The sequence below is a fragment of the Streptomyces sp. NPDC049954 genome, assembly GCF_040656295.1.
Taxonomy (GTDB): Bacteria; Actinomycetota; Actinomycetes; order Streptomycetales; family Streptomycetaceae; genus Streptomyces.
Genome location: NZ_JBFALS010000005.1, coordinates 55,298 through 170,640 on the forward strand (window position 1 = coordinate 55,298; position 115,343 = coordinate 170,640).

96 protein-coding genes and 1 pseudogene (2 of these 97 running past the window's edge) are annotated in these 115,343 nt (G+C 72.9%); 55 read left to right on the plus strand and 42 right to left on the minus strand.

Features of this window, described 5'->3' with window-relative positions; all coding sequences use genetic code 11:
• The 6 genes from AB0J21_RS12240 to cobI form a co-directional block, all read left to right on the plus strand.
• Window positions 1-755, plus strand: the 3' end of a protein-coding gene (locus AB0J21_RS12240; protein WP_363145814.1) for a cobyric acid synthase. 787 nt of this gene lie to the left of the window's left edge; 755 of the gene's 1,542 nt are visible here — the last part of the coding sequence; its start codon lies beyond the left edge, outside the window; its stop codon occupies window positions 753-755.
• 59 nt (window positions 756-814) lie between these two features.
• Window positions 815-4,498 carry a cobaltochelatase subunit CobN gene (cobN, locus tag AB0J21_RS12245; protein ID WP_363145815.1) on the plus strand — a complete coding sequence of 1,228 codons (3,684 nt, stop codon included), beginning with the start codon at window positions 815-817 and terminating at the stop codon, window positions 4,496-4,498.
• On the plus strand, window positions 4,498-6,579 hold the full coding sequence (locus tag AB0J21_RS12250; protein ID WP_363145816.1) for a putative cobaltochelatase: 2,082 nt from the start codon (window positions 4,498-4,500) through the stop codon (window positions 6,577-6,579). Before cobN ends, AB0J21_RS12250 begins: the two co-directional genes overlap by 1 nt.
• Window positions 6,580-7,179, plus strand: a complete 600-nt coding sequence (gene cobO / locus AB0J21_RS12255) for a cob(I)yrinic acid a,c-diamide adenosyltransferase (RefSeq protein WP_363145817.1) — start codon at window positions 6,580-6,582, stop codon at window positions 7,177-7,179.
• Between the two features lie 77 nt (window positions 7,180-7,256).
• Window positions 7,257-8,612, plus strand: coding sequence for a cobyrinate a,c-diamide synthase (locus AB0J21_RS12260; protein WP_363146227.1), 1,356 nt, complete (start codon window positions 7,257-7,259; stop codon window positions 8,610-8,612).
• On the plus strand, window positions 8,609-9,355 hold the full coding sequence (gene cobI, locus AB0J21_RS12265) for a precorrin-2 C(20)-methyltransferase (RefSeq protein ID WP_363145818.1): 747 nt from the start codon (window positions 8,609-8,611) through the stop codon (window positions 9,353-9,355). Before AB0J21_RS12260 ends, cobI begins: the two co-directional genes overlap by 4 nt.
• Window positions 9,356-9,393: 38 nt before the next feature.
• On the opposite strand, the gene AB0J21_RS12270 is transcribed toward cobI, so the two are convergent.
• The gene (locus AB0J21_RS12270) at window positions 9,394-10,122 is read right to left on the minus strand and encodes a ZIP family metal transporter (RefSeq protein ID WP_363145819.1); all 729 of its coding nucleotides are present in this window, start codon (window positions 10,120-10,122) and stop codon (window positions 9,394-9,396) included.
• A gap of 154 nt (window positions 10,123-10,276) precedes the next feature.
• On the opposite strand from AB0J21_RS12270, the gene cobM reads away from it, so the two are divergent.
• From cobM to cobC, 6 genes are all read left to right on the plus strand, one after another.
• Window positions 10,277-11,104 carry a precorrin-4 C(11)-methyltransferase gene (gene cobM / locus AB0J21_RS12275; RefSeq protein ID WP_363145820.1) on the plus strand — a complete coding sequence of 276 codons (828 nt, stop codon included), beginning with the start codon at window positions 10,277-10,279 and terminating at the stop codon, window positions 11,102-11,104.
• Window positions 11,101-12,387, plus strand: a complete 1,287-nt coding sequence (cbiE, locus tag AB0J21_RS12280; protein ID WP_363145821.1) for a precorrin-6y C5,15-methyltransferase (decarboxylating) subunit CbiE — start codon at window positions 11,101-11,103, stop codon at window positions 12,385-12,387. The genes cobM and cbiE overlap by 4 nt, the downstream gene beginning before the upstream one ends.
• 74 nt (window positions 12,388-12,461) lie before the next feature.
• Window positions 12,462-14,159, plus strand: a complete 1,698-nt coding sequence (gene cobJ / locus AB0J21_RS12285; protein WP_363146228.1) for a precorrin-3B C(17)-methyltransferase — start codon at window positions 12,462-12,464, stop codon at window positions 14,157-14,159.
• Entirely contained in the window at window positions 14,156-14,782 is a 627-nt protein-coding gene (locus tag AB0J21_RS12290) for a precorrin-8X methylmutase (protein WP_363145822.1), read from the plus strand. Before cobJ ends, AB0J21_RS12290 begins: the two co-directional genes overlap by 4 nt.
• A complete protein-coding gene (locus AB0J21_RS12295) occupies window positions 14,779-15,693 on the plus strand; it encodes a sirohydrochlorin chelatase (RefSeq protein WP_363145823.1) in 915 nt (304 codons plus the stop codon). Before AB0J21_RS12290 ends, AB0J21_RS12295 begins: the two co-directional genes overlap by 4 nt.
• Window positions 15,683-16,747, plus strand: coding sequence for an Rv2231c family pyridoxal phosphate-dependent protein CobC (gene cobC, locus AB0J21_RS12300; RefSeq protein ID WP_363145824.1), 1,065 nt, complete (start codon window positions 15,683-15,685; stop codon window positions 16,745-16,747). Before AB0J21_RS12295 ends, cobC begins: the two co-directional genes overlap by 11 nt.
• A gap of 37 nt (window positions 16,748-16,784) precedes the next feature.
• On the opposite strand, the gene AB0J21_RS12305 is transcribed toward cobC, so the two are convergent.
• The 3 genes and pseudogenes from AB0J21_RS12305 to AB0J21_RS12315 all read right to left on the minus strand — a co-directional run bounded on the left by AB0J21_RS12305 (window position 16,785) and on the right by AB0J21_RS12315 (window position 19,208).
• Window positions 16,785-17,414 (minus strand): amidase family protein, encoded by a 630-nt coding sequence (locus tag AB0J21_RS12305; protein WP_363145825.1) that lies wholly within the window; start codon window positions 17,412-17,414, stop codon window positions 16,785-16,787.
• Window positions 17,415-17,568: 154 nt separating this feature from the next.
• Window positions 17,569-18,102 (minus strand): annotated as a pseudogene (locus AB0J21_RS12310) (amidase family protein); the annotation flags it as partial.
• On the minus strand, window positions 18,099-19,208 hold the full coding sequence (locus tag AB0J21_RS12315; RefSeq protein ID WP_363145826.1) for an acetamidase/formamidase family protein: 1,110 nt from the start codon (window positions 19,206-19,208) through the stop codon (window positions 18,099-18,101). The pseudogene AB0J21_RS12310 and the gene AB0J21_RS12315, both read right to left, overlap by 4 nt.
• Before the next feature lie 177 nt (window positions 19,209-19,385).
• On the opposite strand from AB0J21_RS12315, the gene AB0J21_RS12320 reads away from it, so the two are divergent.
• Together AB0J21_RS12320 and AB0J21_RS12325 are read left to right on the plus strand one after the other, a co-directional pair.
• Complete coding sequence (locus AB0J21_RS12320) at window positions 19,386-20,636, plus strand: amidohydrolase family protein (RefSeq protein WP_363145827.1); 1,251 nt, start codon at window positions 19,386-19,388, stop codon at window positions 20,634-20,636.
• A 90-nt stretch (window positions 20,637-20,726) separates the two neighbouring features.
• Window positions 20,727-21,317, plus strand: coding sequence for a DUF1097 domain-containing protein (locus AB0J21_RS12325; RefSeq protein WP_363145828.1), 591 nt, complete (start codon window positions 20,727-20,729; stop codon window positions 21,315-21,317).
• 16 nt (window positions 21,318-21,333) lie between these two features.
• Here AB0J21_RS12325 and AB0J21_RS12330 read toward each other — a convergent pair whose 3' ends face one another.
• Together AB0J21_RS12330 and AB0J21_RS12335 are read right to left on the minus strand one after the other, a co-directional pair.
• Window positions 21,334-22,338: an SCO1860 family LAETG-anchored protein gene (locus AB0J21_RS12330; RefSeq protein WP_363145829.1), complete on the minus strand. Its 1,005-nt coding sequence runs from the start codon at window positions 22,336-22,338 to the stop codon at window positions 21,334-21,336.
• Window positions 22,339-22,601: 263 nt separating this feature from the next.
• Entirely contained in the window at window positions 22,602-23,693 is a 1,092-nt protein-coding gene (locus AB0J21_RS12335) for an amidohydrolase family protein (RefSeq protein WP_363145830.1), read from the minus strand.
• A 145-nt stretch (window positions 23,694-23,838) separates the two neighbouring features.
• On the opposite strand from AB0J21_RS12335, the gene AB0J21_RS12340 reads away from it, so the two are divergent.
• The 5 genes from AB0J21_RS12340 to thpD all read left to right on the plus strand — a co-directional run bounded on the left by AB0J21_RS12340 (window position 23,839) and on the right by thpD (window position 28,965).
• On the plus strand, window positions 23,839-24,981 hold the full coding sequence (locus AB0J21_RS12340) for an aminotransferase class V-fold PLP-dependent enzyme (RefSeq protein WP_363145831.1): 1,143 nt from the start codon (window positions 23,839-23,841) through the stop codon (window positions 24,979-24,981).
• A 621-nt stretch (window positions 24,982-25,602) separates the two neighbouring features.
• Window positions 25,603-26,187 (plus strand): diaminobutyrate acetyltransferase, encoded by a 585-nt coding sequence (gene ectA, locus AB0J21_RS12345; RefSeq protein WP_363145832.1) that lies wholly within the window; start codon window positions 25,603-25,605, stop codon window positions 26,185-26,187.
• Window positions 26,188-26,306: 119 nt separating this feature from the next.
• The gene (gene ectB / locus AB0J21_RS12350) at window positions 26,307-27,575 is read left to right on the plus strand and encodes a diaminobutyrate--2-oxoglutarate transaminase (RefSeq protein WP_363145833.1); all 1,269 of its coding nucleotides are present in this window, start codon (window positions 26,307-26,309) and stop codon (window positions 27,573-27,575) included.
• Window positions 27,576-27,667: 92 nt separating this feature from the next.
• Window positions 27,668-28,066, plus strand: coding sequence for an ectoine synthase (locus AB0J21_RS12355; RefSeq protein WP_363145834.1), 399 nt, complete (start codon window positions 27,668-27,670; stop codon window positions 28,064-28,066).
• Window positions 28,067-28,068: 2 nt separating this feature from the next.
• Window positions 28,069-28,965, plus strand: coding sequence for an ectoine hydroxylase (thpD, locus tag AB0J21_RS12360; RefSeq protein WP_363145835.1), 897 nt, complete (start codon window positions 28,069-28,071; stop codon window positions 28,963-28,965).
• A gap of 69 nt (window positions 28,966-29,034) precedes the next feature.
• Here thpD and AB0J21_RS12365 read toward each other — a convergent pair whose 3' ends face one another.
• From AB0J21_RS12365 to AB0J21_RS12385, 5 genes are all read right to left on the minus strand, one after another.
• On the minus strand, window positions 29,035-30,090 hold the full coding sequence (locus AB0J21_RS12365) for an aminotransferase class V-fold PLP-dependent enzyme (protein WP_363145836.1): 1,056 nt from the start codon (window positions 30,088-30,090) through the stop codon (window positions 29,035-29,037).
• A gap of 64 nt (window positions 30,091-30,154) precedes the next feature.
• On the minus strand, window positions 30,155-30,853 hold the full coding sequence (locus AB0J21_RS12370) for a M15 family metallopeptidase (protein ID WP_363145837.1): 699 nt from the start codon (window positions 30,851-30,853) through the stop codon (window positions 30,155-30,157).
• Between the two features lie 127 nt (window positions 30,854-30,980).
• A complete protein-coding gene (locus AB0J21_RS12375; RefSeq protein WP_363145838.1) occupies window positions 30,981-31,721 on the minus strand; it encodes a DsbA family oxidoreductase in 741 nt (246 codons plus the stop codon).
• A 122-nt stretch (window positions 31,722-31,843) separates the two neighbouring features.
• Complete coding sequence (locus tag AB0J21_RS12380; protein WP_363145839.1) at window positions 31,844-32,071, minus strand: hypothetical protein; 228 nt, start codon at window positions 32,069-32,071, stop codon at window positions 31,844-31,846.
• Window positions 32,072-32,337: 266 nt separating this feature from the next.
• Window positions 32,338-33,408: a helix-turn-helix domain-containing protein gene (locus AB0J21_RS12385; protein ID WP_363145840.1), complete on the minus strand. Its 1,071-nt coding sequence runs from the start codon at window positions 33,406-33,408 to the stop codon at window positions 32,338-32,340.
• Between the two features lie 284 nt (window positions 33,409-33,692).
• On the opposite strand from AB0J21_RS12385, the gene AB0J21_RS12390 reads away from it, so the two are divergent.
• Window positions 33,693-35,081 (plus strand): MFS transporter, encoded by a 1,389-nt coding sequence (locus tag AB0J21_RS12390; RefSeq protein WP_363145841.1) that lies wholly within the window; start codon window positions 33,693-33,695, stop codon window positions 35,079-35,081.
• A gap of 53 nt (window positions 35,082-35,134) precedes the next feature.
• The gene (locus AB0J21_RS12395) at window positions 35,135-36,583 is read left to right on the plus strand and encodes a penicillin-binding protein 2 (RefSeq protein WP_363145842.1); all 1,449 of its coding nucleotides are present in this window, start codon (window positions 35,135-35,137) and stop codon (window positions 36,581-36,583) included.
• A 95-nt stretch (window positions 36,584-36,678) separates the two neighbouring features.
• Here the strand turns inward: AB0J21_RS12395 and AB0J21_RS12400 are convergent, their stop codons facing one another.
• A complete protein-coding gene (locus tag AB0J21_RS12400; RefSeq protein WP_363145843.1) occupies window positions 36,679-38,172 on the minus strand; it encodes an NCS2 family permease in 1,494 nt (497 codons plus the stop codon).
• A 286-nt stretch (window positions 38,173-38,458) separates the two neighbouring features.
• Between AB0J21_RS12400 and AB0J21_RS12405 the strand changes: the two genes are divergently transcribed.
• The 15 genes from AB0J21_RS12405 (at window position 38,459) to AB0J21_RS12475 (ending at window position 56,641) form a co-directional block, all read left to right on the plus strand.
• Window positions 38,459-39,694: an MFS transporter gene (locus AB0J21_RS12405; protein ID WP_363145844.1), complete on the plus strand. Its 1,236-nt coding sequence runs from the start codon at window positions 38,459-38,461 to the stop codon at window positions 39,692-39,694.
• A gap of 360 nt (window positions 39,695-40,054) precedes the next feature.
• Entirely contained in the window at window positions 40,055-40,825 is a 771-nt protein-coding gene (locus AB0J21_RS12410; RefSeq protein ID WP_363145845.1) for a DeoR/GlpR family DNA-binding transcription regulator, read from the plus strand.
• 125 nt (window positions 40,826-40,950) lie between these two features.
• Window positions 40,951-42,321: a sugar ABC transporter substrate-binding protein gene (locus tag AB0J21_RS12415; protein WP_363145846.1), complete on the plus strand. Its 1,371-nt coding sequence runs from the start codon at window positions 40,951-40,953 to the stop codon at window positions 42,319-42,321.
• Window positions 42,318-43,277, plus strand: a complete 960-nt coding sequence (locus tag AB0J21_RS12420) for a sugar ABC transporter permease (RefSeq protein WP_363145847.1) — start codon at window positions 42,318-42,320, stop codon at window positions 43,275-43,277. Before AB0J21_RS12415 ends, AB0J21_RS12420 begins: the two co-directional genes overlap by 4 nt.
• The gene (locus AB0J21_RS12425) at window positions 43,274-44,191 is read left to right on the plus strand and encodes a carbohydrate ABC transporter permease (protein ID WP_363145848.1); all 918 of its coding nucleotides are present in this window, start codon (window positions 43,274-43,276) and stop codon (window positions 44,189-44,191) included. The genes AB0J21_RS12420 and AB0J21_RS12425 overlap by 4 nt, the downstream gene beginning before the upstream one ends.
• A complete protein-coding gene (locus AB0J21_RS12430; RefSeq protein ID WP_363145849.1) occupies window positions 44,188-45,183 on the plus strand; it encodes a zinc-dependent alcohol dehydrogenase family protein in 996 nt (331 codons plus the stop codon). Before AB0J21_RS12425 ends, AB0J21_RS12430 begins: the two co-directional genes overlap by 4 nt.
• Before the next feature lie 160 nt (window positions 45,184-45,343).
• A complete protein-coding gene (locus tag AB0J21_RS12435; protein WP_363146229.1) occupies window positions 45,344-46,543 on the plus strand; it encodes a TerD family protein in 1,200 nt (399 codons plus the stop codon).
• A gap of 86 nt (window positions 46,544-46,629) precedes the next feature.
• The gene (locus AB0J21_RS12440; protein ID WP_363145850.1) at window positions 46,630-46,839 is read left to right on the plus strand and encodes a CsbD family protein; all 210 of its coding nucleotides are present in this window, start codon (window positions 46,630-46,632) and stop codon (window positions 46,837-46,839) included.
• Window positions 46,840-47,011: 172 nt separating this feature from the next.
• On the plus strand, window positions 47,012-48,235 hold the full coding sequence (gene argJ / locus AB0J21_RS12445; RefSeq protein ID WP_363145851.1) for a bifunctional glutamate N-acetyltransferase/amino-acid acetyltransferase ArgJ: 1,224 nt from the start codon (window positions 47,012-47,014) through the stop codon (window positions 48,233-48,235).
• Between the two features lie 254 nt (window positions 48,236-48,489).
• The gene (locus AB0J21_RS12450; protein WP_363145852.1) at window positions 48,490-48,810 is read left to right on the plus strand and encodes an L-rhamnose mutarotase; all 321 of its coding nucleotides are present in this window, start codon (window positions 48,490-48,492) and stop codon (window positions 48,808-48,810) included.
• A gap of 62 nt (window positions 48,811-48,872) precedes the next feature.
• Window positions 48,873-49,892: a LacI family DNA-binding transcriptional regulator gene (locus AB0J21_RS12455; RefSeq protein WP_363146230.1), complete on the plus strand. Its 1,020-nt coding sequence runs from the start codon at window positions 48,873-48,875 to the stop codon at window positions 49,890-49,892.
• A gap of 913 nt (window positions 49,893-50,805) precedes the next feature.
• On the plus strand, window positions 50,806-51,984 hold the full coding sequence (rhaI, locus tag AB0J21_RS12460) for an L-rhamnose isomerase (RefSeq protein WP_363145853.1): 1,179 nt from the start codon (window positions 50,806-50,808) through the stop codon (window positions 51,982-51,984).
• A 110-nt stretch (window positions 51,985-52,094) separates the two neighbouring features.
• The gene (locus tag AB0J21_RS12465; protein WP_363145854.1) at window positions 52,095-54,140 is read left to right on the plus strand and encodes a bifunctional aldolase/short-chain dehydrogenase; all 2,046 of its coding nucleotides are present in this window, start codon (window positions 52,095-52,097) and stop codon (window positions 54,138-54,140) included.
• 100 nt (window positions 54,141-54,240) lie between these two features.
• Entirely contained in the window at window positions 54,241-55,734 is a 1,494-nt protein-coding gene (locus AB0J21_RS12470) for a rhamnulokinase family protein (RefSeq protein ID WP_363145855.1), read from the plus strand.
• Window positions 55,735-55,831: 97 nt separating this feature from the next.
• Window positions 55,832-56,641, plus strand: coding sequence for an SDR family oxidoreductase (locus tag AB0J21_RS12475; RefSeq protein WP_363145856.1), 810 nt, complete (start codon window positions 55,832-55,834; stop codon window positions 56,639-56,641).
• A gap of 75 nt (window positions 56,642-56,716) precedes the next feature.
• Here the strand turns inward: AB0J21_RS12475 and AB0J21_RS12480 are convergent, their stop codons facing one another.
• On the minus strand, window positions 56,717-57,805 hold the full coding sequence (locus AB0J21_RS12480; protein ID WP_363145857.1) for a LacI family DNA-binding transcriptional regulator: 1,089 nt from the start codon (window positions 57,803-57,805) through the stop codon (window positions 56,717-56,719).
• A 140-nt stretch (window positions 57,806-57,945) separates the two neighbouring features.
• Between AB0J21_RS12480 and AB0J21_RS12485 the strand changes: the two genes are divergently transcribed.
• The 4 genes from AB0J21_RS12485 to AB0J21_RS12500 all read left to right on the plus strand — a co-directional run bounded on the left by AB0J21_RS12485 (window position 57,946) and on the right by AB0J21_RS12500 (window position 63,424).
• Window positions 57,946-59,244, plus strand: coding sequence for an extracellular solute-binding protein (locus AB0J21_RS12485; protein WP_363145858.1), 1,299 nt, complete (start codon window positions 57,946-57,948; stop codon window positions 59,242-59,244).
• Window positions 59,245-59,253: 9 nt separating this feature from the next.
• Complete coding sequence (locus tag AB0J21_RS12490) at window positions 59,254-60,228, plus strand: sugar ABC transporter permease (RefSeq protein ID WP_363145859.1); 975 nt, start codon at window positions 59,254-59,256, stop codon at window positions 60,226-60,228.
• Window positions 60,225-61,046 (plus strand): carbohydrate ABC transporter permease, encoded by an 822-nt coding sequence (locus AB0J21_RS12495; protein ID WP_363145860.1) that lies wholly within the window; start codon window positions 60,225-60,227, stop codon window positions 61,044-61,046. The genes AB0J21_RS12490 and AB0J21_RS12495 overlap by 4 nt, the downstream gene beginning before the upstream one ends.
• A gap of 68 nt (window positions 61,047-61,114) precedes the next feature.
• A complete protein-coding gene (locus AB0J21_RS12500; protein ID WP_363146231.1) occupies window positions 61,115-63,424 on the plus strand; it encodes a glycoside hydrolase family 3 N-terminal domain-containing protein in 2,310 nt (769 codons plus the stop codon).
• Window positions 63,425-63,740: 316 nt separating this feature from the next.
• On the opposite strand, the gene AB0J21_RS12505 is transcribed toward AB0J21_RS12500, so the two are convergent.
• Window positions 63,741-65,222 (minus strand): hypothetical protein, encoded by a 1,482-nt coding sequence (locus AB0J21_RS12505; protein WP_363145861.1) that lies wholly within the window; start codon window positions 65,220-65,222, stop codon window positions 63,741-63,743.
• Between the two features lie 346 nt (window positions 65,223-65,568).
• On the opposite strand from AB0J21_RS12505, the gene AB0J21_RS12510 reads away from it, so the two are divergent.
• A complete protein-coding gene (locus tag AB0J21_RS12510) occupies window positions 65,569-67,338 on the plus strand; it encodes an endonuclease/exonuclease/phosphatase family protein (RefSeq protein WP_363146232.1) in 1,770 nt (589 codons plus the stop codon).
• A gap of 54 nt (window positions 67,339-67,392) precedes the next feature.
• On the opposite strand, the gene AB0J21_RS12515 is transcribed toward AB0J21_RS12510, so the two are convergent.
• The 5 genes from AB0J21_RS12515 to dapD form a co-directional block, all read right to left on the minus strand.
• The gene (locus AB0J21_RS12515; RefSeq protein WP_363145862.1) at window positions 67,393-67,812 is read right to left on the minus strand and encodes a hypothetical protein; all 420 of its coding nucleotides are present in this window, start codon (window positions 67,810-67,812) and stop codon (window positions 67,393-67,395) included.
• Window positions 67,813-67,942: 130 nt separating this feature from the next.
• Complete coding sequence (locus AB0J21_RS12520; protein ID WP_363145863.1) at window positions 67,943-69,175, minus strand: WD40 repeat domain-containing protein; 1,233 nt, start codon at window positions 69,173-69,175, stop codon at window positions 67,943-67,945.
• Entirely contained in the window at window positions 69,172-69,729 is a 558-nt protein-coding gene (locus AB0J21_RS12525; protein WP_363145864.1) for a SigE family RNA polymerase sigma factor, read from the minus strand. Before AB0J21_RS12525 ends, AB0J21_RS12520 begins: the two co-directional genes overlap by 4 nt.
• A gap of 153 nt (window positions 69,730-69,882) precedes the next feature.
• Window positions 69,883-70,524, minus strand: coding sequence for a TetR/AcrR family transcriptional regulator (locus AB0J21_RS12530; protein ID WP_363145865.1), 642 nt, complete (start codon window positions 70,522-70,524; stop codon window positions 69,883-69,885).
• 137 nt (window positions 70,525-70,661) lie between these two features.
• Window positions 70,662-71,651: a 2,3,4,5-tetrahydropyridine-2,6-dicarboxylate N-succinyltransferase gene (dapD, locus tag AB0J21_RS12535; protein WP_363145866.1), complete on the minus strand. Its 990-nt coding sequence runs from the start codon at window positions 71,649-71,651 to the stop codon at window positions 70,662-70,664.
• Between the two features lie 136 nt (window positions 71,652-71,787).
• Here dapD and AB0J21_RS12540 point away from each other — a divergent pair, with 136 nt between their 5' ends.
• Window positions 71,788-72,669 carry a winged helix-turn-helix transcriptional regulator gene (locus AB0J21_RS12540; protein WP_363145867.1) on the plus strand — a complete coding sequence of 294 codons (882 nt, stop codon included), beginning with the start codon at window positions 71,788-71,790 and terminating at the stop codon, window positions 72,667-72,669.
• A 59-nt stretch (window positions 72,670-72,728) separates the two neighbouring features.
• On the opposite strand, the gene AB0J21_RS12545 is transcribed toward AB0J21_RS12540, so the two are convergent.
• The 14 genes from AB0J21_RS12545 to AB0J21_RS12610 form a co-directional block, all read right to left on the minus strand.
• Window positions 72,729-73,295, minus strand: a complete 567-nt coding sequence (locus AB0J21_RS12545) for a TetR family transcriptional regulator (protein ID WP_363145868.1) — start codon at window positions 73,293-73,295, stop codon at window positions 72,729-72,731.
• Window positions 73,295-73,615: a multidrug efflux SMR transporter gene (locus AB0J21_RS12550; protein WP_363146233.1), complete on the minus strand. Its 321-nt coding sequence runs from the start codon at window positions 73,613-73,615 to the stop codon at window positions 73,295-73,297. The genes AB0J21_RS12545 and AB0J21_RS12550 overlap by 1 nt, the downstream gene beginning before the upstream one ends.
• Before the next feature lie 65 nt (window positions 73,616-73,680).
• A complete protein-coding gene (locus tag AB0J21_RS12555) occupies window positions 73,681-75,213 on the minus strand; it encodes an MFS transporter (protein WP_363145869.1) in 1,533 nt (510 codons plus the stop codon).
• A 286-nt stretch (window positions 75,214-75,499) separates the two neighbouring features.
• Window positions 75,500-75,838, minus strand: coding sequence for a metal-sulfur cluster assembly factor (locus AB0J21_RS12560; RefSeq protein ID WP_363145870.1), 339 nt, complete (start codon window positions 75,836-75,838; stop codon window positions 75,500-75,502).
• Window positions 75,835-76,305: a Fe-S cluster assembly sulfur transfer protein SufU gene (gene sufU / locus AB0J21_RS12565; RefSeq protein ID WP_363145871.1), complete on the minus strand. Its 471-nt coding sequence runs from the start codon at window positions 76,303-76,305 to the stop codon at window positions 75,835-75,837. The genes AB0J21_RS12560 and sufU overlap by 4 nt, the downstream gene beginning before the upstream one ends.
• 12 nt (window positions 76,306-76,317) lie before the next feature.
• A complete protein-coding gene (locus AB0J21_RS12570) occupies window positions 76,318-77,589 on the minus strand; it encodes a cysteine desulfurase (RefSeq protein WP_363145872.1) in 1,272 nt (423 codons plus the stop codon).
• Window positions 77,586-78,350 (minus strand): Fe-S cluster assembly ATPase SufC, encoded by a 765-nt coding sequence (gene sufC, locus AB0J21_RS12575; RefSeq protein ID WP_363145873.1) that lies wholly within the window; start codon window positions 78,348-78,350, stop codon window positions 77,586-77,588. The genes AB0J21_RS12570 and sufC overlap by 4 nt, the downstream gene beginning before the upstream one ends.
• 6 nt (window positions 78,351-78,356) lie before the next feature.
• Window positions 78,357-78,680 (minus strand): non-heme iron oxygenase ferredoxin subunit, encoded by a 324-nt coding sequence (locus tag AB0J21_RS12580; protein WP_363145874.1) that lies wholly within the window; start codon window positions 78,678-78,680, stop codon window positions 78,357-78,359.
• On the minus strand, window positions 78,677-79,858 hold the full coding sequence (sufD, locus tag AB0J21_RS12585) for a Fe-S cluster assembly protein SufD (RefSeq protein ID WP_363145875.1): 1,182 nt from the start codon (window positions 79,856-79,858) through the stop codon (window positions 78,677-78,679). The genes AB0J21_RS12580 and sufD overlap by 4 nt, the downstream gene beginning before the upstream one ends.
• A 63-nt stretch (window positions 79,859-79,921) precedes the next feature.
• Entirely contained in the window at window positions 79,922-81,343 is a 1,422-nt protein-coding gene (sufB, locus tag AB0J21_RS12590) for a Fe-S cluster assembly protein SufB (RefSeq protein ID WP_363145876.1), read from the minus strand.
• The gene (locus AB0J21_RS12595) at window positions 81,340-82,113 is read right to left on the minus strand and encodes a metalloregulator ArsR/SmtB family transcription factor (RefSeq protein ID WP_363145877.1); all 774 of its coding nucleotides are present in this window, start codon (window positions 82,111-82,113) and stop codon (window positions 81,340-81,342) included. Before AB0J21_RS12595 ends, sufB begins: the two co-directional genes overlap by 4 nt.
• A 168-nt stretch (window positions 82,114-82,281) precedes the next feature.
• The gene (locus tag AB0J21_RS12600; RefSeq protein WP_363145878.1) at window positions 82,282-85,860 is read right to left on the minus strand and encodes a S8 family serine peptidase; all 3,579 of its coding nucleotides are present in this window, start codon (window positions 85,858-85,860) and stop codon (window positions 82,282-82,284) included.
• Between the two features lie 78 nt (window positions 85,861-85,938).
• Entirely contained in the window at window positions 85,939-89,529 is a 3,591-nt protein-coding gene (locus tag AB0J21_RS12605) for a S8 family serine peptidase (RefSeq protein WP_363145879.1), read from the minus strand.
• 432 nt (window positions 89,530-89,961) lie between these two features.
• Window positions 89,962-90,795 (minus strand): LuxR family transcriptional regulator, encoded by an 834-nt coding sequence (locus AB0J21_RS12610; protein WP_363145880.1) that lies wholly within the window; start codon window positions 90,793-90,795, stop codon window positions 89,962-89,964.
• 224 nt (window positions 90,796-91,019) lie between these two features.
• Between AB0J21_RS12610 and AB0J21_RS12615 the strand changes: the two genes are divergently transcribed.
• From AB0J21_RS12615 to AB0J21_RS12625, 3 genes are all read left to right on the plus strand, one after another.
• Window positions 91,020-91,943: an ABC transporter ATP-binding protein gene (locus AB0J21_RS12615; protein WP_363145881.1), complete on the plus strand. Its 924-nt coding sequence runs from the start codon at window positions 91,020-91,022 to the stop codon at window positions 91,941-91,943.
• The gene (locus tag AB0J21_RS12620; protein ID WP_363145882.1) at window positions 91,940-92,707 is read left to right on the plus strand and encodes an ABC transporter permease; all 768 of its coding nucleotides are present in this window, start codon (window positions 91,940-91,942) and stop codon (window positions 92,705-92,707) included. The genes AB0J21_RS12615 and AB0J21_RS12620 overlap by 4 nt, the downstream gene beginning before the upstream one ends.
• A gap of 76 nt (window positions 92,708-92,783) precedes the next feature.
• The gene (locus AB0J21_RS12625) at window positions 92,784-93,965 is read left to right on the plus strand and encodes an anhydro-N-acetylmuramic acid kinase (RefSeq protein WP_363145883.1); all 1,182 of its coding nucleotides are present in this window, start codon (window positions 92,784-92,786) and stop codon (window positions 93,963-93,965) included.
• Between the two features lie 37 nt (window positions 93,966-94,002).
• Here AB0J21_RS12625 and AB0J21_RS12630 read toward each other — a convergent pair whose 3' ends face one another.
• Window positions 94,003-94,974, minus strand: a complete 972-nt coding sequence (locus AB0J21_RS12630) for a MurR/RpiR family transcriptional regulator (protein ID WP_363145884.1) — start codon at window positions 94,972-94,974, stop codon at window positions 94,003-94,005.
• 269 nt (window positions 94,975-95,243) lie between these two features.
• Between AB0J21_RS12630 and AB0J21_RS12635 the strand changes: the two genes are divergently transcribed.
• From AB0J21_RS12635 to AB0J21_RS12655, 5 genes are all read left to right on the plus strand, one after another.
• Window positions 95,244-96,530, plus strand: a complete 1,287-nt coding sequence (locus tag AB0J21_RS12635; protein WP_363145885.1) for a sugar ABC transporter substrate-binding protein — start codon at window positions 95,244-95,246, stop codon at window positions 96,528-96,530.
• A 1-nt stretch (window position 96,531) separates the two neighbouring features.
• Window positions 96,532-97,521, plus strand: coding sequence for a sugar ABC transporter permease (locus AB0J21_RS12640; protein ID WP_363145886.1), 990 nt, complete (start codon window positions 96,532-96,534; stop codon window positions 97,519-97,521).
• Entirely contained in the window at window positions 97,518-98,393 is an 876-nt protein-coding gene (locus AB0J21_RS12645; protein WP_363145887.1) for a carbohydrate ABC transporter permease, read from the plus strand. Before AB0J21_RS12640 ends, AB0J21_RS12645 begins: the two co-directional genes overlap by 4 nt.
• A 19-nt stretch (window positions 98,394-98,412) precedes the next feature.
• On the plus strand, window positions 98,413-99,963 hold the full coding sequence (locus tag AB0J21_RS12650) for a glycoside hydrolase family 3 N-terminal domain-containing protein (protein ID WP_363145888.1): 1,551 nt from the start codon (window positions 98,413-98,415) through the stop codon (window positions 99,961-99,963).
• A 196-nt stretch (window positions 99,964-100,159) separates the two neighbouring features.
• Complete coding sequence (locus AB0J21_RS12655) at window positions 100,160-101,170, plus strand: COX15/CtaA family protein (protein WP_363145889.1); 1,011 nt, start codon at window positions 100,160-100,162, stop codon at window positions 101,168-101,170.
• A gap of 106 nt (window positions 101,171-101,276) precedes the next feature.
• Here AB0J21_RS12655 and AB0J21_RS12660 read toward each other — a convergent pair whose 3' ends face one another.
• Together AB0J21_RS12660 and AB0J21_RS12665 are read right to left on the minus strand one after the other, a co-directional pair.
• Window positions 101,277-101,648 (minus strand): hypothetical protein, encoded by a 372-nt coding sequence (locus AB0J21_RS12660; RefSeq protein ID WP_363145890.1) that lies wholly within the window; start codon window positions 101,646-101,648, stop codon window positions 101,277-101,279.
• A gap of 143 nt (window positions 101,649-101,791) precedes the next feature.
• The gene (locus AB0J21_RS12665; RefSeq protein WP_363146234.1) at window positions 101,792-102,739 is read right to left on the minus strand and encodes a heme o synthase; all 948 of its coding nucleotides are present in this window, start codon (window positions 102,737-102,739) and stop codon (window positions 101,792-101,794) included.
• 415 nt (window positions 102,740-103,154) lie between these two features.
• Between AB0J21_RS12665 and tkt the strand changes: the two genes are divergently transcribed.
• The 5 genes from tkt to pgl are packed head-to-tail and all read left to right on the plus strand — an operon-like array spanning window position 103,155 to window position 109,778.
• Window positions 103,155-105,242, plus strand: a complete 2,088-nt coding sequence (tkt, locus tag AB0J21_RS12670) for a transketolase (RefSeq protein WP_363145891.1) — start codon at window positions 103,155-103,157, stop codon at window positions 105,240-105,242.
• Between the two features lie 33 nt (window positions 105,243-105,275).
• Window positions 105,276-106,394: a transaldolase gene (gene tal, locus AB0J21_RS12675; protein WP_363145892.1), complete on the plus strand. Its 1,119-nt coding sequence runs from the start codon at window positions 105,276-105,278 to the stop codon at window positions 106,392-106,394.
• A gap of 14 nt (window positions 106,395-106,408) precedes the next feature.
• Window positions 106,409-107,932, plus strand: a complete 1,524-nt coding sequence (zwf, locus tag AB0J21_RS12680) for a glucose-6-phosphate dehydrogenase (RefSeq protein WP_363146235.1) — start codon at window positions 106,409-106,411, stop codon at window positions 107,930-107,932.
• Window positions 107,929-109,002, plus strand: a complete 1,074-nt coding sequence (gene opcA, locus AB0J21_RS12685; protein WP_363145893.1) for a glucose-6-phosphate dehydrogenase assembly protein OpcA — start codon at window positions 107,929-107,931, stop codon at window positions 109,000-109,002. The genes zwf and opcA overlap by 4 nt, the downstream gene beginning before the upstream one ends.
• Window positions 108,999-109,778 (plus strand): 6-phosphogluconolactonase, encoded by a 780-nt coding sequence (gene pgl, locus AB0J21_RS12690; RefSeq protein ID WP_363145894.1) that lies wholly within the window; start codon window positions 108,999-109,001, stop codon window positions 109,776-109,778. Before opcA ends, pgl begins: the two co-directional genes overlap by 4 nt.
• A gap of 88 nt (window positions 109,779-109,866) precedes the next feature.
• Here pgl and AB0J21_RS12695 read toward each other — a convergent pair whose 3' ends face one another.
• The 6 genes from AB0J21_RS12695 to AB0J21_RS12720 form a co-directional block, all read right to left on the minus strand.
• Window positions 109,867-110,361 (minus strand): DUF2087 domain-containing protein, encoded by a 495-nt coding sequence (locus AB0J21_RS12695; protein WP_363145895.1) that lies wholly within the window; start codon window positions 110,359-110,361, stop codon window positions 109,867-109,869.
• A 169-nt stretch (window positions 110,362-110,530) separates the two neighbouring features.
• Window positions 110,531-112,183: a glucose-6-phosphate isomerase gene (pgi, locus tag AB0J21_RS12700; RefSeq protein WP_363145896.1), complete on the minus strand. Its 1,653-nt coding sequence runs from the start codon at window positions 112,181-112,183 to the stop codon at window positions 110,531-110,533.
• A gap of 264 nt (window positions 112,184-112,447) precedes the next feature.
• Complete coding sequence (locus AB0J21_RS12705; RefSeq protein ID WP_363145897.1) at window positions 112,448-112,783, minus strand: RNA polymerase-binding protein RbpA; 336 nt, start codon at window positions 112,781-112,783, stop codon at window positions 112,448-112,450.
• 193 nt (window positions 112,784-112,976) lie between these two features.
• The gene (gene secG / locus AB0J21_RS12710; protein ID WP_363146236.1) at window positions 112,977-113,207 is read right to left on the minus strand and encodes a preprotein translocase subunit SecG; all 231 of its coding nucleotides are present in this window, start codon (window positions 113,205-113,207) and stop codon (window positions 112,977-112,979) included.
• A 180-nt stretch (window positions 113,208-113,387) separates the two neighbouring features.
• Window positions 113,388-114,164 carry a triose-phosphate isomerase gene (tpiA, locus tag AB0J21_RS12715; RefSeq protein ID WP_363145898.1) on the minus strand — a complete coding sequence of 259 codons (777 nt, stop codon included), beginning with the start codon at window positions 114,162-114,164 and terminating at the stop codon, window positions 113,388-113,390.
• A 6-nt stretch (window positions 114,165-114,170) separates the two neighbouring features.
• Window positions 114,171-115,343 carry the 3' portion of a phosphoglycerate kinase gene (locus tag AB0J21_RS12720; RefSeq protein ID WP_363145899.1) on the minus strand. 39 nt of this gene lie beyond the right edge of the window, so 1,173 of the gene's 1,212 nt are visible here — the last part of the coding sequence; the start codon falls outside the window, past its right edge — the gene reads right to left on this strand; its stop codon occupies window positions 114,171-114,173.

Consider the following 115,343-nt stretch of genomic DNA (forward strand, 5'->3'; position numbering starts at 1 on the left):
GGGTCGCGGTGTGCGCGGTGCCGCTCATGTCGAACTTCACGGACGTCGACGCGCTCGCGGCCGAACCGGGCGTCGTCGTGCGCTTCGTGGACCGTCCGCAGGAGCTGGCGGACGCCGACCTCGTGGTCGTCCCCGGTACCCGCGGCACGGTCGGCGCGCTGCGCTGGCTTCGGGCGCGGGGTCTCGCGGCGGAGCTGTCCCGGCGGGCCGCGGCGGGCCGTCCGGTGCTCGGGATCTGCGGCGGTTTCCAGCTGCTCGGCGAGGTGATCGAGGACGAGGTGGAATCGCGGGCCGGGACGGTCGAGGGGCTCGGGCTGCTGCCGGTGCGGGTGCGCTTCGCGCGCGAGAAGACCCTCGCGAGGCCCTCGGGCAGCGCGCTCGGCGAGCGCGTCGAGGGCTACGAGATCCACCACGGCCTCGCCGAGGTGCACGGCGGCGAGCCCTTCCTCGACGGCTGCCGGGCCGGCTCGGTGTGGGGTACGCACTGGCACGGTTCGCTGGAGAGCGACGGGTTCCGGCGCGCCTTCCTGCGTGAGACCGCGCGGGCGGCGGGGCGGCGCTTCGTGCCCGCTCCCGACACCTCCTTCGGCCGGTTGCGCGAGGAACAGCTCGACCTGCTGGGCGACCTGATCGAGGAGCACGCCGACACGGACGCGCTGCTGCGGCTGATCGAGAAGGGGGCGCCCCCGGGGCTGCCCTTCGTGCCGCCGGGAGCGCCCGCACCGGCTCCCGGGCCGCCCGGAGCCCACGGATGAGCGGCGTACGAGGAACACCGACCTGGCATCACGTACACGACAAGGGAGTTGAGGACGCCGTGCCCACTGTGCTGCTGTTGTCCACCGCCGACACGGACCTGCTCGCCGCGCGGGCCTGCGGGGCGTCCTACCGGATCGGCAACCCCGCGCGGGTCGACCCGGCCGAGGAGCTGCCCGCGCTGCTCGCGGGCGCGGACCTCGCGGTCGTACGGCTGCTGGGCGGGAAGCGCGCCTGGGAGGACGGGCTCGCCGTGCTCAAGGCGTCCGGGGTGCCGACGGTGCTGCTGGGCGGGGAGGCGGTGCCGGACGCCGAGCTGATGGCCGAGTCCTCGGTGCCCGCCGGGGTCGTCGCCGAGGCGCTGCGCTATCTCGTGGAGGGCGGTCCGGAGAACCTCGCGGAACTCGCGCGCTTCCTCTCGGACACGGTGCTGTTCACCGGCGAGGGCTTCACCGGGCCGCGTGCGATGCCCGCGTACGGCGTGCACGGGGCGTACGCGCACGTCGAGGGCCGGCCCACGGTCGGGGTGCTCTTCTACCGGGCGCACGAGCTGTCGGGCAACACGGGTTTCGTGGACACGCTGTGCGCGGCGATCGAGGAGCGCGGAGCCAACGCCCTCCCGGTGTACTGCGGTTCGCTGCGCGGCGCCGACCCGGAGCTGTACGCGCTGCTCGCCCACGCCGACACGCTGGTCGCGACGGTGCTCGCGGCGGGCGGCGCGCACGCCTCGGAGGCGAGCGCCGGGGGCGACGAGGAGGCGTGGGACATCGGGGAGCTGGCCACTCTCGACATCCCGGTGATCCAGGGCCTGTGTCTCACCTCCTCGCGCGCGACCTGGCTCGCCTCGGACGCGGCGCTCAGCCCGATGGACGCGGCGATGCAGGTCGCGATCCCCGAGTTCGACGGGCGGATCGTGTCGGTCCCGTTCTCCTTCAAGGAGCAGGGCCCCGACGAGGTGCCCGTGTACGTGGCGGACCCCGAGCGCGCGGCGCGGGTCGCGGGGATCGCGTACCGGCACGCGGCGCTCACGCACAAGCCGAACGCCGAGAAGAAGCTCGGCCTGGTCTTCACGGCGTACCCGACGAAGCACTCGCGGGTCGGCAACGCGGTGGGCCTGGACACCCCGGCCTCGGCGGTGCGGGTCCTCGACGCGCTGCGCGAGGCGGGCTACGGCGTGGACGGGCACCCCGACAACGGGGACGAGCTGATCCACCGGCTGATCGCGGCCGGCGGGCACGACGTGGAGTGGCTGACCGAGGAGCAGTTGGCCGCCGCGCCCGCCCGGGTGCCGCTCGCCGACTACCGGGCCTGGTTCGACCGGCTGGACGCGGAGCTGCGGGACGGGATGCTGGAGGCGTGGGGCGAGCCGCCCGGCTCCCTCTACGTCGACGGGGACGACATCGTGCTGGCCTCGCTCCAGTTCGGGAACGTCGTCGTGATGATCCAGCCGCCGCGCGGTTTCGGTGAGAACCCCATCGCGATCTACCACGATCCGGACATGCCGCCCTCGCACCACTACCTGGCCGCGTACCGCTGGCTGGAGGCGCAGCCGTCCGAGGGCGGCTTCGGCGCGGACGCCGTCGTGCACATGGGCAAGCACGGCACGATGGAGTGGCTGCCCGGCAAGGGCCTGGGGCTGAGCGCGGGCTGCGCGCCCGACGCGGTGCTCGGGGAACTGCCGCTGGTCTACCCGTTCATCGTCAACGACCCGGGCGAGGGGACGCAGGCGAAGCGGCGCGGGCACGCGACGGTCGTGGACCATCTGGTGCCGCCGATGGCGCGCGCCGACACCTACGGCGACCTCGCGAAGCTCGAACAGCTCCTGGACGAGTACGCGTTGGTGTCCGACCTGGACCCGGCCAAGGCCCCGGCGGTGCGCGCGCAGATCTGGACGCTCATCAAGGCGGCCGAGCTGCACCACGACCTGCACCTCGAAGAGCAGCCGGACGACGAGGACTTCGACGAGTTCGTGATGCACGTCGACGGCTACCTGTGCGAGATCAAGGACGTGCAGATCCGCGACGGGCTGCACATCCTGGGCGGCGGCCCGGTCGGCGAGGCGCGCGTCAACCTCGTCCTCGCGGTGCTGCGGGCCTCGCAGGTGTGGGGCGGTCAGGCCAACGCCCTGCCGGGGCTGCGGGCCGCCCTGGCCGAGCACTTCGGGCTGGTGGAGAAGGAGTTGCTTGCCGAGCCGGGCGCCGCCGTGAAGGTCCCGGCCGGGCTGAGCGCCCTGGTCGAGGGTCCCGCCCGCACCGGCGCCGACGCGATCGACCTGCTGGAGCAGGTGTGCCGGCGTTTCGCGCAGGGCATGGAGGAGCGCGGCTGGGAGCTGTCGGCCGTCCGGCCGCTGGTCGCCGAGGTGCTGGGCGCCGAACTGCCGGACGCGGTGGCGGTGCTGGGCTTCGCGTGCGAGGAGGTCGTGCCGAGGCTGGCGCGCACCACGGACGAGATCGACCACATCCTGCGCGCGCTGCGCGGCGGCTTCGTACCGGCGGGGCCCTCGGGTTCGCCGACGCGCGGACTGGTCAACGTCCTGCCGACGGGCCGCAACTTCTACTCCGTCGACCCGAAGGCGATCCCCTCGCGCCTGTCCTGGGAGGTCGGGCAGTCCCTCGCTCACTCGCTGATCGCCCGCTACCTCACGGACACCGGCGCGTACCCGAAGTCGGTGGGCCTGACCGTGTGGGGCACCTCGGCGATGCGCACCCAGGGCGACGACATCGCGGAGATCCTGGCGCTGCTGGGCTGCCGCCCGGTGTGGGACGACGCCTCGCGCCGCGTCACGGGTTTCGAGATCGTGCCCGCCGAGGAGCTGGGCCGGCCGCGGATCGACGTGACGGTGCGCATCTCGGGCTTCTTCCGGGACGCCTTCCCGCACGTCGTGGGTCTCATCGACGACGCGGTGCGCGCGGTCGCCGAACTGGACGAGGGCCCCGAGGTCAACTACGTACGGGCGCACGCCGACGAGGACACCGCCGTCCACGGCGACCGGCGGCGCGCGACGGCCCGGGTCTTCGGCTCGAAGCCGGGCGCGTACGGGGCCGGTCTGCTGCCGCTGATCGACGCCCGCAACTGGCGCACCGACGCCGACCTCGCCGAGGTGTACGCGGTGTGGGGCGGCTACGCGTACGGGCGGGGCCTGGACGGCCGGGCGGCGCGCGGGGACATGGAGACGGCGTTCCGGCGCATCTCGGTCGCGGCGAAGAACGTGGACACCCGCGAGCACGACCTCGTGGACGCCGACGACTACTTCCAGTACCACGGCGGCATGGTCGCGATGGTGCGGCACCTGACGGGCGAGTCCCCCGAGGCGTACGTCGGGGACAGCGCGACCCCGGACCAGGTGAAGACACGCACGCTGGGCGAGGAGACGCACCGGGTGTTCCGCGCCCGGGTCGTCAACCCGCGCTGGATGGCGGCGATGCGGCGGCACGGCTACAAGGGCGCCTTCGAGATGGCGGCCACGGTGGACTACCTCTTCGGCTACGACGCGACGGCGGGGGTGGTGGACGACTGGATGTACGAGAAGTTGTCCGCCGAGTACGTCTTCGACCCGGAGAACCAGGAGTTCATGAAGAAGTCGAACCCCTGGGCGCTGCGCGGCATCACGGAGCGCCTGCTGGAGGCGGCGGAGCGGGGGCTGTGGGCGGAGCCGGACCAGGCGACCCTGGACCGGTTGCGGGAGACGTACTTGCAGCTCGAAGGCGAACTCGAAGGTGAACTCGAAGGTGAAGGTGACGCGTGATGACCAGCCCAGCGGGCGCCGGGACGACGACGGCGCATTTCCCGTTCACGGCGGTGGTGGGCCAGGACGACCTGCGCCTGGCCCTGCTGCTCAACGCGGTCTCCTCGCGGGTCGGCGGGGTGCTGGTGCGCGGCGAGAAGGGCACCGCCAAGTCCACGGCGGTGCGCGCTCTTTCGGCGCTCATGCCGGAGGTGCCCGTGGTCCCGGGCTGCCGGTTCTCCTGCGATCCGGCGGCGCCCGACCCGCACTGCCCGGACGGCCCGCACGAGGCGGGGGCGCGGCTCGCCCGTAAGGCCCGCATGGTGGAGCTGCCCGTCGGCGCCTCCGAGGACCGTCTGGTGGGCGCCCTCGACATCGAGCGGGCCCTGTCGGAGGGCGTGAAGGCCTTCGAGCCGGGGCTGCTCGCGGACGCGCACCGGGGCGTCCTGTACGTCGACGAGGTCAACCTGCTGCACGACCACCTCGTCGACCTGCTGCTGGACGCCGCCGCGATGGGCGCCTCGTACGTCGAGCGCGAGGGCGTCTCCGTACGGCACGCCTCGCGGTTCCTCCTCGTGGGCACGATGAACCCCGAGGAGGGCGAGCTGCGCCCGCAGTTGCTCGACCGTTTCGGGCTGACCGTGGAGGTCGCCGCGTCCCGTGAGACGGACCAGCGTGTCGAGGTCGTCAAGCGGCGCATGGCGTACGAGGACGACCCGGCCGGTTTCGCGGCGCGTTTCGCCGCACAGGAGAACGCGCTGCGGTCCAGGATCGTCGCGGCCCGCGCGCTGCTGCCGCACGTGCGGCTCGGGGACGCGGCGCTGCGCCAGATCGCCGCGACCTGCGCGGCCTTCGAGGTGGACGGGATGCGCGCGGACATCGTGATGGCGCGCACCGCGACGGCGCTCGCCGCGTGGGACGGGCGCGAGGACGTCATGGCGGAGGACGTGCGGCAGGCCGCGCTGCTCGCGCTGCCGCACCGCAGGCGCCGCAACCCCTTCGACGCGCCGGGGCTGGACGAGGACAAGCTCGACGAGGCGCTGGAGCAGTCGGCCGGCCAGGACCAGGAGCCCGAACCCGACCCGGACGGGCCCGGCGGTCCGGAGGGCGACGGCGGGGGCGGGGTGCCGCCGCAGGGGCAGGGGCCGGACGCGGAGCCGGGCGAGTCCCCGGGCGAGGAGTCCGGCGCCTCGGCTCCGGCCGCCCCCGAGCCCTCCCAGGACGCCGAGGGAAAAGGATCGGCGGGCGCGGCTGACCAGCCCGCCGCCCGCGCCTCGGAGCCCTTCCGTACGAAGACGCTGAGCGTTCCCGGTCTCGGCCAGGGGGCGGCGGGGCGCAGGTCCCGGGCGCGTACCGAGCACGGGCGGACGACCGGTGCGCGCCGTCCGCGCGGCGGGGCCCTCGGGAAGCTGCACCTCGCGGCGACCGTCCGGGCCGCCGCGCCGCACCAGCGGGCGCGGGGCCGCAGCGGCACCGGGCTGATCGTGCGCCGGGACGATCTGCGGCAGGCGACGCGGGAGGGCCGTGAGGGCAATCTCGTGCTGTTCGTCGTGGACGCCTCGGGTTCGATGGCGGCCAGGCAGCGGATGAGCGCCGTGAAGGGAGCGGTGCTCTCGCTGCTGCTCGACGCCTATCAGCGGCGCGACAAGGTGGGCCTGGTGACCTTCCGGGGCCGCGAGGCGACGCTCGCGCTGCCGCCCACGTCCTCGGTGGACGCGGCGGCGGCCCGGCTGGAGAGCCTGCCGACCGGGGGCCGTACGCCGCTCGCGGCCGGTCTGCTGAAGGCGCACGAGGTGCTGCGCGTGGAGCGGCTGCGGGACGCCTCGCGGCGCGCGCTGCTCGTGGTGGTGACCGATGGGCGGGCGACGGGCGGGCCTGACCCGGTCGCGTTGGGCTCTCGCGCCGCGCGACTGCACGCGGCCGAAGGGGTCGCCTCGGTGGTCGTGGACTGCGAGTCGGGGCCGGTGCGGCTCGGGCTCGCCGGGGCGCTCGCGCGTGAACTGGACGGTACGGCAGTGACGTTGGACGAGTTGCGGGCGGATTCCATCGCCGGGCTCGTGAGGGAAGTACAGGGCCCGCGGGGCCCGAGGAGGGCCGCTTAAGTGCCGCAGGGAAAACCGGCCGTGGTGCCGGACGACGGGCTCACGACCCGGCAGCGCCGCAACCGTCCGCTGCTCGTCGTGCACACGGGCGTCGGCAAGGGGAAGTCGACGGCGGCCTTCGGTCTCGCGCTGCGAGCGTGGAACCAGGGCTGGCCGATCGGGGTGTTCCAGTTCGTCAAGTCCGCGAAGTGGAAGGTGGGCGAGGAGAACGCGCTCAAGGTGCTGGGCGCCTCCGGCGAGGGCGGCGCCGTCGCGTGGCACAAGATGGGCGAGGGCTGGTCCTGGGTCCAGCGCGACCGGCAGTTCTCCAACGAGGAGGCGGCCCGCGAGGGCTGGGAGCAGGTCAAGCGGGACCTGGCCGCGCAGACGCACCGGCTGTACGTGCTCGACGAGTTCTCGTACCCGATGCACTGGGGCTGGGTGGACACCGCCGAGGTGGTCGAGGTCCTGCGGGAGCGGCCGGGCAACCAGCACGTCGTGATCACCGGGCGCAACGCGCCGCAGGAGCTGCTGGAGGCGGCCGATCTCGTGACGGAGATGACGAAGGTCAAGCACCCGATGGACGCGGGGCAGAAGGGCCAGCGGGGCATCGAGTGGTGACCGCCTCGCACCCGGCCGCGCCGCCCGCCTCGCACCCGGCCGCGCCGTCCGCCGCTCCCGTCCTCCTCCCGCCGCGTCTGGTGGTCGCCGCTCCGTCCTCCGGCAGCGGGAAGACCACGGTCGCGACGGGGCTGATGGCGGCGTTCGCGGCGGCGGGCCTGTCCGTGTCCCCGCACAAGGTGGGCCCGGACTACATCGACCCCGGCTACCACGCGCTCGCGACCGGGCGGCCGGGCCGCAATCTCGACGCGTACCTGTGCGGCACCGAGGCGCTCGCCCCGCTGTGCGCGCACGCGGCGGCCGGGGCGGACCTCGCCGTGGTCGAGGGTGTGATGGGGCTGTACGACGGGGCGGCGGGCCAGGGCGAACTGGCCTCGACGGCGCAGGCCGCGAAGGTGCTGGGCGCGCCGGTCGTCCTCGTCGTGGACGCCTCCGCGCAGTCCCGTTCGGTGGCGGCGCTCGTGCACGGTTTCGCGTCCTTCGACCCGGAGGTGCGGATCGGCGGGGTGATCCTCAACAAGGTCGGCTCGGACCGGCACGAGGAGTTGCTGCGCGCCGCGCTCGACGAGTCGGGGGTGCCGGTACTCGGGGTGCTGCGCAGGACCGCTGAGCTGTTCACGCCGTCCCGGCACCTGGGTCTGGTCCCGGCGGCGGAGCGGCGGGCCGAGGCGCTGGAGGCGGTCGCGGCGCTCGCCGGGCACGTACGGGCGGGCTGCGACCTGGACGCGCTGCTGCGGCTCGCCCGGTCGGCGCCGCGGCAGAGTGTCGCGCCGTGGCGGCCGGAGGGCGCGCAACCGGTGGCCGGTCCCCGGCCGGTCGTCGCGGTCGCCGGCGGGCCCGCGTTCACCTTCTCGTACGCCGAGCAGGCGGAGGCGCTGACGGCGGCGGGCGCCGAGGTCGTGACCGTGGACCCGCTGCGCGACGAGGCGCTGCCCGAGGGGACACGGGCGCTCGTGATCGGCGGCGGTTTCCCCGAGGTGTACGCGCCCGAGCTGTCCGCGAACGCGCCGCTGCGCGCGAGCGTGGCGCGGCTGGCGCGGGCCGGGGCGCCGGTCGCGGCGGAGTGCGCGGGGCTGCTGTACCTCGCGCGTTCGCTGGACGGGGCCCCGATGTGCGGGGTGCTGGAGGCGCAGGCGCGGATGACGGAGCGGCTGACGCTGGGCTACCGCGAGGCGGTCGCGGTGTCGGACAGTGTGCTCGCCGTGGCGGGCACGCGGGTGCGGGGCCACGAGTTCCACCGCACGGTGCTGGACCCGGGGGCGGGCGAGTCGCCGGCCTGGGGGCTGCGGCAGCCGTCGGCGCGGGTCGAGGGCTTCGTACGGGACGGGGTGCACGCGAGTTATGTGCACACGCATCCGGCGGGGCTGCCGGGGTCGGCCCGGCGGCTGGTCGAGAGCGCGCGGCGGTGGCCGGCGGAGAGGGGTGCGGTATGAGCAGGCTGGTCGGTGTCGGGGTCGGTCCCGGCGATCCCGAGCTGCTGACGGTGAAGGGGGTGCGCGAGCTGCGGGAGGCGGCGGTCGTCGTGGTGCCCGTGATGGCGGGGCCGGACGGCCGGGACCTCGGGGAGCCGGGCCGCGCCGAGGCGACGGTGCTGCACCACGTGCCGGCCGAGCGGGTCGTGCGGGTCGTGTTCGCGCTCAACGAGCGCGCCGACCGGGCGCGCCGCGAGGCGGCCTGGGACGCGGCGGGCGAGCGGGTCGTGGGCCTGCTGCGGGAGCGGGGCCCGGTGGCCTTCGCGACGATCGGCGACCCCAACGTGTACTCGACCTTCCACTACCTCGCGCAGACCGTGCGGCGGGCGCTGCCGGACACGGAGGTCGCGACGGTGCCGGGCATCACGGCGATGCAGGACCTCGCGGCGCGGTCCGGGGCGGTGCTCGCCGAGGGCACGGAGCCGCTCACGCTGGTGCCGGTGACGGCGGGTTCGGCGGTGCTGAAGGAGGCCCTGGAGGGTCCGGGCACGGTCGTGGCGTACAAGTTCGGGCGGCTCGCGGGTGAGGTGGCGGGCGCACTGCGGGAGACGGGCCGTCTTGAGGGCGCCGTGTGGGGGTCCTCGCTGGGACTGGACGGGGAGTCGATCCGGCCGGCCGCCGAACTGTCCGGGGAGCCGCTGCCGTATCTGTCGACGCTCATCGCCCCGGCCCGCCGGACGGGCGGACGCGGGGAGAAACTGTGAGCGCCGCCGCCCCGGCCGCCTCCCGCCGCGCCCGCGCCTCACTCGCCGGCCGCGCCGATCACGAGCCACATGAGGGCGACGCCCGCGATGGTGCACAGCAGTGTCGAGCGGGCGGGGTGGCTGTGGCTGGCCTCGGGCAGGATCTCGGCGGCGGCGATGTACAGCAGGACGCCGCCGAAGAAGCCGAGATAGCAGGCGAGCGCTTGGCCCGGAATGGTGAACAGCAGCGTCGAGGCGGCCCCGGCCACGGGCGCCACCGCGTCCGCGCCGAGCATCGCGAGGGCCTTGCGGCGCGCGTTCCCGTAGGCCCGGGTGATCGTGTACGTGTTGAAGCCGTCGGCGAAGTCGTGGCTGATCACGGCGAGCGCGACGGTGAAGCCCATCGCGCTGTCCACCTGGAACGAGGCGCCGATCGCGACGCCGTCGGCGACGCTGTGCCCGACCATCGCGCAGGCGGCGCCGATCCCGACCTGGGGCGCCTGTCCGGGGTCCTGGGCGCCGTGCGCGGCCTGGCGCAGGGCGAGCAGCCGTTCCACGACGTGGGCGGTGAGGAAGCCGGCCACGAACAGCAGGAGCGCGGCGGGCACGCCCCACACCTTCTGCCCGGCGCCCTCGACGGCCTCGGGCAGCAGGTCGAGGCCGACGACGCCGAGCATGAGGCCCCCGGCGAAGCCGAGGACGAGGTGGCGCCGGTCGGTGACGTGGTGGGCGGCCCAGCCGCCGACCAGCGTCATCACGAAGGAGCCCAGCGCGACGAGCACGACCATGCCTCCTTGCTAGCCGACTGAGGGGCGCGGCGCACTTCCTTCCGGGTGATGTCACCCCAGCCGCGCACGGACGTCCCCCGGACGCGACGCGCAAGTCCCCCGTTACACCCCTACGAGTTCCCGTCAAGAGTCAAGAGTGAGGACCCCGATTCCCATGGCCGCTGCCCCCACCGGCAAGGTGACCTTCGTCGGCGCAGGCCCCGGCGCCGCCGATCTGCTGACGTTCCGCGCCGCGCGGGCCATCGCCGAGGCCGATGTCGTGATCTGGGCGGCGAGTCTCGTGCAGGCCGAGGTCCTGGAGCACGCCCGCGAGGGCGCCGAGATCCTGGACTCGGCGGCGCTGTCGCTGGAGGACGTGGTCGCCGTGTACGAGCGGGCGGCGGCCGAGGGCCTGCGGGTGGCGCGGGTGCACTCGGGCGATCCGGCGCTGTGGGGCGGTACGCAGGAGCAGGTCGACCGGTGTGCGGAGCTGGGCGTCGAGGTGGAGATCGTGCCGGGCGTGTCCTCGTTCTCGGCGGTCGCGGCGCTCGCGCAGCGGGAGCTGACGATCCCGGAGGTCGCGCAGTCGGTGATCCTGACCCGGCTGGGCGGCGGGAAGACGCCGATGCCGCCGGGCGAGGAGGTGCGGGAGTTCGCGCGGCACGGCACGACGATGGCGCTGTTCCTGTCGGCGGCCCGTTCCGGTCAGCTCGTGAAGGAGCTGCTGGAGGGCGGCTACCCGACGTCCACCCCGGTCGTCGTCGCGTACCAGGCGACCTGGCCCGAGGAGCTGCTCGTGCGCTGCACGATCGGGACACTGGAGGAGACCGTCAAGGAGCACCGGCTGTGGAAGCACACGCTGTTCCTGGTGGGCCCGGCGCTCGACGCGAGCGGCACCCGTTCGCACCTGTACCACCCGGGTCACTTCCACGGTTTCCGGCGCGCGGACCCCGAGGCGCGGCGCGCGCTGCGGGCGGCGCGCGCGGAGGGCGGTACGCCGTGATCACCGTGGTGGGTACGGGCACGGGGGCGCCGTTCGATCCGGACGTGCGGGCCCGGCTCGCGGCCGCCTCGCTCGTGGTGGGCGCGGCCCGGCACCTGGAGGCGGCGGGGCTGTCTTCGGAGGCGGAGCGGATCGTGCTGGGGCCGCTGGCCCCGGCGCTGGACACGCTGGCCGCCCATGTGGCGGGCGGCGCCGACGCGCTCGTCCTGGCCTCGGGCGACCCGGGCTTCTTCGGCGTCGTGCGGGTGCTCGCCGAGCGGTTCGGGCGCGCGGCGCTCGACGTACGGCCCGGGGTGTCCTCGGTCGCCGCGGCCTTCGCCCGGGTGGGGCTGCCGTGGGAGGACGCGGTGGTGGTGAGCGCGCACGGCAGGGCGCTGCGCACGGCGGTCAACCTGTGCCGGGCGGGGGCGAAGACGGCGGTGCTGACCGGTCCGGGGGCGGGCCCCGCCGAACTGGGCGCGGCCCTGCTCGGCTGGCCGGAGCGGACCCTGGTGGTGGCGAGCGCGCTGGGCGATCCGGAGCGGGAGCGGGTCGAGCGGCTGACGCCCGCGCAGGCGGCCGGGCGGGAGTGGGACGCGGTGAGCGTCGTGCTGTGCCTGGCCCCGTCGGCGCTGGAGCCGGGGCCGGTGTCGACGGTCGCGGGCGGTCCGGGCGCGGGGAGCGGGCCGTGGGCGCTGCCCGAGGAGGAGTTCGGGCACCGCGCCTCGATGATCACGAAGTTCGAGGTGCGGGCGCTCGCGCTGGCCCGGCTCGCACCGCGCCCCGGCGACCTGGTGTGGGACGTGGGCGCCGGTTCGGGCTCGGTCGCCGTGGAGTGCGCGCGGCTGGGCGCCGCCGCCGTGGCCGTCGAGAAGTCGGCGGACGGGGTGGCGCTGGTGCGTCGCAACGCGGCCGCGCACGGGGTCGGCCTGCTCGCCGTGCACGGGGCGGCACCGGCCGCGCTGGCCGGACTGCCGGACCCGGACGCGGTGTTCGTGGGCGGCGGCGGGGCACAGCTGCCGGAGATTTTGCGGGCCTGCGCGCGGCGCGGGCCGCGCACGGTGGTCGTGGCGATGGCGGCGCTGGAGAGGGTGCCCGCCGCCCGGCTCGCGCTCGCGCGGGCCGGTTACGCGGTGGAGGGGGTGCAGCTCCAGTCTTCGCGGCTGGCCCCGCTGCCGGGCGGGGTGACGCGGCTCGCGGCCGGCAACCCGGTGTTCCTGCTGTGGGGCGAGCGGGCCGCGGACGGGGACGCGGCCCGGACGGAAAAAACGCAGAACGCAGAACGAGAAGGAGTGACCCTGTGACCGGGACTTCACCCGAGAGCGCCCCGGGCACGGGCGCCCGGCCGGGGCCCGAACGGCCCCCCGTCGTCGGCCTGGTGTGGGCCACGGCCGCCGGGGAGCGCGCCGCCGGGCGGCTGGCCGCCGCGTGGCCGGGCCGGACCCGGACGTACGAGGGCGCCTCCGTACGGGAGTCGCTCGCCTCGGCGTTCGCGCAGTGCGAGCGCGTCGTGTGCTTCCTCGCGACGGGCGCCACCGTACGGCTGCTGGCACCGCTGCTCGTGGACAAGGCGAGCGATCCGGGCGTGGTGTGCGTGGACGAGGCGTCCCGGTTCGCGGTGGCGCTGCTCGGCGGGCACGGCGGCGGCGCGAACGCGCTGGCCGAGGAGGTCGCCGAGGTGCTGGGCGCGCGGCCCGTGGTGACGACGGCGACCGACGCGCGCGACGTCCCCGGCCTGGACACGCTCGGGCTGCCCGTCGAGGGCGATGTCGCCGGGGTGAGCCGCGCGGTGCTGGACGGCGAGCCGGTGCGGCTGGCCCGCGACACCGGCTGGCCGCTGCCCGCGCTGCCGCCGAACGTGGCCGCGGACGCCCCGGGCCCGGCCGTCCTGCGGGTGAGCGACCGGGCCCTGGCCCTCTCCGAGGGCACGGCCGTGCTGCGGCCGCCGTCCCTGGTCGTCGGGGTCGGCGCATCGAAGGGCGCGCCCGCCGAGGAGGTGTACGGGCTGGTGCTCGACGCGCTCGCCGGGGCGGGGCTCTCTGCGGCCTCGGTGGCGGCGCTCGTCACGGTCGACGCGAAGGCCGGGGAGCCGGGGGTGCTGGCCGCCGCCGAACGGCTCGGCGTCCCCCTGCGGACGTACGCGGCCGAGGAGTTGGCGGCCGTGCGGGTACCGAACCCCTCGGACGCTCCGCTCGTGGCGCTCGGCACGCCCTCGGTCGCGGAGGCCGCCGCGCTCGCGGGCGGCGGTGAACTCCTCGTCCCGAAGCGGAAGTCGGCTCCTGAGGGCCGGGCGGCGATGGCGACCTGCGCGGTCGTGCGGCGGCCGGTGCGCGGGCGGCTCGCGGTCGTCGGGCTCGGGCCGGGGGCGCGGGACCTGCTGACGCCGCGCGCGAAGGGCGAACTGCGGCGCGCGGCCGTGCTGGTGGGCCTGGACCAGTACGTGGACCAGATCCACGACCTGCTTCGCCCGGGCACCGTGGTGATCGAGTCGGGTCTGGGCGCCGAGGAGGAGCGCGCGCGCACGGCGGTGGCCGAGGCCCGCGCCGGGCGGGCCGTGGCGCTCATCGGCTCGGGGGACGCCGGGGTCTACGCGATGGCCTCGCCCGCGCTCGCGGAGGCCGGGGACGACATCGACGTGGTGGGCGTGCCGGGGGTGACGGCGGCGCTGGCCGCCGGGGCCCTGCTGGGCGCGCCGCTGGGCCACGACCACGTGTCGATCAGCCTGTCCGACCTGCACACGCCGTGGGAGGTCATCGAGCGGCGGGTGCGCGCGGCGGCCGAGGCGGATCTCGTGGTGACCTTCTACAACCCGCGCAGCCGGGGCCGCGACTGGCAGTTGCCGAAGGCGCTCGCCCTGCTCGCCGCGCACCGCAGGGGGAGCACTCCGGTCGGTGTCGTGCGCAACGCCTCGCGGCCGGACGAGTCGGCGCGCGTCACGTCGCTCGCGGCGCTCGACCCGGCGAGTGTCGACATGATGACCGTCGTGACGGTCGGCAACACCGCGACCCGCGAGATCGCCGGGCGCATGGTGACCCCGCGCGGCTACCGCTGGCAGAGCACGGAGGCCGGGCGATGAGCGGCGCCGAGCGGGCGGGGCGTCCCGCGTGGGAGCGTCCCGTGCACCCCATCGAGGTCGAGTCCTACCGGCGGATGCGGGCCCGGCTCGACACGACGGGTCTGCCGCCGCTGTCCCGGGCCGTCGTGGAGCGCGTCGTGCACGCGGCCGCCGACCTCGCGTACGCCGAGGACCTCGTGGTGGACGAGGCGACGCTGGCGCCCGCGCACGCGGCGCTGCACGCGGGCGCCCCGGTCGTCACGGACGTCGCGATGGTCGCGGCGGGCATCACGCGCCGCGCCACCGTGTGCCGGCTGCCCGAGGCCCGGCCGGGCCCGGGGCTGACGCGTTCCGCGCACGCCGTGCGGCTGGCCTTCGAGGAGGTCGGCCCGGGCGCGCTGTGGGTCGTCGGCAACGCGCCGACGGCGCTGGAGGAACTGCTCCTGCTGGATGCCGGGCCCGCTCTCGTGATCGGGCTGCCCGTCGGTTTCGTCGGCGCCGTCGAGTCGAAGGCGGCGCTGCGCGCGAGCGGGCTGCCCGCCGTCAGCAACCTCTCGGAGAAGGGCGGTTCGGCGGTCGCGGCCGCCGCGCTGAACGCCCTCCTGTACCACCCCCTCACCACTGACCCGGAGAACGTACTGTGACTGCCCCCGCGCAGGCCCCCGCCCTGTTGATCGCCGGACACGGCACCCGTGACGAGGGCGGCGCCGAGGCGTTCCGCTCGTTCGTCGCGAAACTCGCCGAACGCCACCCCGGACTGCCCGTAGCGGGCGGCTTCATCGAACTGTCGCCGCCGCCGCTCACCGAGGCGGTCGGCTCTCTCGTGGAGCGCGGGGTGCGCCGCTTCGCCGCCGTCCCGCTCATGCTGGTGTCCGCCGGGCACGCGAAGGGCGACATCCCCGCGGCGCTGGCCCGCGAGAAGGAGCGCCACCCGGGCCTGAGCTACACGTACGGCCGTCCGCTGGGCCCGCACCCCTCGCTCCTGAAGGTCCTGGAGCGGCGGATCGACGCGGTGCTCGACGGGGCGGACCGCTCCCAGGTGACGGTCCTGCTGGTGGGGCGCGGCTCGACCGACCCGGACGCGAACGCCGAGGTGTACAAGGCGGCCCGGCTGCTGTGGGAGGGCCGGGGCTACGCGGGCGTGGAGACGGCCTTCGTGTCGCTCGCCGCGCCGGACGTGCCGGCCGGTCTGGACCGCTGTACGCGGCTGGGCGCGCGCCGGATCGTGGTGCTGCCGTACTTCCTGTTCACCGGCGTCCTCCCGGACCGGGTGCGGCGGCAGGCGGCGGACTGGTCGGCCGCGCACCCGGGGGCCGAGGTGGCCACCGCCGACGTCATCGGCCCGGCCGAGGAACTGCTCGACCTCGTGTGGGAGCGGTACGAGGAGGCGGCCGGGGAGGGGGTCCGGATGAACTGCGACTCCTGCGTGTACCGCATCGCGCTGCCGGGCTTCGAGGACAAGGTGGGCGCCCCGCAGCAGCCGCACTTCCACCCGGACGACGACGGCCACCACCACGGGCACGGCCACCACCACGCGCACTCCCATGCGCACTGAGCGGGGCGCCGGGCCGTACGATCTGCGCCACCACGGCGACGCGGAGGTGCGCGACGCGGGCGGGGGGCCGCTGACGGATCTGGCGGTGAACGTCCGCACCGGCACTCCCCCGCCGTGGCTGCGGGAGCGGATCGCGGCCTCGCTGACCGCTCTGGCCGCCTATCCGGACGGGCGGGCGGCGCGGGCGGCGGTCGCGGCGCGCCACGGACTGCCGCCGGAGCGCGTGCTGTTGACGGCGGGCGCGGCGGAGGGCTTCGTGCTGCTCGCGCGGGCGCTGCGGGCGCACCACGCGGTCGTCGTGCACCCGCAGTTCACCGAGCCGGAAGCCGCGCTGCGGGAGGCGGGGGTGCGCGTGGAGCGGGTGGTGCTGCCCCGCGAGGACGGGTTCCGGCTCGATCCGGGGCGCGTGCCCGCGTCGGCGGACCTGGTGGTGCTCGGCAACCCGACCAACCCCACCTCGGTCCTGCACCCGGCGCGGGCGGTGACGGCGCTGGCCCGTCCGGGGCGCACGCTCGTGGTGGACGAGGCGTTCATGGACGCGGTGCCGGGCGAGCGGGAGTCGCTCGCCGCCCGCACCGACGTGCCCGGCCTCGTGGTGCTGCGCAGCCTCACCAAGACGTGGGGGCTCGCGGGCCTGCGGATCGGCTACGTCCTCGCGGAGCCGGGCACGGTGGCGCTGCTGGAGTCGGCGCAGCCGCTGTGGCCGGTGTCGAGCCCGGCGCTGGTCGCGGCCGAGGCGTGTTCGGCCGCCCCCGCGCTGGCGGAGGCGGCGGCGGCGGCCCGCGCGGGCGCCCGGGACCGCGCCTTCCTCGCGGCGGGCCTCGCGAACTGCCCGGGCGTCACGGTCGCGGGCCCCGCCGAGGGCCCGTTCCTGCTCGTACGGCTGCGGGGTGCCGCGGCGGTGCGGGAGCGGCTGCGCGCGGCCGGTTTCGCGGTGCGGCGCGGGGACACCTTCCCCGGACTGGACGAGGACTGGCTGCGCATCGCGGTCCGCGACCGGCCCACGAGCGAGCGGTTCCTCGCGGCGCTGGGGAAGGTGCTGGCGGCCGGGTGACAATGACGGGCCGTCGGCCCGGCGCGCCCGCTCGGCGTCAGGACAGGGAGGCCCCCTGACCGTCGGGCGGGCCGTCGTCGGGCCCCGGCGGGGGCAGTTCCGCCGCGAGCCGCAGCAGCGCCTCGTCCGTGCCGGGCGCGCCGACCAGGCACAGTCCGACAGGGCAGCCGTCCACCCGGCCCGCGGGCACCGTCACGGCGGGCAGTCCGGCGAGGGGCGCCAGGCACGTCAGGCGCAGCAGCGCGGACCGGGCGGCGGAGGCGGTGCCGCTCTCGTGCGGACCGTCGATGCCGCGCAGTGGTGCCCGCCGGCCGCCGGGGCGCACGGCGGGCGCGAGGCGGGGCGTCGTGGGGACGGCGAGCACCGCACCGCCCTGGAGGGTCCGCAGCAACAGGTCCCGGACGCCGCGCTGTTCGCGCCGGGCGGCGGCCACCTCGTCCCTCGTCAGGCGCGCGGCCAGGCCCCAGCGCGCGGCGACGCCCGGCCCGAACAAGGGGCCTTCGCGGGAGATCCAGCTTCCGTGGGCTTCCCACGCCTCGGCGGCCTGCACGGTGGAGAACGCGCGCTGCGCGCGTGCCCATGCCTGCGTCGCGGGGAACTGCGCCGTCCGGTCGGGCGCCAGGCGCGCCGCGAGCAGGCCGGCCAGCGGGGCGAGCGTCTCGTGCACGCCCCGCTCGGCGGTCTGCCACAGGTCCTCGGGGATCAGCAGTCGCCGTGGCTGCGTCGGCTCCGGCGCCCCGCTCAGCAGGGCGTCGGCGCCCGCGCGGGCGGCGGGCCATCAGTCCGGGCACGTCGAAGGACGGTGCGAGCGGCACCGCGCCCGTGCGGTCGGTGCGGGCGTGCGTCGGGCGCAGCGCGTACAGCCCCGTCCACGCGGCGGGCACCCGGATGGACCCCGCCGTGTCCGTCCCCAGCCCCAGATCGGCGAGGCCCGCGGCGACCGCGGCGGCCGTACCGCTGGAGGAGCCGCCGACGGTGCGCCCGGGCGCGGCGGGGTTGCGGACCGCGCCGTAGTGGCCGTTGGTGCCGCCGAGGCTGTAGGCGAGTTCGTCGGTGTGCGCGATGCCCCCGACCGACGCGCCCGCGGCGGTCAGCCGCGCGAGCGCGTCCGCGTCGCGGGCGGGCGCCGCGTGGGTCTCCCGCCACCGCGGGTGCCCGGCGCCGGTGGGGGTCCCGGCCACGGCGAAGACGTCCTTCACCGCGAGCCGTACGCCGTTCAGCGGCCCTTCCCCGGACGGCGGTCGCGGCCTGGACCACGGCACGTACGGGTCGAGCAGCGGCCGGGGGGCACGGGGGTCCCCGGGCTCTTCGGGAGAGCGGGGCGAGAGACGGGGTTCGTGGGGCGAGAGGGTCATGCGGGCCTGCTCAGGTGCAGCGGGGCCAGATCGGCCTTCGACAGACGGCAGTGCACGCCCTTGACCAGATCGACCACCTGGGAGACGTGGAAGTCGGCCGCCGCGCTGAGGTAGGCGAGCGCCACCGGCCCGGGTATGCCGCAGCGGTGGTCCAGGAAGGTGAGCGCGTCGCGGACCGCGTGCTTCATGGCCTCGTCCAGATCCTCGTCCAGGCCGAGCACCAGGTGCTCGTCCGCCGTCTCGGCGAACGGCGCGCGCAGCGCGGCGGCCAGGGCGCGGTCGGCCGCGCCACGGTGCAGGGTGAGCCGCAGGGTGGCGCGCAGCGGCGCCTCGAACGCGGTGAGCGCGACCTCGCCGTCGCCTTGCGAGAAGTGCGGGTCACCCGCGTAGAACAGCGCCTGCGGCACCTGCACGGGGAGGTGCAGCCGGGCGCCCTCGCCGAGCAGCCGTACGTCGAGATTGCCCCCGTGCCGCCCCGGCGGGACGGAGTGCACCGGTGCGCCGGTGTCCGGGGCCACCCCCATGATCCCGAGGAACGGCCGCAGCGGGAAGGCGAGTTCACGCCCGTCGCCGACGGGCAGCCGGCCCCGGCCGTCCTCGCCGACCATGGCGACGAGGCTGACCGGCGGCACGGGCTCGCCCCGCGGATGGCCGGCCGGGGCGAGCGGGTACTCGCCCGGCAGCGCACCCCGGGCGTGGCGGCTGCTCACGACGCCGTAGTCCGTGCGCCGCCGCAGCCTCAGCACCTCGACCTCCAGGACGTCGCCGGGGCGGGCGCCGCGTACGGCGACGGGGCCGGTGACCACGTGCGGACCGTGTACGACCGGGTCGTGCGGATACGGCCCCGCGGCCAACTCGACCGTGTCGTGCAGGAGATCACCGCGCGGGATACCGGCCGCGCCGAAGAAGGCGGCCGGGTCGCGTCCCTGGTCGCCCAGGATCCCCTCGTGACTGATGGTGTCGAGCGTGACCGACGTGCCGGAGTCCACGGTGAGCACCGGTGTGCTGTCGGCGTTGGGCAGCAGGCCCCAGTGGACGGCGGCAGGGTCGGCGCCGAGATAGCGGTCGCCGTCGACGGGGCCCTGTCCCCGTTGCAAGGTCAGCATGGTCCAAGACGCTCGCACGGCGGGGTTTCCGAGGAGTTACAGCGGGCGCACACCCCTGCTGCGGCGAGTGCGCCGACCGAAACACGCGGTCTGTATACAGGATCCCGACCACGGCCGGGCGGGATCGGTACCGCCCTCGCCTCCCCTGCCCCGCCCCTGCCCAGGAAGGGATGACGCATGGCCGACCTGATCCTGCGCAACGCCCGCCCCGAACGTTCCTCGCGCACCGTGGACATCGCGGTCACCGACGGCCTCGTGAGCGCTCTCGGGCCCGCGCTGCCCCAGACCGCGGCCGAGGAGATCGAGTGCGCGGGCCGCGTCGTCCTCCCGGGCCTGATCGAGTCCCATCTCCATCTCGACAAGGCGCTCCTGGACGAGCGGAGGCCGAACCCGGACGGCAGCCTGGACGGCGCGATCAGTGTCACCGGTGAGCTCAAGAAGGGGTTCACGGCCTCCGACGTGCGGACCAGGGCCCGCACGGTCGTCGAGCGCGCCGTCACGCACGGCACCACGCTCATCCGGGCGCACCCGGACGTCGACCCGATCGTCGGCCTGCTGGGCGTCGACGTGCTGACCGGCCTGCGCGAGGAGTACCGCGACGTGGTCGACCTGCAGATCGTCGCCTTCCCCCAGGAGGGCATCCTCCGCGCCCCGGGCACGCTGGAACTGCTGCGCGAGGCCATGCGCCGGGGCGCCGACGTCGTCGGTGGCTGCTCGTACAACGAGGCGACCGCCGAGGACTGCCGGCGCCACGTCGACCTCGTGTTCCAGTTGGCGCGGGAGTTCGGCGCGCCCGTGGACATCCACGCCGACTTCGCCGACGACGCCTCCGACCCGCGTTACGACCTCGCCGGGTACATCGCGGACACGACCCGCGAGACGGGCTGGTCCGGCCGGGTCGCGCTCGGCCACATGACCGCGCTCGGCGGCCGTCCGCCAGCGGAACGCTCCGTGCTCCTGCGCTCCCTCGCCGAGGCCGGAGTGGCCGTGGTGCCCCTGCCCGCGACCGACGTGTTCCTCGGCGGACGGCGGGACGACACCGCCGTACGCCGCGGGGTCGCCCCCGTGCGCGAGCTGTGGGAGCACGGTGTCACCACGGCCTACTCCTCCAACAACATCCGCAACGCCTTCACCCCGTACGGCACCGCCGATCTGCTGGACGTCGGCCTGTTCCTCGCCCAGACGGGGCACCTGTCGGGCGCCGAGGACCTCGCCCGCGTGGTGCACATGGCGACCCACGGGGCGGCGAGCGTCGTGGGGGTGGCGGACCGGTACGGGCTGCGCCCCGGCGCCGCCGCCGACCTCGTCGTCCTCGACACGACCCGCTTCGACGACGTCCTCCTCGACCGGCCGGCCCGCCTGTACGTCCTCAAGTCCGGCCGGGTGGTGGCCCGCACCCGGACCACCACCGAACTGCTCCACCACTGAACGACGCGCGCGAGTCCGAGGCGCGTGACGGCGCGCGCCTTTTCAGCCCGCGGTCCGCAGCCCGTCCCCCTCACCCAGGAGGCCCCGGATATGAGCAGCTCAGCCCCACGTGAACGCGTCCCGCACGAGATCGTCGCCTCCGTACTGGCCGGACTCACCGCCTTCATCGGTGGCACGGCGCTGCACCTGCCGCCCTGGGCCGTCTTCATCGGCTGGGCGGGCACGTTCCTGCTCGGCGGCCCCGGGCTCGTGAACGCGAAACGGCTCTGGGCGGCGATGCCGGCCGGTGCCACGTTCGCCCTCGTCATCGTGCTGGTCGAGAACCAGGCCGGCACGGCCTTCGGCGAGGGCCAGACCGCCCGGAACACCTTCCAGGCGCTGGTGATCCTGGTCGTCAACTCCTGCCTCATGTACGCGGGGCGGCTGCGTCTGCTGTCCCTGATACCGGGGATGTTCCTCGGCTTCGCCTCGTACTTCGCCACCTACTACGGCGGGTTCGGCTTCGACACGGGCAACGCGTGGGCCGCGTGGGCCAGTGTGGTGGCGATGAACGCGCTCGGACCCGTCTTCGCCTACCTCTCGCTCCGGCTCACCTTCCCCGTACGGGCCGAGCCCGCGCAGGACGGCGACCGGTCGCGGCCCGCCCCCGCGGAGCCCGCGACTCACGTCGCCGGCCACTGAGGGGCGGACAGCCGCGTCAGCCCCGCCTCCCCCGCGTGCGGGAGCGGGCCAGTACGACGGCGCCCGCTCCGGCGATCAGCAGGGCGGCGGCGCCTCCCGCGACGTACGGGGTGGCCGAACTGCCGCCGGTCTCGGCGAGGTTGTCGCCGCTGCCGGTCGCCTTGGCCCCGGCCGCGCCCTGCGCCTTGGGCTCGGTGGCCGGCTTCCCGCCCTCGTCCTCGGTGCCGGGGGCGGGCTGTTCCCCGGCGGGCGTGGGGGTGGCCGACTCCTGCGGGGCCGGGCCGGCGGTCCCGCTCTCCGTGGGGCTCTCGCAGGTGGCGCCCGCCAGGGTCACAGTGCCCTCGACCTTGGCGACGTTGAGCTTCAACGGGTTGACGGACACGTGCAGTTCGAGCGCCGAGGCGGCCGCCGTGCGCGAGGTCGTGGAGCGTTTCGACAGGTCGAGGGCGACCTCGCCGACGCCGGGTACGTCGACCCGCGTGGTGCCGCCGGCCGAGAGCCGCACCGTCTTGCCGAGGACCTTCACGTGGCCGAGCACGTTCGACTCGGCCACCGGCTGCCCGCCGCTCTCGCACAGGGCCCGCGAGGTGACCTTCTCTACCTCGACGAGCGACAGCAGCGGGAGGCCGGGCAGGTGGACGCGGGCCCGTGCCAGATTGGTGTGTCCCTCGGCCCTGCGGCCGTCGACGGTCGCGTCGGCCGTGGCGGCCTCGGCGCTCAGCATGCTGAAGGGCTTTCCGTGGTCCACCCCGTCCAGCCGGGCGGTGAGCGCGGTCTCCTCGGCGCTGTGCGGGGCCCGCACCTCGTTCAGGGAGACGTCGAGCGGCACGTCGACACCGTCGTCGGCCAGCGAGACGTGGAGACCGGCCCGCAGGACGACGGCACTCGCCTTCCCGCCGTGCCCGTCCGTCGCGTGCGCGCTCGCCGCCGTCGCCAGGACCGAGGGAACGGCGGTCAGCACAACGGCCGTCGAGGCGGCGGCGAGACGGCGTGCGGGCAGGCCGAAGGTGTTGCTGTTCACGATGGTGGGACCCCCACAAGAGACATGGAGCCACCGGCGCGCTTTGAGGACTCGGGGCGCCGGCGACGTCGATGCGGGAATCCTGGCGGACGGGCACCGATATGGCGTCAACTTGACGCCACGTCACCCTAAAGGGGGGTTTCCGTGTCAATGTTCGAAATCAGTGGTGCCTGGTGGCGCAGGCGTTCGCCCACATCCCGGCCCGGTCACCCTCCCGTGGGGGCACGAATGGGAGAAGGGTGTGCGCCGGGCCGCCCTCGCCTCTACCCCACCACCGCCCCGTTCAGCACGATGCGGCGCGGGGCGCTCAGGACGCGGACGTCGGCGCGCGGGTCCGCCTCGTACACGACGAGGTCGGCCGGGGCGCCCTCGGTGAGGCCGGGGCGGCCGAGCCAGGCGCGGGCCTCCCATACGGCGGCGGAGAGGGCGGCGGTCGTGGGCAGTCCCGCGCGCACCAGCTCCGCGACCTCCTCGCCGACCAGCCCGTGCGGGATGCTGCCGCCCGCGTCGGTGCCCGCGTAGATCCGCACACCCGCGTCGTAGGCGGCCCGCACGGTCTCGTAGCGGCGTTCGTACAACCGCCGCATATGGGCCGACCAGCGCGGGAACTTGCCCTGACCGCCGTCCGCGAGCCGGGGGAAGGTGGCGATGTTGACGAGGGTCGGGACGATCGCGACGCCGCGTTCGGCGAACAGCGGGATGGTGTCCTCGGTGAGCCCCGTCGCGTGTTCGACGCAGTCGATCCCGGCCTCGACGAGGTCGGTCAGCGAGTCCTCCGCGAAGCAGTGCGCGGTGACCCGGGCGCCCAGCCGGTGCGCCTCCGCGATCGCCGCCGCCACCTCGCCGCGCGGCCAGCAGGCCGTCAGGTCGCCCGCCTCCCGGTCGATCCAGTCGCCGACCAGCTTGACCCAGCCGTCGCCGCGCCGGGCCTCCCGTGCGACGTACGCGACCAGGTCCGCCGGCTCGATCTCGTGGGCGAAGTTGCGGATGTAGCGGCGGGTGCGCGCGATGTGCCGGCCGGCCCGGACGATCTTCGGCAGGTCCGGACGCTCGTCCGTCCAGTGCGTGTCGGAGGGGGAACCCGCGTCGCGCAACAGCAGGGCGCCCGCGCCGCGTTCGGCCAGCGCCTGCTTCTCGGCCTCCTCGCGCGGGATCGCGCCGTGCGCGTCGAGTCCGACGTGGCAGTGCGCGTCGACCAGTCCGGGCAGCGCCCAGCCCTCGACGGTGCGCACGTCCCGCGCCCCGGCCGGGCGGGTGAAGCTGACCCGCCCTCCCACGACCCACAGGTGGTCACGGACGTCCTCGGGCCCGACGAGTACGGCCCCCTTCACGTGCAGCACCGGGTCAACGCTCATGCGGGCACTGTAGAGGGGCGTGGGCGGCGCGCTCGTGGCGGGCGTCCGCCCGCGGCGGGCGGACCGTCGAACGGGCCGGGCGCCGCCCGGTGAGTACTCTCGACCACGGCAGCCGAACGAACCCGTGAGCGAAGAGAGCACGACCGTGACCCATCCTCTGCTGGACCTGACCCCTATGACCGCGGGGCGCTTCGCGGGCGTCGAACGCAAGGTCGCGGCCCTCCTCGGGCTCGACGCCGCGGCCCCCGGCGACCCGTACGAGCTGGTGATCATGCAGGGAGAGGCGCTGCTGCCCCTGGAGGGCTGCATCCGGGGCGTCGCGGGCCCCGGCACCGTCGCGCTCAACATCATCACCGGCCCCTACGGGCAGACCTTCGGGGACTGGCTGCGCGACTGCGGGGCCACGGTCTACGACCTCGCGGTGCCCTTCGACACGGCGGTCACCGCCGAGCAGGTGCGCGCGGCGCTCGCCCAGCAGCCGGACATCGACTTCGTCTCCCTCGTGCACGCGGAGGCGGCCACCGGCAACACCAACCCGGTCGCGGAGATCGGCGCCGTGGTGCGTGAGCACGGCGCGCTGCTCATGCTCGACGCGGTGGCCTCGGTCGGCGCGGAGCCGCTGCGGCCCGCCGAGTGGGGCGTGGACCTGTGCGTGATCGGGGCGCAGAAGGCGCTGGGCGGGCCGGCCGGGGTGTCGGTGGCGGCGCTCAGCGCGCGGGCCTGGGAGCGGCTGGAGCAGAACCCGCAGGCCCCCCGGCACTCGTACCTGTCGCTGCTGGACTGGAAGCAGCGCTGGATCGACGCGGGCCGCACGGCCCTGCCGCACGCGCCCGCCCAGTTGGAGATGCTCGCGCTCGACGCGTGCCTGGAGCGGTTCTCGGCGGAGGGTCCCGAGCTGGTCATGTCCCGGCACGCGCGGGCCGCCGCGGCGACCCGCGCGGGGGTGTCGGCGCTGGGCGGCGGGATCACGCCGTTCGTGACGGCGGCGCGGGACGCCGCCCCGGTCGCCACGACGCTGCGGGTGCCCGAGGGGGTCGACGCGGGCGAGCTGGTCGCGAAGGCCCTCGCGGGTGATTCGACGCTGCCGCTCGCGGCCGGCGGCGGGGTACTGGCCCGGGAGATGATCCGGGTCAACCACTACGGGCCGCTGGCCGCCGAGAACGTCGTGCGCTCGTGCGTCGCCGCGCTGGGCGAGGCGCTCGCCGAGACCGGCGGCGCCCCGGGCTCCGGCGTCAACGTACCGGCCGCCGAGGCGGCGGTCTCGGCCGCCTGGGGCGCGTCGCAGTAGGGACGGCACCGAAGACGCACACCGGGCCCGGCGGCCTGCGGGCCGCCGGGCCCTTCGCGTGCCGTGTCCCTTCGCGTGCGGTGCCCCCTACGCGGAGCCGCACCTCACTCGCCCGCACCGAGTCCTCGTCAGCACCGCGTTCTCGTCGACACCGCCCCGTCGCCGCGCGGGCGACTTCGCGCCCGCGCCAGGGGCCCGCGTGCACGCGCCGGGGCTTTCGTTCACGCGCCAGGTATACGCCGTAGATCACACGTACCCCGCCCCCGTACCCCCTAATCCCCTCCCCCTTGACACCGCCCATGAAATCCGTGTGAATGGAGAATAAGAAAGAAGGGCTAATTCACCGCAGCTTCCCATGAGCTTCTGCCCGCTTTCCCCGAGACTAAACGCCGAGTTTTACGCGACGGTCATACCCCGTAATTCGGACGTGTTCCGGGGACGTTACCCACTTGTGACGCATCCCACAAGCGGCCCCATTTGACCGGTATTACCCCCACAAACCACGCGTTTTCCCCGCCGTTTCGCGCGAGCCCGCACCCACGCCCGATAACACATCGAGGGCTTTTGCGTAACCCTGTCCCCCGATGCATTTTCACCACGGTCTGGGTAAATTCAATTCACATGACCGCCGCACAAGCAGACCTCACCGCAGCCCGTACCGAATTCCGGGAATTGCCGGAGGGACTTCGACTCGACGGCCCCGAGGTGCAGGACGGAGCCGCGATCTGGCGTATCGCCAGGGACTCCGGGACCCTCGACCTCAACTCTTCCTACAGCTACCTGCTGTGGTGTCGTGACTTCGCCGCGACCTCCGTGGTGGCCCGCGACGCCTCCGGTGCCCCGGTGGGTTTCGTGACCGGCTACGTACGCCCCGAGAAGCCGCGCACCCTCGTCGTCTGGCAGGTCGCCGTCGACGTCTCTCAGCGCGGCCGGGGGCTGGCCGCCGCTCTGCTGGACGGGCTGGCCGCACGGGTCGCCGCCCGCCAGGAGCTGACCGGTCTGGAGACCACGATCGCGCCCGGCAACACCGCCTCCGAGCGGCTGTTCGCCTCCTTCGCCCGGCGGCACGGCGCCGGCCTGGAGCGCGAGGTGCTGTTCGAGGCGGGTCTGTTCCCCGACGGCGGTCACGACTCCGAGGTGCTCCACCGGATCGGCCCCCTCGACCTGTCGGCTGCCGTGCGCGGCGCCGCCGCGTCCGCCGCCTGAGCGGCGAGCACCTCCCGCGGCCGGGCCCCACGGCTGTGCGCCGCACCCCCTGAAGCTTCGCGCCGGGGCCCTTCCCCCGCGCTCACCTCCTCACATCCCATATCTCCCAGGAGAATGCTGTGACCATCGCCCCGCCCGCCCTGAGTGTCTTCGAGACCCTGGAGTCGGAGGTGCGCAGCTACTGCCGCAGCTGGCCGGCCGTGTTCGACCGCGCCCAGGGCAGCCACCTCTACGACGAGGACGGCCACACCTACCTCGACTTCTTCTCCGGCGCCGGTGCCCTCAACTACGGGCACAACAACCCGGTGCTGAAACGCGCGCTGATCGACTACATCGAGCGCGACGGCATCACGCACGGCCTGGACATGGGCACGACCGCGAAGCGACAGTTCCTGGAGACCTTCCAGAACGTCGTGCTGCGCCCCCGCGACCTGCCGTACAAGGTCATGTTCCCCGGCCCCACGGGCACCAACGCGGTCGAGGCGGCGCTCAAGCTGGCCCGCAAGGTCAAGGGCCGCGAGTCGATCGTGTCCTTCACCAACGCCTTCCACGGCATGTCGCTGGGGTCCCTCGCGGTGACCGGCAACGCCTTCAAGCGGGCGGGGGCCGGTATCCCGCTGGTGCACGGCACCCCGATGCCCTTCGACCACTACCTCGACGGGCAGACCCCGGACTTCCTGTGGTTCGAGCGGCTCCTGGAGGACCAGGGCTCGGGCCTCAACAAGCCGGCCGCGGTCATCGTGGAGACCGTGCAGGGCGAGGGCGGCATCAACGTGGCGCGCGCCGAGTGGCTGCGCGCGCTCTCGGAGCTGTGCAAGCGCCAGGACATGCTGCTGATCGTCGACGACATCCAGATGGGCTGCGGCCGCACCGGTGCCTTCTTCTCCTTCGAGGAGGCGGGCATCGTCCCGGACATCGTGACGCTGTCGAAGTCCATCGGCGGCTACGGGATGCCGATGTCGCTGTGCCTGTTCCGCCCCGAGCTGGACGTGTGGGAGCCGGGCGAGCACAACGGCACCTTCCGCGGCAACAACCCGGCCTTCGTGACCGCCTCGGCGGCGCTGGAGGCGTACTGGGCCGACGGCCAGATGGAGAAGCAGACCCTGGCGCGCGGCGAGCAGGTCGAGTCGGCGCTGCGCGCGATCTGCCAGGAACACACCGCCCTGGGCGCCACGTTCCGGGGCCGGGGCCTGGTGTGGGGCCTGGAGTTCAGCGACCCGGAGCGCGCCACGGCGGTGTGCCGGCGCGCCTTCGAGCACAGCCTGCTGCTGGAGACCTCGGGTCCGAAGAGCGAGGTGGTCAAACTGCTGCCCGCGCTGACCGTGACCCCCGACGAACTGGACGAGGGGCTGCGCATCCTCGCCCGCGCCGTGCGCGAGACGGCCTGAGCCGTACCTCGCCGGCGCACCCACCGGGACACCGGCGCCCCCGGGGCGCCGAGGAGATCCACCGTTACACCACAGAAGGGCACTGACGCACTGTGATCGTCCGATCGTTCAAGGACATCGAGGGCACCGACCGGCACATCAAGGCCGAGTCCGGCACCTGGGAGAGCAAGCGCATCGTGCTCGCGAAGGAGAAGGTCGGCTTCTCCCTGCACGAGACCACCATGTACGCGGGCACCGAGACCACGATGCACTACGCCAACCACATCGAGGCCGTGCTGTGCGTCGAGGGCGAGGCGGAGCTGACCGACGAGAAGACCGGTGAGAAGCACTGGATCACGCCGGGCACGATGTACCTGCTCAACGACCACGACCTGCACACCATGCGGCCCAAGACCGACTTCCGCTGCGTGTGCGTGTTCAACCCGCCCGTCACGGGCCGGGAGGAGCACGACGAGAACGGCGTCTACCCGCTGCTGACCGAGGAGGACTGAACGTGACCGTCACCACCGAACTCACCGATCTGTACCCCAGCCGCGGCAAGACCGAAGTGTCCGTGCCCCGCAAGGACCCGGTCGTCTGGTCGGCCCCCGGCACCCCCGGGCCGATCGCCGCACCGGACCTCGACTCCTTCGAGCGCGACGGCTTCCTCTCGATCGCCGGACTGCTCGGCCCCGACGAGGTGCCCGCGTACCAGGCGGAGCTGAACCGGCTGATCGCCGACCCGGCGATCCGCGCCGACGAACGCTCCATCGTGGAGCCCCAGTCGCAGGAGATCCGCTCGGTCTTCGAGGTGCACCGGATCAGTGAGGTCTTCGCGAGGCTCGTGAGCGACGAGCGCGTCGTCGGCCGGGCCCGGCAGATCCTCGGCTCCGACGTGTACGTCCACCAGTCGCGCATCAACGTGAAGCCCGGCTTCGGTGCCTCCGGCTTCTACTGGCACTCGGACTTCGAGACCTGGCACGCCGAGGACGGCATGCCGAACATGCGGGCGGTGTCCGTCTCGATCGCGCTGACCGAGAACCACGACACCAACGGCGGGCTGATGATCATGCCCGGTTCGCACCGGACCTTCCTGGGCTGCGCCGGTGAGACGCCCAGGGACAACTACAAGAAGTCGCTCCAGATGCAGGACGCGGGCACCCCCTCGGACGAGGCGCTCACCGCGTTCGCCGCCGAGCACGGCATCAAGCTGTTCACCGGCAAGGCCGGTTCGGCGACCTGGTTCGACTGCAACGCGATGCACGGTTCGGGCGACAACATCACGCCGTTCCCGCGCAGCAACGTGTTCATCGTGTTCAACAGCGTGGAGAACGCCTCGGTCGAGCCGTTCGCGGCGCCCGTGCGGCGCCCCGAGTTCATCGGCGCCCGGGACTTCACCCCGGTGCGCTGAGGCCCACGGCCGACGGGAGGGGGCGGAACCGGCGGACGGTTCCGCCCCCCTTCGGGCTGCCCGGAGGACTCAGTCCGTCCGCGCGGGAGTGTCCAGGGCGTCGAGCAGCGCGTCCACCTCGGCCGCCGAGTTGTAGAGGTGGAAGGCGACCCGCAGATTGCCGGCCCGGTCCGAGGTCTCGATGCCCGCGCGGCTCAACGCGCCCTGCCGTGCGCCGAGTCCGGGCACCGACACGATCGCAGAACCGGGGGCCGGCAGCGGGGTGCGGCCGAGGGTGGCGAGCCCGGAGCGGAAGCGTTCGGCGAGCGCCAGGTCGTGGGCGTGCACCCGCTCCACCCCCAGCTCCTCGATCAGCGCGAGCGCGGGTGCGGCACCCGCGTAGGAGAACAGGGCCTGGGCGGTGTCGAACCTGCGGGCGGTGCGGGCGTACTCGATGACCGGGCCGTAGGTGCTGCTCCAGGGCTCCTCGGCGCTCAGCCAGCCGCCGAGCACGGGCCGCAGTCCGCCGAAGTCCTCCGGTACGGCGAGGAAGGCGACACCGTGCGGGCAGCCCAGCCACTTGAAGGCCACGCACACGGTGTAGTCGTCCTCGGCGGCGTCCAGCGGCAGCCAGCCCGCGGACTGCGAGACGTCGACGAAGGTACGCGCCCCGTGCGCGCGGGCCGCCGCCCGGATCGCGGGCAGGTCGGCGAGGCGCCCGTCGGCGGACTGCACGCAGGAGACGGCGACGAGTGCGGTGCCCGGCCGCACCTCCTCGGCCAGCCGCTCCAGCGCGACGGCACGCACCTCGATCCCACCGCGTGCGTGGAAGGGAGTCACGACGGAGCTGAAGTCGCCTTCCGCGACGAGGACTTCGGCCCCGTCCGGCAGCGCGGCGGCGACCAGCCCGGCGTAGGTGGCGACGGAGGATCCGGCCGCGACCCGTCCGACGGGCAGCCCCGCGAGCCGCGCGAACGAGGCGCGGGCGGCGGCCACCGCGGGGAAGGCGTCGCCCCCACGCCCTTCCACCCGTTCGCGCACCGCCTCCTGGACGGCCTCCGCCGCGCTCACCGGGATCAGTCCCGCACTCGCGGTGTTGAGGTAGACGGTGCTCGGACGGAACTGCCGGGGCGCGAGATTCTCCATGCCCTCATGGTGCGGGCGGCCCGCCACCGGCGTCCACGGGGCGACGGTGGCGGCGTGCGAGGGGTCAGTGCTCGCGGTCCAGCGGCCCGTAGAGCGCGTGCGGGGCGCCGGTGGACAGCGCCCAGTACCGGTCGCCGTAGGACCAGTGCCACCATTCCGTCGGGTAGTTGACGAGCCCGGCCCCGCTCAGCGCCTCGGCGAGGACGCGGCGGGCCGCTCGGGCGGCGGACGGGAGTCCGGGGGCCTCGGTGTAGCAGGCACCGGCGCTCTCCTCGGGGTTCACGTTGACACGGGTGCCGAGGTCGAGTTCCGCGCCGTCCTCGGTGACCAGCGTCAGGTCGACGGCGGCGCCCGCGCTGTGCGGCGCGATCCGAGGCGGCGACACGAACCGGCTCGCGGCCTCCCGCAGCCGTGGCGCGGGCCAGTCCGGATGCTCCCGCGCCAGCTCTTCGGCGTACTCCTCGAAGTAGGCGCGCTGGAGCCGGGGCGGCCGGTACCCCTCGACGAACAGCAGGCGCAGCCCTCCGGGCAGCGCACGTTGTGCGGCGAGCAGCCGCTCGTACACGCCCGCGCGCAGGAACGCGTAGTCCCCCGCCGCGTCCCGGCGCCGCGCGTCGACCGGCAGCAGGCCCGCGAGCCGTACGTCGGTCAGGGCCTCCCCGCACTCGCGCACCGGGACGGCGGCGACCCGCGGATCGGCCATCAGCACGATGCCCGGGGCGTCCCGGGTGCCTTCGACGGCGTTTTCGGAGCCTTCACTCATGCACGGCATCAGACCACGTACGGCACCTGCCCGGGGCCGGGACAGCGAAAGAGCCCTGGGCTCCGCCGGGGGGGGTACTGCCGCACGGACCGGGGCACAGGCCGCCGGTCCGCGCGGGTTCGGCCTACTACGGCCGGTTCTGCTCGCCCGCGCCGGGGACCGCGCAGCCGTCGGGGCCGCACACCTCGGCCTCGGAGCCGGCGGCGGGGGTGACGACGGTCAGCGGGGAGCGGCTGCCCCACGCCTGTTCGAGGGCCTGCGTGAAGACCTCGACGGGCTGGGCGCCGGAGACCCCGTACTTGCGGTCCAGGACGAAGAACGGGACGCCGTTCGCGCCGAGTTCGGCTGCCTCGCGCTCGTCCTCGCGTACGTCCCGCGCGTAGCGCTCGGGGTCGGCGAGCACCGAGCGGGCCTCCTCGGTGTCCAGTCCGGCGGCCGTCGCGATCTCGACGAGGCGTTCGGTGCCCTCGAAGGCGGAGCGCTCCTCGGCGAAGTTCGCGCGGTACAGCAGGGAGATCAGCTCGTCCTGCCGGCCGCGTTCCCTGGCGAGGTGCAGCAGCCGGTGCATGTCGAAGGTGTTGCCGCTGTCGCGGCCCTCGGCGCGGTACTCCAGGCCCTCACCGGCGGCGTTCTCCTTGAGGTTGCCCTCGGCGGACCTGGCCTGCTCGACCGACATGCCGTACTTCTTGGCGAGCATGGGCAGGACCTCGACGGTCTCGCCCTTCGGGAAGTCCGGGTCCAGCTCGAAGGAGCGGTGCACCACCTCGATCTGCTCACGGTGCGCGAAGGCGTCGAGCGCCCTCTCGAACCGGGCCTTGCCCACGTAGCACCAGGGACAGGCGATGTCCGTCCAGATCTCCACACGCATGGGTGTCGCTCTCTCCAGCTCGTACGGTCACGGGCGGACACCCGTGCACGCGGAGGGTCCCTCCGCTACCGGTCACAACGCGTGCGGAGCGGTCGCCATTCCCGGGCGCGGCGGGCGCCGCCTCAGGGCACTTCCCGCAGGTAGAGCGCCCCGCAGCTCTTGCAGAACGGTTCGGCCGCCGGGGTGCCCCACGCGTCGGCGGACTGGGTCGCGGCGGCGGCGTCCAGGCGTCTGCCGCACATCGCGGTGGTGTCCTCCGCGCCGCGCACCATGTGCCACTGCTCGACGGGTACGTGCGGATCGCCCGGGGCCGCGCCGGCCGGGTACTGCGCGCGCATGTGGTGTTCCATTCCGCTCCCTTTCGTCCACGCCCCGCACGCTTGCCTGCCTTCCGCCTCCCTCCACTGCACCACACGCCGTACGGGCCCGCAGCGCGCGCGGACGTCGGCGTCGGGCCGAGCGGACGAGGTCGCGGCAACCGGCTGGCAGAATTGCCGACATGAGCCGACAGGGGTGGTCCGAGGCGTACAGCCCCCGGGGCCGGCAGTTCCCGGTGCGCTGCGTCAAGTGCGCGGACACCCATGTGATCCTCACCAAGACGAAGGCTCCCGCGCCGTCACACGCGGGCCATCCGGTCTCCCCGGACGGGCTGCGCTGGCGCTACACGTGTCTGGACTGCCGGGTCGCCTGGTGGGTCGACGAGCACGGGGGCGGGCTCGACGACTACGCCTGACAGCCGGGTGAAGGCGGCCCGGTAGGCGCTCGGGGGGAGCCCGGTGCGGCGCAGGATGTGCTTGCGCAGCGAGTCGGCGCTGCCGAGGCCGCACGCGCGGGCGACCTGGTCCATGGGCATCACGCTGGTCTCCAGGAGTTCCCTGGCCCGTTCGACGCGCTGGTGCAGGAGCCACTGGAGCGGGCTGAGCCCGGACTCGGCGTGGAAGCGGCGGGTGAGGGTGCGGACGCTGACGCCCGCGTGCCGGGCGAGGTCGGTGAGGGTGAGCGGCTGGTCGAGGCGGCGCATGGCCCAGCCCCGGGTGTCGGCGCAGGCGGTGCCGCGTTCGCGGGGCAGCGGGGTGTGGGTGAACTGCGTCTGGCCGCCGGGCCGTACGGGGGCGACCAGGGCGCGGCGGGCCACGTCGTTGGCGACGGCGGCACCGTGGTCGCCGCGCACGATGTGCAGGCACAGGTCGATCCCGGCCGCGTAGCCGGAGGCCGTCATGATCTGACCGGACTCGACGAACAGGACGTCTCCGGCGAGGTCCACCGAGGGGTAGCGGGAGCGCAGTTCGTCGGCGAGTTCCCAGTAGGTCGTGGCGCGGTGCCCGTCGAGCAGCCCGGCCTCGGCGAGGACGAAGGCGCCCGAGCAGATCGAGGTGACGCGTTTGCCCTCGGCGGCGGCGCGCCGGACCGCCTCGACCGTGGCGGGTTCGGGTTCGAAGCGGTGCCCGGTGCCCGCGACGAGCACGGTGTCGGCCTCGTCGATCGCGTCCAGTCCCCGCGCGACCCGGAGTTCGAGCCCGCCGGTCGTGGGGACCGCGCCGGGCTCGGCGGCGCACACGGTCACCTCGTAGCCCGGCCGGCCGTCCACCGTGGCCTTGCCGAGGATCAGTTCGGGGACGGCCACGTTGAACAGCGAGACGGGTGAGGGGGCGACGACGGCGACGCGGCGCGGTCCGGACTGCGACATGGCCAGAACCTCCGGAGGTGTGGCGTTCAGGCCACTACTGTACGGCGGATCGGCTCGGCAGTCTTGCGGTCATGACATGCACGACGCCTGAGGCGTCCACCGAAGCCGCTGCCGAACCCGCACCCGCGCCCGGGAGGGCCAAGAGACCCGGCGCCCCCGCATCCGGAAGGGCCGGGGGACCCGGGGAAACGGCCACCCGCCCCGTTCCCGCGCCACCCGTGACACCTGCCGCGCCCGGGACACCCGCGGCTCCCCCAGCCGCCGCTGCCCCACGGGGTTCCCGGGTGGCGCCCGTCGCCCGTCCCGCGCTGACCCTGGCGGCGGCCCTGCTCGGTTTCGCCCTCACGACCTTCGACGCCTCGGCGGTCACCGTGGGCCTGCCCTCGCTGGGCGCGCAGCTCGGCGGTGGCGTCTCGGGGCTCCAGTGGGTGGTGGACGCGTACACGTTGGCCTTCGCGGGGCTGATGCTGTCCACCGGCGCGCTGTCGGACCGGATCGGCGCGGCCCGGGCGTACGGGCTGGGGCTCGCGGCCTTCCTGGTGGCCTCGGTGGGCTGCGCGCTGGCCCCGCAGCTGGGCTGGCTGATCGCGGCCCGGGTGGCGCAGGGAGCGGCGGCGGCCGTCGTGCTGCCCGCCTCGCTGTCCCTGGTGCGCCTCGCGTACGAGCGGCCGGCGGCCAGGGCACGGGCGGTGGCGGTGTGGGCGGCGGGCGGTTCGGTCGCGGTGGCCTTCGCCCCGGTGGCCGGTGGCGCGCTGACGACGGCCTGGGGCTGGCAGGGCGTCTTCTTCGCGAACCTCCCGTTCGGTGTCGCCGCCCTCGTGCTGCTCTCGCGCCGTCCCGCGCAGGCCGCACAGGAGCGCAGGCGTATCCCGCTGGACGTGTCCGGGCAGGTCACGGCGGTGCTGGTGCTCGTGGGGCTCACGGTCGCGGTGATCGAGCACGGGCCGGTGCGCTGGGTGGCGCTCATGGTCGCGGTGGGCGCGGCGGCCGTGTTCCCGCGGGCCGAGCGGCGGGCGGCGCACCCGGTGGTGCCGCTGGGTCTGCTGCGCGAGCGGACGGTGGCGATCGCCCTGGCGGGTGGCTGCGCGGCGAGCGTGGCCTTCTTCGGGCTGGTGTTCGTCTACAGCCTGTTCTTCCAGCAGGAGCAGGGCCGCTCGGCGCTCGGGGCGGGCCTGCTGTTCCTCCCGATGACCTCGTTGATCGCGGTCACCAACCTGGTCGCGGGCCGGCTCACGGCGCGCCTGGGGCCGAAGCCGCCGATGCTCGCCGGGCAGTGCCTCGCGGCGGCGGGCGCGCTCCTGCTGCTGACGACGGGCCCGGACACCCCTTCCCTCCTGCTCGCCTTCGCCCTGATCCCGCTCGCGCTGGGCTGCGCGCTGAGTGTGCCGGCGCTGACGGTGGCGGTCATGGAGGCGGTTCCGGCCGAGCGGGCGGGCACGGCGGCCGGGGTCCTGAACGCGGCCCGGCAGAACGCGGGCGGCCTCGGCGCCGCCGTGTTCGGCTCGCTCGCGGCGGGCGGCTTCACGGCGGGCCTGCGCACGAGCCTGGTGCTGAGCGCGGCGGTGATGGCGCTGGCCGCCGTGGCGACGAGCCGGATGCGGGGCGGGCGTCCGCAGGCGGGGCCGGCCCGGCAGGAGAGCGGGACGGCGGAGCGCGACATGAGAGCCGGCTGAGAATCGGGCCGGGCCGGAACCCGGGGCGCCGGCCCGGCCGTCTACAAAGTGGAATGAACAGGACGATCAGGCGTGCCTCCGTCTTCGCACTGCTCCTGGTCCTCGCGCTGCTCGCGCGGGCGACCTGGGTGCAGTTCTACGACGCCAAGGCACTCGCGGACAACGACGACAACCGCCGTACGACCATGGAGCGCTACTCCAGGCCCCTCGGCGACATCATCGCGGGAGGTGAGGCCGTCACCGGCTCGAAGAAGGTGACCGGCGGGGACCTGCGGTACCAGCGGTCCTCCAAGGACGGGGCGCTGTGGGCGCCGGTCACCGGCTTCAACTCGCAGGTGTACGGACAGACCTATCTCGAAGGCGTCTACAAGGACCTGCTGGACGGGACCGACTCGCGGCTGAAGTCGGCGCAGGACGTGCTGACGCGCTCACCGGCCACTCCGGGCGACGTCGTGACCACGCTGGACCCGGCCGTGCAGAAGGCCGGGTACGAGGCGCTGGGCGGCAAGAAGGGCGCGGCCCTCGCGCTGGACCCGGAGACCGGCAAGGTGCTCGGCATGGTCTCGACCCCCTCGTACGACCCCTCGACGATCAGCGGCAGCGAGGACGGCGCGGCCTGGACGAAGCTCGACAAGGACCCGGACAAGCCGACGGTCAACCGGGCGCTGCGCCAGCCGCTGCCGCCCGGCTCGACCTTCAAGCTCGTGGTGGCCGCCGCCGCCCTGGAGGACGGGCTCTACGCGTCGGTGGACCAGCACACGAAGAGCCCGGACCCGTATCCGCTGCCGCTGTCCACGAAGAGCCTGGGCAACGAGTCCTCCACCGCGCCGTGCGAGAACGCCTCGATCCGGGTCGCCCTGCAGTACTCGTGCAACACGGTCTTCGCGAAGATGGCGGTGGACCTCGGCCAGGACAAGGTGCGCGCGATGGCCGAGAAGTTCGGCTTCAACACCGACGACCAGGACATCCCGGTACGGGCGTACGCGAGCGTCTACCCGAAGAAGATGGACGACGCGCAGACCGCGCTGTCCGGGATCGGGCAGTTCGACGTGACGGCGACGCCGCTGCAGATGGCGATGGTCTCGGCGGCTCTGTCCAACGACGGTGAGCTGGTCGACCCGTACATGGTCGCGCAGACCACGGACGGCGACGGGAACGTCCTGGAGGAGCACGGCGATCCGGGGAAGCGGCGGGTGGTCAGCGCGGACCACGCGCGGCAGCTCCAGTCCGCGATGGAGACGGTGGTCAAGGACGGCACGGGCACCAACGCGCAGATCCCGGGGGCGACGGTGGGCGCCAAGACGGGCACCGCGCAGCACGGCGAGAACAACAGCAAGACGCCGTACGCCTGGTTCACCTCGTACGCGAAGGGCGCGGACGGCAGGAGCGTCGCGGTGGCCGTGATGGTCGAGGACTCGGACGCGGCGCGCGCCGAGGTCAGCGGGAACGGGCTGGCCGGACCGGTCGCGAAGGCGATGATGCAGGCCGCCCTCAAGGGCTGAACCGCGGGAGCGGACCGCACGGCTCGACCGCCCCTGAGCCGGTGCCGGGAGGACGGGCCGCCCCGCGGCCGTCGTCCTCCCGGCACCGGGTGCCCTCACACGCCGAGGACCTGCTGCACGGGGTCGATCGCGAAGTACACGAGGAACAGGGCGCTCGCCGTCCACAGCAGCCAGTGGGTCTCGCGGGCCTTGCCGAGCACGGCCTTGAGGACCACGTAGGCCAGGAACCCGGCGCCGATCCCGTTGGTGATCGAGTAGGTGAACGGCATCACGACGATCGTGAGGAAGGCCGGGACGGCGATCTCCCAGCGCTCCCAGTCGATGTGCCGCACCTGTGCCATGAGCAGGAAGCCGACCGCGACGAGGGCGGGCGCGGCGGCCTGTGCGGGCACGACGGTGGCGAGCGGGCTGAGGAACAGCGCGAGCGCGAACAGGGCCCCGGTGACGAGGTTCGCGAAGCCGGTGCGGGCGCCCTCGCCGACCCCGGCGGCCGACTCGATGTAGGAGGTGCTGGAGGAGGCGGAGGCCGCTCCGCCCGCGGCGGCGGCGAGCCCGTCGATGAGCAGCACCCGGCCGAGGCCGGGGACCTTTCCGTCCTCGTCGAGCAGCCCGGCCTCGTGGGAGACGCCCACGACGGTGCCCATGGTGTCGAAGAAGTCGCTCAGCAGCAGCGTGAAGATCAGCAGGACGACGGTGACGGCGCTCAGTTCCCCGAAGGCGCCGAACAGGCTGAAGTGGCCCAGCAGTCCGAAGTCGGGCGCCGCGACGACGTCCTCGGGCACCTTGGGCACCGTCAGGCCCCAGGCGGCCGGCTTGATGTCGGCGATCTCGTTGATGACGACGGCGAGGACGGTCATCGCGACGATGCTGATGAGGATGGCGCCGCGCACCTTGCGCACCAGCAGGGCGATCGTCAGGAGCACGCCGAGGCAGAACACGAGCACCGGCCAGCCCGTGAGGTGGCCGACGGACCCGAGCTGCACGGGCGTGGAGCCGCTCTCGCCGGGGATGCGGGTCGCGAACCCGGCGTCGACGAAGCCGATGAAGGCGATGAACAGTCCGATGCCGACGCTGATGGCCTGCTTGAGCGGCTGCGGGATCGCGTTCATGACGGCCTCGCGCAGGCCGGTGACGACGAGCAGACAGATCAGGACGCCCTCGACGACGATGAGGCCCATCGCGTCGGGCCAGCTCATCCGGGGCGCGAGCTGGTAGGCGACGACGGCGTTGATGCCGAGGCCCGCGGCGAGCGCGAGCGGCAGGTTCCCGCCGACCCCCATGACCACCGTCATGACGGCGGCGACCAGCGCGGTCGCGGTCACGAGCTGGACGCTGTCGAGCCGGTGCCCGTACTTGTCCTCGACACCGCCGAGGATGATCGGGTTGAGCACCAGGATGTACGCCATGGTGAAGAAGGTGGCGAGGCCGCCGCGTATCTCACGGCCGTAGCCGGAGCCGCGCGCGGTGATCCGGAAGAACCGGTCGACGGCGTCCGCGGCGCCCGGCCTCTTCTGCGGGTCTTCCCCTGCGGGACCTGTCGGTCCTGCGGGCTCCGGCTGCTTGTTCGCGGCCGGCACGGTGTCGGACATGGTGGCGCGCTCCTCACGGTGACGTCGGGACGTACGGGTTCGTGCGGGACATGCGGACGTGCGGATGTGCGGGGACGCGGCCGCCGTCCACCGGGCGGGCGCGGCCGGGCTGGCTGATTGTGACCGGAGCGCGGTGCGCGCGGGTTTACGGCGTGTTACGAGTGCGGGGAACTCCCGGGCACCGCCCGCCCGGCGTGCACGGCTGGGGAGGGAGCGGGAAATCAGGGGGGTGTCTCAGGCAGTCGGCCGATCCGGGGGCGGGGGCCTTAGCCGCAGCATCCGGGGCGTGACGACTCCGACGCCGGGACGCCCGGTCACTGTGCTGACGGTGCTGCGCGACCGTCCCGCCCGCCTGTTCCTGACCGCCGTGGTGGTCTCCGGTTTCGGCAGTTCCGCGATGTGGCTGACGGCCGGGGTGTGGGTGAGGGACCTGACGGGTTCCGACAGTCTGGCCGCGCTGTGCACCTTCGCGGTGTGGGCCCCGACCCTGGCCGGGCCGCTGCTCGGGGCACTCGCCGACCGGCTGCCCCGCAGAAGGCTCCTGGTCGCGGTGAACCTGGGGACGGCGACGCTGCTCCCGGTGCTGGTGCTCGTGGACGACGCGGCGGGCGTGTGGCTGCTCCTCGGTGTCCTGCTGGTGTACGGGGTGAGCGGGGTCCTGGAGGACGCGGCGCAGGGCGCGCTGGTCGCGGGCGCGGTCGGCGCGGAGCTGCTGGGCACGTTCAACGGGCTGCGGATGACGGCGAACGAGGGCATGAAGCTGCTCGCCCCGCTGGCCGGGGCGGGCCTGTACACGGTGTGCGGCGGCCGGTGGGTGGCGCTGCTGGACGCGGCGACCTTCGCGTGCGCGGGCCTGCTGTACGCCCGCGCGCCCGAGGTGCCGCGACAGGCGGCGGGGGCCGCCGCGCGGGGCGGTACGGCCCAGGGGCTGCGGTACCTGTGGCGCCACCCGGTGCTGCGCCCGCTGGTCCTGACGGGCGCTGCGGCGCTGACGGCGGCGAGCCTGGCCAGCTCGGCCCAGTACGGGATCGTGGCGGCCCTGGGCCGGCCGGCGGCCTGGCTGGGGGTGCTCCACGCCGTGCAGGGCGCCGGTTCCGTCCTGGCGGGGCTGCTGGCGGGCAGGCTCCTGGAGCGGCTGGGCACGGCGGGGTTCGCGGCGGCCGGGACGGCGCTGTTCGCGGTGGGGGGGCTGCTGCGCGCGGCGCCCTCTCAGGCGGTCGTGCTGGTTTCCGCGCTGGTGATCGGGGCGGGGCTGCCGTGTCCGCTGATCGCGGTGACCACGGCGGTCCAGCGCCACACCCCGGATGCCTTGCTGGGCCGGGTGACGGCCACGGCGGGGACGGCGGTGTTCGCCCCCAACGCGGTCGCGCTGGGCCTCGGTTCGGGTCTGGTGAGCGTGCTCGACCCCCGGGCGCAGGTCCTGGGCTGCGGGGCGCTCGGGCTCGTGGCGGCGCTCGCCCCGGTCCGGCCGGGGCGCGGGCGGCGACCGGGCGGAGGGGAGCGGAAGGCCCGGCGCTCCTGACGCGCCGGGAGAGGCCCGGCGCGCGCTCCCGGCTGCCCGCTCGGGCAGCCGGGAGCGCGAGGGCGCGAGGGAAACGACGGGGCACGAGGGGGCAGGCGGGCGGGAGGCGGGCACGGCGGGCCGGGCGTACGGGCGGCCCGGCATCCCCTCCCGTTCCCGCCCGTATCGGTGAAAGACCAGTTCAGGACGGTCACTCGGGGTGGATGCCCGGCCCGTCACCGGGTGCCTCCGGCGCACAAAAGCGGGCACGATCACTGCCGTTCCACGCCTGTTCGGGCACCGCCCCGGGCAGTACAACTCTGCACACCGGCCCGAACGGGCAGTGCCGGCCCACCCGGTGCGCGAAGGAGGCGGGACAGGATGACGGCGCTCAGCGCGGAGGAACGGCAGCGGGAGATCGTGCGGGCGGCACGCCGTTCGGGTTCCGTCGAGGTGACCTCGCTCGCCGAACGGCTGGGCGTGGCGAAGGAGACGGTACGGCGCGATCTGCGGGCCCTGGAGGACCACGGTCTGGTGCGCAGGACGCACGGCGGCGCCTACCCGGTGGAGAGCGCGGGTTTCGAGACGACCCTCGCGTTCCGCACGACCATGCACGTCCCCGAGAAACGCGCGATAGCGCGGGCCGCGGCGGAACTGGTCCAGGACGCGGAGACGGTCTTCGTCGACGAGGGCTTCACCCCGCAGCTGATCGCCGAGGCCCTGCCGCGCGACCGGCCGCTGACCGTGGTGACCGCCTCGCTGACGACGGCGGGGGCGCTCGCCGCGGACCCGAACATGACGGTGCTGCTGCTGGGCGGCCGGGTCCGTCCGGGCACCCTCGGCACGGTCGACCACTGGACGACGCGGATGCTGTCCGGTTTCGTCCTCGACCTCGCGTTCATCGGGGCCAACGGCATCTCCCGCGAGCACGGCCTGACGACCCCGGACCCGGCGGTCGGCGAGGTCAAACGGCAGGCGGTGCGGGCCGCGCGCCGCATCGTCTTCGCGGGGGTGCACAGCAAGTTCGGCGCGGCCGGCTTCTGCCGGTTCGCGGAGGTCTCCGCCCTCGACACGATCGTCACCGGCCGGCGGCTGCCGGCCGCCGAGGCCCACCGGTACGCCCTGCTCGGCCCTCAGGTGCTGCGCGTGTGAACGGGCGGGCGCACCCCGGGCGGGACCAGCGTACGAGGCACCGCCCCACCCCGGTCGCGGGGAGCACCTCTCCCGCCGACCGGCGTACGAAGCACGTTCCCTCACCGAGCCGACCAGGAGCACGCATGCGCAACCGGAGCCGAAAGAGGCCGCGCACCCCACTGATCGCGGTCGCCGCCGGGACCCTGCTCGTCCCACTGCTGTCCGGCTGCTGGACGGGCGCGGGCGGGGCCGGTTCCGGCGGCGACTCCCTCAACGTCCTGATGGTCAACAACCCGCAGATGGTGGAGTTGCAGAAACTCACCGCCAAGCACTTCACGAAGGAGACCGGCATCAAGGTGAACTTCACCGTGCTGCCGGAGAACGACGTGCGCGACAAGATCAGCCAGGACTTCGCCAACCAGGCCGGTCAGTACGACGTCGCGACCCTCTCCAACTACGAGATCCCCATCTACGCGAAGAACGGCTGGCTGCACGACCTGGACGGGTACGTCGCCAAGGACACGGCCTTCGACCAGAAGGACATCCTCGCGCCCATGCGGGAGTCGCTGACCGGCGAGGACGGCAGGCTCTACGGGGAGCCCTTCTACGGCGAGTCCTCGATGCTCATGTACCGCAAGGACGTGTTCGAGAAGGCCGGGCTGAAGATGCCCGCGCGTCCCACGTGGCGGCAGGTCGCCGAGCTGGCCGCCCAGGTGGACGGCGCGACCCCCGGCATGAAGGGCATCTGCCTGCGCGGGCTGCCCGGCTGGGGCGAACTCGCCGCGCCGCTCACCACCGTCGTCAACACCTTCGGCGGCACCTGGTTCGACAAGGACTGGACGGCCCGCCTCAACTCCCCGGAGTTCAAGGAGGCCACCAAGTTCTATGTCGGCCTGGTGCGTGAGCACGGCGAGTCGGGCGCCGCCCAGTCCGGCTTCGCGGAGTGCCTCAACAACCTGACGCAGGGCAAGACGGCGATGTGGTACGACGCGACCTCCGGCGCGGGTTCGCTGGAGGCGGCGAAGTCCCCGGTCAAGGGGAAGATCGGCTACGTACCGGCACCCGTCGAGAAGACGGAGGGCTCGGGCTGGCTCTACACCTGGGCCTTCGGCCTCCAGAAGGCCTCGCGCAACGCGGACAAGGGCTGGCGGTTCATCTCCTGGGCGGCGAGCAAGGAGTACGAGGAACTCGTCGGCGAACAGGTCGGCTGGTCCGACGTCCCGGCCGGCAAACGCGCCTCGACCTACGAGCGGCCCGAGTACCGCGAGGAGGCCGCCGCCTTCCAGGACGTGACCCGCGCCGCGATCGAGGACGCGAAACCCCGCGACCCGGGCGTGCAGCCGAGGCCCGCGCCCGGCATCCAGTTCGTGGGCATCCCCGAGTTCACCGATCTCGGCACGAAGGTCTCCCAGGAGATCAGCGCCGCGATCGCGGGCCGCCAGTCCGTGGACGCGGCGCTCGACAAGTCCCAGAAACTCGCCGACGAGGTGGCAAAGGAGTACGAGGGACGATGAGCACCACGACCAGCACCCCCACCCCGGCCGCACCGGGCCCCGCCCCCGCGGTGCGCCCGGCCGCGGCGCCCGGACGGCTGAAGGCCTGGGCCACCCGGGCCCCGCTCCTGCCCGCGCTCGTCTTCATGATCGTCGTGACCCAGCTGCCCTTCGTGGCCACGGTCGTGATCTCCCTGTTCGACTGGAACGCGCTCTACCCGGACGCCAGGACCTTCGCCTGGTTCAGCAACTACGGTGACGTGCTGAGCGATCCGGACCTGCGCAAGTCGGTGCTCACCACGATCGTGCTGACCGTGACGGTCGTCCTCGCGAGTCTCGTCCTCGGACTGCTGCTCGCCCTGCTGCTCGACCGGAGGTTCCGGGGACGCGGCTTCGTGCGCACGCTGCTGATCGCCCCGTTCCTGGTGGTCCCGGTGGCCGCCGCGCTGCTGTGGAAGCACGTCCTTTACAACCCGGAGTACGGCCTGTTCAACGGCGTGCTGCACTGGGTGGGCGGGGACGGCGCCGCGCAGCCGGACTGGGTGTCGAACACGCCGCTGCTCGCCGTCGAGGCCTCCCTCGTGTGGCAGTGGACGCCGTTCATGATGCTCATCCTGCTGGCCGGGCTGCAGAGCCGTTCGCCGGAGCAGATCGAGGCGGCCCGGGTGGACGGGGCGGGCGGATGGCAGATCTTCCGCCACCTGACGCTGCCGCACCTGCGCCGCTACCTGGAGCTGGGCGCGCTGCTCGGCTCCATCTACATCGTGCAGAACTTCGACGCGGTGTTCACCATCACCTCGGGGGGCCTGGGCACCGCGAACCTGCCGTACACCGTGTACCAGAGCTTCTACCAGGCGCACGAGAACGGGCTGGCCTCGGCGGCCGGCGTGCTCGTCGTCATCGGTTCCCTGATCATCGCGACCTTCGCCCTGCGGGTCGTCTCGTCCCTGTTCCGTGAGGAGGTGGGGCGGTCATGAGCACAGCCACCCCGCAGGCAGCGCGCGCGGCCGGGTCCGCCGCCCACGACGTACCGAGGTCCCGTACGCGGGCGAGGCGTCCGGGGGGAGCGCGGCGCCGCTCCGGTTCCTGGCTGGGGCTGGTCGCCTGGCTCGCCGGCATCGTGTTCTTCCTGCCGATCGCCTGGATGGTGCTGACCTCCTTCCACTCGGAGCCGGACGCGGCGACCAACCCGCCCTCGATCGCGGCCTCCCTGACGCTGGACGGCTACCGGGACTTCTTCGGCGCCGGTGGCGGTGCGAGCCCGTGGCCCGCCCTGATCAACTCGGTGGTGGCCTCGGTCGGTTCGACCCTGCTGGTGCTGGTGCTCGCGCTGCCGGCCGCGTACGCGCTGTCGATCCGGCCGGTGCGCAAGTGGACGGACGTGCTGTTCTTCTTCCTGTCCACGAAGATGCTGCCGGTCGTCGCGGGGCTGCTGCCGATCTACCTGTTCGCGAAGAACACCGGGATGCTCGACAACATCTGGCTGCTGGTCCTCCTGTACACCTCGATGAACCTGCCGATCGCGGTGTGGATGATGCAGTCCTTCCTCGCGGAGGTCCCGGTCGCCCTGATCGAGGCCGCGCAGATCGACGGGGCGCGGCTGCCGACCGTACTGACCCGGGTGGTCGCCCCGGTCGCGCTGCCGGGGATCGCCGCGACCTCCCTGATCTGTTTCATCTTCAGCTGGAACGAGCTGCTGTTCGCGCGGGTGCTGACCGGCGTCGTCGCGCAGACCGCGCCCGTGTTCCTGACCGGCTTCATCACGAGCCAGGGCCTGTTCCTGGCGAAGGTGTGCGCCGCGTCCCTCGTGATCTCCCTGCCGGTGCTCGCCGCGGGGTTCGCCGCCCAGGACAAACTGGTCCAGGGCCTGTCGTTGGGAGCCGTCAAGTGAAGGCAGCCGTCATCGAGTCCGTGGGGAAAGCCGTCGTCACCGAGGTGCCCGATCCCACGCCCGGTCCGCGCCAGGTCGTCGTGGAGGTCGCCGCCTGCGGGCTGTGCGGCACCGATCTGCACATCCTCCAGGGCGAGTTCGCGCCGAGCCTGCCGATCGTCCCGGGCCACGAGTTCGCCGGCACGGTGGTCGCGCTCGGCTCCGGGGTGAGCGAACTGGCCGAGGGCGACCGGGTCGCCGTCGACCCCTCGCTGTACTGCTACGAGTGCCGCTACTGCCGTACCGGGCACAACAACCTGTGCGAGCGCTGGGCGGCGATCGGGGTGACGACGGCGGGCGGCGCCGCGCAGTACGCGGTGGCGCCGGTCGCCAACTGCGTGAAGCTCCCGGAGCACGTGCGCACCGAGGACGCGGCGCTCGTCGAGCCGCTGTCCTGCGCGGTGCGCGGCTACGACGTCCTGAACGCGCGGCTGGGTTCGCGGGTGCTGATCTACGGCTCGGGGACGATGGGCCTGATGATGCTGGAGCTGGCCAAGCGGACCGGGGCGGTCTCGGTCGAGGTGGTGGACCTCAACGAGGAGCGGCTGAAGACGGCTTCGCTGCTGGGCTGCACGGCGACCGCCACCGGCGCGGACGCGCTGGACCGCCCCGGGGGCTGGGACGTCGTGGTGGACGCGACCGGCAACGCGGCGGCCATCCAGGACGGTCTGGGCCGGGTCGCGAAGGCCGGTACCTTCCTCCAGTTCGGCGTGGCCGACTACGCGACGACGGCCACGATCGAGCCGTACCGCATCTACAACCAGGAGATCACCATCACCGGCTCGATGGCGGTGCTGCACAGTTACGAACGCGCGGCGGAGCTGTTCGCGGCGGGCGTCCTGGACCCGGACGTCTTCATCAGCGACCGCATGCCGCTGGCCTCCTACCCGCAGGCCCTGGAGCGCTTCGCGGCCGGTGCGGGGCGCAAGATCGTGGTGACGCCGGGCAGCTGAGGCGGTGGCGGCCCGGGGACGGGGGTGGCGGCGGCCGGGGGACGGGGTGGCGGCGGGCCGGGCGGGCACGGGACCGCTCCCCCGCCACTCTCCCGGCCGAAATTTCCGTAGGTAAGGGAACGGCAAAGTGACTCCGTTCGTTACGTGGGGCATGACCGCAATGACCCCCGGCTCGAACATCCCTCTCAGCGCCACGCGCGTGACGGTCGACGTGACCGCTCCCGTGCGGCTCGACGTCTCGGGCCTGCTGCTCACCGCCGACGGAAAAGTCCGCTCGGACGACGACTTCATCTTCTACAACCAGCCCTCGGGGCCCGGGGTGGCCTACGCCTCCGGCGGCGGCAGCGCACCGGACGCGATCACGGTGGACACCGGTGCCGTCCCCGCGGACATCGAGAAGATCGTCGTGACCGCGAGCCCCGACGCGGCGGGCCAGTCCTTCCAGGGCATCGAGCCCACCGCGACCGTGCGGGACGCGGCGAGCGGCGCGGCTCTCGCGAGCTTCACCCCGCCGCAGCTCGGTGCCGAGACGGCGCTGGTCATCGTCGAGATCTACCGCAGGGGCGGCGCGTGGAAGGCCCGCGCGGTCGGCCAGGGGTACGCGAACGGGCTCGCCGGTATCGCCACCGACTTCGGCGTCTCGGTCGAGGAACCCGCCCCGGCCCCGGCCCCGGTTCCGGCGCCCACGCCGACGGTGCCCACGACACAGGCGCCGGTGGCCCCGCCGGTCCAGGCGCCCCCGGCCCCGCCCGCTCCTTTGGCCGCCCCGCCGCTGGGCGCCGGGAAGATCAACCTCGACAAGGGCCGGGTCAGTCTCCAGAAGAACCAGACGGTGTCCCTGGTCAAGGGCGGCGCCCCGCTGCTGGCCCGGGTCAAGATGGGCCTGGGCTGGGAGCCCGCCTACCGGGGCAAGGACATCGACCTGGACGCCTCGGTCATCGCGTACGGCCCGCAGCGCGACCACGTCGACAGCTGCTACTTCGGCAAGCTCTCGATCCTGAACGGCGCGATCAAGCACTCCGGCGACAACCTGACCGGGGAGGGCGGGGGCGACGACGAGGTGATCGTGGTCGACCTCGGCCGCATCCCGGCGGAGGTGACCGGACTGGTCTTCACGGTGAACTCGTTCACCGGCCAGAAGTTCACCGAGGTCGCGAAGGCGTACTGCCGGCTGGTCGACGCGACGACCGACGAGGAGCTCGTCCGCTTCGACCTCACCAGCGCCGAGGCGCAGACCGGCGTGATGATGGCCAAGCTGGTCCGTCAGTTCTCCGGCGAGTGGGACATGACGGCGATGGGCGAGTTCGTGAAGTCCCGCACCGTCCGCGGCATGGTCAAGCCGGCGGCGAAGCTGCTGTAGACCGTGGGCCGCCGCTCAACAGGACATCCCTCCTCGCTCCTCCTAGAGTCGGGCGTATCCGTGCTCCCTCACCGCAGGAGGAGACCATGAGCGACGAAAGCTCCGTGGACAAGCTCAAGGGCAAGGCCAAGGAGGCGGTCGGCAAGGTCACCGGCGACCGGCGCAAGGAGACCGAGGGCAAGACCGACCAGGCCAAGGGGCGCGCCAAGGACGCCGGCGACGAGCTGGGCGACCGCGCCAAGGGCATGAAGGACTCCCTGAAGCGCAAGCGCGACGACGACCCCGGCAACCGCTGACCCCAGCGGCTCCGCACGAATGACTCCGCACGAATGAAGGGAGGGGAACCGGCACCGGCCGGTTTCCCTCCCTTCGTCGCGCGCGCCGACGGTGGTCGCGCGCCGACGGGAAGCCTGCCCGGGCGCCGCAAATCACTTGCGCTCCCCCTTCAGTGCCGCATACATATTCCACATGACACATACTCAACCGCCCGAGTCGGGGCAGTCCCCCGTCGTCCAGCCCGCCCACGCCCACGACGGCTGGCCGCTCGGCTTCGTCGCGCACGCCGGGCACGCCGGGCTGCGCGCGGGAGGCGGCGAGGACATCTCCCTCGTCATGTGCCGGCGGCCCGCCGCGAGTGCCGCGATGTTCACCCGCAGTCTGTTCGCCGGGCCCGCGGTCCGGCTGAGCCGGGCGCACGCCGCGGGTGGCGCGCTGCGGGCCGTGGCCACCGTCGCGCAGAACGCGAACGTGGCGACCGGGGCCGCGGGGGAGGCCAACGCCGCCGAGGTGGTGCGCCTGGCGGCCGGACTGGCCGGGGTCGAACCGGGCGAGGTGCTGCTCGGCGCGACAGGAGTCATCGGCCGCCCACTGCCCATGCCGGAGGTGCGCGCCCACTTCGAGCGGGCCGCGCAGGAGGGCGCGGACCCCTTCGGCGCCTCCCCGGCCGAGGTGGCGCGGGCCATGATGACGACCGACACACGCCCCAAGACGGCCTACCGCCGGGTGGGCGCCGCCCGCCTCGTGGGCGTCGCCAAGGGGGTCGGCATGCTGGAGCCGGACATGGCCACGATGCTCGCCTACGTCTTCACCGACGCGGACCTGGCGGCGGCGGAGCTCGACACGGCTCTGCGCTCGGCGGCTGACGTGAGTTTCCACTGCCTGAGCGTCGACGGGGACACCTCGACCTCGGACACCGTGGCGGTGCTCGCGAGCGGGGCGGCGGGGCCCGTGGACGCCGGGGCCTTCAGCGCCGCACTCGCGGACCTGTGCCTGGACCTGACCCGGCAGCTCGCGAGCGACGGCGAGGGAGCGACCAGGCTGCTGACCGTCACCGTGGAGGGCGCGGCCGATCCGGCCCAGGCCCGCAGGGTCGCCAAGGGAGTCCTGAACTCGCCGCTGGTCAAGACGGCCGTGCACGGCGCCGACCCGAACTGGGGCCGGGTCCTGATGGCGCTCGGCAAGAACCCGGAGGAGACCGGCGTGCACCCCGACCGGGTCACGGTGCGCTTCGGGGACGTCGAGGTCTACCCGCGCGAACCGGACCCCGGGACGCTGGAGCGGCTGCGCTCGGCGATGACCGGCCCCGAGACACGTATCGGCATCGGGCTCGGCACCGGAGGCGCGCGGGCCACGGTCTACGGCTGCGACCTCTCCGCGGAGTACGTCCGCGTGAACAGCGCCTACACGAGCTGAGCGCCCGGCCGCGGGCGTACGGACCGGAGAGGCAGGGGGCGGTACGAGCGCGGCAGGGGGACGGAGGGGGTGAATCGATTTACGTCCGCCCCTCCGCCCGCGCCAAGTCCGGCCAACTCTTCCCCCGCAGCACACACAAAGCCCCGACAACAGAATTGAAACATTTCATATTCTCCTGTTTCATGGTCGCAGCCGTTCCGAGCGGCGGTGTTCCGTGCTGCGGTACGTCGCAGTACGTCGAGGAGAGGTGTCCCATGCAGCGCGTGTGTTTCCTGTTGAAGGTGCGGGCCGACCGGCTCGACGAGTACCGGGAGCGGCACGCGGACGTGTGGCCCGAGATGCGGGCCGCGCTGTCGGAGTCGGGCTGGGCGAACTACTCGCTGTTCGCCCGCGAGGACGGCCTGCTGGTGGGCTATCTGGAGACCGAGGACTTCGAGGCGGCCCGCGCGGCGATGGACGCGACCGAGGTCAACGCACGCTGGCAGGCGCAGATGTCCGAGTTCTTCGAGGCCCTCGACGGGCAGGCCCCGGACGCCGCGATGCGCCCGCTGCGGGAGGTCTTCCATCTCGCCTGAGACCGGGCCCCTCGTGGGCCGCGTACCCTGCACAGGTGGCACTGGAGGACAGGACGGACGGCATGGCGCAGAAGGTCGGTATCAAGGACGTGGCCCGGCAGGCGGGCGTGTCCCTCGGCACGGTGTCCAATGTGCTCAACCGTCCCGACATGGTGTCCGAGGACACCCGGGTCCGGGTGCAGGCGGTGATCGACCGGCTCGGCTATGTCCGCAGCGAGAGCGCCCGGCAGCTGCGGGCGGGGCGCTCCAGGACCGTCGGCCTGCTCGTCCTCGACATGCGCAACCCCTTCTTCGTGGACCTCGCGAGCGGCGCGGAGCGCGAGGCGCGGGCGGCCGGGCTCGGCGTGATGGTCTGCAACAGCGCCCAGGACCCGGCCGAGGAGGCGGAGTACCTGTCGCTGTTCGCGGAGCAGCGGGTGCACGGCGTCCTGGTCTCCCCCGCCGACTCGACCCGCGCCAACATCGACGCCTTCCGTCGGCACGGCATCCCGTTCGTGCTGGTCGACCGGGGAGCGCAGGGCGCCACGGACTGTTCCGTCTCGGTCGACGACGTGGCGGGGGCCGCCCTCGCGGTACGGCACCTCGCGGGTGGCGGACACCGTTCGATCGCCTACGTCAGCGGGCCGCCGGGGCTCCAGCAGGTACGCGACCGGCGTTCGGGAGCCCTGCGGGCGCTCGCCGAGGAGGGGCTGCCGGCCGACTCGCTCCAGGAACTCCCGGTGGACCGGCTGGACGTGAGCGCGGGCCGGGACGCGGGAGCGCGACTGCTGGGCCTCGCCCGCAGGCCCACCGCCGTGTTCTGCGCCAACGACCTGCTCGCGCTGGGCGTCCTGCAGTCGCTGTTCGCGGCCGGGGTGCGGGTGCCGGAGGACATGGCCCTGGTCGGGTACGACGACATCGAGTTCGCGGCGGCCGCGGCCGTCCCGCTGACCTCGGTGCGGCAGCCCGCCGTGCACATGGGCGCGCTCGCGGCACGGATGCTGCTCGACGAGGCCGCCGCGGACCCGGGCACCCACGAACACCGTCAGGTGGTGCTCCAGCCCGAACTGGTCGTCCGCCGCTCCTCCCTGCGCTCGGGCTGAGACCGGTCCCGGTCCGGACGGCACCGGGAACCCTCCCGCCCCACCGGAGCCGCCGCCACACGACCGACACCCACCGCCGTACACCGCACAGCCCTGCCCTCGGACTCAGACCGGCACCGGCACCGGCACCGGCACCGGCACCGGCACCAGTCAAGTCGACACCGAACCCACACCACCCCACCGGGCCCGCCGCCCCACGACCGACACTGCCCCGGAGACACCGCCGTCCCCACCCCGCCCCCGGCCGGCCCCGTCGCACGCGGCACCGCAACCAGGCGACCTGCGACCAGTACGGCCGGTCCGTGGCCGGCACCGCCGACCCACGACCGACACCGACCGCCGTACACCGCACAGCCCTGCCCGCCACTCCCCCGCGCCCTGCCCGCGTACCGCCCCGCGTCGCGTCGGCGCGGACCGCGCTCCCTCGCGGCCGGGCCCCACGTCCCGCAGTCGGCACTGCGCGCCCGCCCGGCGACGCGCTCTTCAGCGCACCCCGCCGCACCCGGCCGGGCCCGGCCGGCCACTGCCCGGATCCGAGGCCACCGCTCACCCGCCCGCGTTCGCGCCCGCATCCGCATCCGCCACGCCTGGCGCCCGCGCCCCCTGTGCCCGCCCGTCCGGCCACCCCCTCGAAGCGGGCCCCGCAGCGGCACCCGACGCGGCCCCCAGTCACCCCCGGAACGCGGCTCGCAAGCCCCTGCTCCCGCCTCCCTGATCCCTCCCCCACCACTCCATCACTTTGAATCGTTTCTACTCACCGCCCGGAAGCGGCCACCACTCCGCCGCCTTCCGCGACACCCCTTATGCGACAGGTCTTATCAGCCACAAGAACAACATCTTGACACCCCTCCCCCTCGCTGGCTAACTTCCTAGAGTCTGAAACGGTTCAGACAGCGAATCGTCGAGGTGGAAGATGCCGTCGCAGCAGCCCGCACCGCAGGCCGTCAAAGAGGCCCTGAAGGCGCAGATCATCGAGACCCCCTCCTGGGGCTACGGAAACTCCGGCACGCGCTTCAAGGTGTACGCGCAGGCCGGGGTGCCCCGGGACCCCTTCGAGAAGCTGGACGACGCCGCGCAGGTGCAGGCGTTCACCGGCGTCGCGCCCGTGGTCTCGCTGCACATCCCGTGGGACAAGGTCGAGGACTACGCGGCCCTGTCCGCGTACGCGAAGGAGCGCGGGCTCGTCCTGGGCGCGATCAACTCGAACACCTTCCAGGACGACGCGTTCAAGCTGGGCTCGGTCACGCACCCGGAGGCCGGGGTGCGCCGCAAGGCGGTCGCGCACCTGATGGAGTGCGTGGACATCATGGACGCGACCGGCTCCAAGGACCTGAAGCTGTGGTTCGCGGACGGCACCAACTACCCCGGCCAGGACGACATCGTGGCCCGTCAGGAGCGCCTGGCCGAGGCGCTGTCGGAGATCTACGGGCGGCTCGGCGACGACCAGCGGCTGCTGCTGGAGTACAAGTTCTTCGAGCCCGCCTTCTACATGACCGACGTGCCGGACTGGGGCACCGCCTACAAGCACTGCCTCAAGCTGGGCCCGAAGGCGCAGGTCGTCGTGGACACCGGGCACCACGCCCCGGGCACCAACATCGAGTTCATCGTGGCGACGCTGCTGCACGAGGGCAAGCTCGGCGCCTTCGACTTCAACTCGCGCTTCTACGCGGACGACGACCTGATGGTGGGTGCGGCCGACCCCTTCCAGCTGTTCCGGATCATGCACGAGGTGATCAGGAACGGCGGTATGAAGCCCGAGACCAACGTCAACTTCATGCTCGACCAGTGCCACAACATCGAGGGGAAGATCCCCGCGGTCATCCGCTCGGTGATGAACGTCCAGGAGGCCACCGCCAAGGCGCTGCTCGTGGACGCGGAGGCGCTGCGCGCCGCCCAGCTCGCCGGTGACGTGCTCGGCTCGAACGCCGTGCTGATGGACGCGTACAACACGGACGTCCGGCCGCTGCTCGCCGAGGTCCGCGAGGAGATGGGACTGGCCGCCGACCCGGTCGCCGCCTACCGCGCCTCCGGCTGGCAGCAGAAGATCGAGACCGAGCGCGTCGGCGGTGAGCAGGCCGGCTGGGGCGCCTGAGCCTCCCCGCCGCGCATCCACCGTCGGCCACCCCCGCCCGCGTCCAGGGAGTCTCCCGCCGCGCGCGCCCATCGCACCGCCCCGCACCGTTTCACGAAGGACACCACGTCATGGCCTCCGCCACCCATCCCGAAGTCGCCGCGCTGCTCGGCCGGGCCCACCGGCTCGGCGCCGATCCGCGCAACACCAACTACGCCGGCGGGAACGCCTCCGCCAAGGGCGTCGAGACCGACCCGGTCACCGGCCGGGCCACCGAGCTGATGTGGGTCAAGGGTTCCGGCGGGGACCTCGGCACCCTCACCGAGCAGGGCCTCGCGGTCCTGCGCCTGGACCGGCTGCGCGCGCTCACCGAGGTGTACCCGGGGGTGGAGCGCGAGGACGAGATGGTCGCCGCCTTCGACTACTGCCTGCACGGCAAGGGCGGCGCCGCTCCCTCGATCGACACCGCGATGCACGGTCTGGTGGACGCCGCGCACGTCGACCACCTGCACCCCGACTCCGGTATCGCGCTGGCCTGTTCGGCGGACGGCGAGAAGCTGACCGCCGAGTGCTTCGGCGAGAAGGTCGCGTGGGTGCCGTGGCGCCGTCCCGGTTTCCAGCTGGGCCTGGACATCGCCGCGATCAAGGAGGCCAACCCGCAGGCGGTCGGCGTGGTCCTGGGCGGTCACGGCATCACCGCGTGGGGCGCCACCTCCGAGGAGTGCGAGCGCAACGCGCTGTGGATCATCCGCACCGCGGAGACCTTCCTCGCCGAGAAGGGCCGGGCCGAGCCCTTCGGTCCGCTGCTGGAGGGCTACGGTCCGCTGAGCGCCGAGGAGCGCGCCGAGCGTGCCGCCGCTCTCGCCCCGGTGATCCGGGGGCTCGCCTCCCAGGACCGGCCGCAGGTCGGCCACTTCACCGACTCCGAGGCCGTCCTCGACTTCCTGGCCCGTGCCGAGCACCCGCGGCTGGCCGCGCTGGGCACCTCCTGCCCGGACCACTTCCTGCGCACCAAGGTCCGCCCGCTGGTCCTGGACCTGGCCCCCTCGGCGTCGGTGGCGGAGCAGGTCGCGCGGCTCAAGGAGCTGCACGAGGAGTACCGCGCCGAGTACGCCGCGTACTACGCGCGCCACGCCGAGCAGGACTCGCCCGCGATGCGCGGCGCGGACCCGGCGATCGTGCTGGTGCCGGGGGTCGGCATGTTCTCCTTCGGCAAGGACAAGCAGACGGCGCGGGTGGCGGGCGAGTTCTACGTCAACGCCGTCAACGTGATGCGCGGCGCGGAGGCCGTGTCCTCGTACGCGCCGATCGAGGAGTCGGAGAAGTTCCGCATCGAGTACTGGGCGCTGGAGGAGGCAAAGCTCCAGCGGATGCCGAAGCCGAAGGCGCTCGCGACCCGGGTGGCGCTCGTCACCGGCGGCGGCTCGGGCATCGGCAAGGCCATCGCGCACCGGCTGTCCGCCGAGGGCGCGTGCGTCGTGATCGCCGACCTGAACGCCGAGAACGCGGCGGCGGTCGCGAAGGACCTGGGCGGCCCCGACAAGGCCGTCGCGGTGGGCGTCGACGTGACGAGCGAGGAGCAGATCGCCGAGGCGTTCAAGGCGGCGGCGCTCGCGTTCGGCGGCGTCGACCTGGTCGTGAACAACGCGGGCATCTCGATCTCCAAGCCGCTGCTGGAGACCACCGCGAAGGACTGGGACCTGCAGCACGACATCATGGCGCGCGGTTCCTTCCTGGTGTCCCGGGAGGCGGCCCGCGTCATGGTCGAGCAGGGCCTGGGCGGCGACATCGTCTACATCGCCTCGAAGAACTCGGTGTTCGCCGGGCCGAACAACGTGGCCTACTCGGCGACCAAGGCCGACCAGGCGCACCAGGTGCGGCTGCTCGCCGCGGAACTGGGCGGGCACGGCATCCGCGTCAACGGTGTCAACCCGGACGGGGTGGTGCGCGGTTCGGGCATCTTCGCGAACGGCTGGGGCGCGCAGCGCGCGGCGACCTACGGCGTCGAGGAGAACAAGCTCGGCGAGTTCTACGCCCAGCGCACCCTGCTCAAGCGCGAGGTGCTGCCCGAGCACGTGGCGAACGCGGTGTTCGCGCTGACCGGTGGCGAGCTGACCCACACCACGGGCCTGCACATCCCGGTGGACGCGGGCGTCGCGGCGGCGTTCCTGCGCTGATCCGGCCCGTGGGGGCGGGACGTCCGGGACGTCCCGCCCCCGCTTGCTGTCTCCCTCCGCTTCCCCCCCCTCCGTCCCGTCGCCGCCCCCGAGGTGCACCATGCCGTCCCGCTCGTCCTCCACCACCCGCGTCCCCGCCGCGTTCGCCGCCGCCGACCTCGGCGCCACGAGCGGGCGGGTCATGGTCGGCCGGGTGGGGCCCGGTCTGCTCGAACTGACCGAGGCGGGCCGTTTCGCCAACACGCCGGTACGGCTGCCCTCCGGGCTGCACTGGGACGTGCTGAGCCTCTACCAGGGGGTACGGGACGGGCTGCGGGAGGCCGCGCGCGGCGGGGAGATCGCCTCGGTCGGCATCGACAGCTGGGCGGTGGACTACGGGCTGCTGGACTCCACCGGCGCGCTGCTCGGCAATCCGTTCCACTACCGGGACGGCCGCACCGACGAGGTCGCCCCGCTGGTGCGGGACCGGATCGGCGCGGAGCGGCTGTACGGGATCACCGGGCTCCAGCACCTGCCGTTCAACACCGTCTTCCAGCTCGCGGCGGCCAGTGGCAGCCCGCAGCTGGACGCCGCGCGCGGGCTGCTGCTGATCCCCGACCTGCTCGCCCACTGGCTGACGGGCGCGCGGGTCGCGGAGGTCACCAACGCCTCGACGACCGGTCTGTACGACACGCGCACGGGCCGCTGGTCGACGGAGCTGGTCCGGCAGATCGGCCTGGACCCCGCTCTGCTCGCCCCGCTCGTACGGCCCGGGGAGCGTATCGGGACGCTGCTGCCGGAGGTCGCGGAGGCGACGGGGCTGCCCACGGCGACGCCGGTCACGGCGGTCGGCTCGCACGACACGGCCTCGGCGGTCGTCGCGGTGCCCGCGACGGAAGGGGACTTCGCCTACGTGTCCTGCGGTACGTGGTCGCTGGCCGGTCTCGAACTCGACGCGCCGGTGCTGACGGAGGAGTCGCGGGCGGCGAACTTCACGAACGAGCTGGGCGTCGACGGGACGGTGCGCTACCTGCGCAACATCATGGGGCTGTGGCTGCTGAGCGAGTCGCAGCGCAGCTGGCGGGCGCGGGGGCTGCCCGCCGAGCTGGGCCCGCTGCTGGACGCGGCGGCCCGCGCCGAGCCCTTCGCGGCCGTGATCGACCCGGACGCCCCGGAGTTCCTCGCCCCCGGCGACCTGCCGGCCCGGATCGACGCGTACTGCGTGCGCACCGGTCAGCGTCCGCCGGCCGATCAGGGCTCGACCGTGCGCACGATCCTGGAGGCGCTCGCCCTCGCGCACGCGCGGACGCTGCGGCGGGCGGCGCGGCTCGCGGACCGCGAGGTGCGCACCGTGCACCTGGTCGGCGGCGGCAGCCGCAACACGCTGCTGTGCCAGTTGACGGCCGACGCGACGGGCCTGCCGGTCGTCGCGGGCCCCACCGAGGCGACGGCCCTCGGCAACGTCCTCGTGCAGGCGCGCGCGCACGGGCTGGTCCACGACCGGTCCGGGATGCGGTCCCTGGTCGCCGCCACGCAGGGCCTGCGGCGCTACGAGCCGGGCGGCGACCGGGGCGTGTGGGACGCGGCGGCGGCACGCATCGGGCTGACGGGCTGACGGTGCCCGGGCCCGTCCGCCTCCCGGCCCGTGGATACGGTGGTGGGGCCCGGCCCGCGTGACCGGGCCCCGCACCCGTACCACCGAAGGAGCCCCTGTGACCGAAGCGACGACCGGACCGGCGGGCCCTGGTGGCCGCGTTCCCTTCCCCGCCTCGGGCCGACGGGTCCTGGTGACCGGGGCGGCCCGGGGGCTGGGGCGTGCGCTCGCCCTGGCCTTCGCCGGCCGGGGCGACCGGGTCGCCGTGCACTACGGGTCCAGGGAGGCACAGGCGCGCGAGACCCTGGCCGCGCTGCCGGGCACCGGGCACGTGCTGACCGGCGGCGACCTGTCGGACCCCGCGAGCGCGGCGGCCGTGGCCGAGGCGGCCGCCTCGGGGCTCGGCGGGATCGACGTGCTGGTCAACAACGCGGCCGTCAACACCCCGCATCCGCCGCTGTCCACCTCGTACGAGGACTGGGTCGCGGCCTGGCAGGCGCACGTGTCGGTGAACCTGCTCGGCACGGCGTACCTGTCGCACCGGGCGGCGGCCGTCATGGCCCGCTCCGGGCACGGCGGGCGCATCGTCAACATCGGTTCGCGCGGCGCCTTCCGGGGCGAGCCCGACCATCCGGCGTACGGGGCGACGAAGGCCGCGGTGCACGCGATGGGCCAGTCCCTCGCGGTGGCGCTCGCCCCCGAGGGGATCGCGGTCGCCTCGGTCGCCCCCGGCTTCTTCGCGACCGAACGGGTCGCGGGCCGGCTGTCCGGGGAGCAGGGCGAGGCGATCCGGGCGCAGAGCCCCTTCGGGCGGGTGGCGGGGCCCGAGGAGATCGCCGAGGCGGTCCTGTGGCTGTCCTCCCCGGCCGCCGAATGGGCCTCGGGCACCGTTCTCGACCTCAACGGGGCCTCGTACCTGCGCACGTGAGGGGCCTGCCCGGCCGCAGGTGAGGGGCCTGCCCGGCCGGCCCTGGGGCCGGTCGGGTCCCGGGCGGCCCGCCGGTCAGTCGAGCGCCTCGGCCGGCGCCGCGACTCCGGCCCCCTCCCCCTCCGTCCCCGCCGGCGGCGCGGTGCTGCCCCGGACGACGAGTCGCGTCCCCAACTCGATGCGGGCTTCGGCCTGTTCGGAGCGGCGCAGCCGCAGCAGCATCCGTGCCGCCTCCTCGGCCATCTGCTCCAGCGGCTGGTCGACGGTCGTGAGGGCGGGACTGGACCACTGGGCGAGCGGGATGTCGTCGTAGCCGACCACGGACAGGTCGCGCGGGACCTGGAGGCCGAGCACCCGGGCCGCCTCCAGGACGCCGAGGGCCTGGAGGTCGCTGCCCGCGAAGACGGCGGTCGGACGGTCGGCGCGGCGCAGCAGGTCCAGGGCGTGCTCGTGGCCCGAGCTGACGTGGAAGTCGCCGAAGCGGACCAGTTCCGGGTCTGCTTCGAGGCCCGCCATGCCGAGCGCGGAGCGGAACCCGTCGAGGCGGGCGAGCGAGCACAGCATGTCCTCGGGCCCGGTGATGACGGCGATCCTGCGGTGCCCGAGGTCGAGGAGGTGCCGGGTCGCGCAGAGCCCGCCCGACCAGTTCGCGGAACCGACCGAGGGGACGTCCGGCTCCGGGTCCCCGGCCGGGTCGACGATGACGAAGGGGATGGCCCGCGACCAGAGCTTCTTCTTCAGCTCGTCCGGAAGCGTCGAGAACACCAGCACCACGCCGAGCGGCCGGCGCCGCAGGACGCCCTCGACCCAGTCGGCGCCCGGTGAGTGACGGGTGCCGGTCTCGGTGAGCACGACACTCATCCCGTGCGCCTTGGCGACGTTCTGCACGCCCCGGATCAGCTCCATCGACCACGTGCTGTCGAGTTCGTGGAAGACGATCTCGATGAGCGGGGCCTCGGGCGGGGTGGGCGCCGGGCGCCGGTAGCCGTGCTCCTCCAACAGCTCCTCGACCCGGCTCCGGGTCGGCGCGGACACATCGGGCCTTCCGTTGAGCACTTTCGAAACTGTCGAAAGGGAGACTCCGGCCTGCGCGGCGACCTGCGCCAGGGTCACCCGGGCGCCGTTCCGCTCGTCCTGTCCGCCGTCAACGCTGTCTTCACGCATGGTCCGAAGGATAGAGCACACCCCTCGATAACGGTTTGGTCGCGCCCGTACCCGCCTGTTGACCGCCCCGGGCGGAGCTTCTACGGTCCTCCAGCAGATGACTTTCGGCAAAGTCGCCGATACTTTCGAAAGGTCTCTCGATGACACCACGTATGAGGTTCCCCAGGGCGGTGGCCGGGGCGGCCGTGCTGGCGCTGGGGCTGAGCCTGACCGCCTGTGGCGGTGGCAGCGGTTCCTCGGGCGGTGCCGAGGAGTTCCACGTCCTGGTCTACGGGGACGCGGGCAACAAGGTGGAGAAGCGCGTCGTCGCCGAGTTCAACAAGACCTCGAAGGTCAAGGCCGTGCTGGACACCATCCCGGGCGCGGACTACCAGCAGAAGCTCCAGACGATCATGAACACGAAGCAGGCGCCCGACGTCTTCTTCAACTGGGGCGCGGGCAGCGTCCAGCCCTTCGTCAAGGCCGGGCTCCTGCTCCCGCTCGACGACATGATCAAGAAGGACCCGGGTCTCAAGGACAAGTTCCTGCCCTCGGTGTTCGACTCCGCGACGGTGGACGGCAAGGCGTACGGCGTCCCGATGCGCGGCACCCAGCCCGTCGTGCTGTTCCACAACAAGAAGGTGCTCGCCGACCACGGTGTCCGGCCGCCCACCTCCTGGGACGACCTGCTGGACACCGTGAAGAAGCTGAAGGCCGCGAAGGTCACGCCCTTCGCGCTCGGCGGCGGCGACCAGTGGCCGACCCTCATGTGGTTCGAGTACCTCTACGACCGCGTCGCGGGCCCCGGGCTGTTCGAGAAGGCGCTGTCCGGCGACAGGAGCGCGTGGGAGAGCGCCGACAGCAGGAAGGCGCTGTCGATGATGAAGCAGCTCGTGGACGCGGGCGCCTTCGGCACCAACTACGACTCCGTCAAGCAGACCGACGGCGGCACCGCCCAGCTCCTGTCCTCCGGCAAGGCGGCCTTCGAACTGATGGGTTCGTGGGAGTACTCGACCGTCAAGGACGCGAGCCCGGGCGCGGTCAAGGACCTCGGCTACACCGCCTTCCCGCCGATAGCCGGCGGCAAGGGCGACCCGGCGGCCATCGTCGGCAACACCAACAACTTCTACTCGGTCACCAGGAAGACCAAGCACCCCGAGGCCGTCGCCGAGTTCCTCAAGCTCATGTACTCCGAGAGCTTCGTCAAGCAGCAGCTGGCCATCGGCAACCTGCCGACCACCACCAACACCGAGAAGTTCCTCGACACCACCGACGACCCGGCCTACGCGAAGTTCCAGTTCGGCCTGGTCGACAAGGCGCCCTCGTTCCAGATCTCCTGGGACCAGGCGTACCCGCCGTCGAACATCACGGCCATCCACCGCGCCGTCCAGCAGTTCACCAACGGGCAGACGGACGCCGACGGGTTCATCAAGGCCATGCAGGCCCTGAGCACCTCCTGACGGGCCGACATGACCTCCGAACCCCTCGCCACCGTGCGGCCCGCGGCCGCGGCCGGCCAGGACGGCGGGCCCGCCGCGCCGCGCGGCCGGGGCGGCGCCCGCCGCTCCGGCCCGGGTGTGGCGCGCCCCGGCCTCGCCTGGACGCTGCCCGCCGTCGTCTTCTTCTCCCTGTTCGCACTCCTCCCGCTGCTGCTGGTGCTGCTGCTGTCCTTCACCAGCTGGAGCGGGCTGGACGACCCGCGCTTCAACGGCCTCGACAACTGGACGAAGCTGTTCCACGACCCGGTCCTGCTGCGGAGCCTGTGGCTGAGCGTCCTGCTGACCGTGCTCGGCGTCCTCGTACAGACCCCGCTGAGCATCCTGCTCGGGGTGTGGGCGGCCGGCCGGCAGCGCAACCGGGCCGTCCTCTCCGCGGTCTTCTTCGTCCCGCTCCTGCTGTCGGCGACCGCCGTGTCGGTGCTGTGGCGGGCCCTGCTCGACCCGAACTTCGGGGTCCCGGCGCAGCTCCAGTGGCTGTTCGGCGACGGCAACCTGCTCGGTGAACAGCACACCGCGATCGCCGTGCTGGTGTCCGTGGCGACGTGGCAGTTCACTCCGCTGCACACGCTCATCTACCAGGGCGCGGCGCGCGCGGTCCCGCAGGTGCTCTACCAGGCGGCGGCGATCGACGGGGCGGGCCGCTGGCGGCAGTTCTTCCACGTGACGCTGCCGCAACTGCGCAACTCGGTCATCACCTCGGTGATCCTCATGGTGGTCGGGGGCCTGACGACCTTCGACACCGTCCTCATCCTCACGCAGGGCGGGCCGGGCACCGACACGACCATCAGCGCCTACTACATGTACGACAAGGCGTTCAAGAGCTTCGACTACGGGACGGGTTCGGCGGTCGCGCTGCTGCTCGTGGTCGTCGCGACGGTGATCTCGCTGATCGTGGTGCGGGTCTCCGGCTACGACAGGATGTCCGGCACCCAGGAGGGCATGTGAGCCGCCGACGCCCCAACTACCTGGCGGGACTGGGCTCCCTGGTGTGGCTCGTCCTGGTCGGGGTCCCGCTCTACGTCCTGCTCGCGGCGACCCTGCGGTCCCGGCCGGACTACCAGAGCGACGGGCCGCTGTCCGTGCCGCACCGGCTGACCCTCGACAACTACGTCCACGTCTTCGACACCGGGTTCGGGCGCTACTTCCTCAACACCGCCGTCGTCACGGTGTGCGTCGTGGCGCTCGTCCTGTTCCTCGTCCCGCCGCTGTCCTTCGCGGTGGTGCGGGGCGCGCGGCGCGGCACACTGCGGGTGTTCCGGCTGTTCCTGCTGGGCCTCGCGATCCCGGCGCAGGCCGTGATCATCCCGATGTTCTACGTCATCTCGAAGGCCGGCCTGTACGACAACCTCCTCGGCGTGATCCTGCCGACGGCCGCGTTCTGCCTGCCGATCTGCACCCTGATCCTGACCGGCACGATGCGTGAGATCACCGGGGACCTGTTCGAGGCGATGGCGCTCGACGGGGCCTCGACCCGGCGGGTGTTCTTCCGGCTCGTCGTCCCGCTGTCGCGCAGCGGACTGTCGACCGTCGTGGTGTTCTCCGCGCTCCAGGCGTGGAACGGCTTCCTGTTCCCGCTGGTGCTCACCCAGTCCGAGGACACCAAGCTCGTGACGCTCGGCCTCTACAACTTCCAGACCCAGTACGGGGTGGACATCCCCGGCCTGCTCGCCGCCGTCGTGCTGTCCACCCTGCCCGTCCTGCTCGTGTACCTGTTCGCCCGCCGGGCCCTCGTCCAGGGTCTGATGGGCGTGGGAGGAAAGTGATCCCGCCCGTGACCGCACACCCCCGTCCGCCCCGCCTCGCGGACCGCGTGGAGGCGCTGATCGCCGCCATGACGCCCGAGGAGAAGACCGCGCAGCTCTACGGGCTGTGGGCGGGCGCCTCCCCGGACGGCGAGGAGGTGGCCCCGCACCAGCACGACATGGACCGGCCGCCCGCCCTGGAGGACCTGCTGCCGAACGGTCTCGGCCAGCTCACCCGGCCCTTCGGCACGGTCCCCGTGGACCCGGGGCTCGGCGCGCTGTCCCTGATGCGCACCCAGCAGCGGATCGTGGCGGGCAACCGCTTCGGCATCCCGGCGCTGGCCCACGACGAGTGCCTCGCGGGCTTCACGGCCTGGCAGGCGACGACCTATCCGGTACCGCTGGCCTGGGGCGCCTCCTTCGACCGTGACCTGGTGCGGGAGATGGCGGCCGCGATCGGCGCCTCGATGCGCTCGGTGGGCCTGCACCAGGGCCTCGCGCCCGTCCTCGACGTCGTACGGGACGCGCGCTGGGGCCGGGTCGAGGAGACCATCGGCGAGGACCCCTACCTCGTCGGCAGCATCGCCACCGCCTATGTGCGGGGCCTGGAGTCGACCGGGCTGGTCGCGACGCTCAAGCACTTCGCCGGGTACTCCGCCTCCCGCGCGGGCCGCAATCTGGCCCCCGTCTCGATGGGCGCGAGGGAGCGGGCCGACGTCGTCCTGCCGCCCTTCGAGATGGCGGTGCGCGAGGGCGGCGCCCGCTCCGTGATGCACGCCTACACCGACACCGACGGCATCCCCTCGGCGGCCGACGGGGAGTTGCTGACCGGTCTGCTGCGCGACACGTGGGGTTTCACCGGAACCGTCGTCGCGGACTACTTCGGCGTCGCCTTCCTGCAGAGCCTGCACGGGGTGGCGGGCAGCCGCGCCGAGGCCGCCGCGCTCGCGCTGGAGGCCGGGGTCGACACGGAGCTGCCGACCGTCGACGCGTTCGGCGCCCCGCTGCTCGCGGCGCTCGCCGAGGGGACCCTGTCGACGGAGGTCGTGGACCGGGCGCTGCGCCGGGTCCTGACGCAGAAGGCCGAGCTGGGGCTCCTCGACCCGGACTGGTCGCCGGTGCCGCCGACCCTCGCGGGCCGCCCGGAGACGGAGCTGACGCCCGGGCACGTGCGCGGCACCGTCGACCTCGACCTGCCGGCGCACCGCGAGCTGTCCGCGCGGCTGGCCGCCGAGTCGGTCGTCCTGCTGCGCAACGAACCGGCCGGCACCAGCGCCCCGCTGCTGCCGCTGACCGGCCCGCTGCGGATCGCGCTGATCGGCCCGCAGGCGGCCACCCCCACGGCGGTGCTCGGCTGCTACTCGTTCCCCGTGCACGTCGGCAGCCACCACCCCGAGGTGCCGGCCGGGATCGAACTCACCACCCTGGAAGCGGCCCTGGCCGAGGAGTTCCCCGAGTCCCCGCTCGTGACGGAGGCGGGCTGCGGGATCGACACGCCGGGGACGGAGGGCTTCGCCGCCGCCCTCGCGGCGGCGCGCGAGGCGGATGTCGTGATCGCCGCGCTCGGCGACCGGGCCGGGCTCTTCGGCCGGGGCACCAGCGGCGAGGGCTGTGACGCGCTGTCCCTGCGCCTGCCGGGTGTGCAGCAGGACCTGCTGGACGCCCTGCTCGACACCGGAAGGCCGGTGGTGACGGTGCTGGTCGCGGGCCGCCCGTACGCGCTGGGCCGGGCGGCCGGGGAGTCGGCCGCCGTCGTGCAGTCCTTCTTCCCCGGTCAGGAGGGCGCGCCCGCGCTCGCCGGGGTGCTCAGCGGACGGCTCGCCCCCTCGGGCCGGCTGCCGGTGAGCGTGCCGCGGCTGCCGGACGCCCAGCCGTCCACGTATCTCGCGCCGGCCCTCGCCGGACCCACCGAGGTGTCCGCCGTCGACCCGAGCCCGGCCTTCGCGTTCGGGCACGGACTGACGTACACGCGCTTCGACTGGACGGACCTGTCGGTCGCGGGCGGGGGCCGCCTCGGCACCGACGGGACGGCGCGGCTCGCGTTCACCGTGCGCAACTCGGGGGCGCGCGCGGGCACCGAGGTCGTCCAGGTGTACCTGCACGACCCGGTGGCCTCCGTCGTGCAGCCCGTGCAGCGGCTCATCGGCTGGGTACGGGTGCCGCTCGCGGCCGGCCGGTCGGCCCGCGTCGAGGTCGAGGTCCCCGCCGACCTCGCCTCCTTCACGGGCCGCGCGGGCCGCAGGATCGTCGAACCGGGCGCTCTCGAACTACGCCTGGGCCCCTCCAGCGCGCTCCACCCCCTCATGGCCCCCCTGACCCTGACCGGCCCGGTACGGGAGGTGGACCACACCCGCGCCCTGCACGCCCGGTTCACGGTGACGGAGGAGGACGGGGGCTGAACGGCGGGGCGCGCACAGGGCGGGCGCGCACGGCACGGGCGCCCGCGAGTCCGGGGCGCGTTCGGACACGACACCGGCCGTCCGGCCCGTACCGCCCCGGATCGGCCCGGTACGGAAGGTCCACCACACCCGCGCCCCGCACGCCGAGTTTCTCGCGACGCGCGAGGACGGGCCCGGAGACCTGCGGGACGCGCACCGGCACGGCGCGTCTCCGGTCCGGGACGCGCACGCACACACACGGGCATCGGCACCGGCGAAACCAGGGCGTCGGCCGACCCCGGCGCGTCCGGCGCGCCCCCGCGCCGCCCTCCCCGCCTCAGCCCTGCTGCTGGGAGCGCGCCTTGAAGGCGGCCTTGCGGGCCTCCTTGGCGATCTTCTTGTCGGGGTGCAGCCGCCCCATCGCCTCCAGGACGTCGGCGGTCGCGGGGTGCTCGACGCGCCAGGCCGCGTCGAAGAAGCCGCTGTGCTGGGCGGCCAGTCCCTCCACGAGCGCCTGCAGTTCCTCCGAGTTTCCCTCGACGGCGAGCTGCGCGGCGACCGTGTCCACGGTGAGCCAGAAGACCATGTCCTCGGAGGGCGGCGGTACGTCGGGCGTGCCGCGCTCGCTGAGCCAGACGCGGGCGAGGCCGCCCAGCTCCGGATCGTCGAGGACCGCGCGCACCTCGGACTCGGCCTCGGCGCCCACGAGTTGCAGGGCCTCCTGGGCACGCAGCCGGCGCAGCGGCCCGTCCGCGTCGCCGCCCCGCGCGGCGGCCAGCAGCTCGCGCGCGGCGGCCCCGGCGGCGCGGCCCGCGAGCCACTGCTCCAGTTCGGCGCGTACGGCGTCCTGCGGGTAGCGGGCCGTGGCGGCGAGCAGGGTGGCGGCGTCCTTGTCCGCGAGGTCGCCGACGGCGGGGGCGTCCACCCCGTTCTCCAGCAGCCGGGTACGCATCCCGTACAGACCGAGCGGGGTGAGCCGGACGAGGCCGTAGCGCGAGACGTCCTCCTCCTCGGGCTCGACCGGTTCGGCGGGGTCGGCCTCGACCAGCAGCGCCTCGTCCAGCGGTTCGTACGCGACGAGGCCGACGGGCTCCAGGATCCGGAACTTGACGTCGAGCCGCATCATCGTCTCGGAGACCTGCTCCAGGATGTCGTCGGTCGGCTCGCCCATGTCGTCGGGCACGATCATCGAGGCGGCGAGCGCGGGCAGCGGCAGGGGCGTCCCGGTCGAACCGCCCTCGGACACCGTCAGCAGGTAGAGGGTGATCAGCGCCTCGTCGAGGAACTCGGACTCGCCCTCGGGGTCCCAGCCGAGCGCGTCGAAGTCGACGGTGCCGCCGCCCTCCAGCGCCTCGGTCAGCTCCTCCAGGTCGTCGAGGTCGGGGACGGAGGCGTCGGAGACGATCGTGTCGAGCGCGCCGAGCCACAGCGTGAGGACGTCCCGCGGTCCGCCCGAGGCGATCGTCGCGAGTTCCGCCCCGGGCGCCGCCGAACCGTAGGGGCCGTCCTCGTCGCCCTCCGGCTCCCCGGACGCCTCCTCGGGCGGGTCGGTGACCTCGACGAGACCGGTGTCGACGGCCACCCGCCACGCCTCGCTCGCGTCGGCCGCCGCGTCCTCCCCGCTCAGGTCGAGTTCCTTCGCGGCCTCGGGAAGCTGTTCGTCCACGAGTTCGCCGCCCGCCCCGACCCGGACGTGCGGCCCCGCCCAGCGGGCCAGCCGCACCGCGCGGGCCAGGACCGGCGCGGTCAGCGCGGCCCGCGCGAGTTCGGCCTCCGGGTGCAGGGGCGCGGGCGGCAGAGTGGGGGGAAGTGCGGACATCTGACGGGTCTCCTCGGGCTGTGCGGGGCTGCGCGACTCAGCCTAGACGGGTTTGCGCGCATGCCGCCCGGTTCGGGGACCCTTCGCCCTCCGTACACCGGCAATTCCTTGACAACTACCCTGCCCAGGCAAGAGATTGACGCGCGTAGAACCTGCGGTCCCGCCGGCCTCCCCCACTCCGCGCACCGCCGCGCCGAAGCACCCCCAGAACCTTCGAGTCCCGAACCCTGGAGTCGATCTCATGACCGGTCCGTCCCTCCCCTCCGTTCCCGGCGCCCGCCCCCGGGGCACACGGCGGCGTCCGGCGGTGCTCGCCACGGCCGTGGCCACCGCCCTCGCCGGCGGCATGCTGCTGGCCGCCCCCGTCTCCTCCGCCGCCGGGGCGCAGGGCCCCAGCATCCACACGATCCAGGGCGACACCCGCACCTCCCCGTACGCGGGCAAGCAGGTCACCGGTGTCACGGGCGTCGTGACCGGGGTGCGCGCCTACGGTTCGCGCGGCTTCTGGATGCAGGAGACCGCCCCGGACGACAACCCCGCGACGAGCGAGGGGATCTACGTCTTCACGTCCTCGGTTCCGAAGGTCGCCGTGGGGGACGCGGTGCGGGTGGACGGGAACGTCGTCGAGTACGTGCCGGGCGGCGCCGCCTCCGGCAACCAGTCCGTGACGGAGATCGAGAAGCCCACGGTCACCGTCGTCTCCTCCGGCAACAAGGTGCCCGCCCCGGTGCGGATCACCGGGGACTCGGTCCCTGCGGCGTACACCCCGAAGGGGAAGGCGGACGCGGGCGGCAGCGTCAACTGGCTCAAGCTGCGCCCGGCGACGTACGCGACGGACTACTACGAGTCGCTGGAGGGCATGAACGTCCGCATCGGCACCTCGCGGGTGGTCGGCGCGACCGATCCGTACGCCGAGCTGTGGGTCACCGTGAAGCCCGAGGAGAACCCGACGCGGCGCGGCGGCACCCTGTACGGCGCGTACGCGGCGCAGAACGCGGGCCGCCTCCAGGTCCAGCAGCTCGCCCCCGTCGCCCAGCAGCCCTTCCCGGTGGCGAACGTCGGCGACCGGCTCCAGGGCACCACCGAGGGCCCCCTCGACTTCAACCAGTACGGCGGCTACACGATCGCGGCCACCACCCTCGGCACGGTCCGGGACGGCGGCCTGAAGCGGGAGACGACGCGCGGGCAGAAGGACGGCGAACTGGCCGTCGCCACGTACAACGTCGAGAACCTCGACCCCACCGACCCGCAGTCGAAGTTCGACGCGCTCGCGCAGGGCGTCGTCACCCACCTCTCCTCCCCCGACATCGTGTCGGTCGAGGAGGTCCAGGACGACAACGGCGCCACCGACGACGGCACCGTCTCGGCGGAGCAGACCCTGAAGAAGTTCACGGACGCGATCGTGGCGGCGGGCGGTCCGCGCTACGCCTGGCGCGGCATCGACCCGCAGAACGACAAGGACGGCGGCGAGCCCGGCGGCAACATCCGCCAGGTCTTCCTCTACAACCCGCAGCGCGTCTCGTTCACCGACCGCGCGGGCGGCGACGCGAGCACCGCGACGGCCGTCGTGGAACGGGACGGCGCCCCGGCGCTGTCCGCCTCCCCGGGCCGGATCGACCCGGCGAACCCGGCGTGGGACGACAGCCGCAAGCCGCTGGCCGGGGAGTTCACCTTCCGGGGCAAGCAGGTGTTCGTGGTCGCCAACCACTTCAACTCCAAGGGCGGGGACCAGCCGCTGACGGCCGCGCAGCAACCCCCGGCGCGCTCCTCGGAGGAGCAGCGGCACGCCCAGGCCAGCTCGGTGAACGCCTTCGTCAAGCAGCTCACCGCGCTCGACAAGAAGGCCCGCGTGGTGGTGCTCGGCGACCTCAACGACTTCGAGTTCTCCGACACCGCGAAGCTGCTCACCAAGGGCGGCGTCCTGCGCTCCGGCATCGGGCAACTGCCCGCCGCGGAGCGCTACACGTACGTCTACCAGGGCAACAGCCAGGTCCTCGACCAGATCCTGCTGAGCCGGGGCATCACGTCCTTCGACTACGACAGCGTCCACATCAACGCCGAGTTCGCCGAGCAGAACAGCGACCACGACCCGCAGGTGGTCCGCTTCCAGCCGTGAGGCGCCGACGGGCGAGGAGGGGACGGCCGGGGTGGCCGTCCCCTCCTCGCCTCGCTAACGGCGGCGCAGCAGCAGGCCGGCCGCCCCGAGCAGCAGCGCGCAGCCGCCCACGGCCCCCGCCTGCCGCACGGAGCGGTACGCGAGGAATCCCCGGTACGAGGAGGCGGAGAGCGCCGAACGGCTGCTGCGCCACGAGGCGATCGACAGGGCGGACTGCGCCGAGCCGATCGAGGCGAAGGACAGGGCGGAGCCCACCGAGCACGCGCTGAGCGCGGAACCGACCGAGCCGAGGGAGAGCACCGACCCCACCGAGCCGATCGACAGCACCGAGTCGCTGGACCCGATCGAGAGGATCGACCGCTGCGAGGCGAGGGACAGAAAGGACTGCGCCGAGCGGCACGACCGGCCGGGAGGGCGCTCGCCCGTCGTCCCTCCGCGCACCGTGGACACCAGGTTTCCGGCAAGGCTGCTCATGGGGCCCATGCTGCCCGACCCGGGCCGGGGGCGCCGTGCGAACGGCCGAACCGGCGGGGTGGGCCCGCCGGTGACACACCGGACTGCGGCGGGGCCGGTCCGTGGGAGAGCGGGCCGGCCCCGCCGGCGGTCAGCGCCGGCCGGCGAAGACCGGGGTCCATCGCCGCGGCCCGTCGGCGGACGCCGGACGGAATCCGCTGAGCGGGGTCACGGTCTTCTTGCCGGTCTCGACCAGCACGAGCCGGTTGCGGAACTCGTTCTTGCCGCGGCACGCGGCCGGGTCGCAACTCCAGCCGATGAGGCGGTCGTTGTCGGCCCAGGTGAGGAGCTGCTGGGCGGGAACGGTGCCGAGCTTCCTTCCCGTCCCCGGGTCGACGATCCAGGAGGAGATCTCCTTGCCCCTGCCCGCGAAGTCCCCGCCCGCCCGCTTCCCGTCAGGGGCGGGACCGGCGGTGTACACCTCGGTGCCCTGTTCGCTCGCGGGCCGGGGTACCGATGCCCCGTCGAGGTCGAAGAAGTGCGTCTTCATGTCCGCGAGCTGGCCGAACACCCACTTGCCGTCATGGGACCAGACAAAGTCGGAGCGGCCGAGCGCGAAGGCCTGGTAGAGCGGGTCCGCCTTCTCCTTCTTCGTGTGCCAGGAGGCCGCGCCCGAGGCCACGTCCACGAGGCCGAAACCGGTGCGCGAGGCGTCCGGCCCGGGCTCGTCCTTCCCGTCGACACCCAGCGGTGTGTCTTGGGAGTAGTGATCGGGGTTCCTGTCGTACGTCGTCACGAGGAGCTTCTTCCCGTCCGGCGAGAACTCGGCGGAACCCACCGGCCGGTCCACCGCGATCCACCGGGTGACCTCGCCCGTCCGCAGGTCGACCAGGCCGATCCGGCGGGCCGGCAGGTCGCGCTCCAGGACGGCCGCCGTACGCAGTCCTGGGGCGACCGACACGTACGACCAGTCGGCCGCCGGGGTGTAGCGGCCGGTGCCCGCGTCGTAGAGGTGGTAGGAGCGGACCTGGTCGCGGTCCCCGTTCGGCTGCTCCTCCCAGTCGGTCGTGAACCACGCGGCGACCGCGGTGTCGCCCGCGGCGATCAGCTCGCGCGGCGGGGACTGGTCGGGGTGTCCGGTGACGTCGTGCGCCGTGACGGACCGGGCGGCCGGGGACTGGGCGTCGGAGCCACTGTCCAGGGCCCTCGGTACGGTGACCGCCGCGGCGGTCAGGGCCGCGACGGCGACGGCGGTCGAGGCGAGACGCCGGGTGCGGCGCCGCGCACGACCGGCCAGCACACGGTCGGCGAGGTCGGCGGAGGCGGGCTCCACCTCGTCTGCCTGCTCCTTCAGGGAGGCGCGCAGCAACTGGTCGACGTTCATCGGGTGGCCTCCACAAAGGTCGGGTCGGCCTCGCCGTGCGCCGCCTGCGGCAGCCCGAGCGAGGCGAGTTCGGGGGCGAGGCCGCGCAGCCGGGCGAGCGCGCGGTGCGTGGTGCTGCGGACGGTGCCGACGGAGCAGCCGAGGTGCTGGGCCACCTCCGCCTCCGGCAGGTCCTCGTAGTAGCGCAGGACGAGGGCGGTGCGCTGGCGCGCGGTGAGCCGGCCGAGTGCCGTACGCAGCACGAGCCGCAGCTCGGTGGTGTCGGTTCCGCCGTCGTTCCGGGCGGGCCGTTCGGGCAGTTCGGCGACGGTCAGTTCGCGCCCGCGGCTCTTGAGCCGCCACCGGCCGATCTGCTGCCGGTACAGGATCTGGCGGACGTAGGCCTCTGGCTCGTCCACGCGGTGCCAGCGGCCCGCGGCCTTGAGCAGGGCGCTCTGGAGCAGGTCCTCGGCGGCGTGCCGGTCGCCGCCGCTGAGCAGGACGGCGGTGCGCAACAGGGCCGAGGACCGGCTCTGGACGAACTCTCTGAAAGCGGTCTGGTGGTCGGCGTCCAAGGCGTCACCTCTGTGGGGCCGGAGTTCGGGCCCGTCCCCCGCCGGGCCCGGTCCCGCGCGGCCGTTCTCCCGGGCCGCTGACCTGTATGACGCCTGTGCGCCCCGGCCGCTATGCCTGTCCCCGCGGGAAAGTCGCCGGGGGGCCGTGGTGGCTCAGGCCCGGCGGCGGTCCGGGCTGGTCAGGTAGGCGAGTGCCATGTCGCTGAGTTCCTCGGCGTAGTGGCTCCGGGCCGCCTCGTCCGCCGGGCGGTCCGGGCGCAGGGAGTCGTGGAAGCAGGCGCCGAGCAGGGCGCGCGCCACGGTGTCCAGCGCCGCCCGCGCATCAAAGCGGCGGATCTCGGCGGTGTACGGACCGGCCGCTTCGAGCAGCAGCAGGTGTATCTCGGCGATGGTGCGCTCCCCACGATCCAGCGCCCCACCCGCCTCCCGCACCCGCGACAGGTCCCGGAACAGACTCCTGGAGGCGTCGAAGGACCGCAGCAGCGCGTCCGTGTAGGCGTCGAGGACACCGGACAGGGACGGCTCCGCCGCACCGAGCCGCTCGGCGACGTACTCCTCACGCTGCCGCAGCATCCGCTCCGTCAGCGCGGCGACCAGCTGCTCCTTGCCCTCGAAACGACGGTAGACGGACCCGACGGAGACACCGGCCCGCGCCGCGACACCATTGATCGTCAGCTCCTCAAGCCCGCCCGAGGAGGCCAGCTCCTCAGCCGCCGCAAGCACCCGGGCCAAGGTCGCGGCACTACGCGCCTGCCGCGGCTCCCGATAGTGCGGCCGGTCCGGCTCCTCAGTCATGCGGGGCATCGTATCGACCGGTACCTGCCTCGGGAGGACGCAGCCCCTGGGCCGGAACCCGGCCCAGGCAGACGCACAAGCGCCCTCCCCGGCCGGCACGGACCGGGAAGGGCGCTCGAAGACGCCTGGTGTGTACGTCAGTTGTGGCTGTGCAGCACCTCGTTCAGCCCGCCCCAGACCGCGTTGTTGGGCCGGGCCTCCACCGTGCCGGTGACCGAGTTGCGGCGGAAGAGGATGTTGTCGGCGCCGGACAGTTCGCGGGCCTTGACGACCTGGCCGTCCGGGAGGGTGACGCGGGTGCCCGCGGTGACGTACAGGCCGGCCTCGACGACGCACTCGTCGCCGAGTGCGATGCCGACGCCCGCCTCGGCGCCCACCAGGCAGCGTTCACCGATGACGATGCGGACGTTGCCGCCGCCGGACAGGGTGCCCATCGTGGAGGCGCCGCCACCGATGTCGGAGCCGTCGCCGACGACCACACCGGCCGAGATGCGGCCCTCGACCATCGAGGTGCCGAGGGTGCCCGCGTTGAAGTTGACGAAGCCCTCGTGCATGACGGTGGTGCCGTCGGCGAGGTGCGCGCCGAGCCTGACCCGGTCGGCGTCGGCGATCCGTACGCCCTTCGGCGCGACGTAGTCCGTCATGCGCGGGAACTTGTCGACCGAGGTGACCTGGAGGTGCAGGCCCTGCGCACGGGCGTTGAGCCGCGCCTGCTCCAGGGTGCCGACCGGGACCGGGCCCAGCGAGGTCCAGGCGACGTTGGCGAGCAGCCCGAAGATGCCGTCGAGGTTCTGGCCGTGCGGCGCGACGAGACGGTGCGAGAGCAGGTGCAGGCGCAGGTAGACGTCGTGGGTGTCGAGCGGCTTGTCGTCGAGGGAGGAGATGACCGTGCGGACGGCGACGGTCTCCACGCCCCGGACCTCGTCCCGGCGTACGGCGCGCACGGCGGCCTCGCCGAGCAGTTCGGCGGCGCGCTCGGCGCTCAGGCGCTCGGTCCCGGACGGTCCCGGGTCCTCGCTCAGCTCGGGGGCGGGGAACCAGGTGTCGAGGACGGTGCCGTCCTCGGCGAGGGTCGCGAGTCCGGCGGCGACGGCGCCGGTGGTGCGAGAAGCAGTCGTGTCGGTCATGAGGGCAACCTAACGTTCCCGGGCCCGCCGAGGCGAACCGGTCCCACGGTGTGCGCCGGGCGGGGCGGGCGCACTGGGCACCTGGTAAGTTCCCCGGAGGAACTGACTAGGTCGAGGGTGTGAGGAGGGCGTCCGGATGGCGCTGCGGACCGGTCCGGGCGACGACCACTGCGCCGTCGCCCAGGCCCTCGGTGTGGTCGGCGACGCCTGGACGCTGCTGATCGTGCGCGACGTGGCGCGCGGGGTGCACCGCTTCGACGCCCTCCAGACGGGTCTCGGGGTGTCCCGCAAGGTGCTCGCGGAACGCCTGCGGCTGCTGGTGGAGGCTCAGGTCGTGGACCGCGCTCCCTACCAGGAGCGTCCGGTCCGTCACGCGTACCGGCTGACGCCGCGCGGCCGGGCGCTGCTTCCGGTGCTGATCGCCCTCCAGGACTGGGGGGACACGTGGATTCTGGGCGAGGGGGAGACGATGGCGACGACGGACGAGCGGTCGGCCGAGGCGGGACGGGTGCACGCGCTGCGCGGGACCCGGCTTCCCGAGTTGCTGCTCCCGCAGGCGGAGGGCGGCCGGCGTGATCCGGTGGCCGGGGACGCCCCGTTCACCGTCCTGTACTGCTTTCCCGCGGCCTTCGCGGACCGCTCCTCCTATCCCCCGGACTGGGCGGCCGTTCCGGGCGCCTCCGGCTGCACCCTGGAGTCCTGTACGTACCAGGACTCGTTGTCCGAGTTCCGTGCGGCGGGGGCGGCGGTGCACGGCGTGTCGACGCAACGCCCGGACGAGCAGCGTGCGTTCGCCGCGAAGGAGGGGCTGCGCTTTCCCCTGCTCTCGGACGCCGAGGGGGAGTTGACGGCGGCGCTGCGGCTGCCGACCTTCCGCGTGGCGGACACCCGGCGGCTCAAACGGCTGACCCTGGTCGTGGACCGGGAGCGCACCGTGCGGGAGGTCTTCTATCCGGTGACCGACGTCGTGGCGAGTGTGACCGCGGCGCTGGAGGCCGTACGGCGACTGGGCGGCTGAGCCCCGTCGGAGGAGCCGCACCCCCCATGCGGAGGAGCCGCACCCCCGCCCACCGGGCCTCACACCCCGAGCAGCCGCCCCAGCATCTCCCGCGCGCCGTCCTCGTCGTACGGCGCTTCCCGCAGCAGCGTCTGGATGCAGATGCCGTCCATGAGGGCGACCACGGCGCGGGCGGTGGCGGGGTCGGTGCGGGCGCCGAGGGGCTCCTCGAACTCCTTGCTCCACTCGACGGCGACCGGCCGCAGCGCCGGTCTGCGCACCGCCGCGAGGTACAGCTCGCACTCCAGCTCGGCGCTCGCCCGCCGCCCGCCCCCGGCGCCCGCGCGTCCCCGGTCCATCCAGATGCCCAGGGCGGCGGCGAGCCGTCCCGGCAGCTCGCCGACCGGTCCGCTCAGGGCGCCGCGTTCCCGCAGGAGCCGGGCGAAGCCCTCGTTGGTCTGGCGCAGCGCGGCGATCAGGAGTTCGTCGAGGTTCGCGAAGTGGTATGTCGTGGAGCCGAGCGGTACGTCGGCCTCGGCGGCGACGGTGCGGTGACTGAGCCCCGCGATGCCGGAGCGGCCGACCACCCGGATCGCGGCGTCGATGATGCGCTGCCTGCGCTCGGGGTCGTAGCGGCGTGCGGCCATCAGTGGGCGCCTCCCAGGTTGAGCAGGACGACCCCGCCGATGACCAGCAGGACACCGGCGAGACGGGCGACGGTGACCGCCTCCCCGAGGAACATCATCCCGATCACGGCGATCAGCGCGGTCCCCGCCCCGGCCCAGATGGCGTAGGCCGTGCCGACGTCGAGGGTCTTGAGGGTCTGCGAGAGCAGGCTGAAGGCGAGCAGGTACCCGGCGAGGGTGAGCAGCGAGGGCCAGAGCCTGCTGAAGCCCTCGCTGTACTTCATGGCGGTGGTGGCACCGACCTCGGACACGATCGCCCCGGCAAGCATGACGTAGCCCATGTGGACGAGAGTACGCATGATGCGTACGCCCGTACACATGGGCTGCGTCGGTGACGGGGACGCCGTCAGCCGTTGGCGACGGCCAGCTTCTCGCCGCGCCCGGTCTGGTCCGCGTACTGCGCCTCGACCAGGGCGATCGCCTCCTCCTCGGTGGCGACGGCGGGCGGTGAGCCCTCCAGCGGGCGGCGGGCGGTCTCCTTGGTGAGCGCCACCGCGACCAGGCCGACGGCGGCCGCCGCCATGAGGTAGAAGGCGGGCATCAGGTCGTTGCCGCTCACGCTGATCAGCCCGGCCATGACCAGCGGGGTCGTCCCGCCGAACAGCGAGCCGGCCACGTTGAAGGCGATGGCGAGCGCCGAGTTGCGCACCTCGGTCGGGAAGAGCGCGGGCAGCGCCGCCGACATCGAGGCGAGGAACATCAGCAGGCACAGCCCGAGCAGCAGCAGCCCCGCGTAGATCGCGAGGTGCCCGCCCATCTTGAGCAGCAGGAACGCCGGCAGCGACAGCACCAGGAAGCCGAGCATCCCGGCCGTCAGCACCGGCTTGCGGCCGATCCGGTCGCTGAGCCTGCCGACCGGGTGCACGAGGCACATCAGCACGATCATGACGACGACGAGCGCGACGAGCCCGGCGGTGGTGCCGTAGTCGAGCTGCTCGGTCAGGTACGTCGGCAGGTAGGACAGCAGGGCGTAGTCGGTGATGTCGTACGCGGCGACCAGCACGAGGCACAGCAGCAGCGCGCGCCAGTGCTCGCGGAAGAGCCGCGCGAAGCTGAACTTGGGCCGCTCCCCCGCCGCCTGGTCCTGCTGACGTTCCAGCTCCTGGTAGGCAGGGGTGTCCTCCAGCTTCATCCGCAGGTAGAGGCCGACCAGACCGAGGGGGCCCGCGACGAGGAAGGGCACGCGCCAGCCCCAGCCGAGCATCGCGCCGTCGGACAGGACGGTGCTCAGCACCGTGACCATCGAGGCGGCGGCCACGTAGCCGGCGAGGGTGCCGAACTCCAGGAAGCTGCCGAAGAAGCCGCGGCGCCGGTCGGGCGCGTACTCGGCGATGAAGGTGGCCGCCCCGCCGTACTCGCCGCCGGTGGAGAAGCCCTGCACCACGCGGAAGAACAGCAGCAGGGCCGGGGACCAGATCCCGATGGCCGCGTAGGACGGGATGAGCCCGATCGCGAAGGTGCCCACCGCCATCATGATCATGGTGAGCGAGAGGACCTTCTTGCGGCCGATCCGGTCACCGAGCGGGCCGAACACGAACCCGCCGATGGGCCGCAGCAGGAAGGCCGCCGCGAAGGCGCCGAAGGAGGCCAGGGTCTGCGCGGTCGCGTTCCCCGAGGGGAAGAACACCTTGCCGAGGGTGACCGCGAGGTAGCTGTAGAGGCCGAAGTCGAACCACTCCATCGCGTTGCCCAGCGCGGCGGCCTTGACCGCGCGCCGTACGGCGGGCAGCTCGGTCACCGTGATGTCCGTGCGGCGCAGCCGGGGCCGGGAGCGCCGCCGCTCGACGGTGCGGAACAGGACGCGGTGGCGCCGCAGGGCCGCCGCGTCGGGCCCGGCGGACTCGTCCGCCTCCGGGATCGTCGTACTGTCGGTCGCCACTGGCCGGAAGTCCCTTCCTCCATGCACGGGCCGGGCGGTCCCTCCGCCTGCGGTCCGGGAAGGCGCCCACCGCCTTCCGTCACCCCGGCTGCCCGGAAAACCGCTGATCAGACGCGGAAAAGCGAAAAAGGTGGCACAGGCAACAAGTTTCCGGGCAGGGAAAAGGGCCGGGCACCTGGGGATGAACCCAGGCGCCCGGCCCTCAACGCGCGGGAGTGGCCACCGCTCCCGAGGGAGCGGAATCAGCCACCCGCACCAGCTGTCCCAGCTCGGTGACCGAGCTGTCTCAGACGTTGAATCCCAGCGCGCGCAGCTGCTCGCGGCCGTCGTCGGTGATCTTGTCGGGGCCCCACGGCGGCATCCAGACCCAGTTGATCCGCAGCTCGTTCACGATGCCGTCGGTCGCGGACCTGGCCTGGTCCTCGATGACGTCGGTGAGCGGGCAGGCCGCGGAGGTCAGGGTCATGTCGACGGTGGCGATGTTCGCCTCGTCGATGTGCAGTCCGTAGATGAGCCCCAGGTTGACGACGTCGATACCCAGTTCGGGGTCGACGACGTCCATCAGGGCCTCGCGCAGCTCCTCCTCGGAGGCGGGCGTCATCGTGGCCGCTTCGTTCTCGCTCATGCGGTCTTCCTCTCGGCGGGCTCGGTCGCGCCCAGGGCCTGGGCGGTCGCGTCCTTCCAGGCCATCCAGCTCAGCAGGGCGCACTTGACCCGCGCGGGGTACTTGGAGACGCCGGCGAAGGCCACCGCGTCCTCCAGCACCTCCTCCATCGCCTCGTCCGGCTCGATACGGCCCTTGGACTGCATCAGTTCCAGGAAGGTGCCCTGGATCTGCTGTGCCTCGGCCAGCTCCTTGCCGACCAGCAGGTCGTTCAGGACCGAGGCGCTGGCCTGGCTGATCGAGCAGCCCTGCCCCTCGTAGCTGACGTCGGCGATGCGCGAGCCCTCGTACTTGACGCGCAGGGTGATCTCGTCGCCGCACGTCGGGTTGACGTGGTGCACCTCGGCGTCGCCCTCGCGCAAGCCCCGCCCGTGCGGGTGCTTGTAGTGGTCCAGGATGACGTCCTGGTACATGGAATCCAGCTTCACCGGCTCAAGTCCCTATCCGAAGAAGTTACGGACGTGCTCCAGGCCGTCGACCAGGGCGTCCACCTCGGCCGGCGTGGAGTACAGATAGAACGACGCTCGCGTGGTCGCGGGAATTCCGTACCGCAGGCACACGGGGCGCGCGCAGTGGTGACCGACCCGGACCGCGATGCCCTGTTCGTCGAGCACCTGTCCCACGTCGTGCGGGTGGATGTCGCCCAGCGTGAACGAGATCGCGGAACCGCGCTCCTCGGCCGTGGTCGGCCCGATGATCCGCAGGTCCGGGACCTCCCGCAGCCGCTCGACCGCGTACCGGGTGATCGCCTTCTCGTGCGCGGCGATCTTGTCCATGCCGATCGAGCCGAGGTAGTCCACGGCCGCGCCCAGGCCCACGGCCTGCGCGATCGGAGGCGTGCCCGCCTCGAACTTGTGCGGGGCCGGGGCGTAGGTGGAGGAGTTCATCGAGACGGTCTCGATCATCTCGCCGCCGCCGAGGAACGGGGGCAGGTCCTCCAGGAGTTCCTGCCTGCCCCACAGCACGCCGATGCCGGTGGGCCCGCACATCTTGTGGCCGGTGAAGGCCACGAAGTCCGCCTGGAGCGCCTGTACGTCCATCGGCATGTGCGGGGCGGCCTGCGAGGCGTCGATCAGCACGAGCGCGCCGACCTCGTGGGCGCGGCGCACGATCTGCTCGACCGGGTTGTGCGTACCGAGGATGTTCGAGACCAGCACGAAGGAGACGATCTTCGTCTTCTCCGTGATGACCTCGTCGATGCGCGACAGGTCGAGGCTGCCGTCGGTGACGTCGACGCCGAACCACTTCAGCTTCGCTCCCGTGCGCTGCGAGAGCAGCTGCCAGGGCACGATGTTGGAGTGGTGCTCCATCTCCGTGATGACGATCTCGGTCTCGTGGTCGACCCGGTAGGGCTCGTCGGCCCAGCCGAGCATGTTGGCCACGAGGTTCAGCGATTCGGAGGCGTTCTTCGTGAAGACGACCTCGTCACGGCTGGGCGCGTTGATGAACTCCGCGACCTTGTCCCGTGCGCCCTCGTACAGCGCGGTGGCCTCCTCGGCGAGGACGTGCACACCGCGGTGGACGTTGGCGTTGTAGCGCTCGTAGTACTCACTGAGCGTGTCGATGACCTGGCGGGGCGTCTGCGAGGTCGCCGCGTTGTCCAGGTAGACGAGGGTCTTGCCGTCGTGGACCTGGCGGCCCAGGATCGGGAAGTCCTTGCGGATCGCCTCCGTGTCGAGGAGACCCTGGAGCCCCTGGCGGGCGTCAGTCACGCGGATACGCCACCCTTCACGTAGGACTCGTAGCCCTCGTTCTCCAGCTTGTCGGCGAGCTCGGGGCCACCGGACTCGGCGACCTTGCCGCCCACGAAGACGTGCACGAAGTCGGGCTTGATGTACCGCAGGATGCGCGTGTAGTGGGTGATCAGCAGGGTGCCGACCTCACCGGACTCGCGCACCCGGTTGACGCCCTCGGAGACGACGCGCAGGGCGTCGACGTCGAGACCGGAGTCGGTCTCGTCGAGCACCGCGAACTTCGGCTTGAGCAGTTCGAGCTGGAGGATCTCGTGGCGCTTCTTCTCGCCGCCGGAGAAGCCCTCGTTGACGTTGCGCTCGGCGAAGGCGGGGTCCATCTGGAGGCGCTCCATGGCCTCGCGGACCTCCTTCACCCAGGTGCGCAGCTTGGGGGCCTCGCCGCGGATCGCGGTCGCGGAGGTGCGCAGGAAGTTGGAGACCGAGACGCCGGGCACCTCGACCGGGTACTGCATGGCGAGGAAGAGACCGGCGCGGGCGCGCTCGTCGACGGTCATCTCCAGGACGTTCTCACCGTCGAGGGTGACGGTGCCGCCGGTGATCGTGTACTTGGGGTGACCCGCGAGGGAGTAGGCGAGGGTCGACTTGCCGGAGCCGTTGGGGCCCATGATGGCGTGCGTCTCGCCCTGCTTCACGGTGAGGTCGACGCCCTTGAGGATCTCCTTCGTGGCGTTGTCCGCCTCGACGGTGACGTGCAGGTCGTGGATTTCAAGCGAGCTCATGTTGCCTCAGGACTCCTGGGAGAGGGAGACGAGCACGTCGTCCCCTTCGATCTTTACGGGGTATACGGGAACGGGGCGCGTCGCGGGCAGCCCGGAGGGCTTGCCGGTGCGCAGGTCGAAGCTGGAGCCGTGCAGCCAGCACTCGATCCGGCAGTCCTCCACCTCGCCCTCGGAGAGCGAGACGTTGGCGTGCGAGCAGATGTCGTTGATCGCGAACACCTCGCCCTCGGTGCGCACCACGGCGACCGGCGTACCGTCCAGTTCCACCCGCTTGGGGGTGTCCTCGGTCAGCTCGTCGGCGCCGCAGGCGCGCTGGAAGTGGGCAGTCATCCGACCGACGCCTCCAGCTCCTCCTCGATCTTGGTGAGCAGGCGTTCCTCGACGTCGGGCAGCCCGATCTGCTGGACCAGCTCGGCGAAGAAGCCGCGCACCACGAGGCGGCGGGCGTCGTCCTCGGGGACCCCCCGGGACATCAGGTAGAACAGCTGCTCGTCGTCGAAGCGGCCGGTGGTGGAGGCGTGACCGGCGCCGGCGATCTCGCCGGTCTCGATCTCCAGGTTCGGCACCGAGTCGACCCGGGCCCCGTCGGTGAGGACGAGGTTGCGGTTCATCTCGTAGGTGTCGGTGCCCTCGGCGGCGGCCTCGATGAGGACGTCCCCGATCCACACGGCGTGCGCGTCCTGGCCCTGCAGCGCGCCCTTGTAGCTCACGTTGGACGTGCAGTGCGGGGCGTTGTGGTCGACGAAGAGGCGGTGCTCCTGGTGCTGGCCCTTGTCGGTGAAGTACAGGCCGAGAAGCTGGGCCTCGCCACCGGTGCTCCCGTAGCTCACGCGCGGGGAGAGGCGGACGAGGTCGCCGCCGAAGGTGACGACCACGGACTTGAAGGAGGCGTCGCGGCCGAGCAGCGCGTTGTGCTGCCCGACGTGCACGGCGCCGTCCGCCCAGTCCTGCACGGAGACGACGGTGAGCTTGGCCCCGTCACCGACGAGGAAGTCGACGTTGGCGGCGAGCACCGCGTCACCGGTGTGGTCGATGACGACGACGGCCTCGGCGAAGGCGCCCAGTTCGACCACCTGGTGGGCGTAGGCGGTGCCGCCGTGGCCCTCGACGGTGATGCGGACGGGCTCGGTGAGCACCGTCTCCTTCGGGACGGTGATGACCGAGGCCTTCTCGAAGGAGCTGTAGGCCTGGGCCGCGACCCGGTCCACCGGGGTGCCGGCCCTGCCGACGCGCGGGTCCTCGCGGTCCACGGTCTCCTGGGTGACGCCGGCGGGGGCGTTCACCTCGACCTGGATGCGGCCGTCGGCGACGGCGGTGCCGTCGTGCAGCCCGCGCAGCCGCTCCAGCGGCGTGAACCGCCACTCCTCCTCGCGGCCGTGCGGCACGGGGAAGTCGGCGACGTCGTAGGACGGCGGCGCGCTCATCCTGGAGACGACGGTGGACTCGGCCGCCACCGCGATCTGGCCGGCGGTGGTGGAACCCGCGGCAATACTCTGAGCCTCAGCCATGGCTGTTCTGGTGCTCTCTTTCCTACGTCAATGGGTCGGTCGGTGTTGCGCGAGGCCGGGCGGTCAGCCGACGGCGCCTTCCATCTGGAGCTCGATCAGCCGGTTCAGTTCGAGCGCGTACTCCATGGGCAGCTCCTTGGCGATGGGCTCGACGAAGCCGCGCACGATCATCGCCATGGCCTCGAACTCGGTCAGTCCGCGGCTCATGAGGTAGAAGAGCTGGTCGTCGGAGACCTTGGAGACGGTCGCCTCGTGGCCCATCGACACGTCGTCCTCGCGGACGTCCACGTAGGGGTAGGTGTCCGAGCGGGAGATCGTGTCCACGAGCAGCGCGTCGCACAGCACGTTCGACTTGGAGCCGTGGGCGCCCTCGCCGATCTCGACCAGACCGCGGTACGAGGTGCGGCCGCCGCCGCGGGCCACCGACTTCGACACGATGTTGGAGGAGGTGTTCGGCGCCATGTGGACCATCTTCGAGCCCGCGTCCTGGTGCTGGCCCTCGCCCGCGAAGGCGATGGACAGCGTCTCGCCCTTGGCGTGCTCGCCCATCAGGTAGACGGCCGGGTACTTCATGGTGACCTTGGAGCCGATGTTGCCGTCGACCCACTCCATGGTCGCGCCCTCGTAGGCCACGGCGCGCTTGGTGACCAGGTTGTAGACGTTGTTCGACCAGTTCTGGATCGTCGTGTAGCGGCAGCGGGCGCCCTTCTTCACGATGATCTCGACCACGGCCGAGTGCAGGGAGTCCGACTTGTAGATCGGCGCCGTGCAGCCCTCGACGTAGTGGACGTAGGCGTCCTCGTCGACGATGATCAGCGTCCGCTCGAACTGGCCCATGTTCTCGGTGTTGATGCGGAAGTACGCCTGGAGCGGGATCTCCACGTGCACGCCCTTCGGCACGTAGATGAAGGAACCGCCCGACCACACCGCGGAGTTCAGCGAGGCGAACTTGTTGTCGCCGACCGGGATGACGGTGCCGAAGTACTCCTTGAACAGGTCCGGGTGCTCGCGCAGCGCGGTGTCCGTGTCCAGGAAGATGACGCCCTGCTCCTCCAGGTCCTCGCGGATCTGGTGGTAGACGACCTCGGACTCGTACTGCGCGGCGACACCGGCGACCAGGCGCTGCTTCTCCGCCTCCGGGATGCCGAGCTTGTCGTACGTGTTCTTGATGTCCTCGGGCAGGTCCTCCCAGGACTCCGCCTGCTTCTCCGTGGAGCGCACGAAGTACTTGATGTTGTCGAAGTCGATGCCCGAGAGGTCCGAGCCCCAGTTCGGCATGGGCTTCTTCTCGAAGAGCTTGAGGCCCTTGAGGCGGAGCTTGGTCATCCACTCCGGCTCGTTCTTCTTGGCGGAGATGTCCCGGACGACGTCCTCGTTGATGCCGCGCTTCGCAGAGGCGCCGGCCACGTCGGAGTCGGCCCAGCCGTATTCGTACGTACCCAGACCCTCGAGTTCGGGGTGGGCAGTCTCCGTGGGGAGAGTCATGCGGGGTTCCTCCCGGCCGTGCTTGCTGATGTGTGGGTGGTCTTCTCGGTGGACGGTGGCGCGTCCTCGCCCTCGGAGGGCGGCGGTGCGCCGCCCCGGGGGATGAAGGTCGTGCACACGCCGTCACCGTGGGCGATGGTGGCCAGTCGCTGCACGTGGGTGCCGAGCAGCTGGGAGAAGAACTCCGTCTCCGCCTCGCACAGCTGCGGGAACTGTTCGGCCACGTGGGCCACCGGGCAGTGGTGCTGGCAGAGCTGTTCGCCCTGCTGCCGGCCGGGCGCGCTGCGCGCTGTGGCAGCGTACCCGTCCGCGGTCAGCGCCCGGGCCAGGGCCTGGGCGCGTTCGGCGGGCTCGGCGCTCTCGACCGCCGCGCGGTAGCCCGCGCCGCTCTGCTCGATCCGGGAGCGGGCGAAGGCGGCGACGGCCGCCTCCCCGCCCGCGTACTGCGCGATCCAGCGCAGCGCGTCGGTGGCGAGCTTGTCGTAGGACTGGTCGAAGGCGTCGCGTCCGCAGTCGGTCAGCGCGAAGACCTTGGCCGGCCTGCCGCGGGTGCGGGCCCCGTAGACCCGCTGCTCGCGGGCCTCCACGACCGCGTCGGCGACGAGCGCGTCGAGGTGACGGCGTACGGCCGCCTGGGTCAGTCCGAGGCGGCGGGCCAGCTCGGCCACGGTCGAGGGGCCGTGGTCCAGGATGGAGCGCGCGACCCGGTTGCGCGTCGAGCGCTCACCGGTCGCGGCTTCCTCCTGCGGAGCCTCGCCCAGGTATTTCACAACGCCATTGTTGCGTAATTCCTCCGGCCATGACAACCACGGTCCGGAACGATCAGCCGTGCAATCCATCACTTAGGGTTACCTAATCAGCTCTCCTGCGGGGCCGCGCGCAGGCCGAGGGCCCGCCCCGGCGGGGTGCCGGGACGGGCCCTCGGGAGCGTGGCCGGATCAGGCCAGATCGGGCCGCTGGGTCACCCGGACCGAGTTGACCAGGGTCTCGCCGGTGATCGCGGACAGGCCCACGTCCAGCCGGCCGTCGCTCACCTTGACCGTGAAGGTCCTGGTCAGGGCCGTGCGGACGCCGCCCGACTCCAGCCGGATGTCGATGTCGGACACCTTCTCGACGCCCTCCGCCGTCACGTCGAAGACCCGCTGGCCGGGTTTCTTCGCGGCGGGTTCGGCGAAGCCCAGCTCTACCTGGTAGGTGCCGTCGGGGACGGCGTCGAAGCGGTACCCGCTCGCGCCCTCGCGCCCCGAGCGCAGCAACTGCTGCTCCCGGGAGTCGGCGGCCCCCGCGATGGTGTTGCGGGTGTAGGTCGTGGTGGTGTCCCGGCCTACGTAGCCGTAGGAGCCGTCCGCGTACGCGAGGTCCGGCGACCAGGTGTCGCCCGCCGTGTCGACGGACGCGGTGTCGGCTCCGACGTCGATCCCCGCCCGGTAGGCGGGCACGATCACCTTCAGGGGCAGCGAGACCGTCGGCGTACGGCCGCTCTCCGAGGTGACCTGGAGGGCGCCGGTGAGCACCGTGCCCGGTCTGGCCGTCGTGGTGTCGAAGGTCAGTGTGATCTTCCGCTGGGCGCCCGTGGCGAGACTGCCCGAGGCCGAGGCCACCTTCAGCCAGTCCGCGCCGTTCTTCTCGGCGACCGAGTAGGCGGCCGGCGCGCCGCTGTTGGTGAGGGTCAGGGTGCGTGCGCGCTGCTCCCCCACCGTCATGATCAGCGCCTGGTCCGCGTCGGACGCGGCCGACACCGCGCCGGTGCGCAGCGCCGTCCGGGTGCCCACGGCGGAGAGGCTCTCCAGAGTGACCGTGCTGCCGGCGGCCGTGTAGTGCGGCGCCGTGACCGCGATCCGGTGGCTCGCCGCGGTGGTGGCGGGGATCTGCGTGAGATACGAGCCGTCGGCGCCGGAGGTGACGGTGGCGAGCGTCGTACCGCCACGGGTGACCGCGACGTTCGCTCCGGCGACCGGCTCGGCGTCGTTCGCGTCGGTCACCGTGCCGGAGACGACGGCGTGCCCCTCGGGCCGGAACCTGATCGCCATGCCCTCGCGCAGCGACTGCTCGTCGCGGGAGTACTGGAACCCGTCGGTGCCCTCGTGGTTCTCGGCGCCGATCGTGGCGCCGCTCCCCCGCTCGTAGGCGCCGTCGCCGATGCCCTGGTAGTGGAAGGTGTATGTTCCGTCCTCGCTGATCGTGACGGCGAAGCCGACGCGCTGCGAGGTGTCCCTGGCCAGCGGCATGTCGCGCCACTCGACGACGTACTCGCGGTGCGGCGCGGTGCCCCGCACGGCCGTGTAGACGCCGGAGGCGGCGTCCGTCGTGAGCTGGTCCCAGAACGGGGACAGGGCTCCGTTGGCCCCCGAGGTGCTGGGCAGGCCGCCGTTGTCCCCCATGTTCAGGTAGCCGAAGACCAGCTGCCCGTCGCGGGTCACCCAGCCCTTGTCGTAGGTGTGCCCGTACAGGGCGACCGGGAAGGGGAGGGTGACGGCGGCGTAGGAGCCGGTCGGCGGGTTGAGGGGGAGCTTGTCCCGGCCGGCCGGGTAGGCCTCGTCGGTCTGGCGGCAGGTGGTGCCGAAGGCGTCGCTGCGGGAGGCGAGCGCGACGTTCCTGGTGTTGGCGCCCTTGGCCACGACGACGGCGACGCCGACGGCGGCCGCGCAGTGGTTGAGCGGGGTCACGCCGAACTGGTAGCTGCCGACGGGCACGGTGAGCGTGTACCTGCCGTCGGCGCCGGTCTCGACGCGGACCGGGGTGCCCTGCACCTTGACCGTCACCTCGGCCTCGGCTCCGGACGCGCTGCTCACGAGGCCGGTGACGGTGCCGGTGGGGGCGGTGGCGAGGGCCGCGTCGAGGGTGGCCGTCGCGTCCTCGGCGACGGTGGCCTCCGCCTCCTGCGTGACGTAGCCGAACTTGCTCACGGCCACCCGGTAGTCGCCGGCGACCAGACGCGGGAACCGGTAGGTGCCGTCCGCCTTCGTGTGGACCAGCGCGTGCATGGGGCCGTCGACGTCCACCTGGATCTCGGCCGCCGGGTCGCCGTCCGCGGTGACGGTGCCGGTGAGGGCGCCGACGTTCCGGCGCGGGGCGGCGGAGACCGCGGCGTAGGCGTCGAGCCGGCCCTCGCCGTAGATGTTGTTGAAGTCCGCGGTGCCTCCGCAGGACGTCGCGTCCACGTCGGTCGCGGAGTCGTTCAGGAGCGCCTCGGTCGCCGTGACGTCACCGCGCAGCGAGGGGGCCGCCGACCAGACGAGGGCCACGGTGGCCGCGGTGTGCGGTGAGGCCATCGACGTACCGGACTTGGCGACGTAGCCGCCGCCGGGGGCCGCCGAGCGGATGTTCACGCCGGGTGCGGCGATGTTCGGCTTGACGGTGCCGTCGACGCCGGGGCCGCGCGAGGAGAAGTCCGCGATCCTGCCGCTGCTGTCGAAGGCGCCGGAGGAGTACGTGTTGGTGTACGCGCCCGGGGAGCCGGCGGTGTCGCACGAGGGGCCGGTGTTGCCGTTGGAGAACGCGGGGAAGATTCCGGCGTCGCGCCAGGCCTGGACCATGGCCTGGTACCAGGTGTCGAGGGTGTCGGCGCCCCAGGAGTTGTTGATGATGTCGGGGGCGAGGTCCGGGCGCGGGTTCTCGCCGTCGGCGTCCGTGGGGGCGAGCATCCACTGACCGGCCGCGAGCAGCGCCGACTGGGGGCAGTCCACGGCCCCGCAGCCCTTGGCCGCGATCCAGGAGGCTCCGGGGGCGACACCGATGGCGTTGCCGCTGCCGTCGTCGCCGACCATGGTCCCCGTGGTGTGGGTTCCGTGGCCGTTGTCGTCGCAGGGGGCGCTGCCGGAGCAGCTGCCGACGGCGTCGAACCAGTTGTACGCGTGGTCGTAGGACCCGTCGGCCTTCAGGCCGCGATAGGCCGCCGCGAGCGCGGGATGCCGGTAGTCGACGCCGGTGTCGATGCTGCCGATGACGACGCCCTCACCGCGTACGCCGAACTCGTCCCAGACCTTGGGCGCGTTGATCCGGTCGATGTTCCACTCGACGCCGTCGACGCCGGGTTCCGTCGTGGCCTTGAGCGGCGCGGGGAGCCTGACCGGCTCGTCGGCCCGGATCGAGGCGACTTCGGGGCGGGCGGCGATCTTCTCGGCCAGGGCCTTGTCGCCGGTGACCTCGATGGTGTTGCTGATCCAGAACGGGGTGTAGCGCGCGCCCGCGTCCTTCAGCAGCGCCCGCAGCGCCTTCTGGCTCCGGTCCGCGTGCGCGGTCTTGGCCTTGACGACCGCGCGGTCCTTGTCGGTCTTCCGCTTCGTCCTGCGGGCCGCCGAGGTGTCGGCCTCCGAGTCCAGCTGGACCCAGAAAGAGGCCCGCTCCCGTCGGCCGAGGTCCTTGAGTACCCGGCCTTCGGCCTTCTGGAGCAGGGCGGTGGGTCGCGGTGCCGGGTCGGCGGCCGTCGCGGGCGGCGCGCCCAGGAAGGGCGCTCCCACGGCCGTGGCCAGCGCGGCGGCGAACAGTCCTCGCCACCCGGGTCTGTGTCGGTTCACGTCGAACTCCTCCTCCGGCCGGGCGGCGGCAGGCGCCGCCGCCCGGGTACACACGTGGTGCGGGACGATGACGGGGTGTCAGCCGGCCGGGGCGAGGTCCGGGCGCTGGGTGATCCGTACGGCGTTGACCAGGGTCGGCGAGGCGGCCACGGGGACCAGGCGCAGGTTCAGCTGCCCGTCCGTGACGGTGACCGTGAGGGTCCTGGTCAGCGCGCGGTAGCTGCCGCCGGTCTCCTTGACGACGTCGAGGTCGGGCAGTTGGAGGGCGCCCTCCGCCAGGACGTCCATGACGCGGCTGCCCGCGCCGCCCTTGCCGAGTTCGGCGAAGCCGAGGTCGATCCGGTAGACGCCGTCGGGCACGTGGTCGAAGCGGTACTCGACGGCGCCCTCGCGGGCGGTGCGCAGCAGCTTCTGCTCGGCGGTGTCCTCGATGGCGTTGGTGGTGCTCACCTTCGTGGAGGTGCCGAGGAAGCCGTACGAGCCGGCCGTGTACTTCTGGTCCGGGCCCCAGGTGTCGCCGTCGTGGTCGGTGTACGCCTTGCCCGCGCCCGCGTCGAGCGCCGCCTGGTAGGCGGGCACGACCACGGTCACCGGCACCCTGGTCTGCGGTGCGCGGCCGCTGTCGGAGGCGATGACGACGGTGCCCTTCAGGACGGTGCCGGGGGTGACCCCGCCGGTGTCGAAGGTCAGGACCGCCTGCCGCTCCTTGCCCGTGGCGAGTCGTCCGGTGGCGGGGGCGGCGGCGAACCACGCCGCTCCGTCCGCCTCTTCGACCGTGTAGTCGGCGGCGGAGCCGGAGTTGGCCAGGGTGAGGGTGCGCTGCCGGGTCTGGCCCGCGGGGACGACGAGGGTCATCGCGGTCTTCGGGGTGACGGTGACCAGGCCGGTGGGCAGCGCGGTGCCGGCGCGTTCGGTGGCGTGGGCGGCGAGGGAGACGGTGCGGGTGACGGCCGTGTAGTGGGCGGCGGACACGGCGACCTCGTAGTCGGCCTTGTCGGTCGCCGGGACCTGCACGAGGTAGGCGCCGTCGCTCGCGGTGGTGGTGGCGGCGACCTGTTCGCCCGCGCGGGTCACGGTGACGGCGGCGCCGCCGAGCGCCTTCGCGTCGTTGGCGTCGGTCACGGTGCCGGTGAGCGCGGCGCTGCGGTCGGGGCGGAAGGAGATGGCCAGGCCGTCGGTGACGGCGTCCTCGTTGTACGCGTACTGCAGGGCGTCGGTCCCGTCCGCGTTCTCGGCGCCGATGGTGGCGCCGCTGCCGCGTGCCGCCGCGCCGCCGGTGGGGTTCTTGTAGTGGAAGGAGTACGTGCCGTCCTCGCCGATCACCACGGAGAAGCTGAGCTTCTGCGTGCGGTCGCTGCTCGGCACCGCGTTCCGCCACTCCACGACGACCTCGCGGTGCGGGGCGGTGCCCCGGGCCGCCCAGTACAGGGCCCCGTTGTCACTGGCGAGCTGGAGGTTGTCCCAGAAGGGGTAGAGCGAGCCGTTGGGCAGGCCGGCGTAGGGCAGGTCCCGGTTCGCGGAGAGATTGACGGACTGCTCGAAGGAGAGGTAGCCCTCGACGTTCGCGGAGGCGGTGCGGTAGGTCTTGCCGTAGAGCGCCACCGGGAACGGGAACGTGATGCCGGCCGCGCCGTCGTACGGGCTGCTCGTGTCGAGCTTGGTCGTGCCGGCCGGGAAGTCCGTGTCCTCGGTGACCTGGCAGGTGGTGCCGAACGCGTCGCTGCGGCTGGGCAGCAGGAGGTCCTTGGTGTGGGTGCCCTCCGCGGCCTCGACGGCGAAGGCGCCGACGGCGACGCAGCGGGAGGCCGGGGTGATCTTCACCTGGTAGCTGCCCGCGGGAAGTTCGAGCGAGTAGCCGCCGTCCTGAGAGGTGGTGGCGGTGACCGGGGCCCCGGCCACCTCGATCCTCGCCCCGGCCTCGGGCCCGCCCTGGGAGCGCACCGTCCCGGTGAGGGTGGCGCGCGGTGCCACGGTGAGCGAGGCGTCGCGGGTCGTGGTGGCGCCCTCGGTGACGGTGGCGGTGGAGGTGGAGGTCACGTATCCGTACTTGGCGACCTTGACGGTGTAGTCGCCGGTCATCACCTTCGGCAGCGTGTACGTGCCGTCCTCGCCGGTGGTGGCGGTGGCGTACATCGGCCCGTCGAGTTCGACGGTGGCGCCGGCGAGCGGGGCCGGGCCGCTGGTGACGGTGCCGCTCACCGCGCCGAGGGGGCCGCGCGGTGTGGCGCCGACCGCGGCGTACGCGTCGAGCCGGCCCTCGCCGTAGACGTTGTTGTCGCCCGCGGTGCCGCCGCAGGTGGTGTCGTCGACGTCGGTCGCGCTCTGGTCGAGGAGGCGTTCGGTGGCGGCGATGTCACCGCGGATCGCCGGGGAGACCGACCACATCAGCGCGACCGTGGCCGCGGTGTGCGGTGAGGCCATCGACGTACCGGACTCGACGGCGTAGCCGCCGCCGGGCGCGGCGGAGCGGATGTCCACACCGGGCGCGGCGATGTCCGGTTTGATCGCGCCGCCCTCGCCGGAGCCGCGCGAGGAGAACGCGGCGATCTTGCCGTCGACGCCGAAGGCGCCGGAGGCGTAGGTGTTGGTGTACGCGCCGGGCGATCCGGCGGTCGCGCAGTTCGGGCCCGCGTTGCCGTTGGAGAAGGCCGGGAAGATCCCCGCGTCCACCCAGGCCTGGACCATCGCCTTGTACCAGGTGTCCATGAGGTCGCCGCCCCACGAGTTGTTCACCACGTCGGGAGCGAGGTCGGGGCGCGGGTGCTGCCCGATCGCGTCGGTCGGCGCGAGGATCCACTGGCCGGCCGAGAGCAGCGCGTCCTGCGGACAGCCGGTCGTCGTGCATCCCTTGGCGGCGATCCACTGGGCGCCGGGGGCGACCCCGATCGCGTTGCCCTCGCTGTCGTCCCCGACCATCGTGCCCATCGTGTGGGTGCCGTGCCCGTAGTCGTCGCAGGGCGCCTTGTCCGGGCAACTGGCCGTCGCGTCGAACCAGTTGTAGGCGTGGTCGTAGGACCCGTCGGCCTTCAGCCCGCGGTAGCGGCTCATCAGCGCGGGGTGCCGGTAGTCGACGCCGGTGTCGATGCTGGCGACCACGACGCCTTCGCCGCGCGTCCCCACCTTGTCCCAGACCTCTGGCGCGTGGATCGCGTCGACGTTCCACTCGGTGCCCTCGGCCTTGGGCTGGGCCTTGCCCTTCCTGGTGTCGGGGGGTGCGAGCACGGTGTCGGCCTCGATCGCGGCGACCTCGGGGCGGGCGGCGATCTTCTCGGCCAGGGCCTTGTCGCCGGTCACCTTGACGGTGTTGGTGATCCAGTAGGGGGTGTAGCGCGCGCCCGCCTTCTTCAGCAGCGCCCGCAGCGCCTTCTGGCTCCGGTCCGCGTGGGCCGTCTTGGCCTCGATGACAGCGCGGTCCTTGTCCGTCTTCTTCTTCGTCCTGCGGGCCGCCGAGGTGTCGGCCTCCGAGTCGAGCCGCACCCAGAAGGTCGTGGTGTCGTGGGTGCCGAGCTGCCGCAGGACGCCGGCCCGCGCCTTGTCCTGGAGCACACGCGCCGCCGAGGGCGGGGCGGTGCCCGCGGTGGCGGGGACCGTGGCGAGCAGTGGTGTTCCCAGCGCCGCGGCGAGCGCGGCGGCCAGCAGTCTTCGTCTGCGCGGGAAGTGGTACCTCACCTGCGAACCTCCTTGAGGCAGGGCGGTGCTCTCCGCCGTGCCTGTGTGGGGCCGACCGGCCTGTACGGGATGGCGTCAGGCGGTCGGATCGGGCCGGTGGGCGGGGCGCACCGTGACGAGGGCTTCGGCACGCGACGACCGCGCGCCCGGGCTCGGGGCCTACCGGGTCCCGCGGCCCGGTGCCCGGTGCGGGCGGGGCCTGCGGGCCGCGGCCGGCGCCGGGAGCGGGAACCGTCGGGAACGGGGCACGCGGAACTCCTTGTCACCACCGGGGACATGCGAAGAGCTGCCTGGATCCTGGCGTACGCGAGGACACCGCAACAAGGAGTTCCGGTGGCGAGTGTGCGACAGCCGCGCGGCTGTCGTGGACTTGCCACACCACGCCCCGGCACGCCCAACAGGGCTCATTCCAGGACCAGTTGCCGTGACCTGCTAGACCCAGTTGTTCCGCATCGCGTACCAGCCCAGCTGCAGCCGCGAGGTCACCGAGGCGGCGTCCATGAGCGCGCGCAGCCGCCGCTGCACGGTGCGCGGGGAGGTGCCGATCTGCTTCGCCGTCGCCGAGTCGGTCAGGCCCGACAGCATCAGCTGGAGGATCCGCCGGTCGTCGGGGCTCAGATCGCCGCCCTCGCGCAGGAACGGGCGGGAGTGCCGCCACGCCATCGCGAACAGCTCGACCGCGAGCAGTACCAGCGGCGGCCGCAGCAGCACCGAGCGCTCGGGGCTCACCTGGACCATCGCCAGTTCCCCGTCCGCCACGGCGAGCTTGATCAGCGGGCTGTCCACCACCCGCACCTGCTCCCCCGCGCGCACCCGCTCGTCCAGCGCGAGCAGCGCCGCCGGCTCGGCGAGGAAGTCACGGTCGACCAGGATCCGGTAGCCGGCCTCCGGGCCGCCTTCGGTGGGCGTCCGCACGACCTTGCCGCCCCGGTCCGGTGGCGCACCGGTGGCCTTCAGGGTGGCCGCCACCGGCGTGACCGTGTTGAGGCCGGTCAGGAAGGCGTGGAAGGTCCGGCGCGCGCCCCGCTCCAGTTCCAGGACCCGGCGCCGCTGCGCCTCCCGCCCCTCGACGAGTTCCGCGCCGGCCTCCGCGGTCCGGCCGGCGTCCAGCAGCGAGACCGCGTCCGACTCGGCGCGGCGCAGCTCCTCGCCCAGCCGGCGGAAGACGTCGTGCAGCCGGTGCGGGGCGCCTGTGGCCTCCGGGCCCCCGGCCGCGGCGCCCCCGTCCTCGGCGGGGGCCGCCGCCCCCTCCTCGGCGGGCGTCACCGGCGTCCGCCCGGCGACAGTCCGCGGTGGGCCACGATCAGCATGCGCGCCAGTCTCCCCCACCGCGGGGGCCGTGTCAGGGGCGTCCGCGGCCCGATACGGGCCCGACACACCACCGATACGCCTTCGCGCGCCCCGAGGGGGAGCCGCCCGCCCGGCTCGTCCCTCTCTTTGTCCCTCCCTGCCGGTCGGGGTCCGCCCGGCGGTCCCTAGACTTGGCCACCATGACAAGCGAGCCCGTCGTCCACCTCACCTCCCTGGTGAAGCGGTACGGACACAAGACCGCGGTCGCCGGCCTCGACCTCACGGCAGCCCCCGGCATCACGGCCGTCCTCGGCCCCAACGGCGCCGGCAAGACCACCACGATCGAGATCTGCGAGGGGTACCGCAGGCCGGACTCCGGCAGCGCCCGCGTCCTCGGCCTCGACCCGGTGACGCAGGCCGCGCGGCTGCGCCCCAGGATCGGCGTCATGCTCCAGTCCGGCGGGGTCTACTCCGGCGCCCGCGCCGAGGAGATGCTCCGCCACATGGCGAGACTGCACGCCCACCCGCTCGACGTCGACGCCCTCGTCGAGCGCCTGGGCCTCGGTTCCTGCGGCCGCACGACCTACCGGAGGCTGTCCGGCGGACAGCGGCAGCGGCTCGCGCTCGCGCTGGCCGTCGTGGGCCGGCCCGAGCTGGTCTTCCTCGACGAGCCGACCGCGGGACTCGACCCGCAGGCCCGCCGCGCCACCTGGGACCTGGTGCGCGATCTGCGCGCCGACGGGGTGAGCGTGATCCTCACGACCCACCACATGGACGAGGCGGAGCAGCTCGCCGACGACGTCGCGATCGTCGACGGCGGACGGGTCATCGCCCAGGGCGGCCCCGAGGAGCTGTGCCGGGGCGAGGCGCAGAACACCCTGCGCTTCAGCGGCCGCGCGGGGCTCGACGTGGGCTCCCTGCTCAAGGCGCTGCCCCCGGGCAGCGAGGCCGCCGAACTCGCGCCGGGAACGTACCGGGTCGGCGGGGACATCGACCCGCAGCTGCTGGCCACCGTCACCTCCTGGTGCGCCCAGCACGGAGTCATGCCGCAGAACATCGCCGTCGAACGGCACACCCTGGAGGACGTCTTCCTGGAGCTGACCGGTAAGGAGCTGCGCGGATGAGCGCCGGTACGTACACCCCGAGGCCAGGGGCCGCCCCGCTCGGCCGCATGATCACCGCGCAGGCCGCGCTGGAGACCCGGATGCTGCTGCGCAACGGCGAGCAGCTGCTGCTGACGGTGATCATCCCCTCGCTGCTGCTGGTCCTGTTCTCGACCGTCGACGTCGTGGACACCGGGGCCGGCGACTCCGTCGACTTCCTGGCCCCGGGCGTCCTCGCGCTCGCCGTGATGTCCACGGCCTTCACCGGTCAGGCCATCGCGACGGGCTTCGACCGCCGCTACGGGGTGCTCAAGCGGCTCGGCGCCTCCCCGCTGCCGCGCTGGGCGCTGATGACCGCGAAGACCCTGTCGGTCCTGGTGACCGAGGTGCTCCAGGTCGCCCTGCTGACCGTCATCGCTCTCGCCCTCGGCTGGTCCCCGCACGGCAACCCGGTGTGGGTCGTGCTGCTGCTCCTGCTGGGCACGGCGGCCTTCTCGGGGCTCGGGCTGCTCATGGCGGGGACGCTCAAGGCGGAGGCCACGCTGGCCGCCGCGAACCTCGTCTTCATCGTGCTGCTCGTGTGCGGCGGGGTGATCGTGCCGCTGGACAAGTTCCCGGACGCCGTCCGCGCCGTCCTCGAACTGCTCCCCGTCGCGGCGCTCTCGGACGGGCTGCGGGACGTGCTCCAGCACGGTGCCGGGGTGCCGGGGAAGGACCTCCTCGTCCTCGCGGTGTGGACGGTCCTCGGCCTCGGCGCGGCGGCCCGGTTCTTCCGCTGGGAATGACCCCTTCGGGCCCGGCCCGCCCCGGGCTCCACATCTCTGGCACTCCCCCTCCCTCCGACACCTCTGAGGACGTCGCGTGATCGTCGTAGGTCTCATGTCCGGTACGTCGGTGGACGGCCTCGACGTCGCCGCCGCCGAGCTGTCGCTGGACGCCGAGGGCACGCTCGCCCTGGTCCCGCTCGGCGCCCACGAGCACCCCTGGCCGGTACGGACCCGGGAGCGGCTGCTCGCGGTGCTGCCCCCGGCGCGGGTCTCGCTCGCCGAGGTGTGCGCGCTGGACACCCTGGTCGGGCAGGAGAGCGCGGCGGCGGTGCGCGAGGCGGTGGACCGCTACGCGGGCGGCCGGGCCGACCTCGTCGTCTCGCACGGCCAGACCGTCTTCCACTGGGTCGAGGAGGGACGGGCGCTCGGCACCCTCCAGCTCGGTCAGCCCGCGTGGATCGCCGAGGAGACGGGGCTGCCGGTCGTCTCCGACGTCCGGGCGCGGGACATCGCCGCCGGGGGTCAGGGCGCGCCGCTCGCGAGCACGCTCGACGCGCTGTGGCTCGCGGGTGAGCCGGGTACGCGCAGGGTCGCCCTCAACCTCGGCGGCATCGCCAACGTGACGGTCGTGGGCGCACCGGGCGAGCCCGTCACCGCCTTCGACACCGGCCCCGCCAACTGCCTGCTCGACGCGGCCGCGCACCGGCTTTCCGGCGGCCGTCTGGGCAGCGACCTGGACGGGCGGCTGGCGCGTGCGGGCACCGTCCGCGCAGACCTGCTGGAGCGGCTGCTCGCGGAGCCGTACTACCGGCTCGCCGCGCCCAAGTCGACGGGCCGGGAGCTGTTCACGACCGCGTACGTCCAGGAGCGGCTGGCCGGGCTGCCACCGGTGGCGGACGAGGACCTGATGGCGACGCTCACCGAGCTGACCGCCGTGACCGTCGCGGACGCGGTCCGGCCCTTCGCCCCCGTCGAGGTCGTCGTCTCGGGCGGCGGGGTGCGCAATCCGGCGCTGTTCGCGGCGCTGAGCGCCCGGCTCGCCCCGGCCGAGGTGGTCACGAGCGACGCGCGCGGACTGCCCGCCGGGGACAAGGAGGCGTACCTCATGGCCCTGCTCGGCTTCCTGAGCTGGCAGCAGGTTCCCGGGGTCGTCCCGGGCGCCACCGGCTCGGCGACGCCGCGCGTGCTGGGCCGCTTCAGCCCGGGCGCGGGCCCGTTGCGGCTCCCGGAGCCGGGCGCGGCGCCGCGCGTGCTGGAGATCCGCCGGGCGGGCTGAGCCCACCGGCCGGGCGGGCCCGGGACCGGCGGGCTCCTCAGCCGTCCTCGCCCGGTGTGCCGGGGCGCCGGTTCGCCGCGGGCATCGCGCGCAGGTGGCGCACGGCGCCGTAGGTGCGGGTGATGGCGGTGGTGGCGTTCGTGAAGGAGCGCTGGGCGACGCCGACGAACAGGCAGTCGACGACGGCGAGCTGGGCGATCCTGCTCGCGGTCGCGCCCGAGCGCAGCGGCATCTCGCGCACGGCCGTGGTCAGGACGTGGTCGGCGCACTCGGCGAGCGGGGAGCCGGCGAAGTTGGTGAGCGCGATGGTGGTCGCCCCGCGGTCGCCGGCCGCCTGGAGCGGCTCCACGGTGTCGACGGTCGAGCCCGAGTGGGAGATGCCGAGCGCGACGTCCCCCTCACCGAGCAGGGCGCTCGCGGTGAGCGCGGCGTGCCCGTCGGTCCACACGAAGGCCATGAGGCCGATGCGGTGCAGCTTCTGGTGGAGGTCCTGGCCGACGAACCCGCTCGCGCCGATGCCGAAGACGTCGATCCTGCGGGCCTTGGCGACGGCGTCCACCGCGCGTGCCAGCACGTCGAGTTCGAGCTGCGCGCGGGTGTCCTCCAGGGTCCTGGCCTCGTTGTAGATGACCTTGTCCACGACCTGGGTGAGTGTGTCGTCCTCGCTGATGTCCCCGTCGTCGGCCCAGTACCGGTCGCTGTTGCGGGCGTCCTCGCGGGCCGCCGAGGAGGCCAGGGCGATGCGCAGCTGGGGGTAGTTGGACAGCCCGATGGCGCGGCAGAAGCGCATCACGGTGGTCACCGAGGTCCTGGCCTGGGTGGCGAGGGTCGTGGACGACATGCGCGCGGCACCCGCCGGATCGCCCAGCACGGCGGCGGCGACCCGCTGTTCGGCGGGCTGCAGGGAGGGGACGGCGCCGCGGATGCGGACGAGGACGTCCAGGGCCGGGGCCTCGGTGTCCGGCTCCTTCGGGATCGCCCCTCGCCGCGGCGCGGACCGGTCGGTCATGGCTTCCTCCTGGTGGCTGGGCGGCCAGCGTAGCCCGTCGATGTCAAAAACTAACGCTCACATCACGACCCCTGTTACTTATTGACTACCTTCTTAACCCTCCCCATACTTGCGGGATCGCCGCAGCTCACCAGCGGTTCATCGGGGGCGCCCGGCCCGTACGGCGTCGGCCTCGGGGCCCGCCACGGTCGCGGCAACCACCCGCCTCGCGTGGCCGCTCCACCGCCCCGCCTTCTCAGCCGCGTCCGTCACAAGGGAGACACAGCTCGATGAGACTCGTACACAAGGCCGGCGTCGCCGCCCTGGCCGCCTCCGCCCTGGTGCTGACCGCCTGCGGCAACGACGGCTCCTCGTCCTCGTCCTCGTCGAAGGACGGCAAGTCGCTGACCTGGTGGGTCATGAAGGGCACCAACCCGGACGCCTCCGCCTTCTACTCCGCGACGAAGAAGGAGTTCAAGAAGAGGACGGGGGCCACGCTGAAGGTCCAGGAGATCCAGTGGGCCGACGCCCACGACCGTCTGGTGCGCGCCTTCGCCTCCGGCGACGGCCCGGACGTCTCCGAGATCGGCACCACCTGGACCCCCGAGTTCGCGGCGGCCGGCGGCCTCACCGACCTCACCTCGAAGATCGACTCCTCGGGCCTGGGCAAGGATCTGAACCCGGCGCTGAAGCAGTCGGCGACCCTGGACGGCAAGCAGTACGGCGTCGGCTGGTACGCCGGGGTGCGCGCGATCGTCTACCGCAAGGACGTCTTCGAGAAGCACCACCTCGCGATACCGAAGAACTGGGCCGAACTCCAGCAGACCGTCAGGGCGCTCAAGAAGCAGGAGCCCAAGCTGCTGCCGCTGCCGGTCGCCGGGGACGCCGCGTACGCCGTCGCCCCCTTCGTGTGGGGCGCGGGCGGTGACTTCGCCACCGAGAAGGGCGGCAAGTGGACCGGGACGCTCGACTCGGCGAAGTCGAAGGAGGGCCTGGACTTCTACACGGGCCTCGCCCTGAAGGACAAGTCCTCCAGCGTCGGCGCCACCACCTGGCGCGAGACCGACGTGCTGGACTCCTTCGTCAAGGGGAAGTCGGCCATGGTGATCCAGGGCAACTGGACCCCGAAGACGGCGATCGCCGGTGACCCCTCGCTCAAGGACAAGATCGGCGCCTTCCCGATCCCGGGCAAGGACGGCGGCCTCGCCCCGGCCGTCCTGGGCGGCTCCAACCTCGCGGTGCTCAAGACGAGCAAGAACCAGGACCTCGCCTGGAAGTTCGTCGACATGATGACCACCAGCAAGCTCGCGAAGGACTGGGCCGACCAGGCCGGGTACTTCCCGAGCACCAGCTCGGCGCTCAAGCCCTACGCGAACAGCAGCGACCCGCTGGTCAAGCCCTTCGCCGAGACGATGCTCAAGGCCGGCAAGAACCCGCCGAGCGCCCCGGGCTGGGGCACCGTCGAGGGCAACAAGACCGTCTCCCAGATGGTCCAGTCGGTCCTGACCGGCACCTCCGTCGACAAGGCCGCCAAGACCGCCTCGGACGCCGTCACCAAGACGCTCTCGGAGAACTGACGTGGGGAACGTCGCCGTCACCGGCGCGCGTCCGGCACCGTCCGCCGGCCAGGCGGACCTGCCGGGCGCGCGCCCGCCGGGCCCGCGCCGCCCGCGCCTGACCGTGCGGCTGCGGCCCTGGCTGCTGCTGGCCGCCCCGCTCCTGGTCATCGCGGTCCTGCTGCTCTACCCGATCGTGCGGGTGGTGTACCTGTCCTTCCAGACGTACGGGCTCAAGGAGATCATCTCCGGCAAGCCGCGGTTCGTCGGCCTCGACAACTACCGCGAGGTGTTCGGGGGTTCCTACCTCTGGAAGACGGTGCTGCCGAACACGGTGTTCTTCGCCGTGTTCGCCGTCCTCGGCACGATCGTGCTGGGCACCCTCGTCGCGCTGCTGCTCCAGCACCTCGGCCCGAAGACCCGCGCCACCGTGATCGGCGCCTCCCTGGTGGCCTGGGCGATGCCCGCGGTCACCGGCACCTACGTGTGGGTGTGGATCTTCGACCCGGACTCCGGGCTGGTGCGCCGCGCCCTCCAGGACCTGGGGGTGATCGGGCCGGACGGCTTCAACTGGTTCACCGAGCGGCTGTCGTTCTACGGCATCGCCGAACTGAACGTCATCCACCACGGCTACCCGTTCATCGCCATCACGCTCTTCGCCGGGCTCACCACCGTGCCGCCCGAACTGCACGAGGCGGCCCGGCTGGACGGGGCGAGCGCCTGGCAGCGCTTCTGGAACATCACCTTCCCGGTGCTGCGCCCGGTGTTCGCCGTGGTCACGGTGCTCTCCACCATCTGGGACTTCAAGATCTTCACGCAGATCTACCTGATGCCCGGCGGCTCCGGCACCAACCCGGAGATCCTCAACCTCGGCGTGTGGTCGTACATGAAGGCCATCACCCAGAACCAGTACGGCCTCGGCTCCGCGATCGCCGTCCTGCTCACCGTCGTACTGCTGGTCATCACCGCGGTGTACCTGCGTGTGCTGTTCAAAGAGGACGAGTTGCGATGACCGCCCAGACCCTCATCCCGCCCGTCGCGAAGACCGACGGACCCACGCCCCCCGCCCGCAGGGGCTGGGCGCGGACCGGCAAGTACGCGGCCGTGGTCGCGATCCTGCTCTTCACCCTGTTCCCCGTCTGGTTCATGCTCTCCACGGCCCTCAACGGCCGGGCCAGTTCCGGGACCGACAGCCTCTTCCCGAGCCACTTCACCTTCGCGCACTTCTCGGACGCGCTGAACGAGGGCGGCTTCGGGCACTTCATGCTCAACTCGGCGATCGTCACCCTCGTCACGGTCGTCGCCTCGGGTGTGCTCGCACTGCTCGGCGCGGTCGCCATGGCGCGGTTCCGCTTCCGGATGCGCACCACGATCATGGTGCTGATCCTCGTGGTGCAGATGCTCCCGGCCGAGGCGCTGGTCATCCCGCTCTTCCTTCAGATGAAGGACCTGCGGATGCTCAACTCCCTCCTCGGTCTCGCGATCGTCTACACCGCCTTCTCGCTGCCCTTCGCGATCTGGAACCTGCGCGGCTTCGTGGCCGCCGTCCCGGTCGAGGTCGAGGAGGCCGCGTACATGGACGGCTGCTCCTGGTGGCGGATGTTCCGCTCGATCCTGCTGCCGCTCGTCGTGCCGGGGCTCATCGCGACCAGCGCCTTCGCCTTCGTGATGGCCTGGGAGGAGTTCACCTTCGCGCTGACCTTCATGTCGGACGAGAACATGATGACCGTGGGGGTCGGCCTGGAGCAGTACCTCGGGAAGAACACCAACGACTGGGGCGGGCTCATGGCGGCCTCGACCCTCGTGACGCTGCCCGTCATGGTGGTCTTCGTCCTCGCCCAGCGGCGGCTCACCGCGGGCCTCGTGACCGGCGCGGTGAAGTAGAGAGGTGAAGGTGACCGCAGTGGGCGAAGAACAGGGGAGCGCGCGGGTGCGGCGGCTCGCGCACACCGTGCTGATGCCGGGCTTCGTGGGCACGAGCCCGCCCCCGTGGCTGCTGGACGCGCTGGCCGAGGGGCTGGGCGGGGTCTGCTACTTCGGGCACAACATCGCGGGCCCGGAGCGGACCGCCGCGCTCTCCGGGCGCATCCACCACGCGGGTACGGCGGTGATCGCCACGGACGAGGAGGGCGGCACGGTCTCCCGGCTGCACGTGGCGCAGGGCTCCCCGCACGTGGGCGCCGCCGTCCTCGGCCGCGCCGACGACCTCGCGCTGACCGCCGAGGTGGCCCGCGGTATCGCCCGCGACGTGCGCCGGGCGGGCATCGACCTCGTGCTCGCCCCCGTCGTGGACGTCAACTCCGATCCGGCGAACCCGGTGATCGGGGTGCGCTCGTACGGCGGCGAGCCGGACCTCGTGGGCCGGCACGCGGCGGCCTTCGTACGGGCGGTCCAGACCGAGGGGGTCGCGGCCTGCGCCAAGCACTTCCCCGGCCACGGGGACACGAAGGTCGACACCCATGCGGGCCTCGCGGTCGTGGACGTCGACCTGGCGACGCTGCGGGCCCGGGAGCTGGTGCCCTTCGCCGCGGCGATCGCGGCGGGCGCCCGCTGCGTCATGACGGCGCACATCGTCTTCCCCGCCCTCGACGAGGCCCCGGCCACCCTCAGCGCTCCCCTGCTGACCCTGCTCCGCGAGGAACTCGGCTTCGAGGGGGTCGTCGTGTCCGACGCGGTCGACATGCGGGCGATCTCCGCGACCATCGGCTTCGCGGAGGGTGTCGTACGGGCCCTCGCGGCCGGCGTCGACCTCGTGTGCCTCGGCAACCCGGCCCTGCCGGGCGCCGACTCGCCGGTGCCGGCGACGGGCGAGGAGGAGTTCCGCACGGCGCTGGACGCGGTGCTCGCGGCGGTCCGCGCGGGCCGGCTGCCCCTGGCCCGGCTCGAAGAGGCGGCGGCGCGGGTCGCCGCCCTGGCGGACTGGTCCCGCACACGGGACCGGGCCGGCCTCCCGGCCCCCGATCCCGCCGGGGCGAACGACCGCGCCGCCCGGGAGGCCCTGCACGTGCGCGGCCCGGTCGCGGGCGCCCTGCGCTCCCCCGTGCACGTCGTGGACGTACGGCGTCGCCGCTCCGTCGTGAGCGGCCGGATCTCCGACCGCCTCACCGCCGCCCTGCTCGACCGGCTGCCGGGGTCGACGGCCGAGGCCCTCTTCGCCCGGCCGGACGGCGCCGAGGGCCGCGCCACCGAGGCGGATCTCGGCGCCGCGCCCGATCCCGGCACCCCGGCGCCCGCCGTGCCCCGGGCCGACGTGATCCTCACCGGCACCCCGCGCGCCGACCCGGCCGAGGAAGCCGCGCTGCGGCGGCTCCTGGCACACAACCCGCGCGCCGTCACGGTCTGCCTCGGCCTGCCCGCGAGCACCGAGGACCTGCCGGACGCGCACAGGGCCGTCTTCACGTACGGCGACAGCGCGCCGACGGTACGTGCCGTGACGGCACTGCTGACGGACTGACCCGGGGCGACCGGGACACTTCCCGATGTGATGTCGGGCACGATGGGAGGGCCTCCTGGAGCCCTCCCACCGTGCCCCAAGTACCCGGATATCCCCCCGTACGGCGCGCCCCGGCCCCCCTCCGCCCCCTGGCCCCCGCGCTCGATCTGTCCGACATGCCCACCCGCGTGAATCCGTGCACAAGCGGCGGCCTAGCATGGGCGCCGTGCCGAATCTGACTGCCCGCGACGCCGCCGAGGCCGCCCGCAATCCACTCGCCTTCATCGCGAGGCGCTGGACTCCGAAGCCGGAGACCGTCCGGCGGGCGGCCCTTCTGGCCCTGCTGACGTCGGTCGTGATCGTCGTGACCGGCGGCGCCGTCCGGCTCACCGGTTCCGGCCTGGGCTGCCCGACCTGGCCCGAGTGCACCAACGGTTCGCTGACCACGACGCGCGAGATGGGCTTCCACGGGGTCATCGAGTTCGGCAACCGGATGCTGACCTACGTCCTGTGCGCGGCCGTCGGCTGGGCGATCATCACGGCGCGCGCCGCGAAACCCCGCCGCCGCTCCCTCACCCGCCTGGGCTGGGCACAGTTCTGGCTGGTCATGGGCAACGCGGTCCTGGGCGGCATCGTCGTCCTGGTGGGCCTCAACCCGTACACGGTGGCCGCGCACTTCCTGCTGACCTCGGCGCTGATCGCCCTCGCGACCGTGCTGTGGCAGCGCACGAAGGAGGGCGACGGGGCGCCCAGGCCGCTGGTCGGCCACTCCGTGAAGCAGCTCGTACGAGTCCTGGTCGGCGCGACCGTCGTACTCATCGCGGTCGGCACGCTGGTGACCGGCGCGGGACCGCACGCGGGCGACTCCAGCGAGGTGGCGCGCATGGACATCGACTGGGAGTCGATCACCAAGGTGCACGCCGCGCTGGCCTGGATCGTCGTGCTCCTGACGCTCGCGCTGTGGTGCGTCCTGAAGGCGGTGGACGCACCGGCCGGACCGCGCCGCAGGACCGGGCTGCTGTTCCTCGTCCTGATGGCCCAGGGCGCCATCGGCTACGTCCAGTACTTCACCGACCTGCCCGAGATCCTGGTCGGTGTGCACATGCTCGGCTCGACGCTCGTGTGGATCGGCACCCTGCGGGTGCTGCTGTCGTTGCGCGAGCGCCCGCACACGCCCTCGGTCCTGCCGGCCCAGCAGCAGGAGACCGGAGCGCTCGCCGACGCCTGACGGACGCGGGTACGGGTGAGGGGTGCGGCCCCGAGGCGTGATCCTCGGGGCCGCACCCCTCACGCGTACCCGCCGAGCGCGTCGGCGGGCCTTCCTGCGGGGAGACTCAGGCCGCTGGGCCGCCGAGCTGGATGCCCGCCATGCGCTTCCACTCGTAGGGCCCGGTGCGCACCTTCGCGGCGAACTCGCCGTCGAAGCTGTCGTGCATGGTGATCCCGGCCTTCTCCACGGCGTCCTGGGCGACGGCGGTGCTGGGCGCGAACAGATCGCCCCAGCGGCCGTCCTCGCCGACCAGGGAGATACGCGTGCCGCGCTGCCCCACGTAGGCGAGCTGCCCCTCGGCGCCGCCGTGCCTGCGGGCGAAGGAGCCGATCTGCTTGGCGAGCCTGGCGGCCCTGCGCTCCTGCCGGGCGGCCTCCTTGCGGTCCGCCCGGGGGTCGGCCGCCGCGTCCTCGGTCTGCTGGGTGTTGTCTGCCATGACCGCATGCTACCCACGAGTAGGCCGTAGTACGACAAGAGGCCCCGCCGTCCGTGAGGGACGGCGGGGCCGAGGGCCTGTCTTCGAACTGGCCTCGCGCGGCAGGCGCCAGTTCGAAGGCAGGCCCTAGAGCAGCCCGGCGCTCAGCGCAGGAAGGGGTCGATCGCGACGGCGACGAACAGCAGCGACACGTAGGTGATGGACCAGTGGAACAGCCGCATCTCCTTGAGCTTGCCGCCGTCCTCCTCGGTCTTGGCGCGGTTCAGCAGCCCGTGCGCCTCCCACAGCCACCAGCCGCCGGCCAGCAGCGCGACCGCCGTGTAGAACCAGCCGGTGTAGCCGAGGACGGTCAGCAGCAGCGAAACCGCGACCATGACCCAGCTGTAGAGGACGATCTGCCGGGCGACGACCCGGTTGCTCGCGATGACCGGGAGCATGGGCACGTTGACCCGGGCGTAGTCCTCCCTGACCTTCATGGACAGCGGCCAGTAGTGCGGCGGAGTCCAGAAGAACATGACGAGGAAGAGGACGACCGGGGCCCAGGACATGGAGTCGGTGACGGCGGACCAGCCGATGAGCACCGGCATGCAGCCGGCGATCCCGCCCCACACGATGTTCTGCGAGGTGCGCCGCTTGAGAATCATCGTGTAGACGACGACGTAGAACAGCAGGGCGCCCAGCGAGAGCCACGCGGACAGCCAGTTGACGAGCAGTCCGAACCACACGGTGGAGACGACGGCCAGGCTCAGGCCGAAGACGAGTCCCTCACGGGGACTCACCATCCCGGTGACCAGGGGCCGCTGCTCGGTGCGGTGCATGAGCGCGTCAATGTCGCGGTCGATGTACATGTTGAGGGCGTTGGCGCCACCCGCCGACAGATAGCCGCCGAAGCAGGTGATGAGCACCAGCCACAGGTTGGGGACCCCTTGTTCGGCGAGGAACATGACCGGCACGGTGGTGATGAGCAGCAGCTCGATGATCCGTGGTTTGGTCAGTGCCACGAACGCCTTGACACGGGCCCCGAACGGCCGGTGGCTTGGGCTCGTCCCGAGCACCCCCGCTGGACGGGATTCAACGGCCGTCACGCACACCCCTGACAGAGACATCCCAGCGAGCCCACAAGAAGTCCGGATGCGCCGGAAAAGGCGGGCTCGCGCGTACCACGCCACTCTAGACGTTGCCCGTTCCCGGCCCCTCGCGGGGGTCACTCGTGTTGTCCCGGCACGGCTGCGCACGGTGGGGACGCGGAGGGCTCCGAAGGGGCTGCAAATGAGCGCTCCTTTATACATATGGAGCCCTCGCGACGCACTCGCGACTTTCTCCGCGCGAACCCTTTTCGCGCAGGTCGCGCAAGGGCTCGGCGGTTTTCGGGGGGCGGAATCCCGAATAACCCCGCACTCTTGATTGAGTGGAAAAAACGCACGCCCTCACGGCGGTAGGCTCGACAGTGTCCGGTGTACGCAAAGTCACCGGCATTCGACATGTGGAGAGGAGCCCTGACCCAGGGTGAGCACCAAGCCGACCACGACAGACTTCGAGTGGACCGAGCTGGACCAGCGGGCTGTCGACACCGCGCGTGTCCTGGCCGCCGACGCCGTACAGAAGGTCGGTAACGGCCATCCCGGTACGGCGATGAGCCTGGCCCCCGCCGCGTACACCCTCTTCCAGAAGGTGATGCGCCACGACCCGGCCGACCCCGACTGGACGGGCCGCGACCGTTTCGTGCTGTCCGCGGGACACTCCTCGCTGACCCTCTACACCCAGCTCTACCTGGCCGGTTTCGGTCTGGAGCTGGATGATCTGAAGGCGTTCCGCACGTGGGGTTCCAAGACTCCGGGCCACCCGGAGTACGGACACACCAAGGGCGTCGAGACGACCACGGGCCCGCTGGGCCAGGGCGTCGCGAACGCCGTGGGCATGGCGATGGCCGCGCGCTACGAGCGGGGCCTGTTCGACCCCGAGGCGGCCCCCGGCACCTCGCCGTTCGACCACCACATCTTCGCCATCGCGGGCGACGGCTGCCTCCAGGAGGGCATCTCCGCCGAGGCGTCCTCGCTCGCCGGCCACCAGAAGCTCGGCAACCTGGTCCTGCTGTGGGACGACAACCACATCTCGATCGAGGGCGACACCGAGACGGCCGTGTCCGAGGACACCGTCGCGCGGTACGAGGCGTACGGCTGGCACGTCCAGCGCGTGCAGCCCAAGGAGGACGGCGACCTCGACCCGGCCGCCCTGTACGCCGCGATCGAGGCCGCGAAGGCCGAGACCGGGCGCCCCTCCTTCATCGCGATGCGCTCGATCATCGCCTGGCCCGCCCCGAACGCCCAGAACACCGAGGCCGCGCACGGCTCGGCGCTCGGCGCGGACGAGGTCGCGGCCACCAAGCGCGTCCTCGGCTTCGACCCCGAGAAGAGCTTCGAAGTCGCTGACGAGGTCCTCGCGCACACCCGCGGGGCCCTGGAGCGCGGCAAGGAGGTGCGTGCCACCTGGGAGAAGACCTTCGCCGACTGGCGCGGCGCCCACCCCGAGCACGCCGAGCGCTTCGACCGGATCGCCGCCACCGAGCTTCCCGAGGGCTGGGAGCAGCAGCTCCCGCTGTTCGAGGAGGGCAAGGCCCTGGCCACCCGCGCCGCCTCCGGCAAGGTGCTCCAGTCGCTGGGCGCGGTGATCCCCGAGCTGTGGGGCGGTTCCGCCGACCTCGCCGGCTCGAACAACACCACGATCGACAAGACCTCCTCGTTCCTGCCCGAGGGCAACCCGCTGCCGGAGGCCGACCCGTACGGCCGCACCGTGCACTTCGGGATCCGCGAGCACGCGATGGCCGCCGAGCTGAACGGCATCACGCTGCACGGCAACACCCGCGTGTACGGCGGAACGTTCCTGACGTTCTCCGACTACATGCGCAACGCGGTGCGGCTGTCGGCGCTCATGCACCTGCCGGTCACCTACGTCTGGACCCACGACTCGATCGGTCTGGGCGAGGACGGCCCCACCCACCAGCCCGTCGAGCACGTCGCCGCGCTGCGCGCCATCCCCGGGCTGAACGTGGTCCGTCCGGCCGACGCCAACGAGACGGCCATCGCCTGGCGCGAGGTCCTGAAGCGGTACACCAAGGTGTTCGGCGAGGGCGCTCCGCACGGCCTGGTCCTCACCCGTCAGGGCGTACCGACGTACGCGCCGAACGAGGACGCGGCCAAGGGCGGTTACGTCCTGCTGGAGGCCGAGGGCGGCGAGCCGCAGGTCGTCCTGATCGGCACCGGCTCCGAGGTGCAGCTCGCCGTCGAGGCGCGCGAGCTGCTCCAGTCGGCGGGCGTCCCCACGCGCGTCGTGTCGATGCCCTGCGTCGAGTGGTTCGACGAGCAGGACCAGGGGTACCGGGAGTCCGTGCTGCCGCCGTCCGTGAAGGCGCGGGTGGCGGTCGAGGCGGGAATCGGTCTCACGTGGCACCGTTTCGTCGGGGATGCGGGCCGGATCGTCTCGCTGGAGCACTTCGGTGCCTCCGCCGACGGCAAGGTCCTCTTCCGCGAGTACGGATTCACCGGCGAGGCCGTCGCGGCCGCCGCCCGGGAATCTCTCGAAGCCGCTCAGCGCTGACGACTACAGACACTACGTAGGAGATGTAATTCCATGACAGACGCACTGAAGCGCCTCTCCGATGAAGGCGTCGCGATCTGGCTGGACGACCTGTCGCGCAAGCGGATCACGTCCGGCAACCTGGCCGAACTGATCGACGAGCAGCACGTCGTGGGCGTCACCACCAACCCGTCGATCTTCCAGAAGGCGATCTCCCAGGGGGACGGCTACGACACGCAGCTGGAGGACCTCGCGGCCCGCCGGGTGACCGTCGAGGAAGCCGTCCGCATGATCACCACCGCCGACGTGCGGGACGCGGCCGACATCCTCCGTCCGGTCTTCGACGCGACGGACGGCCAGGACGGCCGGGTGTCCATCGAGGTGGACCCGCGCCTCGCGCACAACACCCTGGCCACGACCGCCGAGGCCAAGCAGCTCGCGTGGCTGGTCGACCGCCCGAACACGCTCATCAAGATCCCGGCCACCGAGGCGGGCCTGCCGGCCATCACCGAGACGATCGGCCGGGGCATCAGCGTCAACGTCACGCTGATCTTCTCCCTGGAGCGCTACCGCGCGGTCATGGACGCCTACCTCGCGGGCCTGGAGAAGGCGAAGGCCGCGGGCCTGGACCTCTCCAAGATCCACTCGGTCGCCTCCTTCTTCGTGTCCCGCGTGGACACCGAGATCGACAAGCGGCTCGACGCGATCGGCAGCGACGAGGCCAAGGCCGCCAAGGGCAAGTCCGCGCTGGCCAACGCGCGGCTGGCCTACGAGGCGTACGAGGCGGTCTTCTCCTCGGAGCGCTGGGCCGCCCTCGACAAGGCGCAGGCCAACAAGCAGCGCCCGCTGTGGGCCTCCACCGGCGTCAAGGACCCGGCGCTCAAGGACACCCTCTACGTCGACGAGCTGGTGGCGCCGAACACGGTGAACACCATGCCCGAGGCCACGCTGCAGGCCGTGGGCGACCACGGCGAGATCACCGGCAACACGGTGGCCGGCACCTACGAGCAGGCGCGCGCCGATCTCGACGCGATCGCCAAGCTCGGCATCTCGTACGACGACGTCGTCAAGGTGCTGGAGGACGAGGGCGTCGACAAGTTCGAGAAGTCCTGGACCGAACTGCTCGAGTCGACCGAGGCGGAGCTCAAGCGCCTCGCCCCTTCGGAGGGCTGATCCCCTTGACCGCATTGCACGGAGCCAACCCGCTTCGTGACGCCGCGGACCGACGGCTCCCGCGTATCGCGGGGCCGTCGGGCCTGGTCATTTTCGGTGTCACGGGCGATTTGTCCCGGAAAAAGCTGATGCCCGCCGTGTACGACCTGGCCAATCGCGGCCTGCTGCCGCCGGGCTTCTCGCTCATCGGTTTCGCGCGCCGCGACTGGGAGGACGAGGACTTCGCCCAGGTCGTCCACGACGCGGTGAAGGAGCACTCCCGCACCCCCTTCCGTGAGGAGGTGTGGCAGCAGCTCAACCAGGGGATGCGCTTCGTCCAGGGCGCCTTCGACGACGACGAGGCCTTCGAGACGCTGAAGACGACGATCGAGGAGCTGGACAAGGCGCAGGGCACGGGCGGCAACTTCGCCTTCTACCTCTCGGTGCCGCCGAAGTTCTTCCCCAACGTCGTGCAGCAGCTCAAGAAGCACGGCCTCGCGGACGCCCCCGAGGGGGCGTGGCGGCGGGCCGTCATCGAGAAGCCCTTCGGCCACGACCTGGCCTCCGCGAAGGAGCTCAACTCGATCGTGCACGAGGTGTTCGCCCCGGACCAGGTGTTCCGGATCGACCACTACCTCGGCAAGGAGACCGTCCAGAACATCCTGGCGCTGCGTTTCGCCAACCAGATGTTCGAGCCGGTCTGGAACCGTTCGTACGTCGACCACGTGCAGATCACGATGGCCGAGGACATCGGCATCGGCGGCCGGGCCGGCTACTACGACGGGATCGGCGCGGCCCGCGACGTCATCCAGAACCACCTGCTCCAGCTCATGGCGCTCACCGCGATGGAGGAGCCCGCGGGCTTCGACGCGGACGCCCTGGTCGCGGAGAAGGCGAAGGTGCTGCGTGCCGTCCGGCTGCCCGCCGACCTCGGCACCGGGACCGTGCGCGGCCAGTACGCGTCCGGGTGGCAGGGCGGCGAGAAGGCCGTCGGCTACCTCCAGGAGGACGGGATCGACCCCAAGTCGAAGACCGACACCTTCGCCGCGATCAAGCTGGGCGTGGACAACCGCCGCTGGGCGGGCGTCCCCTTCTACCTGCGCACCGGCAAGCGTCTCGGCCGCAGGGTCACGGAGATCGCGGTGGTCTTCCAGCGGGCCCCGCACTCCCCCTTCGACCACACCGCCACGGAGGAGCTGGGGCAGAACGCCCTGGTGATCCGGGTGCAGCCGGACGAGGGCGTCACCGTCCGCTTCGGCTCGAAGGTGCCGGGCACCTCGATGGAGGTCCGGGACGTCTCGATGGACTTCGCCTACGGGGAGTCCTTCACCGAGTCGAGCCCGGAGGCCTACGAGCGGCTGATCCTGGACGTCCTGCTGGGCGACGCCAACCTCTTCCCGCGTACGGAGGAGGTCGAGCTGTCCTGGAAGATCCTCGACCCGATCGAGGACTACTGGAACACGCACGGCAAGCCCGCGCAGTACCCGGCCGGCACCTGGGGGCCGACCGAGGCGGACGAAATGCTCGCACGAGACGGACGGAGCTGGCGTCGGCCATGAAGATCGACCTCACGGACACCACGTCCAGCAAGATCAACAAGGCCCTGGTGCAGGGCCGCAGGTCCCTGGGGACCCCCGCGGTGGGCATGGTGCTCACCCTCGTCATCGTCACCGACGAGGAGAACGCCTACGACGCGCTGCGCGCCGCGCACGACGCCTCCCGCGAGCACCCCTCGCGCACCCTGCTGGTGATCCGGCGGGTCTCCCGCACCCCGCGCGACCGGGCGAGCGCCCGGCTCGACGCGGAGGTGCAGATCGGCGCGGACGCGGGCAACGGCACGGGCGAGACCATCGTGCTGCGCCTGTACGGCGAGGTGGGCGAGCACGCCCAGTCGGTCGTGCTGCCGCTGCTGCTGCCGGACGCGCCCGTCGTCGTATGGTGGCCGATCAACGCGCCGCTCGACCCGGCCAACGACCCGCTCGGCGCGCTCGCGCAGCGCAGGGTCACCGACACCTACGCCTCCGAGCAGCCCATCGAGGAGCTGACCGCGCGGGCCGAGACCTACACCCCGGGCGACACGGACCTCGCCTGGACCAGGATCACCCCGTGGCGCTCGATGCTCGCGGCGGCCCTGGACCAGGTGGCCTGCCAGGTCACCTCGGTGGAGGTCGAGGGCGAGCAGTACAACCCGAGCGTCGAACTGCTCGCGATGTGGCTCGCCCACCGGCTCGACGTCCCGGTCAAGCGCAACGCCTCCGAGGGCCCGGGACTCACGGGTGTGCGGATGGAGACGGACTGCGGACCGGTCGTCCTCGACCGGGCCGACGGCGGCCTCGCGACGCTGTCGATCGAGGGGCAGCCCGACCGCGCCGTGGCGCTCAAGCGGCGGGAGACCGCCGAGCTGATCGCGGAGGAGCTGCGCCGGCTCGACCCGGACGACACCTACGCGGCCGCGCTGAAGTTCGGCGTGGACCGGCTCGACGAGCCCGCCGCGGCCCGTACCGTCCCGGAACCGGCCGCGTCGCAGCCCGAGGAGAAGTCCTCGGGGGCGCAGGATGGGACGGCGAAGAAGGCGGCGGCCAAGCAGACCGCCGCCAAGTCCCCGGCGAAGAAGGCAGCCTCGAAGTGAGCACCGTCCCCCAGCTCGTCGTGCACCGCGACAAGGAACTGATGGCCCAGGCGGCAGCGGCCCGGCTCATCACGAAGATCGTCGACGCCCAGTCCGCACGGGGCAGGGCCTCCGTGGCGCTCACCGGCGGACGCAACGGCAACGGTCTGCTGGCCGCGCTCGCCGCGCAGCCGGCCCGGGACGCCGTCGACTGGGGGCGCCTGGACATCTGGTGGAGCGACGAACGTTTCCTGCCCGAGGGGGACCCGGAGCGCAACGCCACGCAGGCGCGGGCGGCGCTGCTCGACTCCCTTCCGCTGGACATCGGGAAGATCCACGAGATGCCCGCCTCGGACGGGCCGTACGAGCCCGAGGCGGCGTCCGAGGTGTACGCGGCGCAGCTGGCCGACGCCGCCGAGGCCGCGGAGGGTGCGCTGGTGCCGTCCTTCGACGTCCTGCTGCTGGGCGTCGGCCCGGACACGCATGTCGCCTCGCTCTTCCCCGGGCTGCCGGGGGTGCGCGAGTCGGAGCGGACGGTGATCGCGGTGCACGAGGCGCCCAAGCCGCCGCCGACCCGGCTGTCGCTGACCCTGCCGGCGATTCGCGCGGCCCGCGAGGTGTGGTTGCTCGCGGCGGGCGAGGACAAGGCGGAGGCGGCCCGGATCGCGCTCTCGGGCGCGGCCGAGGCCCAGGCGCCCGCGGCCGGTGCCTACGGCCGTGAGCGGACGCTGTGGCTCATGGACACGGCGGCGGCCGCGAAGCTGCCGCCCTCCCTGTTCCCCTCGGCCGTCGCCTGACGGGGGCTTCGCCCGCAGAACGGCGTGGTCCCGTCCCGGAGTTCCGGGGCGGGACCACGCCGTTCTGCCTCTCGTGCGCCGGTGTTCCTCATCGCTCGCCGGGCGGCTGGGGGCCGGCCGTGCCGAGCTGGTAGACGCTGCCGTCCTTCTCCCGGCGCAGCACGCCGAAGCCGACGCAGTAGCGGCGCAGCGCGGAGGTGTCCGCGTAGTAGCGGGCGAAGGCCTCGTTGACCTCGCGCTCGGTGTAGTCACGCCCTTCGGTGAACAGGGCCCCGGCCAGGTGGCGCAGCAGGTCCTCGCGTACGGAGAGCCGCACGGGGACGGTGACCAGCCGGCCCTGCGCGAAGAAACCGGCGAGCCGGCGCGGCAGCCACTCGGGGGCGGGCGCGGAGGCGGACTCGCGGCGGAAGGCGGCCGGGTCGACGGCGAGGCTCCCGTCGGCGAGCCGGTGCACGAGACCCGCCTTGACGAGGCGGCCGAGCTGCTTCTGCGCGGGCGCGCTCTCCTGTTCCCCGAGCACGATCCGCGCGAACAGCCTCAGCCGCTCCGGATCGGCGAGCGCGCTCATCATCTGATGGTCCATGGTGTCCTTCCCGACGGTGCAGAGCCGTCGGTCAGTCTCACCCGTCCGGGCGAGCGGGCGCATCCACTTTTCGTCCCGGTCTCGTCACTGTGCGCGCCGCCCCGCCGGCGTACGCGCGAAGCGGCGCGCCGGACTCGCCCGGCGCGCCGCCTGTCGGACCGACGAGAGATCAGCGTCCGCGCAGCTCGCGGTACTTGGCGACGAGGGTCGTGGTGGACGCGTCGAGGCCGGGCACCTCGGCGCCCTCGGTGAGCGCGGGCTCGACGCGCTTGGCGAGGACCTTGCCGAGTTCGACGCCCCACTGGTCGAAGGAGTCGATGTTCCAGATCGCGCCCTGCACGAAGACCTTGTGCTCGTAGAGCGCGATGAGCTGGCCGAGCACGGAGGGGTTCAGCTCGGGGGCGAGGACCGTGGTGGTCGGGTGGTTTCCCCGGAAGGTCTTGTGCGGGACGAGGTCCTCGGGGACCCCTTCGGCGCGGACCTCGTCGGGCGTCTTGCCGAAGGCGAGGGCCTGGGTCTGCGCGAAGAAGTTGGCCATGAGCAGGTCGTGCTGGTCGGCGAGGGCCGGTTCCAGTTCGTCCACGGGGCGGGCGAAGCCGATGAAGTCGGCCGGGATGAGCTTGGTGCCCTGGTGGATCAGCTGGTAGTAGGCGTGCTGCCCGTTGGTGCCGGGGGTGCCCCAGACGACCGGGCCGGTCTGCCAGTCGACCGGCTCGCCGTCGCGGTCCACGGACTTGCCGTTGGACTCCATGTCGAGCTGCTGGAGGTAGGCCGTGAACCGCGACAGGTAGTGCGAGTAGGGCAGCACGGCGTGCGACTGCGCGTCGTGGAAGTTGCCGTACCAGACGCCGAGCAGGCCCAGCAGCAGCGGGCCGTTGGCCTCGGCGGGGGCGGTGCGGAAGTGCTCGTCGACCTGGTGGAAGCCGTCGAGCATCTCGCGGAAGCGGTCCGGGCCGATCGCGATCATCAGCGACAGGCCGATCGCCGAGTCGAAGGAGTACCGGCCGCCGACCCAGTCCCAGAACTCGAACATGTTGTCCGTGTCGATGCCGAAGTCGGAGACCTTCCCGGCGTTCGTGGACAGCGCCACGAAGTGCTTGGCGACGGCTTCCTGACCGGCCTTCAGCTGGTCGAGCAGCCAGCCGCGCGCGGAGGTCGCGTTGGTGATCGTCTCGATCGTCGTGAAGGTCTTGGAGGCGATGATGAACAGCGTCTCGGCGGCGTCGAGGTCGCGCACGGCCTCGTGCAGGTCGGCGCCGTCCACGTTGGACACGAAGCGCACGGTCAGCCCGCGGTCGCTCCAGGGGCGCAGCACCTCGTGGGCCATCGCGGGCCCGAGGTCGGAGCCGCCGATGCCGATGTTCACGACGTTCTTGATCCGCTTGCCGGTGTGACCGGTCCAGGCGCCCGAGCGCACCGACTCGGCGAAGGCGGCCATCTTGTCGAGGACGGCGTGCACCTCGGGTACGACGTTCTCGCCGTCGACCTCGACCACCGCGTCCCGGGGGGCGCGCAGCGCGGTGTGCAGGACCGCGCGGTCCTCGGTGGTGTTGATCTTCTCGCCGCGGAACATGGCGTCCCGCAGCCGCTCCACGCCGGTCGCCGCGGCCAGCTCGCGCAACAGACCCAGGGTCTCGTCGGTGACGAGGTGCTTGGAGTAGTCGAGGTACAGGTCGGCGACCTGGAGCCGGTAGCGCGTGGCCCGGTCCGGGTCGGCGTCGAACAGCTCACGCAGCCGCACGTCGCCGGTCTGCTCCCGATGCTTGCCGAGTGCGGTCCACTCAGGCGTCTGGTTGAGCCGCGTACGGCTTTCTGCGTTCATCAGGGACTTCTGCCTTCTTTCGTACGTATGTACCGTGTCCCGGCGTGCTCCAACCTAATTGATCAGTGCCCGGGACGGCGGTAGTTACCGCCGCGCGGTACGGGTGCCCTGGAGTGCCGGGCCCCTTGGGAACAGCGCCTGAGAAGCGGCACTGATTCCCGGCCGGGCGAGCGGACCGTGACGGCCGCACGCGCGGGCGGCCGGGCCCGACGCGCAGACAACTGCGGCCGGACATCGGGAGGATGTCCGGCCGGGGCCGTGCGCTCAGATCTCGCCGCGGAGTTTGGCGAGGGCCTCGGCGAGGATCGCCTCGCCGTCGGCGTCGCTGCGCCGTTCGCGGACGTAGGCGAGATGGGTCTTGTAGGGCTCGGTACGGGGCGGATCAGGGGGGTTCTCCTGGTCCTGGCCCGCCGGGAAGCCGCAGCGGGGGCAGTCCCAGGTGTCGGGGACCTGCGCGTCGCTCGCGAAGCTCGGCTGCGTCTCGTGCCCGTTGGAGCACCAGAAGGAGATGCGCAGACGCGGTGCCGACTCGCCGCGTTCGGCCTCACCCATCGGCCCCGCCCCGACCCGGCTCCCCCGGATCGCGTTGCCACTTGCCACGGTCGTAACTCCCTGCGTGATGGTGCCGCGGAACGTCCCGGCCGGGCCGGCCCGCTCCACTGCGGGCGCCTTACGTGTGTGCAAGGCCCAACGCGCGTCCCCTCAAGGGAGTTACACCCTGCCCGGAACGCGAGCCACCATGATAGGCCGGGCTCGCGGCGATGTACCGGACGAGGCGGGGATACGGCTCAGTTCAGTTGTTCATCTTCATCACGAGGCCGAGCACGACGATGCACGCGAACCACAGCAGACCGACCACCACGGTGATGCGGTCCAGGTTGCGCTCGGCGACGGAGGAGCCGCCCACCGAGGACTGCATGCCGCCACCGAACATGTCGGACAGGCCGCCGCCCTTGCCCTTGTGCATCAGCACCAGCAGCATCATCAGCAGGCTGAACACGATCAGGGCGATCGAGAACCCCATAACCACGGCTGGACCCTACTTTCCGCAAATTCCTCGGGGGCGCCGGCGTCCCCGGAAGGCGGGGTGCGGCGCTTGAACGAACGACGGGGGCCGGACTTCCCGAGGGAAGTGACCCGGCCCCCGCAAGGGTACTGGGGATCGGCGCCGGCGCCTACTCACTGGTGGCGCGAGCGCGTGATCCTACTGGTCGCGGAAACGGACGATCTTGACGAACTCGTCGTTGTCCAGCGAGGCCCCGCCCACGAGCGCGCCGTCGATGTCCGGGCGGGCCATGATCTCGGCCACGTTGCCGGACTTCACCGAGCCGCCGTACTGGATGCGGACCTGGTCGGCCAGCTCCTGGCTGTACAGCTCGGCGAGCTTGCCGCGGATCGCGCCGCACACCTCCTGGGCGTCGTCGGGACCGCAGACCTTGCCGGTGCCGATGGCCCACACGGGCTCGTAGGCGATGACGACGGACTCGGCCTGCTCGGCCGGGAGGTCCTTGAGCGCGCCCTCGACCTGGGCGAGGGTGTGCTCGACGTGCCGGCCCTCGTCGCGGACCTGCTCCTCCTCGCCGACACACACGATCGGGGTGAGGCCGTGCTTGTAGGCGGCCTTGACCTTCTCGTTGACCAGTGCGTCGGTCTCGTTGTGGTACTGGCGGCGCTCGGAGTGGCCGACGGCCACGTAGGAGCACTTGAGCTTGGCCAGCATCGCGCCGGAGATCTCACCGGTGTAGGCGCCGGAGTCGTGCGCCGACAGGTCCTGGGCGCCGTACTTGATCTTCAGCTTGTCGCCGTCGACCAGGGTCTGCACGGAACGCAGGTCGGTGAAGGGCGCGAGGACCGCGACCTCGACGGCCTCGTAGTCCTTGTCGGCCAGGGCGAAAGCGAGCTTCTGGACGTGGGCGATGGCCTCAAGGTGGTTGAGGTTCATCTTCCAGTTGCCCGCCATCAGCGGGGTGCGGGAAGTCACGGGTGTTCAGTCCTCCAGTGCGGCGAGGCCGGGAAGCGTTTTGCCCTCAAGATATTCGAGGCTGGCGCCACCGCCGGTCGAAATGTGGCCGAATGCGTTCTCGTCGAAGTCCAGCGTGCGCACGGCGGCGGCGGAGTCCCCGCCCCCGACCACGGTGAACGCCGAGCTGTCGACGAGGGCCTGGGCGACCGCTTTGGTGCCCTCGGCGTAATCGGGGTGTTCGAAGACGCCCATGGGGCCGTTCCAGAAGACGGTGGCCGTGTCGGCGAGCTTCGAGGCGTAGAGCTTGCGGGTCTCGGGGCCGATGTCCAGGCCCATCTTCCCGGCCGGCATCGCGTCGGCGGAGACGGCCTCGGGGTGGGTCGCCGCCTTGGCCTTGAGGTCCGGGAAGGACTCGGTGACCAGGACGTCGACGGGCAGGACGAACTCCACGCCGCGCGCCTCGGCCCGCTTCAGGTACTCCTGGACCGCGGTGATCTGGTCCTCCTGGAGCAGCGAGGAGCCGACCTCGTGGCCCTGGGCCTTGAGGAAGGTGAACATCATGCCGCCGCCGACCAGGATGCGGTCGGCCTTCTCCAGCAGGTGGTCGATGACCCCGAGCTTGTCGGAGACCTTGGCACCGCCGAGCACGACCGCGTAGGGCCGCTTGACGTCCTCGGTGAGCTTCTTGAGGACGCCGACCTCGGTGGCGATGAGGTAACCGGCGTAGTGCGGAAGGAGCTTCGGGAGGTCGAAGACCGAGGCGTGCTTGCGGTGCACGGCGCCGAAGCCGTCCCCCACGTACACGTCGGCGAGGGCGGCGAGCTGTGCGGCGAACTCGCCGCGCTCGGTGTCGTCCTTGCTGGTCTCCCCCGGGTTGAAGCGGAGGTTCTCGATGACGGCGACCTGACCGGGCTGGAGTCCGTCGACCGCGTCGTGCGCGGCGGGACCGACGGTGTCCTGGGCGAAGGCCACGGGGGCACCGAGGAGTTCACCGAGCCGCTCGGCGGCGGGCAGCAGGGAGAAGGCCGGGTCCGGGGCGCCCTTGGGGCGGCCGAGGTGCGAGGCCACGACGACCTTGGCGCCCGCCGCGACCAGGGCCTGGACGGTCGGCAGGACGGCCCGGATACGGCCGTCGTCGCTGATGAGGCCGTCGGCGAGCGGCACGTTGAGGTCGGCGCGGACGAACACCCGCTTGCC

Excerpts from the sequence above, each read along its gene's own strand:
- AB0J21_RS12250 (WP_363145816.1), top strand. The coding sequence starts at position 4,498 with ATGACCAGCCCAGCGGGCGCCGGGACGACGACGGCGCATTTCCCGTTC.
- cobI (WP_363145818.1), top strand. The coding sequence starts at position 8,609 with ATGAGCAGGCTGGTCGGTGTCGGGGTCGGTCCCGGCGATCCCGAGCTG.
- AB0J21_RS12270 (WP_363145819.1), bottom strand. The coding sequence starts at position 10,122 with ATGGTCGTGCTCGTCGCGCTGGGCTCCTTCGTGATGACGCTGGTCGGC.
- cobM (WP_363145820.1), top strand. The coding sequence starts at position 10,277 with ATGGCCGCTGCCCCCACCGGCAAGGTGACCTTCGTCGGCGCAGGCCCC.
- AB0J21_RS12290 (WP_363145822.1), top strand. The coding sequence starts at position 14,156 with ATGAGCGGCGCCGAGCGGGCGGGGCGTCCCGCGTGGGAGCGTCCCGTG.
- cobC (WP_363145824.1), top strand. The coding sequence starts at position 15,683 with ATGCGCACTGAGCGGGGCGCCGGGCCGTACGATCTGCGCCACCACGGC.
- AB0J21_RS12315 (WP_363145826.1), bottom strand. The coding sequence starts at position 19,208 with ATGCTGACCTTGCAACGGGGACAGGGCCCCGTCGACGGCGACCGCTAT.
- AB0J21_RS12320 (WP_363145827.1), top strand. The coding sequence starts at position 19,386 with ATGGCCGACCTGATCCTGCGCAACGCCCGCCCCGAACGTTCCTCGCGC.
- AB0J21_RS12325 (WP_363145828.1), top strand. The coding sequence starts at position 20,727 with ATGAGCAGCTCAGCCCCACGTGAACGCGTCCCGCACGAGATCGTCGCC.
- AB0J21_RS12335 (WP_363145830.1), bottom strand. The coding sequence starts at position 23,693 with ATGAGCGTTGACCCGGTGCTGCACGTGAAGGGGGCCGTACTCGTCGGG.
- ectA (WP_363145832.1), top strand. The coding sequence starts at position 25,603 with ATGACCGCCGCACAAGCAGACCTCACCGCAGCCCGTACCGAATTCCGG.
- AB0J21_RS12365 (WP_363145836.1), bottom strand. The coding sequence starts at position 30,090 with ATGGAGAATCTCGCGCCCCGGCAGTTCCGTCCGAGCACCGTCTACCTC.
- AB0J21_RS12370 (WP_363145837.1), bottom strand. The coding sequence starts at position 30,853 with ATGAGTGAAGGCTCCGAAAACGCCGTCGAAGGCACCCGGGACGCCCCG.
- AB0J21_RS12375 (WP_363145838.1), bottom strand. The coding sequence starts at position 31,721 with ATGCGTGTGGAGATCTGGACGGACATCGCCTGTCCCTGGTGCTACGTG.
- AB0J21_RS12380 (WP_363145839.1), bottom strand. The coding sequence starts at position 32,071 with ATGGAACACCACATGCGCGCGCAGTACCCGGCCGGCGCGGCCCCGGGC.
- AB0J21_RS12385 (WP_363145840.1), bottom strand. The coding sequence starts at position 33,408 with ATGTCGCAGTCCGGACCGCGCCGCGTCGCCGTCGTCGCCCCCTCACCC.
- AB0J21_RS12395 (WP_363145842.1), top strand. The coding sequence starts at position 35,135 with ATGAACAGGACGATCAGGCGTGCCTCCGTCTTCGCACTGCTCCTGGTC.
- AB0J21_RS12400 (WP_363145843.1), bottom strand. The coding sequence starts at position 38,172 with ATGTCCGACACCGTGCCGGCCGCGAACAAGCAGCCGGAGCCCGCAGGA.
- AB0J21_RS12410 (WP_363145845.1), top strand. The coding sequence starts at position 40,055 with ATGACGGCGCTCAGCGCGGAGGAACGGCAGCGGGAGATCGTGCGGGCG.
- AB0J21_RS12415 (WP_363145846.1), top strand. The coding sequence starts at position 40,951 with ATGCGCAACCGGAGCCGAAAGAGGCCGCGCACCCCACTGATCGCGGTC.
- AB0J21_RS12420 (WP_363145847.1), top strand. The coding sequence starts at position 42,318 with ATGAGCACCACGACCAGCACCCCCACCCCGGCCGCACCGGGCCCCGCC.
- AB0J21_RS12425 (WP_363145848.1), top strand. The coding sequence starts at position 43,274 with ATGAGCACAGCCACCCCGCAGGCAGCGCGCGCGGCCGGGTCCGCCGCC.
- AB0J21_RS12435 (WP_363146229.1), top strand. The coding sequence starts at position 45,344 with ATGACCCCCGGCTCGAACATCCCTCTCAGCGCCACGCGCGTGACGGTC.
- AB0J21_RS12440 (WP_363145850.1), top strand. The coding sequence starts at position 46,630 with ATGAGCGACGAAAGCTCCGTGGACAAGCTCAAGGGCAAGGCCAAGGAG.
- argJ (WP_363145851.1), top strand. The coding sequence starts at position 47,012 with ATGACACATACTCAACCGCCCGAGTCGGGGCAGTCCCCCGTCGTCCAG.
- AB0J21_RS12450 (WP_363145852.1), top strand. The coding sequence starts at position 48,490 with ATGCAGCGCGTGTGTTTCCTGTTGAAGGTGCGGGCCGACCGGCTCGAC.
- AB0J21_RS12455 (WP_363146230.1), top strand. The coding sequence starts at position 48,873 with ATGGCGCAGAAGGTCGGTATCAAGGACGTGGCCCGGCAGGCGGGCGTG.
- rhaI (WP_363145853.1), top strand. The coding sequence starts at position 50,806 with ATGCCGTCGCAGCAGCCCGCACCGCAGGCCGTCAAAGAGGCCCTGAAG.
- AB0J21_RS12465 (WP_363145854.1), top strand. The coding sequence starts at position 52,095 with ATGGCCTCCGCCACCCATCCCGAAGTCGCCGCGCTGCTCGGCCGGGCC.
- AB0J21_RS12470 (WP_363145855.1), top strand. The coding sequence starts at position 54,241 with ATGCCGTCCCGCTCGTCCTCCACCACCCGCGTCCCCGCCGCGTTCGCC.
- AB0J21_RS12480 (WP_363145857.1), bottom strand. The coding sequence starts at position 57,805 with ATGCGTGAAGACAGCGTTGACGGCGGACAGGACGAGCGGAACGGCGCC.
- AB0J21_RS12485 (WP_363145858.1), top strand. The coding sequence starts at position 57,946 with ATGACACCACGTATGAGGTTCCCCAGGGCGGTGGCCGGGGCGGCCGTG.
- AB0J21_RS12490 (WP_363145859.1), top strand. The coding sequence starts at position 59,254 with ATGACCTCCGAACCCCTCGCCACCGTGCGGCCCGCGGCCGCGGCCGGC.
- AB0J21_RS12500 (WP_363146231.1), top strand. The coding sequence starts at position 61,115 with ATGACGCCCGAGGAGAAGACCGCGCAGCTCTACGGGCTGTGGGCGGGC.
- AB0J21_RS12505 (WP_363145861.1), bottom strand. The coding sequence starts at position 65,222 with ATGTCCGCACTTCCCCCCACTCTGCCGCCCGCGCCCCTGCACCCGGAG.
- AB0J21_RS12510 (WP_363146232.1), top strand. The coding sequence starts at position 65,569 with ATGCTGCTGGCCGCCCCCGTCTCCTCCGCCGCCGGGGCGCAGGGCCCC.
- AB0J21_RS12515 (WP_363145862.1), bottom strand. The coding sequence starts at position 67,812 with ATGAGCAGCCTTGCCGGAAACCTGGTGTCCACGGTGCGCGGAGGGACG.
- AB0J21_RS12520 (WP_363145863.1), bottom strand. The coding sequence starts at position 69,175 with ATGAACGTCGACCAGTTGCTGCGCGCCTCCCTGAAGGAGCAGGCAGAC.
- AB0J21_RS12530 (WP_363145865.1), bottom strand. The coding sequence starts at position 70,524 with ATGACTGAGGAGCCGGACCGGCCGCACTATCGGGAGCCGCGGCAGGCG.
- dapD (WP_363145866.1), bottom strand. The coding sequence starts at position 71,651 with ATGACCGACACGACTGCTTCTCGCACCACCGGCGCCGTCGCCGCCGGA.
- AB0J21_RS12540 (WP_363145867.1), top strand. The coding sequence starts at position 71,788 with ATGGCGCTGCGGACCGGTCCGGGCGACGACCACTGCGCCGTCGCCCAG.
- AB0J21_RS12545 (WP_363145868.1), bottom strand. The coding sequence starts at position 73,295 with ATGGCCGCACGCCGCTACGACCCCGAGCGCAGGCAGCGCATCATCGAC.
- AB0J21_RS12550 (WP_363146233.1), bottom strand. The coding sequence starts at position 73,615 with ATGGGCTACGTCATGCTTGCCGGGGCGATCGTGTCCGAGGTCGGTGCC.
- AB0J21_RS12560 (WP_363145870.1), bottom strand. The coding sequence starts at position 75,838 with ATGAGCGAGAACGAAGCGGCCACGATGACGCCCGCCTCCGAGGAGGAG.
- sufC (WP_363145873.1), bottom strand. The coding sequence starts at position 78,350 with ATGAGCTCGCTTGAAATCCACGACCTGCACGTCACCGTCGAGGCGGAC.
- AB0J21_RS12580 (WP_363145874.1), bottom strand. The coding sequence starts at position 78,680 with ATGACTGCCCACTTCCAGCGCGCCTGCGGCGCCGACGAGCTGACCGAG.
- sufD (WP_363145875.1), bottom strand. The coding sequence starts at position 79,858 with ATGGCTGAGGCTCAGAGTATTGCCGCGGGTTCCACCACCGCCGGCCAG.
- sufB (WP_363145876.1), bottom strand. The coding sequence starts at position 81,343 with ATGACTCTCCCCACGGAGACTGCCCACCCCGAACTCGAGGGTCTGGGT.
- AB0J21_RS12615 (WP_363145881.1), top strand. The coding sequence starts at position 91,020 with ATGACAAGCGAGCCCGTCGTCCACCTCACCTCCCTGGTGAAGCGGTAC.
- AB0J21_RS12620 (WP_363145882.1), top strand. The coding sequence starts at position 91,940 with ATGAGCGCCGGTACGTACACCCCGAGGCCAGGGGCCGCCCCGCTCGGC.
- AB0J21_RS12630 (WP_363145884.1), bottom strand. The coding sequence starts at position 94,974 with ATGACCGACCGGTCCGCGCCGCGGCGAGGGGCGATCCCGAAGGAGCCG.
- AB0J21_RS12635 (WP_363145885.1), top strand. The coding sequence starts at position 95,244 with ATGAGACTCGTACACAAGGCCGGCGTCGCCGCCCTGGCCGCCTCCGCC.
- AB0J21_RS12645 (WP_363145887.1), top strand. The coding sequence starts at position 97,518 with ATGACCGCCCAGACCCTCATCCCGCCCGTCGCGAAGACCGACGGACCC.
- AB0J21_RS12655 (WP_363145889.1), top strand. The coding sequence starts at position 100,160 with ATGGGCGCCGTGCCGAATCTGACTGCCCGCGACGCCGCCGAGGCCGCC.
- AB0J21_RS12660 (WP_363145890.1), bottom strand. The coding sequence starts at position 101,648 with ATGGCAGACAACACCCAGCAGACCGAGGACGCGGCGGCCGACCCCCGG.
- tal (WP_363145892.1), top strand. The coding sequence starts at position 105,276 with ATGACAGACGCACTGAAGCGCCTCTCCGATGAAGGCGTCGCGATCTGG.
- opcA (WP_363145893.1), top strand. The coding sequence starts at position 107,929 with ATGAAGATCGACCTCACGGACACCACGTCCAGCAAGATCAACAAGGCC.
- AB0J21_RS12695 (WP_363145895.1), bottom strand. The coding sequence starts at position 110,361 with ATGGACCATCAGATGATGAGCGCGCTCGCCGATCCGGAGCGGCTGAGG.
- pgi (WP_363145896.1), bottom strand. The coding sequence starts at position 112,183 with ATGAACGCAGAAAGCCGTACGCGGCTCAACCAGACGCCTGAGTGGACC.
- secG (WP_363146236.1), bottom strand. The coding sequence starts at position 113,207 with ATGGGGTTCTCGATCGCCCTGATCGTGTTCAGCCTGCTGATGATGCTG.